The organism is Sphingobium nicotianae (genome assembly GCF_018603885.1).
In the GTDB taxonomy this organism is placed as follows: domain Bacteria; phylum Pseudomonadota; class Alphaproteobacteria; order Sphingomonadales; family Sphingomonadaceae; genus Sphingobium; species Sphingobium nicotianae.
Genome location: NZ_JAHGAW010000004.1, coordinates 161,868 through 277,210, shown reverse-complemented (window position 1 = coordinate 277,210; position 115,343 = coordinate 161,868). Strand labels below are relative to the sequence as shown.

Here is a 115,343-nt window from a genome sequence, read left to right as displayed (position 1 = left end):
GGCGCGCCGGCGAGCAGTAATCCCACGCCAGCACCCGCACCCACGCCGGCGCCGGCGCCGGTACCGACCAGCGATGCCCCGCCGCCGCCCGCCCCCGGCGTCTCGACGGCGACGGATTCCACCGCGGCGGCCGGCGTCCCGGCTGATGCCGCCGCCAAGACCTACAAGAAGGACGATCTCATCGGCGCGGCCGAGGGCGTGTTCGGCAAGGGCGCCGAAGGGCTCGCCGCGATGATCGAGAAGATCCTCAAGGATCAGGGCGAACCGGTCGCCTATATCGCCGGGCGCGAAGCCTCCGGCGCGATCGGCGTCGGCCTGCGCTATGGCTCGGGCGTCATGTTCCACAAGATCGAGGGACAGCGGGACGTCTACTGGACCGGCCCGTCGCTCGGCTTCGACCTGGGCGGCAATGCGTCCAAGACCTTCGTTCTGGTCTATAATCTCTACGACACCCAGAATCTCTACAAGCGCTTCCCCGCCGGCGAAGGCGCCGCCTATCTCGTCGGCGGCTTCAACGCGAGCTATCTGCGCTGGAAAGACGTGGTGCTCATCCCGATCCGCCTCGGCGTCGGCTATCGGCTCGGCATCAATGCCGGCTACATGAAGTTCAGCGAGAAGCGGAACTGGATTCCCTTCTGACCTGGGATTTCCCCGTTCGGTTCGAGCGACGGAAAGGCACGCTATTTCGCTCCGTAGAAACGCCATGGCGCATGCCTGCTAGCCAGCGCGTACGCAGGCGCTAGATTAGGTTGCTAAGGACAACCGAGTCTTTGCAAGGAGCAGTGCCATGGCCGATAGCGATCCCGCCAACAATCTTCCCGTCGGATACGAGCCACCCAAGGTCTGGACCTGGGACAAAGGCCATGGCGGCGCCTTCGTCGGCATCAACGCGCCCACAGCCGGCGCGCGCGAGCAGGTGGCGCTCAAGCGCGGCGAGCATCCCCTTCAGCTCTATTCGCTCGGCACGCCCAATGGCCAGAAGGTCACGATCATGCTCGAGGAGCTGCTCGCCGCCGGCCATGACGCCGAATATGACGCCTGGATGATCAACATCGGCAAGGGTGATCAGTTCGGCAGCGATTTCGTCGCGATCAATCCGAACAGCAAGATCCCGGCCATGCTGGACTATAGCCAGAACCCGCCGCTGCGCTTGTTCGAGAGCGGATCGATGCTGGTCTATCTCGGCGAGAAATTCGGCGCCTTCCTGCCGACCGACCTGCGCAAGCGCACCGAGACCTTCAACTGGCTGATGTGGCAGATGGGCTCGGCGCCCTTCGTCGGCGGCGGCTTCGGCCATTTCTATGCCTATGCGCCGATGAAGATCCAATATGCGATCGATCGCTACGCGATGGAGACCAAACGCCAGCTCGACGTGCTCGACCGGCAATTGGCGGACAAGGAATTCATCATAGGCGACGAGATCACCGTCGCCGATTTCGCCATCTTCCCATGGTACGGCAACATCATGCGCAATGCCTATAACGGCGCGGAATTCCTGCAGACGCAGGAGTATAAGAATGTCGATCGCTGGGTCGATCAGATGAACGCCCGTCCGGCCGTGAAGCGCGGCAGGATCGTCAACAGCGGCGGCCCCGGCGGCATCGCCGAGCGCCACAGCGCGGCGGACATCGACGCGGCGCTGAAAGCGGCAGAAGAAGCAGCCAAGGCGCCGGCCTGACGATATCACCCCTCCTCTTTAGAGGAGGGGCAGGGGGTGGTGGCGATGCGTCAGCATCGTTCGCGAAGCGAGTTCTCCGATGCAACGTCCAGCACCACCCCAACCCCTCCTCTAAAGAGGAGGGGCTTCATTCCTCCTCCCACGACAAGGGCCGTGCGACGCTCTCCAGTGGCTGTCGCTCGCTCGCGATACCGAGCAAAGCCGCCGCCAACGCCGCGAGGCCCATCAACGCGGCCGCGAACAGATAGCCCAGCAACACCTGATCGCGCGAGCCGCTCTCGATCAGCAGGCTGAACGCGAACGGCGCCAGCACGCCGCCGATCCCCGTGCCCAGCGCATAGAAGATCGCGATGGCGAGGGCCCGCACCTCGATCGGGAAGCTCTCGGCCACGGTCAGATAGGCCGATGAGGCCGCGGCCGAAGCGAAGAAGAAGGTCACGCTCCAGCACAGGGTCTGACTTGTCGCGTCGAGCAGGCCCTGCTGGAAGAGCAAACCGCTGATCGCCAGCAGGATGCCCGAGGCCGCATAGGTCAGCACGATCATCGCCCGCCGCCCGACCGTGTCGAACAGGCGCCCGAGCAGCAGCGGCCCCAGCACATTGCCGAGCGCGAACGGCAGAACATAATAGCCGGTGCGATCCGACGGGACGCGGTAAAAGTCGGTCAGCATCATCGCATAGGTGAAGAAGATTGCATTGTAGAAGAAAGCCTGCGCGATCATCAGAATGAGGCCGAGCATCGTGCGGCGCGGATAGAGCCGGAAGAGGGCCGCGAACACCTCGCCCAGCCGCGTATGCGTGCGGCTGCGCAGGCGCGCCTCATGCTCGGGCGGCGGCAGGCTGTGCCCGGCGCGTGTGAATCGCGCCTCGATCCCCGCCACGATCGCCTCCGCCTTGTCCGGATGTCCATGGATGATCAGCCAGCGCGGGCTCTCGGGTATGTATCGGCGCAGGAAGAGGATCGCGAGGCCGATCGCGGCGCCGCCGAAAAAGGCCAGCCGCCAGCCATGCTCGGGATCGATGATGCGCGGATCGAGCAGGACGATCGACAGCCCGCCCGCCAGCGCCGCGCCGATCCAGAAGCTGCCGTTGATCACGAGATCGGTCCAGCCGCGCCGCCGCGCGGGGATCAGTTCCTGAATGGCCGAGTTGATCGCGCTATATTCGCCGCCGATCCCGGCGCCGGTGAGGAAGCGGAACAGCACGAAGCTCATCAGATCCCAGGAGAAGGCGGTGGCGGCGGTCGCCGTGAGATAGATGAGGACGGTGATGCTGAAGAGCTTCTTGCGCCCCAGCCGGTCGGTCAGCCAGCCGAAGAAGAGCGCCCCGACGACCGCGCCGCCGAGATAGGCGCTGTTGGCGAGCCCCACGTCGGAGGCGGTGAAGCGCAACATTGGGCTTTCGCGCAATGCCCCGGCAACCGACCCGGCCAGCGTCACTTCCAGCCCATCGAGAATCCAGGTGATGCCGAGCGCGATCACCACCAGCCAGTGGAACCCGCCCCACGGAAGACGATCGAGCCGCGCCGGAACGCTGGTCGTGACGATATCCGGTTTGCCCGCCATGGGGCCTAAACTTGTCAGGGCACAAAAGGGTTGCGATGAGACCGCTTTCTCCGCCCGTTATTCCCGCGAACGCGGGAATCCAGTCTCTCGGACAAGAAAGAGGCCGCCGCAAAGCCCTACGACGGCCTATCAGTTCACTTCTAACCTAACCGGCTCTCATGATAGCATGGCCGGCAGGGAGCGCAATCAGTCAGCGCGGTTTGTAAAAGACACTAACGCCATTGTCAGCGACCATTCAGCCAGTCTGCGCTACAAGCACCGCATGACCAGCATGCATATGACCGATTTCCGGACCGGTCTCCCCGGTGGCTCGGTCGCTTTTCCGGAACGGTGATGACGGAGCCGATCGTACAGGCGACAGCGCCTGCTCCTTTGCCCATGCTCGTCAAACGGCGGCGGCCCTGGCTATGGGCCGCGATCACGCTTCCCCTCGCCGGCTGGGCCGCACTCGCCTTCGGCGCGGCGACGCCGCTCAAGGGCATCGTCGAGCGCCACGCCACCGCAGCGCTCGGACGCGCAGTCACCGTCGGCGGCGCATTGCGTATCCTCGTGACGCCTTTTTCAGTGACCTTCACCGGCGAACAGGTGCGCATCGCCAATCCCAAATGGGCGCTCGCGGACAATTTCCTCGACGCCGGAACAGTCTCGGCGCGTCTCGCCACGTTCGATCTCCTGGTCGGCCAGCCCGGCCTGCGCATGCTCGCGATCGCCGACGGCACCATCGATCTGGAGCGCTCGAAACATGCCAACCGGATCAATTGGGACATCGGAAGACCCGGCACCCTGTTCGACGCCACCGCGATCCGGCGAATCGATGCCGATCATGTCGCCATCCATTTCCGCGACAATCTGCGCGGTGCCGAAGCACAGCTGACGCTGGAGCAGGGCGGTCGCGGCATCATCGACCTGCGCGGCGAGGGACGCATCGGCGAGCGGCACTTCGCGCTGACCGGCACGACCCGGTCAGCGGAGGGAGCGCCGACCAAATTCGACATTCGTGCCCACACCGACGCGTACGCGCTTGCTGTCCGGGGCGAGGCGGAGACGCCGTTCAAACTGAACGCGAACGACCTCGACGTGAGCGCGCGCGGCGCGGACTTCGCGCAGCTTGCAGCGCTGGGCGGCATCACCCTGCCCGCCATGCCCGATTATGAGATCAAGGCGGCAATGAGCGCAGCACCCGGCGCATGGCACTTCAGTCATGTTGCGGGGCGCATCGGCAGCACCGACCTGACCGGGAAGCTGACGCTCGATCAGCGCCATGAGCGCCCGCGCATTTTCGCCGAACTCGCCTCGCGCACGCTGAATCTGGACGATGCGCGGCAGCTTTTCGGCATCGAGAATGCGTCCGTCGCCACGCTGGACGACGAGGAAGGCCTGCGCTTCGTTCCGCGTCTGCTGCCCGATGCCCATCTCTCATCGGAAGCCCTGCGCCGCTTCGACGCGGTCGTCGCCTACCGCGCCGACGCCGTTCACGCTGCGCCCCATGCCCCCGCTCACCTGAGCATGACGCTCGCACTGGTCGATGGTCGCCTGCAGGTTTCCCCGGCCAGCGTCGATCTGGGCGGCGGCTTCGTATCGAGCGACATCTTCATCGATACGCGCCGCAAGCCGGCGCTTGTGCGCGGCGACATTCGCCTGTCACCGACGCCGATGGGCCGATTGCTGGCCGACTGGGGCATTGCGCCCGCCGGCACCACGGCGATGGTCAAGGGTCGCATCCAGCTCACCGGGCAAGGCGACACGCTGCGCGAAGTGATCGGCAATGCGAACGGGCGCATGGCGTTGATCATCCCGGGCGGCATGGCGCGCATGGCGCCGGCGAGCGCTTCCTCGCTCGACATGGCCAATGTCAGCGACGCCATGTTCAGCGATGGCGAGAGCGAGGAGCAGCCGACCGGCATCCGTTGCGGCCTCATCGCCTTCACGGTGCGCGAGGGACTGGCAACCGCCGATCCGATCCTCATCGACACCCAGGGCCATGTCCTCACCGGCAGCGGCGAGCTCGATCTGCGCGACGAGCGCCTCGACCTCCGGCTCAGCGCAGACGGCAAGGCGATGACCTTCTTCGCGCGACCCCATCCGGTGCGGATCGGCGGCACGTTCAGCGATCCGGTTCTGGAGCGCGCGCCGGTCTCCTGGTTCGGCGAATCCCGCCTGTTCGGGCTGCCCCTGCCTAGCCTCGGTGCGATCTTCGGCTTCGTCGATCCGGGCGCGGCCCAGGCCCCCGCCTGCGGCCCGATCCTGCGCGGCGCGCCGGAAAGCGCGCAGCGGGAGCGGGATGAGGGGCAGAGGCTGGCGTCGCGCTAGGAAGGCACGGCAGAATCAGGAACTCGAGCCGCCACTCACATCGAAATCCCGCCGCGCCGAGATGATCGTCACCGCCATGCCCGCCATGGCATCGAGCAGCACCATCATCGTCATCAGGAAGAAGGTCGCGCTGGCGAAGCTGCGCAGCATCAGGAACTCGACGAGGCAGAAGATGAAGACGCCCATCGAGAGCATGTGATTGATGATCGAGGGCGAGGCAGTCCGCGGTGCCTTCACGATCTCGACGAGCAGGAAGACGATCGCGAGCAGCAGCAACATGTCGCCCCAGCTCAGCGACAGGCTCGATCCCGAGAGCATCTGGAGCGAGAAGGCCTCGCCGCGCAGCGTGGCGAACAGGGTCGGCTCGGTCGCCCCCGCCAGCGGCGGCGCGGAGAAGAGCGCGAGCAGATTGTAGATCAGCACGGGAATCAGCAGGAACGGGAAGATCTCGACCGTCGACATGCCGCGGCTGGTGCGCACTTCCATGACATCCTCCTTGTCGTTCGCCGCCATCATGGGAGATTTCGTCGGATCCCGCTAGGATGTTGAGCCGGTTGGAGCAGGAGAGGAAGCGACATGAGAAGCATCATGACGGCAATTACGGCGGCGGTGCTCGCCGCATCGGGCGCGGGCGCGCAGGTGATCGCGACGGCGGAGGGGCAAGCCGCGCTGATCGCCAGTCCCGACCCGAAGCTCGCCGCCAACAAGAAGCTGGTCTACGATATGTACCGCGCCATCGTGCAGGGTGGGCATGCAGAGATGGTCGCACAGTTCTTCACCCCCGAATATCTCCAGCATAACCCCAACGTCGCCTCGGGCCGCGACGCGCTTGCCGCCTTCCTGCGCGGCTCGCGCCCGACCCGGCCGATCACGCCGACCATCACGCTGCCGATCCTCAACATCATCGCTGAGCGCGACTATGTCGTAGTGGTCAGCGAGCGGCCGATGAAGGATGACAAGGGCGCGGCCTATCTGACGACCTGGTTCGATTTCTACCGCATCGAGGACGGCCTGATCGCCGAGCATTGGGATCCGGCGCTCAAGAGTACGGAGATGCTGAAGTTCGATCCCAACATGATGGGGAAGAAATAGGCTCTTCCGTCAGGCGGTGCCTGCTTCGACCGTCGCGATCACCCAGCGATCGGCAATCTTCGCATACTCCACGCTGAGGAGGCGTGGCTCGCTCGTCCGCGTGACGCCGCCGCCCTGTGCCAGCGCCATTTGTGCGAACGTGTTCTCCGCTGCCATCCGGCTTTCGGTCTCGATCCGGCAGGGATAATACCCGGAAGCCCGCTCGCCGTTCGCCGTGATCTCGACGACCCCATCCTCATCCTGGATGATGCCGCAGATCTCATCGCCGAGGCAGGCCGCGGCACGCGCACTCACGCACAGATCCGCCGTCACGCTACGCCCGTTCACCCGCACCAGCCAGTCGCGATGCAGCGCGCGGATCGCCGCCTCGTCTTCCAGCCTTGCAAGCCGCATTGCACGGTCATCCGCTGCCAGCGCAGCGCCCGGCACAGCCAAGCCCAGCGGGGCGGCAAGGATCGCTCCGCTTTTAAGGAAGGACCGCCGCGTCGCGATGCCGTCATTCTCCATCCCGCTCACCCTTCCCTCCCGGCGAAAAAGCGCGTCACGTCATACTTCCCGGCATGGCGTCCGTGCGCGCCGATCTGGCTCATGCTGAGCCCTTCCATGCCGCAATGATAGCCGATGCCGGCATCGTGCATGGTGCGCATGTTGATGAGGATCGTCCCGAGCGTGCCGTTGCAGGCATCCTCCAGCCAGTAACAGAAATACAGCCCGTCGCGGATCTTCACGAAGTCGCCGGGACCGCTCCACGCCATGCCGCCCGCGCCGCTGTCCGTGAAGATGATCCACGAGACAGTCTGCGGAGTCGAGTAGAGGTGCATCGAGGTAAGCCCCGGCGCATAGTTCCAGGTCAGCGCGCGACCGAGCATCTCGCGCGTGCGCTGGTGGCGCAGCGTGCCGGGCGCAGGCACGCCCTGCCCCACGACCACGCCGAACAGGGTCCGCGCGCAAGCCTCGTTGGCGAAATAGGGGCCTTTCAGCGTCCCATTGAAACAGGTGGCGAGACCCGCATCGAAATCCGCGACGATCATATGCCCGTCATGGTTCGGCATGCCGTCGAGCAAATGGCCGAACAGGATGACGCCCGGCATGGATTCCCATGCCTGATAGCGCGCCTCGGTCCAGGCGCCGCCCGCCATCCGCCAGCTCAAAGTCTCGGCATCCTTGACCCTGTAATCGATGGCCGGGCCATCGTCGTAGCGCAGCGTGAATTCGCGGCAGGCGAGCGCCTCGACCGGCGGCACGCCGTTGGTCGCCATGCCGGAGGCGCCGCTGCCCGCGCCGGTGCGCGACGCGAACACGCGGCGATGCTCGGCGACGGCCTTGTCTACCTCGGCCCTGCTCATCCTGGGCATGGTCTGAAGCGGGCGATAGACGCGGCGCTCACCCTTCTTGGCATTGTCGGGCGGCGGGATGACGTTGCCCGCTGTGTCGCCGAACTTCTCGAACTGCGCGATCTGCCCCAGCCACTCGCCCTTGCCGCGGAACAGATAATAATCGAGCGCATCGAGCCGGTCGAAGCCGAGGCGCAGGCCGATCTGCTGTTGCCGGTTGAGGTCCATCACATAGAGGGTGAGCGTGCCCGAAAATTCGCACTCGACCCGGGTGTAGATATAATAGTCGTCGTCGATCCGGAGATAGTCGCTCGGCGCGCAATAGCCCATCTCGTTGCCGCTATGGGTCAGCTCCACGAAATGCGAGTAAGCGGCGCTTGGATAATATTCGAGACTTTCGAAGCCCGTGTCCTGCTTCCAGTAGAAGCCCTTGCCCTCGGCGCGGTTGCTGGCCTTGTGGCGGCGCTGCGGCTCGGGCTTGCCGGCGACGGCAACATAGCCGCCATAGATTTCACGCGAGACCTCGCGCTTGTCGGCATAGCCGCCGAACCAGAGCTCGAAGAGCGTCGCGATCCCCGAGCGATTGTCGATCACGCTCGCATAGCCGCGCATCGTGCCGGGGATCAGATGCGCGATCAGGCTGATATGGTCCTGCAACAGCAATCCATATCCCGCGCTCACTGCATTGCCGCCATCCTCGGAGACGCCGAGCTGCCTGTCGCTGGCGAATTTATAGTCGAGCGTCGGCCCCTTATCGGTCACGATCCGGATCGATTTGCCAGCGAGATCGCCCGACAGCGGCGAGGCACAGGCGGGGCCCGCCTTCGCCACCTTGGCGAGCGCCGCGCCGATCTGCACATCGCTGAGCCTGGTATAGGCGACGCGATACATCGGCGTCTGCGGATCTGGCTTTGCCGGCACGCCGTCCTCCCCGTTATGCGGGCGATGCGAGTCGCCCTTTGGCGCGACAATGCGGGGCGAAGCGGGTGTCGACAAGGTCGACCGTGGGGGATGGCAATATTTAGTGCCGATAGGAATCGCAGTTTTTGCCCCCTCCTTTGAAAGGGCGGGGTGAAAGATCAGCCCAGCATCGCCGCGAGCGCCGGGCTGATCCACTCGCGCGTCATCACGCCGTCGCGCGAGAGCATGCGCACCGCGAGACCCTCGCGCACCGCCAGAGCGGCACCCTCCTCGCGCCCGAGCACGGTGAGCGCGCTCGCCCAGGCATCGGCCTCCATCGCGCGCGCATGGATCACGCTGACCGAGGCCACGCCGTTCGCCACGCGGCGGCCCGTGCGCGGATCGAGCGTGTGCGCGCCGCGCACGTAATCGCCCGAAGTTGCGACCGCGAGCTGATGCAGCGCCACGCGCATCGGGAGGGCGCGCAGGTCCGGCGGCGTCTCCAGATCCACCCACCAGGGATCGCCGTCCGGCCGCATGCCCCGCCCCACGCACTCGCCGCCAATCTCGACGAGGCAGTGACCGATGCCGCAGCCCGCGAGCAGATCGGCCACGACATCGACCGCATAGCCCTTGGCGATGCCCGACAGGTCCAGCCAGAGCCCGCCGGGCTGCTGGATGCTCCGTTCGCACCTGTCATAACGAAGGAGGCGCCAACCCGAACAGCTGAGCGCGCACTCTGTCTCCTGCGGTGTCGGTTCGCGATCGCTTGGGTTTGGGCCGAGGCCATAGAGATCGGTCAGCCGCCCTATCGTCGGATCGAAGGCACCGCCAGTGCACTCCGCAATCGCCAGTCCCATCCCGATCACCGTAGCGAAATCGGGGGTCAGTGGCGTCCAGTCGCCCGCTCCGGATCGATCGAAGGCACGAAGCAGCGACGACGGGTCCCAGTGGCTCATCTCCGACGTCAGCCCGTCGAGCCGCGACTGGATCGTCATGCCGATCCCGCTGAGGTCAGCGCCCGTCGACGCCGCGAGCCGCACCCGCCAAAAGGTGCCCATCGTCTCGCCATCGAGATCATGGACGCGCGCCGCCGCATCGAGCCCGGCCAACGCCAGGCCATCAATCACGGGCGGCACCGCGAGGCGGATGCGCGCCGGAAACGACGTCGGCATCGCGCTCAGGGGGCCATCACCTCAAGCGTGGCGGTGTAGCTCATACGGCGCCCGGTCGCCTTGGGCATCGTCGCCTTGTTGTCGGCGAAGCTGGTGTTAAGCCAGAACATGCCGGCCTCGGGCCAGTCGATCGTCGCGACACCGTCGGCGCCAGTCATGATCTCGATGGCGCCATCGCTGTCGCGATAGCGCTTGCCCCCTGGCAGCACACTGACCTTGAGGCCCGCCGCCGGCTTGCCGTCGACGAGGAATTTGAGCCTGGCAGGCTCGCCCTTCACCAGCTCGGTCAGGTGCGTCACCGGCACCATTTCGAGGCCCTTGCCGGTCGGCGTGAACACGGTGTCGGTCGGCTCGCCGGCCGTCACATAGATGTTGTTGCTGCCCGAGGTCTCGGTGATCCGGATGTCGGTCGCGTTGGCCGGAATCTCGTCGATGCTGCTGACGAAGCGCGGAGGCTCGCCACCAGCGCCGCTCGGGCCACCGGGAGCGCCGGGGCCGCGGCCGGCACCCGCTCCAGGCCCGCCAGCTCCACCAGGACGGCGCCCGCTGAACAGCCGCCACTCGACGCCATCGACCTTGAAGGTGCCGCCGATGCCGTTCTGCACCATGCCGATCCGCCATGTGCCCGGCTTATCGAGCTGCACCTCGAAGGTCGAGCGGACGCGGCCGTTGGAGCCGTTCTGGATCTTGCCTTCGCTGCCGTCGGGCGCCCAAACCTTGATCCGCTCGACACCGAGCGCGCGATGATCGGGGAAGAAGAGATCGGTCGATTCAGCGGCATCGACGGCCACCGTCTCCGGAGTACTGGAGAAGATGGTCGCGGAGGGCAGCAGCCAGTTGCGGTGCGCGAGGCCCGGCGTGGCGACCGCGATCAGGGCCGCGGCGGCGATCAGACATGTCTTGAGACGCATGAGGGGGCCTTTCAGCGAGAGAGAGTGACGACGCCGAGCTCGGTCTTGCCGGAGACGGACCCGTTCGGGGCGGCAACGTTGAGTGGGAGCGAGATGATCTCGCGGCCGCCCTGCTCGCGGGCCGCCTCGACATAGAGTGTGTATTGCCCGGGCTTGAGATTTGTGGGCAGCGCTATCTTGTGCGTGCCGGGTGCGCGCGTCGCGCCGGTGATCCCGTCGGCCGGCTGCTTGAGGCTGCGACCGCCCTTGCGCCACCAGGTCCGCAGATCGTGCAGCCATTTGGTGCCCGGCTCGGCGCCCGTCTTCTTGACGTCGTACCAGGAGAGCAGGGTGCGCGCCTCGCCGCCGCCGACCGGCTCGATCCAGGCCGCGACATAGGGCCGATGATATTCGGCGACCTTGAGCTGCGGGATGGTGATGGTCAGCGTCCCGGCCGAAGCCGGGGCGGCCGCGAGGCCGGCGAGGAGGAGGGAAGTCTTCTTCATGGCAGCGATATGGCCTCTCAATGGATGAACAGGACGGCGAGAAGGGCGGGCACGAGCAACCCGAGTCCGACCAGTGGCCAGGTCGAGGGACGGTGCCGCGCGTGAAGCTGGAGCAGGAAGAAGCCGGTGATCGTGAACAGGATGCAGGCGACAGCGAACACATCGATGAACCAGAACCAGGCGCTGCCGGTATTGCGGCCCTTGTGCAGGTCGTTGAGGTAGGAGATCCAGCCGCGATCGGTCAGCTCGGAGGTGACCGCGCCGCTTGCGCGATCGACGCTGACCCACGCATCGCGGCCCGGCCCCGGCAGGGCGACATAGACTTCATCCTCGGACCATTCGGCCGACTTGCCATGGGTATCCAGCTTGACGAGGTGTTGCACCTCGTCGGCGACGGCATTGGGGATTGGCGCTCCGCTCGCCGGCGTCTTCTTCAACTCGGCAATCAACGGCGCGGCCAATTGTCCCGCACCCTGCGTCACCTTCGGCTCGGCGCCGATCGAGGCGGCGTGATTGAGCGTGATGCCGGTGATCGCGAACAGCATCATCCCGATCAGCGAGATGGCCGCGCTCACCCAGTGCCAGGTGTGAAGCTGCTTGAGCCAGAAGACGCGGGCTGAAGGCCTGCGCTTCGCCTTCACGGCAGTCCGGCCTGGCGCGGCTACGGCCTCCAGGGCCTGTGCCGCGCCTTCGCTTCCATCCTGCAGTGCACCGCTCAAGGTTCGGGCGTCCATTCGATCCTCGGATTGGCCGAGCCTGCGCCAATCGCAGCCCGCTCGAATCGTCCTTCTGTCAACCCAATGCCTATATTGAGAAGCATTCGCAAGAGTGTAGCAACGATTTCACCAGGAGGGGTGGACGGTTGGCGCGCTTTCAATTATGCGAATGACTCGCAACTGCATGTGGTTTCGCTTGAGTGGGACGATGAACGCGCATTTTGGTCTGGCCTTCAACACCGACGAGGGAACGCCGGATGCCCCCCTTACCTATGAGCGCTCGACCTATCGCCGATCGCGCGGGGCCGATTCCGTCGCGACGATCGCCGCGCTCGGCATGGGCGTCGCGGCCGTCGCCGCCTTCGCGTTCATAAGCCCCGTCTTCGTCAAGAAAGACAGGCGCGACACGACCGTCGTGACGATGATGGAACTGCCCGACGATCCGCCGCCTGCCGAGGAGACGCCGCCGCCCCCCGCGCAGGATATGCCCCCACCGCAACCGGCCATCGTCGCCCCCGCGCCGGTCGTCGCATTGAACACGGCGCCGGTGATCGCCGCGCCACCGCCGGTCCCGCAGCCGGCGCCACTCACGCCCAAAGCACCGCCCCCCGCCCCTGCCGTGATCGCCAAGGGACCGGAGAATATGGGCGACATGTCCGCGCAGGTCGTCTTCAAGCGCCCGATCCGCGTCCCCCTCGAATCCCGGCGCGCGCATGAGGAAGGCATCGTCATCCTCTCGATTCTTCTCGGTACGGATGGTCGGGTCAGCGATATTTCGATCACCACCAGCAGCGGCTTCTCCCGCCTCGACCGCGCCGCGCTGGACGCGGTGCGCGACTGGCGCTGGTCGCCGCTCGTGCGCAACGGCAATCCGGTGATGGTGCGCGGCCTTGTGCGCATTCCCTTCATCCGCGAGGGCGGACCGCATGGGCGGGGCGGACGCTTCGGTCCCGATGGACGCGACGGTCCGGACGGCCATCACGGCCGCGGCCCGCGCGGCGATCGTGATGATGGGCCACGCGGCGATCGCCATGGCGACGATGATGACGGACCGGCGCCGGACGATCGCACCTGACCGACGAACGCTGCAAGACGCTCGCAGAAAACCCCATGTTCCAGAATGTTGCACGCGAAAAACGACTCCCTCGACGTTTGTCGGGCCCAGCACATGCATCTTCGCTCAACGACGCGCGACAATTTGCGAATGGTTCGCAATAATCATTGACGACGATAATGACTCGCAATATCGGCCTTCATCAAGATCAACCTGAATGGGGAAAACCATGTCGAAACTTCGCACGCGCCAATCCCAGGCGTTTCTCGCTCTCTCCTGCGTCGGCGCTCTGATGAGCACCGCTGCCCATGCGCAGCAGCAGGGCAATGATGAGCAGACCACGCTCGGCGGCGAGGAAGTGCGCTACAGCGACGACGACGTCCCGCCCCCGCAGAAGCAGGAAAGCCCCAAGGCGGTCCGGCCGGTGCGCGACACGCCCCAAACCGTGACCATTCTTTCCAGCGAGGTGCTCGAGCAGCAGAATCTTCTCACCCTGCGCGACATGCTCTCGACCGTCCCCGGCATCACCTTCGGCGCGGCGGAAGGCGGCACCCCGCCGAGCGACCAGATCAATTTCCGCGGCTATGCGGCGGGCAGCGACATCACTCAGGACGGCGTGCGCGACAGTGCCGCATACAGCCGCTCGGACTCCTTCAACCTCGAGCAGCTCGAGGTCACCAACGGCGCCAACTCGGTGACGACCGGCGCGGGTTCGGTCGGCGGCTCGATCAACCTCATCACCAAGCGCCCCAAGGCCGACACGAGCGTCGCCATTGCCGGCGGCGTCGGCACGAAGGACTATTTCCGCGGCACGATCGATGCCAATCTGCGCGTCTCGGACCTGATCGCCTGGCGCGTGAACCTGATGGGCCACAAGAACGGCATTCCCGGCCGCGACGTAGAGGAGAACAAGCGGTGGGGCATCGCCTCCGCCGTCACGATCGGCATCGACGAGCCGACCAAGCTGACCATCCAGTATTTCCACCAGGCGGACAACAATATCCCGCAATATGGCGTGCCCTACTTCAAGACGGCGACCAACGATGGCGAGGTGCCCGGTGTCGATCGCAGCGACTATTTCGGCTATCGCAATGTCGACAAGCAGCGGATCCGGGTCAACCAGGTCACCGGCATCTTCGAGCATGAGTTCAGCGATACCGTCTCGATCCGCAATCTCGCCCGCTGGCAGCAGGTCAACCAGCTCACCATCGTTGGCCCGCCGCAGGGCACCTTCTGCCTGCTGAACGGCCTCACCCCTGCCGGCGCCGCCTGCCCCGCGACCGTGCCCAAGGGCTATTATCTGATCTCGGGACCGCGCGGCAATTTTCGCGATTCCCAGAATGAGCTGATGTTCAACCAGCTCGATCTGCGCGCCACCTTCGACACCGGACCGATCGAGCATACGGCGGTTTTCGGCGGATCAGTGTCGTGGGAGAAGTTCTCGCTGGCGACCGGCAATGCACTGCGCAACGCCGACCGCACGTTGGTCTATTCCCCCTATCCACTGGTCAACATCGCCAATCCGAACGATGTCGTGCCCGGCCCTGCCGGCTTCACCTATGGCAGCAACGTCTATACCGGCCCTATCAACCTGATTCAGGGTGCCGGACAGCAGGGCGAGGTCAGCGATTATGCGCTCTACCTGTTCGACGCGATGAAGCTCGGCAAGATCGAGCTGAACGGCGGCGTGCGCTGGGAAAAGAATGACAGCTGGGGCCGCAGCGATCCGGCCGGCGCCGCCGCGACGCTGACCACGCCGCAGGGCCCGGTCGGCAGAGGCGTCCCCACCAACAGCAATGTCGACTTCGTCACCTATCGCGTCGGCCTCGTCTACAAGCCGATCGAAGCCGTGTCGCTCTATGTCGCCTATGGCAATTCGAAGACGCCCTCGCAGTCCAACGTCAACGGCTCCTGCTCGATCGGCGCGGCCGGCACCTGCAACGTCAAGCCCGAGGGCGCCAAGAATTACGAGATCGGCGCCAAGGCCGAACTGTTCAACGGCGGCCTGCTGCTGACCGCCTCAGCCTTCCGCAACGAGCGCGACAGCTACCGCGTCGACTCCGGCGATCCGCTCGTTCCCGCCCCGCAGCTCGACGGTCATTCGCGCGTCGACGGCATCGCGCTGGGCGCGGTCGGCAAGATCTCCCCGGTGTGGTCGGTCACTGCCAACTATACTTATCTGGACGGCAAGCTGCTTCAGTCGGTGTCAAACTACTGCCTGAACCATCCGGGTCAGGGCAGCTGCACCAATACCGTCGCCAACCCCGACCCGCTGGCCGGCGCCTTTCTCGCGAACACGCCCAAGCATGCCGGCAGCCTCTTCACGACCTATGCCCTGCCCTTCGGCCTCACAATCGGCTACGGCGCGACCTATCAGGGCAAGTTCGCCTTCTCGACGGCGGCGACGGGCGCCGTCTATTCGAACGCCTACTGGGTCCATAACGCCTATCTGTCCTACGACATCACCCGTGCCCTCTCGGTGCAGGCCAATGTGAAGAACATCTTCGACAAGACTTATTATACCCGCATCCGCAACAATGGCTGGGCGACGCCCGGCGACGCGCGCTCGGGCGTGCTGACTGTCAACTATCGCTTCTGAGCGAAAAGCTGGCTAATCGAAAAGGCAGCGGGGATCGTCCGCTGCCTTTTCCTGTGAGGCGCTGAATGCTCGTCGAGATTCCAGGACTATTCTCCGCAGATGAAGTGCGGGAGGCACGCGACCTGCTCGATGACGCCGAATGGCAGGACGGCCGCGCAACGGCTGGCCATATCGCCGCGCGGGTCAAGGCGAACGAGCAGTTGCCGCTCGATCATCCTGTGGCGAAGAGGCTCGGCGACCTCATTCTCGACAAGCTCTCGCGCACGCCTCTGTTCATCGCCGCCGCGCTGCCGTTGCGGATCCTGCCGCCCCGCTTCAATCGCTACCAGGGCGGCGGTACCTATGGCGACCATGTCGACAACGCGATCTTCCCGATCCCCGGTACGCCGCTGCGGGTGCGCACTGATATTTCCAGTACCCTGTTCCTGAGCGATCCGGACAGCTATGACGGCGGCGAGCTGATCATCGAGGATCTGTTCGGCACCCACAGCGTCAAGCTCAAGGCGGGCGACATGGTCGTCTATCCCGGCAGCAGCCTGCACCGAGTGACGCCGGTGACGCGCGGCATGCGGCTCGCCGCCTTTTTCTGGACGCAGAGCCTGGTCCGCTCCGACAGGCAGCGGCGCACCCTGTTCGATCTCGACTGCGCGATCCAGGCGCTGACCGCCGACCATCCCGAGCATGGCTCGATCGATACGTTCACCAACGTCTATCACAATCTGCTGCGGCAATGGTGCGAGACGTGAGCGAGCTGTCTCCCGCGCGCGCGGCTCCACCCCGCGAGCAGATCCCGCCCGGCATCCGAGCGCTCGCCGATTACGAGCGGCTCGCCGCCGACCTCATGCCGCCCGCAAGTTGGACCTATCTGCAGGACGGCACCGGCGATGGGCTGACCGTCGCGCAGAACCGCATCGCCTTCGACAGGATCGGCCTGCTCCCACGAATCCTCCCGGACCTGCGCAACGCCACGACGCAGCTCGACCTGTTCGGCCAGCGTCATGCCGCGCCGATCCTGCTCGCGCCAGTCGCCTATCAGCGCATCGCCCATCCCGACGGTGAGCTTGCCACCATCCGCGCCGCCACGGCGATGGGATGCGGCATGATCCTCAGCACGCTTGCCAGCGTGACCCTGGAGGAGACCGCCGCCGCGCGCGCCGCCGCCGCGCCGGGTCTGGGCGCGCCGCCCGCGGCTCTCTGGTTCCAGCTCTACATGCAGGAAGGCCGCGCCGACACGCTCACGCTCGTTCGCCGGGCCGAGGCAGCGGGCTATGAGGCAGTCGTGCTGACCGTGGATGCTTCGATCAAGCGGACCGCCTTCGCCCTGCCGCCCGGCGTCGAGGCCGTGAACCTGCGCGGCATCGCGCGCCCGGCTCATACCAGCCAGGTGCTCGGCCCGATCCTGTTCGGTACGCCATTGGCACAGACCACTCCGCGCTGGGAGGATCTCTCCTGGTTGCGCGGCGAGACCCGCCTGCCGCTGCTCGTCAAAGGCGTGATGGCGCCCGATGACGCCCGCCTCGCCATCGAGCATGGCGCCGACGGCCTCATCGTCTCGAACCATGGCGGCCGCGTGCTGGACGGCATGCCGGCCGCGATCGACTGCCTCGCGGCGATCGCGGCGATCGTCGGCGAGCGCATGCCCATTCTCGTTGACGGCGGCATCCGGCGCGGCACCGATGTCGTGAAAGCGCTGGCGCTCGGCGCGACCGCCGTGCTGCTCGGCCGCCCCCAAGTCCATGCCCTCGCCGTCGCGGGCGTGGCCGGCGTCGCTCACGCGCTCCTGATGCTGCGCAGCGAACTGGAGCTCGCCATGGCACAACTCGGCTGTACGACACTGGCCGACATCACGCCCGACCGGCTGACACCGCTGCGTTAGGGCCGCCATTTCCCAAATAGCCGGCCGGAGAGAGCGTCTGTTCAAAGCGGATCGAACGCCCTATCGATATGGGGGGATTTGGGGGAGCGCGCCTGTCCGCGCCTGACGGGAAGGACGATGTGACGGAGAGTCTCGATCAGGAGCGGCTGGCGGAGGCGGCCAGGCATATCCGCGCGTCGTCCGGCCTGGGCCGCTCGGATCGACTCGGCAAGCTGTTCGACTATATCCTGGAGCGGACGCTCCGGGGCGAGGCGCCCAAGGAGATCGAGATCGCCGCCGACATATTCGGCCGGACGGGCAGCGATGTGGTCATCGACGCATCGGTGCGGGTCTATGCGCATCGCCTGCGCAAGAAGCTGGAGGATTTCTATGCCGGCCCTGGCCGCGACGAGCCCGACCGGCTGGCGCTCCCCAAGGGAGAATATCGTTTCCGGCTGGTCACGCAGGCCGACGCGGCACCGTCGCCCCCGGGCTCGGCATTCGATCGGCCGCAGACCTTGCGCCCGACCGGCAGCCGGTTGCGCGAGCGCTGGGCCTTCCTGCTCGCCGGCTTGCTCGCGGGATGCCTGCTGGCCTTTGCCGTCATGCATTTCGCCCGCCCGGTGGACGCTCTGCAGGCCGTCCGCGAGACCAGGACATGGGCGCCACTGCTCGCCAGCAGCAAGCCGCTGACCATCGTCACCGGCGATTATTACATCATGGGAGAGCGCGACTCCCCCGGCGCGGAGCCCAAGCGGCTGGTGCGCGATTTCGCCGTCAACTCGCGCGAAGACCTCTACCAGATGCTGATGTACCGCCCCGAGCTGCGCGATCGCTATGTCGACCTCAATCTCTATTATCTGCCCGTCAGCACCGCCTATGCGCTCAAGTCCATCGTCCCCGTGCTCACGCCGAGCCTCGCCGCGCGGCGCTTTACCCCGCTGGTGCCCTCCTCGGCGCTGACGACGCCGATGCTCAAGAACAGCGACATCGTCTATATCGGCCTGCTGAGCGGCCTCGGCACGCTCGAGCAACCGGTGTTCGCCGGCTCGCGCTTCAGCTTCGCGGGCAGCTATGATGAGATCATCGACGGGAAGACCGGCAAGGTCTATGTCTCCGACCCGCCACAGGACGGTCAGGCGACGCGGCGCAACTATGCCTATATCGCGATGCTGCCCGGGCCGAACGGCTCGCGCATCCTGATCCTGGCCGGCACGCGCGACCCCGCCGTTCTCCAGGCGGCCGACATATTGACCACGCCGGACCTGCTCGACAAGCTCTCCGCCGCGGGCAAGGACGGCTATTTCGAGGCGCTGTACGCCGTCGAGGGAGTCGGCAGCGAGAATCTGCGCGGCACGCTGATCGCCGCCAGCGCCCGATCGATCGACGGCATGTGGGACGCGGTCCCGGCCCCCTGAGCCAGCATCTGCAACGTTACAGGGAACCGTTCGTAACTTGGCACGTCCGCCCGTTTCGCGGAGCGCCTCTCCAAACCATAAAATGGATTGGAGAGGAGTGCGGCATGATTTCAGGGAGGGGGGCATTGCGCCTTGCGGGCGCATCGGCACTGGCCATGGCGTTGGCCCAGCCGGCTATGGCTCAGGCGCAGGACGCGCAGGGCACGGATGCCAGCAATGCCATCATCGTCATCGGCAAATATGAGACCTCACTGACCACAGGCGCGACGACCGGCAGCCGCCTCGGCCTCACGCCGCTGGAGACACCGGCCACCGTCAACGTGATGGATGGCGACGCGCTGCGGGCGCGGGGCGATTTTTCGATCATGGACGCCGTCACGCGCGCACCGGGCGTCACCAATGCCGGCAATCCCGGCAACGGCGGATCGGCGCTCGCCATGCGTGGTTTCTCCGGGCAGGGATCTGTGCTCCAGCTCTATGATGGACTGCGGCTGTTCCCGGTCGCCGATACCATCACCTTCCCATCCGACCCATGGAATGTCGAGCGGATCGAAGTGCTGAGCGGCCCAGCTTCCGTGCTCTACGGCCAGGGCGCGCTCGGCGGCGCGGTCAACATCATCCCCAGGCAGCCCAACACGCAGCGGCTCGAGGCGCAGGGCGAGGCAGGCTATGGATCACAGAACAGCTGGCATGTCGCGGCTGGCGCCGCCGGCCCGCTCGGCGAGATGCTCTCCTTCCGCGCCGACGCCAGCTATCGCCGCTCGGACGGCTATGTCGATCGCGGCGACTCCGAGACTCTGGCGCTGTCCGGCGCGCTACGCTTCCAGCCTCATGATGACGTCAGCCTCACCCTGCGCGACGACTATGGCGATCTGCACCCGACCAAATATTTCGGCACCCCGCTGATCCACTCGACGCTCGACACCTCGATCCGCGAGCGCAATTACAACGTCGCCGATGCGGTCATGCACTGGCGCGACAATCGCCTCGCGCTGACGCTCAACTGGGCGGTTTCGGACGCGATCACCATCGCCAATTCCGCTTATTATCTGACCAGCAAGCGCAAGTGGCGCAACCTGGAAACCTATTGCTGGATCGGGGCGGACGGCGATTGCCCCAACGGGATCGGCTATGGCACGCCCGGCAACATCTATCGCGCCGACAATTTCGGCATCGTCCACGACCAGAAGCAATATGGCGACCAGGGCAGCATCAAGATCAGCGCGCCGATCGGCGGCCACGGCAAGAACGATCTGCTGCTCGGCTTCGACGTCAGCCGCGTCAACCTCGTCTATTCGCACGACTTCGGATCGGACTATCAGGAGGACGAGGTCAATCCGAAGAGCTTCAATCCCGGCCTGTTCCTCGATACGCAGGGCATCGCGCCGCGCTATCACACCACGACCGACACTTACGCGCTCTATGTCGAGGACCGGCTCGCCGTCACAGAGCAGTTCTCGCTCGTCGGTGGCCTGCGCTACGAGCATAACAAGGTCGGCCGCTGGAATTATGTCTATAACGGAGCCGGCACCCAGATCACCGGCGAGGCGCCGGCGCTGAATGGCGGCCAAGACGCCTACAAGTCGCTCGACCACGCCACCTGGCGGGTGGGCGCGGTCTATCAGCCGACCCCCTCTATCTCGCTCTACGGCCAATATGCGACCGCCGTCGATCCGCTCGGCACGCTCACCACTTATTCGGCCAGCGCGACGCAGTTCCAGCTCACCAATGCCACCGGCAACCAGATCGAAATGGGCGCCAAGGCCGTGTTCCTCGACGGGCATGGATCGGCCGCGATCGCCGCCTATCGCATCGCCAAGCACAACCTCTTCACCCAGACGCGCACCAACGGTGCGATCGAGCAGGTCGGCGAGCGCTCCTCCCGCGGGATCGAGGCGAGCCTGTCGCTGGCGCTGCCCGGCGGCTTCGGCCTGGAGGCAAACGGGACGTTGCTCGATGCCCGGTTCGATTCCTTCAGCGGCAATGACGGCAACACGCCTCCGGGGGTGCCGGAAGAGGCGGCCAATGTCGAATTGCGCTGGAGCGCCGCCGATCGCTTTCAGGCGCGGGCGGACCTGCGCTATGTCGGGCGGCGCTTCTCGGACAATGCCAACCGGTTCCGGGTGCCGGCCTATACGGTGGTCGACCTGAGCGTGACCTATGCGGTCACGCCCAATATCGGCCTCGATGTGCGGATCTATAATCTGTTCGACAAGGATTATGCGCTCGGTACCTATAGCGACGAGCAATGGATCCTGGGCCGCCCGCGCTCGGTCGATATTTCGATCCGCGCGCGGTATTGATCAGGTCGTCCAGCCGCCACCCAGTGCACGGAACACGTCGATCTGCGCCTGTGCCACGAGCGCGTCCTGCAGCGCCAGCGCAGCCTCGGCCTCGGCGAAGGTGCGCTCCGTGTCGAGCTGCTGCAGCGAGTCGATCGCGCCCTCGCGCTGCTGCGCGCGGGTGATCTTCGCGGCGGCCTCGGCGGAATCCCGCGCGGACTTGAGTATCGTGCGGCTCTCAAGCGCATGGGCGTAGCGGGTGAGCGCCGTCTCGGTCTCTTCCAGTGCGTTGAGCACCGTACCATCGAAGGCGGCGAGCGACGCCTGGCTGTCGGCCTTCGCCCCGGCGATCCGGGCGCGGGCGGCTTCCTGATTGGGGAAGTTCCACGAGATCAGCCCGCCGAGCAGCCAGCGCAGCGGGCCTGCACCGAAGATGTTGCCGATGTCGTTGCCGGTCGAGCCGACCGATCCACCGAGCGAGATCTTCGGATAGAGATCGGCAGTGGCGACGCCGATCCGCGCCGTATCCGCCGCCAGCCGCCGTTCGGCAGCGCGCACGTCCGGCCGGCGCGCAAGCAGGCCGGCGCCGTCGCCGATCGGGATGGGCTGGCCGATCTCCAGATTGACACTGCGCTTGCCGGCGATCTCCGGCAGGTCGGCTGGCGCGCGGCCGGTGAGCGTGGCGAGGCGGAACAGGGCCGCCTGACGGTCGGCCTCGATCCGGGGAATGTCGGCGGCACGCTGATCGCGCAGCGTCGCGATGCGGGCAACGTCGAGCAAGGTCACCAGCCCGGCCAACTGGCGGCGCTTGGTCAGGTCGAGCAGCCGATCAAGCAGGCCGACAATGTCCTTCGCGACATTGAGCCGCGCCGCACCCGAGGCCGCATCGGCATAAGCGCGCGTCGTGTCCGCGACGACGGCGACGCGCACGGCGTCGGCGTCTGCCGCCGCCGCATCGGCATCGCCGCGCGCCGCCTCGACATTGCGGCTCACCCGGCCGAACAGGTCGACCTCATAGGAGACGCTGAGCCCGCCATCGATCGCCCAGTCCTCGCGCGGGGCGCCGGGCTGGCGCTGGCTCGCGGGCAGACGGCCGTAGTCGCCGCTGGCGTTGAGGCCGGTCTGCGGCAGCCGGTCCGAGCGGGCACCGCGCAGGTTGGCGCGGGCCTTCTCCAGATGGGCGACGGCGACACGGATGTCGGTGTTGGCGGCCAGCGCATCGGTGATGAGCTGATCGAGGACCGGATCCTGATAGAGCCGCCACCATCCGTCGGCGACGGGAGCCTGCGCGAAGACAGGCGCATCGCCGGACTTGAGCGGGCCGGAGATGAAGGGGCCGGAGGACGCCGAGGGAGGCGTTGGGGCGACGTAATCCGGCCCCACCGCGCACGCTGAAAGCGCCAGCGCGGAAACCATGGGCAGTGCGAAGCGGGCAAGCTTGGTCGAGAGTGTCATGACATGACCTCCTTATTCAGCGGGCGACAGCGCGGGCTGGGCGGGACCGAAGCGTCCGCGCAGGCGGGCGATCCGGTCGCCGAGCGCACGGCTGACGACATAGAAGGTGGGCGTGAAGATGAGACCGAAGGCGGTGACGCCGAGCATGCCGAAGAAAACGGCGGTGCCGAGCGCCTGGCGGAGCTCCGCGCCCGCACCCGAGGCCAGCACCAGCGGCACCGATCCCAGGATGAAGGCGAAGCTGGTCATCAGGATCGGCCGCAGCCGCTGCTCCGCCGCGTGGACGGCCGCCTCGATCGGCGTGTAGCCATGCTGGTCCTCGCCCTGCCGCGCGAACTCGACGATCAGGATCGCGTTCTTGGCGGCGAGCGCGACGAGCACGATAATGCCGATCTGCGTCAGGACATTGTTGTCCATTCCGCGCAGATTGACACCGATCATCGCCGCCAGCACCGACATCGGCACGATCAGGATGATCGCCAGCGGCATGACCAGGCTCTCATACTGGGCAGCGAGCACCAGGAAGACAAGCAGCACGGCGAGACCAAAGACCAGTCCCGCGGTATTGCCGGCAGTCGTTTGCTGATAGGCGATGCCGGTCCATTCATGGGTGAAGCCATGGGGCAGGTTGGCATTGGCCAGCGCTTCCATCTTGGCGAGCGACTGGCCCGAGCTGAAGCCGGGCGCCGTGTCGCCGTCGATCGCCACGGCCGGTGCCAGATTGTAGCGTTGGACGCGATAGGGTCCGGTCGTGTCGCGGAAGGTCGCGACCGAGCCGATCGGCACCATCTGACCGTAATCCGAGCGCGTCTGCAGGTTGGCGATGTCGGCAGGCGTGCGGCGATATTGCTCGTCCGCCTGTGCGGTGACGCGATAGGTGCGGCCGAGCAGGTTGAAGTCGTTGACGAACGAGGAGCCCAGATAGACCTGCAGCGTCTCGAACACGCGCTCCGGCGGTACACCCAGCATCTCGGCCTTGGCACGATCGATGTCGGCGAAGATGCGCGGCGTGTTGGTGTCGAAGAAGGTATAGACGAAGGACAGGCCAGGGGTCTGGTTGGCCGGGCCGATGATGCTGTAGGCCGCTTGCTCCAGGGCCTTGTAGCCCCGACCGTCACGATCCTGCACCATCATGCGATAGCCGCCCGCCGAGCCGATGCCGCGGATGAGCGGCGGCTTGACGATCAGCAGGCGCGCCTCGCTGATGTCGGCGGTCGCCTCACGGGCTTTTTCCATCAGCGCATCGATGCTCTGGCCCTTGGCGGCGCGCTTGTCGAAGTCGTCAAGCACCCAGTAGGCGGCCGAGGAGCTGGCGTTGCGCGTCTCCGAGGCACCGTCGAAGCCCGAGAGCATGACGGTATTGCTGATGCCGGGGATCGGCAGCATGCGCGCCGCCACCTTCTTCATCACCGCGTCCGTGCGCGCCGTGGAGGAACCCGCGGGGAGCTGGATGATGGTGAAGAAATAGCCCTGATCCTGCGCCGGGATGAAGCCGGTCGGGGTATAGAGCAGCGAGGCGACGGCAAGGGCGATGAAGCCGGCATAGGCGGCCATCATCTTCTTCGGCTGACGGATCAGCCGCGCGGTCAGATTGGCATAGCTGGAGCTGAACCGGGCGAAGCCGCGATTGAAGGCGTCGCCGGCCCGCTCCAGCAGGATGCGCCAGCGCGGCGCGCCTTCCGGCGGGGCATGGTGATGGCGCAGCAGCAGTGCCGACATAGCCGGCGAGAGCGTCAGCGACAGCACGAGCGAGATGATCGTGGCGGCCGAGATGGTGATCGCGAACTGCTGGTAGAAGGCGCCCGACATGCCGCCAATGAACAGCGTCGGCACGAACACGGCGCAGAGCACCAGCACGATGGCGATGAGCGCCGCGCCGACCTCGTCCATGGACGTGCGGGCGGCCTCGAGCGGGCTCATGCCATGCTCGAGATTGCGCTCGACATTCTCGACGACGACGATCGCGTCGTCGACCACGATGCCGATCGCCAGCACCAGGCCGAACAGCGACAGGTTGTTGATCGAGTAGCCGAGCCCCGCCAGCACCGCGAAGGTGCCGATCAGCGACACGGGAATCGCCAGCACGGGGATGATTGCCGCCCGCCATTTCTGCAGGAAGACGATGATCACCAGCACGACGAGGAACACCGCCTCGACCAGCGTCTTGACGACCTCGTCGATCGACTTCTGGATGAACTCGGTGGGGTTATAGACGATGCGATATTCGAGGCCCTTGGGGAAATCCTTCGACAGGCTCTCCATCTCGGCCTTGATGCCCTCGGCGGCAGCGAGCGCGTTCGATCCCGGCATCTGGAAGATCGGGATGATCACACTGTCCTTGTTGCCGAGATAGGCGGACGTGCCATAATCCTCGGCACCGATCTCGACGCGAGCGACGTCGCCCACACGGACCTGGCGGCCATCCGTGTCCGTGCGGATGACGACATTGGCGAACTGCTGAGGATCGGTGAAGCGGCCCTGCGTCTCGACATTGAGCTGGAAGGCCGAATTGCCGGACGGCGGCTGACCGAGCGTACCGGCCGCGACCTGGACGTTCTGCGAGCGCAGCGCGCCCACGATGTCCCCCGCCGTGAGGCCAAGGGATGCCGCACGGCGGGGATCGATCCACACCCGCATGGAGAGATCACGCGAACCGAAGAGCTGGACGTCACCCACGCCTTCGAGGCGCGAGAGACGGTCCTTGATGCGGGTCTGGGCGTAGTTGGACATATAGGCCCGGTCGAGGCTGTTGTCCGGCGAGATCAGGTTCACCACGAGCAGGAAGTCGGGCGAGGTCTTCTTGGTGACGACGCCCAGGCGCTGCACTTCCTGCGGCAGACGCGGCTCGGCGATGGCGACGCGGTTCTGGACCAGCACCTGCGCCTTGTCGAGATCCGTGCCCTGCTTGAAGGTGACGGTGATGGTGACGTTGCCGTCGCCCGTCGATTGCGACGAGAGATAGAGCATGTTCTCGACGCCGTTGATCTCCTGTTCGATCGGCGTCGCGACCGTCTCGGCCACCGTCTCGGCGGAGGCGCCGGGATAGTTGGCCGTGACGGTCACGGTCGGGGGCACGACCTCGGGATATTGCGAGACGGGCAGGAAGAAATAGGCGATCGCGCCGATGATCGTGATGATAATCGCGATGACGGCGGCGAAGATCGGCCGGTCGATGAAGAAGCGGGAGAGGCGCATGATGTTCCTCCGGAAACCTGGGTGAATTTCTCTAAGCCCCTCCTCTTCAGAGGAGGGGTTGGGGTGGTGTTAGGCGCTGGGGGCTTGTCGCTTCGCGAGCGCTGCTGCGCATCGCCACCACCCCCGTCCCTCCTCTGAAGAGGAGGGGCTTGGTGTTTGCTATCTGGCGAAGGTCGCCTGGCCGGCCAGCGGCTGACCGGTCGGGGCGGATGGCCCCGCCGCGGCTTGAGCCTCGGGCGCGATCTTGCCGACCTTGGCCTGGACCTTGCCGCCGGGCATCGCCATCTGCGTGCCGACGATGATCACCTGGTCACTGGCGGCGAGGCCGGAGCGCACGACGCGCAGGCCATCGATCACCGGACCGAGGATCACCGGCTTGGCCGCGACCGTCCCGTCCTTGCCGACGACCAGCAGCGTCTTGCGCGCCTGATCGGTCTGCACGGCGGTATCGGGCACCAGCAGCGCCTTCACCGTGCCGCCGCTCGACAGGCGCATGTTGCCGAACATGCCGGGCGTCAGGAACAAGTCCGGATTGCGCAGCACCGCGCGGGCGCGGATGGTGCCGGACTTGGGATCGAGGCCGTTGTCGGTGAAGTCGAGCTGGCCCTTCCACTTATAGTCCGTCTCGTCCTGCAAGCGGATCTCGACGGGCGAACCCTTGGCCTCGCCGTCGCGCTTGCCCTTGAGGAACAGACCCTCCGAGCCGTCGAAGGTGAAGTAGATCGGATCGAGCGCGTTGATCGTAGTCAACAGCGTGCCGGCCGCGCCTTCGCCCGAGCCGACGAGGTTGCCCGGATCGACGCGGCGATCCGAGACGCGGCCGCCGATCGGCGCGCGCACCACGGTGAACTCGACATCGAGCGCACGGGCACGGACGCGGGCCTGAGCACCGGCCAGTGCGGCCGACGCCGCCTGAACCTGCGCCCGCAGGCGATCGACCTCGCTCTTGGAGACCGCATCCACCTCGACCAGCCGGTTGGCGCGGTCGAGATTGGCGCGGGCCAGCGCCAGATCGCTCTGCGCCGACGCAACGCCGGCGCGCGCCTCGGCAAGGGCGGCCTGGAACGGGCGGGGATCGATCGTGAAGAGCGGCTGCCCGGCCTTAACGACCTGCCCGTCAGTGAAGTGCACCGCGGTGATCGCACCCGAGATGCGCGGACGCACCTCGACCGAGCGGCTCGCCTCGAAGCGGCCGATATAGTCGTCCCACTCGGTGACCTGACGCTCCAGCGGCGTCGAGACAGTCACGGTCGGCAGGCCCAGCGCCGCCACCGCAGGCGCGCTGCGCTGGGTGAAGGCATAGACGCCGGCAATGGCGACGAGCGGCAGGGCGACCCAGGCGGCGCGACGCAGGCGGCCGCCTCGCGCAGCCGGCTGCGCGACCGTCTCGTCGGCGGCGCCCTCAAGATTGGTATGCATGTTCATGATTATGCCATCCTTCCACGAAGGAGCTGGCTCTCCGCGCGGATGCGGGTGAGCAGCGTTTCATATTGACGTTCCGACCAGCCGGCCGAGAGGAAATGGACGATCTCCGAGGGCGCGACATTGTAGCCATAACGCCAGCTCAGTACGGCGATGCGGCGCAGCGCCTCCAGCCGGCTGTCCGACAGCGGGTTCTTCCGCTCGACGCCGAAGAGCTGGCGGACGAAGCGGCGTACCGGCCCTTCCTCGCGGATCGAATTGAGGCCGTCCTCACGGGCCAGCCAGGCGACGGTCCACTCGCGCTGGGTCAGCTCGGTGGGTTGACCGGCGATGGCGCGCGCGGGCGGGAAAGGATTGACGAACAGGCCATCCGCTTGCTCGGAAACGTTGAGATACGCCATCATCTTTGTCCTCCGTCGTTCATCTGTGTTACGCAGGTAAGACGGCTCTATCCCGGAAAAGCCTTGGCTCTCCGGCGAACGTCACGCGACACACAGAGGATTTCCCCGGAAGGAGGGTGCGCGAATGCAGCTCCACCGGGCGGTCATTGCCTCAAAGTTTTACAGATGGGGAACGGGAGACAGCCGCTTACCGATCCGGACCGCGTCGCCTCCCGACCCGTTCTATACTGACTGGTATATTAATCGAGCAGCTTATCGTCAAGGATTATTTCATACCGATCGATATTTTTTCCTGCGACGCAGCAAAAATGCGATCTAACGCCCCGGCCATACGGCGAGTGTCGTCTCGACAACCCGCTGCAGCTCCTCGCGCGTGGCGCCCGCGCCAGCCTGCACGGCCATGCCCTGCAGCACCGCCAGCAGATAGCTGGTGATCGCCTCCGGATCGACCGGCGTGAAGAAGTCGCCGTCCGCCACAGCCTGCGCCATACGGGTCACGACGAGCTCGCGCACCTTGCGACCGCGTTCGAGCACTTCCTGACGGATGCACTCGGCCTCGGTGCCGCAGGCGGTCGATGTGATCACGCCCAGACAGCCGCGCGGGCCGCAATCGTCGGCATAATTGTCGATTGCACCCTTCATCATGCGCTCGGCGACCGTCTTGCCGGTCGGCTGCTCCAGCGCGGGGCGGAAAAAATTCTGCTTCTCGCGCTCGTAAAGGTCCAGCGCCTGGCGGAACAGGGCTTCCTTGTTGCCGAACGCGGCATAGAGACTCGGGCGGGTGATACCCATTGCCTCGGTCAGGTCACTGAGGGACGCGCCCTCATAACCACGGCTCCAGAAAACACGCAAAGCCGCCGCCAACGCGTCGTCGACGTCGAACTCACGGGGTCTACCTCTGATTGCGACTGCTTCCATATCGACCGGTATATAATGTGTCTTGCGGCCGACGTCGAGTCCCCTGTTGCGAATATTGCAATCAGCCTGTCGCCGTCTCGATGGCGTCGACGCGGTCGGGGTAGAAAGCGAGATGATCGCGGATCGAAGCGACCGCCTCATAGGGCGCTTCGTAGGACCAGGCCGCGTTCGCCGAGCGATCGCCGCCGGCCGGGATGCTGTAATAGCTGGCCTCGCCCTTGTAGGGACAATAGGTCGCGTGGTCGGTCCGGCTGAGCAGGCTCATGTCGGCATCCTCGCGCGGCACGTAGAAGACCGGCGGATAGCTCGCTTCCCGCAGCGCGAGCGCGCGATCGGTATCGACGACCGTCCGTCCACCGACGATGACGCGGACCCGCGCGCCGGCCGGCTCAATCGTGATCGGATGATCCGGGCCGGGGATGAGCTTGGGGCGGTCGGTCATGACATGTCTCCGAAACGCGTTTGCTGGCGCGATGTGGCGTCGCGCACCCGGAAAACAAGATGAGGGCAGCCCCCGTCAAAAGCTTTTGCCGTCGGCGCGCTGTCCTCCTCGCGCGCGCTGCGCTAGTGGCGTCCAGCATCACAACGGGCAGAGGGAGTCGGCCGGCATGAAGGCATTCGCATATGACGCGGCGCATGGCGTTGCGGATTTCGCGCTCACCCTGCGCGACCTGCCCGATCCGGTGCCCGGCCCCAACGACCTGCTGGTCGCGGTCAAGGCATTCGCCCTCAATCCGGTCGACACCAAGATCCGCAAGACCCGCAGCAGCAGCGCGGACGCGCCCGTCATCCTGGGCTGGGATGCGGCCGGCGTGGTCGAGGCGGTCGGCGCGGATGTAAGCGGCTTCAAGCCGGGCGACGCCGTCTATTATGCCGGCGATGTCGGCCGGGCCGGCAGCTATGCGACGCTGCAGGCGGTCAACCACCGCATCGTCGCGCACAAGCCGGCCAGTCTCGACTTCGCCGATGCCGCCGCACTACCCCTCACCGCTCTCACCGCGCATGAGGCGATGCTCGAGCGGGGGATCACTTATACGGCCGACAGCCGGGTGCTGATCATCGGCGGGGCGGGCGGCGTCGGTTCGCTCGCCATCCAGCTCCTCAAGGCGCTGACGCCCGCCACCGTCATCGCCACCGCCTCGCGCCCCGAGACGATCGCCTGGAGCAAGGACATGGGCGCCGATCATGTCATCGGCCGCAATGTCGCGGCGGAGCTGGAGACGCTCGGCGTCGGCGGCCTCCACGCCATCTTCATCACGACCAATACCGGCGACTATTGGGATGCCGTCCCCGGCCTGCTGCGCCCCTTCGGCCATCTCATGGTGATCGACGAGCCGGCGACGATGGACATGAAGCCCTTCAAGCAGAAGGCGCTGACCGTGCATTGGGAATATATGTTCGCCAAGGCGATGTTCGGCTTCCACCCGGAAGAGCAGGGCGCGATGCTGGCGAAGCTCGGGGGGCTGGTCGATGCCGGCAAGATCCGCACCACGCGGACGCGGACGCACCCGGCCACGGTGGACGCTCTGCGCGCCGGCCACGAAGCACTGGAAGCGGGGACGGCAATCGGCAAGATCGTGATGAGCTGGGATTGATCAGGCCACTCCTCTGGTCAACCACCGCTCTCCCACCATCTCCGTCGTCATTCCTGCGAACGCGGGAATCCAGGCCCCAGCCGAATGCCTCATGCACTCTTGGATTCCCGCGTTCGCAGGAATGACGAGAATGTGTTGACCACACCGCCAAGCCCCCCCCCCCTCAGCGTCGCATGAAGCCCATCCAGCGCAGCAGCCAGTAAGTCGCGCCCGCCGCCGTCGCAGCGATCCCCGTGGCGACGAGGGTGCCGTGGGGCGTGTCGATGAACGGCAGCCCGCCCGTGTTCATCCCGAAGATGCCGGTGACGAGCGTCGCCGGCAGCATCAGCGCGGTGACGATCGAGAGCATGTAGAGATTCTGGTTGGTGCGCTGCGCCGCCTGATCGTCGAGATCCTCGCGCAGCAGTCGCAGCTGACCCTGCACGCTCAAGATGTCCGCATCGATCGACTGCAGGCTCTGCGCCAGCTTCTCGACGGTCGGCAGCAGCGGCTCGGGCAGATCCTCGTCCTGCTCCAGCCGGTGGAAGACGACGCGCATGCCCGAGAGCAGCCGATGGATCTGCGCCAGCCGCCGCCGGATCGCGATCAGGTCGCGCGGCGCGGGCGGATGATGCCCGTCGAGAAACGCATCCTCGGCCTCCTGCACGTCGGCGCTTAGCTTCCGGCTGATGTCGGCGATATTCTCCGTGATCGCGCTGACCAGCAGGTCGAGCGCCTGCGCCGGGCCGGTGGCGGCAACGCCGCGCGACAGCCGGTTGCGCGCGATGTCGGCCGAGCGCAGCGGATGGAGCCGCGTCGTCAGCATCAGCGAGGGCGTCAGCGCCAGCCGCATCGTGCCGACGCGGGCGGTATCGGTGACATCGAAGTCGCGCTCGAAATCATGCAGCACGCAGCCGACCGTGTCGCCATCCACCAGCGCGCGCTGATGGGATTCTGCGGACAACAAAAGCTCGCGCACTGTCGGGGGCAGCATCGCCGCTTCCTCTATCCAGCGCCGCGTGCCCTGATCGGCGAGATTGAGATGCAGCCAGCGGAACGGCCCCGCCTGGGGGCTGTCGCATTGCTGGACCGGAACCGCGCCCTGCGCGCCGAAGTCGAGGCCCCAGATCAGCCCGGGGCCCAGATCGTGCACCGGCGTGGGGGGCCGGTAGGGAGATCCGTCCTGCGCGCTCGTATGCCGGCCCCGGCTCAGATGAACAGCGAGAAGAGCATGTAGAGCAGCCCCGCCAGCAGGATGGAGACTGGCAGCGTCAGCACCCAGGCCATGATCATGTTGCGGATCGTGCTCATCTGCAGGCCCGATCCGTTGGCCGCCATCGTACCGGCGACGCCCGACGAGAGCACATGCGTGGTCGAGACCGGCAGGCCCAAATGATCGGCGCCGAAGATCGTCGCCATCGCCACCAGCTCGGCCGAGGCGCCCTGCGCGTAAGTCAGGTGCGTCTTGCCGATCTTCTCGCCGACCGTGACCACGATCCGCTTCCAGCCGACCATCGTGCCGAGGCCGAGCGCGAAGGCCACCGCCACCTTCACCCAGGTCGGGATGAAGCGCGTGCCGGCATCGAGCGAGCCCTTGTAGGTGTTGAGCGCTTTCAGATTATCCTCGGAGAGGTTCGCCGCCTTCTCCTTGCCGAGCCGCTTGATCGCCTCGGAGGCGAGATACATATCGTTGCGGATGTTGCCGACCGCCGCCGCCGGCACCTGCGCCAGCGAGCCATAATCGGCGACCTGCCTGTCGACATCCTTGATCAGCACCGAAAGCGCCGGCAGCGTCTCGCGCGAGAAGCGCTTGTCGGCGATATAGCTGGTGATCTGCTTGCGCGCGGCATCCGGCGTGCGGGCCGTGTCCGGGAGGCTGCCGACAACAGCGGCGGCCGCCGTCGAATTGGCATGGAACTCAGCTGTATATTTCGCCGGAACCGCGCGGTTGAGCGCGTAGGCGGTGGGCACCGTGCCGATCAGGATCAGCATGATGAGGCCCATCCCCTTCTGCCCATCGTTCGATCCATGCGCGAAGCTGACGCCGGTGCAGGTGAAGATCAGCAGGCCGCGGATCCACCACGGCGGCGGCAGGCCATCCTTGGGCTCCTGATACAGCGCGTGGTTCCTGATCAGCACCTTCATCGCAACGAAGAGCAGCGCCGCGAGGCCGAAGCCGATCAGCGGCGAGAAGAGCAGCGCCTGGCCGATCTCGGTCGCCTTGCTCCAGTCGACGCCCGCCGTGCCGCTCTTGCCGTGCAGCAGCGCATTGGCGACGCCCACGCCGATGATCGAGCCGATCAGCGTGTGCGAGCTGGACGAGGGAATGCCGAAGAACCAGGTCGCAAGGTTCCAGAAGATCGCCGCGATCAGCAGCGCGAAGACCATCGCGAAGCCGGCGCTGGACCCGACCTGCAGGATCAGCTCGACCGGCAGCAGCGAGACGATGCCGAACGCGACGGCCCCCGTCGACAGGAGCACGCCCAGAAAGTTGAAGAAGCCGGACCAGACCACCGCGACATTAGCCGGCATCGCATTGGTGTAAATGACCGTCGCGACGGCATTGGCGGTGTCGTGGAAGCCGTTCACGAACTCGAAGCCGAGCGCGATAAGCAAGGCGATGAACAACAGGATAAACGGCAGATACGTGGTCGCCTGAACGCCGGCGGCGGACGCATCGGCATAGATGCTGTAGGCCACATAGAGCAAGGCGGCGGCGATCGCCGCGCCAAAGCCGATCATGCCGGCCGCGCCGAGGCCCTTCTCGAGGTCCGGACGCGCGCCCGGCCTGCTGGTTGCCGCCGTCGCGTTCATCGAGTCGTCCCTTCGAAGTCTGTCCAACTCTACCGCTAGGCCCGCCGTGTGACAGTTCCGTGGCGGTCGCGCGCCTAGCCGGCCATCTCGGACAAGGCGCGGCGGCCGAGCGCCGGATCGTCCGTGAAGAAGGCGTCCAGCCCCGTCGCGAGATAGCGCTTGATCTCCGCGACGCTGCCCTCGGGATTGCGCGCCGCGTCCCCCGCATCGTTGCGGAAATCGGCGGCGAGGAAATGATTTTCCGGCCGGAAGGTCCACACGCTGACGAGCAGCCCGGCCTTGTGCGCCGCCTCGACCAGACCGGTCGGCTTGCCGAGCTTGCCATCCGGCCCGAGCGGGATGACCATCCGCGTCGCGGGCGCGAGATAGTCTGCATAGGTCGCGATCTCGGCGAGGCCGGTGGGCGTCAGCAGATCGGCATAGCGCTTGGGCGATCCCGCCGCCGCGAGATCGGCCGGCGCTTCCCCGGGGTCACCGATGAGCTGCATCAGCTGGACGTTGCCGAACGGCGCGACGATCGGCCGCAACGCCTTGAGATTACTTGTCTCGAACGACTGGATCACGACCGGCGCCTTGCGCAGATAAGCGCTCGCGCGCAGCCGCTCGATCAGGCGCGGCTCCAGAGGCATGCCGATGCCCGCGAAATAGGTGCCATGCTTGATCTCCGGAATCAGGCCGACGACGCGCCCGCGCGCCGCCGCCTCGGCCGCCACGAAATCGGCGATCTCCTCCAGCGAGACCAGTTGATACTCGCCGTCATGGCTCTGGCTCTCCGGCCGCAGCTTGCCGAGCCGCTCCTTCGCGCGCAGCGTCTTCAGCTCGGCGAAAGTGAAGTCCTCGGTGAACCAGCCTTCCTGCTTCTCGCCGTCGATCGTCTTGACCGTCTTGCGCGAGGCAAATTCCGGATGCGCGGCGACGTCCGTCGTCTCGACGATGTTGTTTTCGTGCCGCGCGATCAGCACGCCGTCCTTCGTCGCGACCAGATCGGGCTCGATGAAGTCGGCGCCATCCTCGATCGCCTTGGCATAGGAAGCCAGCGTATGCTCGGGCCGCAGCGCCGAGCAGCCGCGATGCGCCATCAGCAGCGGCCTGACGGGCCGCGCCCGCGCTGCCGTCGCGGCGGGCGCTGCCGTCGCGGCGGGCGCTGCCGCCACGCCATAGTCCGACAGCGCGCCGACGATCGCCACGCCCGCGCTCGCCGCGAACAGCTCCCTGCGGGAGACCGGTCCGCCGCGCATCAGTAGGTCACCGAAAGCGTTGCGAACCACTGGCGCGGCGGCAGCGGATAGACGTTGTAGGTGTTGGTGTTGGACCCGGCCGAGACCGTCGACACGCCCTTCTCATCGAAGATGTTGGTCACGTTGAGGCTGATCTCCGCCCTGTTGAAGCCGAACTGCGACACAGGCAGCTTATAGGCGATGCGGCCGCTGGCCTGGAAGGTGGATTTGACCGAGGCGTCGTTGGTGTAGGTGGCGAAACGGCGGCCGACGAAATCGCCGATCACCTGCGCCTCGAAATCGCCGATATTCAGCGTGGCCACCGTCTTGTTCATCCACTTCGGGCTGACCGGCACCTGCTTGCCGCCCGTCGGGACGACCCCGCCCACCGTGGCGATGCCGCCGATCCGGGTGCCGGTCGCCTTGCCAGTGATCGTGCTGTAATCACTGTCGTAGATCGAGCTGTTGTACGAGATCGCATTGTAGATCGAGAAGATCTGACCGAAGCGCACGGTCAGCGCCGCGTCGACGCCGTTGGTCTTGACGTCGCCGACGTTGAACACGGCCGGCGTGCCGCCCGAGATCGAGCCGCCGGCAATGCCGCCGACCGCTGCGGTGATGCCGAGCAGGCGATCGTGGAAATCGACATGATAATAATTCACCTGGCCTTCGATGCCGGTGATGAAAGAGCCCTCGAAGCTATGCCGCGTGCGCAGGCCGATCTCATAGGTCCAGGCGGTTTCCGGCCGGCCGTTGTTCTTGAGGTCGTCGAACGCCGCCTGGCTGCCGGTGCTCCACGGCGTCACGCCGCCCGCGCCATAGGCCTGGAAGTGGCGCAGGTTCTTCTGCACGTTGACGTAGATCTGCTCGTTGTCGGTCACGTCCCCCTTGGCACCGATGGCGGGCAGGAACCAGCGCTTGGTGTTGATCTGGCCGTTGGGCAGCGCGCTCGCCGATCCGGGCAGCGATCCGATGATCGGCTGCACCGTGAACAGGCCGCTGGCATATTGCAGGCTGGACTTGAAGCCGGCCTGCACCAGCAGCCGCTGCGTCACCTGCCAGTCGTCCTGCAGGTGGAACTGGAACACATTGACCCGCATCTCGCTGCCATATTGCGTGAACAGGGGGTTCGAAGGGCGGATATAGGGGCTGTAGTCCTGCGGCCGGGTGACATCGAGCGCATACCAGCGGCGATAGGCGGCCGAGCTGTTATGCTCGTACCAGCCGCCCATCTCGATGCGATGATCGCCAAGCGTCACATTGAGGGTCGAGAGGATGCCACCGCGATCGATGCGATATTCGGTGGTGCGCACCGCATAGCCGGAATTGCCGGTCGCGACCTTGAGGTTCTTGCCCGGGAAGTAGAGCGCGAAGAGGGTCGGCAGCGAGGCGACCGTGATCGGCCCGGCAACCACGCCGACGCCGTCATTATGATGGAAATAGGCCTGGGTCGTCCATTCGACCGCGTCCGAGATGTGCGCGTCATAAGTGAGATAGCCCAGATAATCGGTGCGCTGCGCGTCGCTGTAGTAGTTGCGGTAGTTCTGCGATTCCACCGAGGGGACGTTGCCGTTCGCATCGAGATAGGCGACCGCCAGGGCGAAATCCGGATAGGTGAACGGGCGCACATAGGGCTGATAGGCCTGCGCGGCATTGGCCGGCGTCTTGAACACCGTCGTCGAATCCTCGTTCGGCTCGGTCTTGTCCGAGTAAGCGAAGAAGGCGGTCAGCTTACCGTTGCTGTCGTCATGCACGGCCTTGGCATTGACCTGCCAGCCGCCCTGGATGCCGGCGAAGTCCCAGGCGCGGGCACGCTGGCGCAGCGCCGAGACATAGGCGCTGGTGCCGCTGCCGGCGATGTCGCCGCTGTCGAGGCGCACGAAGGTGCGCGAGGTGCCGTAGCTGCCGACCGTCTGGTTGACCTGCGCGCCCAGCGTCTCGCGCGGGTCGCTGGAGAAGGTCTCGATGCCGCCGCCCAGATTGCTGGTCGAGGCGAGGCCGAGTTCCGCGGCGCCGGTGGCGACGACGACGCGGCCGACATTTTCCGAGATGATCGCGCGCTGCGGCGAGAGGCCGTTGAAGTTGCCGTAATTCTGGTCGCCCAGCGGCACGCCGTCCATCGTGTGGCCAAGCTGGCCGGCCGAGAAGCCGTGGATGAACAGCGAGGCGTTCTGCTCGTTATTGCCCCATGGATCGGCGGTCACATACATGACGCCGGGCAGCGTCTGGATGGCCTTGAAGGGCGCCACGCCGGGCAGGATCTTCTGGATCTCGGTGCCGGGAATCGCGGTCGCGGAGCGCGTCGCCTTGGCGCCGGTGACGATGATCTCGCCACTGCCGCTGTCCGCGCTCTCCGCCGCATCGTCGCTCGCGTCAGGCGACTGGGCAAAAACAGGCGCAGTTGCAACAAGAGACAGGAAACCCGTTCCGGCAAGCAGCAGGGTACGGAAAAGCGTGCGATCGGTCATGACGGAAGTCCCCTTTATCGTCGTGCGTTTTCGCACGTGCAGCGCGCAGCTAGGGGGATCGGGTGACCCTTTCGTGGCGCTTCCCTTGCAGTCTTGTGAAATGCGCCGTCCCGCCGGACGGCGCGGACAGATGACTGCACCGGAACTTTCTCATGCCGATCAGCGACCCATTCTGGTCACGCGAGGCTTTCGCGCGGATAAGGCGGCCCACAAGCCAAAGGAGAGCGCCATGACGGCGAACCGCCGCTACACCGTCGCCGTCATCCCCGGCGACGGCATCGGCAAGGAAGTGGTGCCCGAGGGCATCCGCGTGCTGGAGCGTGCAGGTCAGCTCCACGGCTTCACGCTCGACCAGCAGTGGCACGACTTCGCCTCGTGCGACTATTATCTGCAGCATGGCGTGATGATGCCACCGGACTGGAAGGCGCGGATCGGCGCGCCCGACGCCATCTTTTTCGGCGCGGTCGGCTGGCCCGAAACGGTGCCGGACCATGTCTCGCTCTGGGGATCGCTGATCCAGTGGCGCCGCGAATATGACCAGTACGTCAATCTGCGCCCCGCCCGCCTGATGCCCGGCGTCCCCTCGCCGCTCGCCGGGCGCGGCCCCGGCAGCATCGACATGTGGATCGTGCGCGAGAATACCGAAGGGGAATATAGCTCGATCGGCGGGCGCATGTTCGCCGGCACCGAGCGCGAGATCGTCATCCAGGAGACGGTGATGACCCGCCACGGCGTCGACCGCGTGCTGCGCTATGCTTTCGATCTGGCGCGCAGCCGGGAGGCGAAGCATCTCACCTCCGCCACCAAGTCCAACGGCATCTCGATCACCATGCCCTTCTGGGACGAGCGGGTAGAAACGATGGCGGGGGATTATCCGGACGTGCGCGTCGACAAATATCATATCGACATATTGACCGCCCAGTTCGTGATGAACCCGGACCGGTTCGACGTCGTCGTCGCCTCCAACCTGTTCGGCGACATCCTCTCCGATCTCGGCCCGGCCTGCACCGGCACGATCGGCGTCGCACCTTCGGCCAACATCAATCCGGAGCGCACCAGCCCGTCCCTGTTCGAGCCCGTCCACGGCTCGGCGCCGGACATTGCCGGCCGGGGCATCGCCAATCCGGTCGGCCAGATCTGGTCCGGCGCGATGATGCTCGATCATGTCGGCGAGCATGAGGCGGCGGCATCCATCCTGCGCGCGATCGAGACGGTGCTGGCCGAGCCGAGGCTGCGCACGCCCGATCTCAAGGGCACGGCGAGCACGGTCGACTGCGGCAAGGCCATCGCGCAGGCGCTCGGCTGAGCAAGGACGCACCCGGATCGCTGTCCTACAGGGCAACGATCATGGCATGATCATCGCGACGTCATTGCGACGCGGCGCCATGCCCGCTCCTTCTCATCGTCCAAAAATCGCCAATCCCGAATGCCGATTTTCGGCCACGAGCGGACTTTTTGCCAAATCACCATGCGCGATATGCGCGAGGTTCGTGAAGTTCCGAGCTAACCCTCTGAATCTGCGTGACCCGGCCGCTGGACAACCTCACGAAACGTCACACGAACGACCTCACAAATGCGGATTTCATGACCGAAGCGGAAATAAAACCGGGCTTTGCGCCATGCCGTTTGCGGTTTGCGCGGGGCCGGTAGTAAGCGACGCATCGCCGGCACGGCGCTGAGGGCTTTGGGGGAACCGACCGCACATGATGACGCTCAGCCGGCGCGATTTCAGCCTGCTCTATCTGCTCCAGATGCTGGGCCATATCAGCGTCACCATGGTGTTCAGCCTGCTGCCATCGGTCGGGCGGACGGCGGGCATTCCCGACGTGCTGATCGTCATGACCCAGTCGCTCTCGGCCATCGCCTGGATCGTGTTCGGCGCCTTCTGGGCCCGGCTCGCGACGCGGCGCGGACGCCGGCACGTGATCCTGATCGGGGCGGTCGGCCTGTTCTTCGCCTGCCTGCTCACCGGCGGTGCCATCTGGATCGCGGTCGAGCATCTCGTCGCGCCCATCACCGGCCTCATCATCATGATGGTCGGCCGCAGCCTCAACGGCGGCGTAGGCCTCGCCAGCAATCCGGCAAGCCAGGCCTATATCATCGAGCGCATCCCGCACGCGCGGCGCACGGTGATGCTCTCCTCGCTGGCCTCGGCACAGGCGTTCGGCACGGTGATCGGCCCCGCCCTCGCCCCGTTCCTCATCCACCTCCCCGGCGTCGGCCTCGCCGGTCCCATGCTGATCGTCGCGGCGATCGTGCTCATCCTCTACCCCTTCCTGTTCCTGCTGCCGAACGACGGGCGGGCCGCCGCCACCCGGCCCGAGCCGGCCGCAGCCGCTCCGGTCAGGGCGCAGAGCATCTACCGCATGCCCGCCATGCGCGCTTTCCTCCTCTATTCGACAATCATCGCCACCACCGTGCTCGGCACGGTCCAGTCGATCGGCTTCCTGATCATCGACGTCACGCGTCTCTCGCCCGACGCCGCCCAGCCCTGGATCGGCCGCGCCATCGCCGGCGGGGCGATCGCGACCCTGCTCGTCCAACTCGTCTTCATCCGGCTGGTGAAGCCCACGCCCCGCGTCATGATGATCGCCGGGCCCCTGCTCGCGATGGCGGGCCTCGCCCTGCTCGCGGCGCATCCCAGCTACGGCATGATCGCGCTCGGCATTATCATCGCCAATGCCGGCTTCGCGATCGGCCGGCCCGGCGTCGCGGCCGCCGCCTCCTTCGTCGTGCCGATGGCCCGCCAGGCCGAGGTCGCCGCGGCCCTCATGAGCACCGCCTCGATCGCGACCGTCTTCGGCCCCGTCCTCGCCGTCTCGCTCTACACCGTCTGGCGCCCGCTGCCCTTCCTCCTGATGATCGCGATGCTCGCGGTTGCGTTCCTGATCGCGCTGATCCGCCGCCACGACGAATCGACGCTGCCGCTGGCCGACGGTCTGGTCGCCGACGAGGCCGCACCGCTCGGATGAGCGCGCTGGCGGCCGGCACGGCGTTCCCGCCTCATTTCGAGCCACCCGGCAACGCGATTCGCGTCCCGGGGGCCCTGACCCGGTTGACAAGCCGCAACCGCCTAACCTAAGGCGCCCATCCTACCCCGTGCCCAGATGGCGGAATTGGTAGACGCACCAGCTTCAGGTGCTGGCGATCGCAAGGTCGTGGAGGTTCGAGTCCTCTTCTGGGCACCATTTTCCTAAATCACGATGTGTCCCACCATAGCTTGGTGGGTCGACAAAATGGTGGAAATCTGCCATTTTCAGACACGTTCCACGTCTGGATGTGTCTCGATGAACCTCATTGATCCACGACTCGCTTGTATATGGATTTGTATATCCGGCCGGGTCGGCCCAACCCGATAGACAAAGTTGGCCCACGCTCTCTCGACCGCGCAACGCTGTGACGTGTGCGCCGCCGGAGGTGCGTCGTGGCATTGAGCGACGCCTCGATCCGCGCCCTTAAACCAAGGGCAGATACCTTTTCCGTCACGGACGAAAAAGGACTTTCGCTCTTGGTCAAACCAACCGGCTCAAAGCTGTGGCGATTCCGTTATCAATTCCAAGGCAAGCCGCGCGTCATGGCATTGGGCAGCTATCCCGAGGTGCCCTTGTCTGAGGCGCGCCGCAAACGCGACACTGCGCGCACTGACGTGCAAGCTGGGGTTGATCCTGGGGCTGAAAAGAAGAAGGCTAAGCTCCTGTCGGTGCTAGCGACAGCCAACACGTTCAGCGCCATCGCCGAGGAATATATCGTCACAAAGTTGATCGGCGAAAATCGGGCTGCGATAACGGTCGATAAGGCCCGCTGGCTGTTGAGCCACCTCTCGCCGGTCGCCAGCCTGCCGGTAGCCGAGATCAAGCCCCAGGAGCTATATGCTGCGCTCAAGCGGCTCGAAGGCTCGGGCAAGCACGAGACCGCCCGCCGCTGCCGTTCCTTCTCCAGCAGGGTGTTCCGTTATGCCGTGGTCACTGGCCGGGCCGAAACAGACCCGGCAGCAATGCTTAGCGGCGCGCTCATCACACCCAAGGTAAAGCACCACGCGGCCCCCATTGACCCGGCCAAAGTTGGCGACGTTTTGCGCGCCATAGATGCCTACTCCACAGGCGCTCCGATAACCCGCCTCGCCCTGCAAATCGCCCCGCATGTGATGACGCGCCCGGGCGAGTTGCGGCAGGCGCTTTGGGAGGAATTCGATCTAGACGCCGCCATCTGGCGAATCCCAGCCGGGCGCATGAAAGCGCGCCGCTCCCATGCCATCCCGCTGTCACGCCAAGTCGTCGACTATCTGCGCGAAGTGCGCGAATTCAGTGGCCCGACTGGTTATGTTTTCCCGGCATTCCACACCAGCCGTAAACCGATGAGCGAAAACACGATGAACCAAGCGTTCCGCCGCATGGGCTTCACGGGGGATGAAGTGACTTCCCACGGCCTGCGCACCACAGCTTCGACCTTGCTCAACGAATCCGGCAAATGGCATCCCGATGCGATCGAGCGTTCACTTGCTCATGGCGACAGCGACGCGGTGCGCGGCATCTACAATCGCGGGCACTACTGGCAGGAGAGGGTCGAAATGATGCAGTGGTGGAGCGATTACCTCGACCAATTGCGGGCAGGCGGTGAAATAGTCCGATGGCGCGCCGCCAACGACCGACATCTGGCGAACTGATGACCGCCCACGCGGCTCCCACACCCGGCGATGAGCTCGCCGAGCTGTTCATTGCGACCGTTCAGGGTGATTTCTCACCTGATAGTTGCGCCGTGGTGAATGGCGCGCTTGTTCGGGCTGACAAGCCCATCCCCCGCGCCGCCCAGCCTGACCTTGCGCTTTTATCAAAGCTTTTGCGCTCGCCGAGCCCTTTGCCGGAACGGATTGAAACCTGGGTGATCGAACTGTTCAACCAGCAGGGGGATTCAGCATGCCGCGTCAAAGAAATCCGTCGGCGCACGGTGGGTCGACCTTGGGCACCGCGCTTTGTGAGTTGGTTCGACAGTTTGCCCGCCGATATATTGGATGCTGCAAGACAGGTTCGTAGCCCGTTGGCAGACGCCGGATGCATCAGCGATTTCGACGCGCTTTATTTCGTATTGGCGGACAGGCGACCGTTGTCTGCACGCGCGCGAACTTGGCTTGCGGACATCTTTTCGTCTAAATCGCGTTTCGATTTCCAAGTGCGCACCATCGTCCGACGTACCCGAGGGGCTAAGCCGATCGGCCTCAACGCGACTTGGTTCGGCTGGGAAGCGGCGCGCAAAGTCGAAGCGCTTTTGAAGGAAACCTATTGGGAGGCCGCCATCGCTCAGGTTGCAGGCGAATACGGCAAGCGACCCAGCTACATTGAGCATGCAGTGCAATTCCGCCGAATTGCCAAAAAGGTCGGTGCGCCGGTGCCGTAGTGCCTAATCGTACCTCACCGTGGCTCGCCGGACCAAAAATTTAATTCGTCGAATTTGTCCATGTATCAAGGCCTTGGACTGAAGGGAAAAATGGAGGCTAATAGCTCGGCTGTCTAACGCCATCCCGGCGTTAAGGAGACAGCGCAATGGCCCATACTACTGGCGGCGATTCAAGCCAGCCCACGCTCCTCACCCTCTCCGAAGTCTGCTCTCGCTACAAGCTATCGAGGTCAATTCTTTACCGTTTGCACCGTTCCGGCGCGTTGAAGATTATCAAGTGCGGTCGTGCCAGCCGCATTGCGGCCGCCGATATCGAAGCCTGGGCTGCGTCCCTCCCGACGATGGGGAGGTGAGCATGGTCAAAATTGATCCAACCCATCTGGGTGAAGGCAGCAGTCTGCGCGAGACTATTGAAGAAATCCGCGCGAGCTATCCTCTCAGCGCGATGGTTGAGCGTTACGCGCCAGTACGCCCCAATGCCCCCGCTTTCGGGGCATGGTTGGGGGCATAGTGGCTAAATGACCGCCTTTTGGCCAAAGCTCATGCCCCCAAATGGCTTTCAAAGACTTGAAATCCGATCATTTCTGCCGGCGGGCACATCCTATCGAAAGGCCAACGGCGGCCGCCTCCATCTTGAAATATTCCCGAATGGCTCAAAGCGATAGCGTTGGAAGTTCCGGGTGAACGGCAAAGAGAAGCGGCTCGCGCTTGGTGCATACCATTCCGTTACCGGGCGCGACGGCTCGAAGATGGATACCCCGAGTGGAAGGCAGCGGAAACGGTCGGGCGAGGAAAGCGGACGGGCAAACTTCACATCGGTGACAGGCATGGATGTCATGCAGCGATACGCAAATTGGGGCTTCCTCACACTGCCATAAGAGTGACCAAGATCGGCGATCCCGCCGCACCTCGGGCCATCAAGGCTGATTAGCCTGATAAACGATCCTTCCACCGACGATGGTCATATCCACCTTCATGGTCAGTAGTTCCTCGGGCGCGATCGACAGCGGATCCTTGTCGAGCACGATCATGTCGGCGAACTTGCCGACCTCCAGCGTGCCCTTCTTCTTCTCGTCGAAGCCCAGATAGGCTGCCTTCTCGGTGTAGAGACGGATCGCCTCCTGGCGGCTCACCGCTTCCTCGATGCCGAAGACCGTGCCGTCCGGCCCCTTGCGGGTGATCGCTGCATAGAGGCCTACCATCGGGCCAATCGGGAGGTTGTCGCTGCCGAACGCCAGCTTCACACCATATTTGAACGGAACGGCGACCGGATTATTGTGCTGCAGGCGATAGCCGTCCAGCGTTTGCTCGTAGCGGCCTTCCAGATTGTAGAGGAAGTTGGGCTGCGCGGCGCCCCAGGTGCCGTTCGCCGCCATCATCTTCATCGTCTCGACCGACGGGATCATCGTGTAATGCGAGAGGAACCAGCGATGGTCTTTCTTGGGACGCGCTTTGAGTTCCTCGTCGTAGATCCTGGCCATGTCCTCGATCGCCTGGTCGCCGATCGCGTGGATGCCCACCTGCCAGCCCAGCGCGGCCGAGGTCGCGACGATCTCACGGGCGACCCGCTGCGAATAGAAGGTCTTGCCGCGGAAGCCGGGCAGGCCCTTGTAATCCTGCTTGGTGTATGCGGTCGGGCCGGTGAAGCCACCATCATAGGGGCTCTCGCCGATCGGGCCGAGCTTAAGGCGGTCGTCGCCATAACCGGTGTGAAAGGGGAAGGCCTTGAGCCGCTCGGCGCCGGGCCAGGCTATATAGCTGATCATGCGAGGAAGATCGGCACCCATCTCGCCATAGATGGAGCGAAATTCGGCCCAGCTGTGGAGGCCGGAGAAGGTGCCGCCCGGAGCGCTCTTGTCGAGGCCGCCCTTGCCGACAGGCTCGTCATCGATCGAGGTGAAGGCTTCCATCACGGTGGTGATGCCGAGGCTCAGCAGCCATTTGAGCCGCGCGATGTAGCTTGGGCGCATCTGCTCCTTGCTGTCGGGCGGAACCAGGTGGGTGACGAGGTCGCTGCGCTCGCGGATGATGCCGTTGGGCTCCTTGTCCGCCCCACGCTCGATGAGGCCGCCGTCCGGGTCCGGGGTCGAGGTGTCGATCTTGGCGAGCTTGAGCGCTGCCGAGTTGGAAACCGAGGAGTGGCCACCGGCCCGGGTCAGCACCACGGGATTATCGGGGGCCGCCGCATCGAGATCGGCGCGGGTCGGCACGCGCTTCTCGGCAAGCAGCGCTTCATCCCATCCATAGCCGTTGATCCATTCGCCCGGGCCTAGTTCCTTCGCCTTGGCCGCGATCATCTGCTGGATTTCGGCGATCGACCTGGCCTTGTCCGGCTCGATCGAGCGGTGCGCAAGGCCATAGACGTGCTGGTGGGTATCGATGAAGCCGGGCATCAGCGTGCGGCCCTTGAGGTCGATCCGCTGCGCGCCGGTGTAACGCTTCACCAGCTCAGGGCCACCGACCGCGATGATCTTGCCGTCCTTGACCGCGACTGCGGAGCGCACGCTGAACGCCTTGTCGACCGTCAGCACCTTACCATTGAACAGCACCATGTCCGCCGCCGTCTGCGCCAGTGTCGACGCGCTGCTCATCAGCGTCGCAATCGCCGCGCATGCATAGATTGATTTCTTCATTTGGTCCTCTTCAAGCGGAAGGCTGTTGCCGGGACTCCCGGCAGATCAGAGTAACTTGCGATATTGGACGAAACCGGAACGCTCGGCGATCCGGTCATAGAGCAGCATCGCGTCGGAATTTGTCTCGTGCGTCAGCCAGTGGACGCGTGAGCATCCTTTTTCGGCTGCGGCAGCATAGACCGCCTCGATCAGACGTCGGCCGATCCCGCCACTGCGCGCGGCATCGTCGACGAACAGATCCTGCAGGTAGCAATAATCGCCGCCCGTCCAGGTGGACCGGTGCCAGATGAAGTGAACAAGCCCAACGGCTCGCCCGCCGCTCCAGGCAATCAGCCCGTTCACGGGCTCTGCCGGATCGATCAGTCGGGTCCATGTCAGGTTGGAGATCTCCGGCGCGATGGCCGTCTTGTAGAAGGCCTGATAGCCGGCCCACAGCGGCGCCCAGGCTTCGCGATCCTGCATGCGGAGGGGAATCAGATCCGGCATTATCGTCATCTCAGTCATTGGCCGGATGCTTTGCGTTGCTTTCAAGCATCGACAGTCGCACAATCAGCCGGCTCGCCACGGACGCGCGCACGGGTTGTCCGGCCGCAAGCTTGCGCCACGTATTATAGCTTATGCCGAAACAGGAGTTCAGCGCCTCGTCGGTGCGGCCACCGATATGCCTGTGCATGCGGGCGATCGTCTCGGGGGCAACGAGGACGAGGTTCATGGCCTTGCCGATCCGCCCCGTGTCGGCCTTGCAGGGCACCAGCGTCACCGCTTGTAAACGAGCTTGCCGCCGACGAACGTCATGTCGACCTGGCCTTTCAGGATGGCCTCGGGATCGGCGGTCATCGGATCGAACGGCAGCACGACCATGTCCGCCAGTTTGCCTGGCTCGATCGTGCCCTTCTCCTTCTCCTCGAACGAGAGATAAGGGCCATTGGCAGTGTACATGCGGATTGCTTCCTCGCGCGACACGCCCTCTTCCTCGAGACCGTGGGTGCGGCCGCTCGGCCCCTTGCGCGTGACGGCGGCATAGAGGCCGACGAGCGGATTGACCGGCAGATTGTCACTGCCGAAAGCAACGAACAGGCCATATTTGTGCGTGGGCGTCGCCACCGGATTGTTATGCAACAGGCGCCAGTCATCAAGCGTCTGCTCGTAGCGATCCTCCAGATTGTAGAGGAAATTGGGCTGCTGGGCGATCATGATCTTGTCCTGCTTCATGGTCGCCATGGTCGCCTCGGGCGGCATGATCGTGAAGTGATCCGTGAACCAGCGATGATCCTTGGAGAGCAGGCCGTTGCTCGCCAGCGAGTTGGCATAGGCTGTGATCGTCTGGGCGATAGCAGCGTCGCCGATCGCATGAAGGCCCATCTGCCAACCGAGCTTCGCAGCCGAATCGACCGCCTCCTGCAGTTCCGCATCGGTAAAGCGGCCTTTGCCCCGGAAGCCGGGCTGGCCCTTGTAGTCGGCGAGCAGCCAGGCCGTTGGTCCCGTGAACCCGCCGTCGACCGCCATTTCGCCGATCGCGCCCAGTCGTACGCGATTGTCGCCATAGCCGGTGTGCAGGCCGAACGCCCCCAGCCGCTCAGCGCCCGGATGGTTAATGTACATCGTCATGCGCGGCAGGTTCGCGCCCTGCTCCGCATAGAGCTCGCGCGCGCGCTTGAAAGTGAGATTTGGCGGCGGATTCTCGATGCCGCCCTTGCCGACCGGCTCGTCGTCGATCGTGCCGCTGGCGTTGAAGAAGCTGGTGATGCCGAGCGAGAGGATGTGCTTGAGCCACACCACATAGGCCGGGCGCATCTCGGCGAAGGTCGCCGGCGGCACGAACTTGCGGACAAGATCGTTCCGCTCACGGATGATCCCGTTCAATTCCCCGCTGGCATCATGCTCGATGAGGCCGCTCTTGGGATCGGGCGTATTCCGGTCCAGGCCGGCAATTTTGAGCGCCATCGAGTTGCTGACCGAGGAATGCCCGCCGTTGCGGATCAGGATAACCGGATTGTTCGGGGTTGCCGCATCAAGGTCTGCCCGGCTCAAGTTGCGGTTCTCGGCGAGGTTGGACTCCTGCCAGCAGCAGCCGGTGATCCACTTGCCCGGCCCCAGCTCGGCCGCCTTCCTGCGCAGCATATCCTGCACTTCGCCGACCGAGCGCGCCGCGCCGGAGTCGATGTCGCTCGGTGCGACCGGCTGAGGATGGAGATGCGTGTCGGTGAAACCGGGCATCAACGTGCGGCCGCCCAGGTCGATTTCCTTCGCGGCGGCGTAGCGCTTGCGCAGTTCCTCGCCGCCCACCGCGACAATCCTGTCGCCGCGCACCACCACGACCGACTTCACGGAGAATTTGGGATCGACCGTCAGCACCTTGCCATGATGCAGGATGAGGTCGGCCTGTTCCCTGGCAGCTGCGGGCAGCGCGCTGACGCCCATGAGCAATCCCAGCGCGAGAATGCGCATCCCCTTGTTACCGCCCGTCATGTTCTTTCTCCCTGTTCGTTGACGCGCCGACGTCGTGCGCACGTTCGTTCATTTCGCGGCCAGCGCCGCGCGATCGTAAACGACCTTGCCGCCGATCATGGTGAGGTCGACCTGCATGGTCAGAAGTTGCTCGGCAGGGACTGCGGTCGGATCGCGATCCAGCACGATGAGGTCCGCGAGCTTGCCCGGCTCCAGCGTGCCCTTCTCCTTCTCCTCGAAAGTCAGATAGGGCCCGGCGGCGGTATAGTCGCGGATCGCCTGCTGGATCGATACGGCTTCCTCCTGTCCGAACACGCGGCCGGAGATCCCCTTGCGCGTCACCGCCGCATAGAGGCCGACGCGCGGATCGATCGGCAGATTGTCCGAGCCGAACGCGAGGAACACGCCCTTCGCTTCCGGCACCGCGACCGGATTATTATGCTCGAGCCGCTTTCCGTCGAGCGTTTCGACATAGCGGTTCTCGAGCGTGTAGAGAAAATTGGGCTGGGCGGCAGCGAGGATGCCGTGCCTGACCATCGTCGCCATCGTCGCGTCGCTGGGCAGCATCGTGAAATGCGCGAGATACCAGCGGGCGCCGGTACGCTTATATTTGCCCAGCGTCTCGCCATAGATCTTCGCCGCCATGTCGATCGCGGCGTCGCCGATCGTATGCAGCCCGAGCTGCCAGCCATTGGCGGCGACATCCTCGGTCACGCTGCGCAGGTCTGCCTCGTCGTTGAAGAAGGGCTGCCCCTTGAAGCCGGGCTGGCCGACATAATCCTGGCTCGTCCAGGCGGTCGGCCCGGTGAAGCCGCCATCCACCGCCGGTGCCTCGCCGATTGCGCCCAACTTCAGGCGCAGATCGCCATAGCCGGTCTTGTAAGGATAGGCCTTGAGCGCGGCGGCGCCGGGATAGCTGATCTCGACCGAAGCGCGCGGCAGCATCGGCCCGTGTTCGGCGTACATGCTGCGCAACTGCTTGTAGGTGAGTTCCGTCTTGGGCATTTCGGGCCGCAGCTTCTCCGCGACCTCGTCGCCGATCGACGCCGAGGCGATGATCAGGCTAGTGATGCCGAGATGCGTCAGACCCTGGAGATTGTCGATATAGCCCTGCCGCAGTTCGGCGGGCGTATCCTTGGGAAAGAGCGATACCAGCAGGTTAGTGCGCTCGCGGATGATGCCGTTGGGCTCGCCTTGCGCATCATGCTCGATGACGCCGCGCTCCGGATTGGGCGTGTAGCGATCGATACCCGCCGCCTTGAGCGCCAGACTGTTGCCCACGATGCTGTGACCGCCGGCGCGCGAGAGGGCAACCGGATTGTTCGGCGCGACAGTGTCGAGGTCGGCGCGCAGGACGTTGCGCTTCTCGGCCAGATTGGCCTCGGCCCAGCCATGGCCAGTGATCCATTCGCCCGGCCCCAGTTCCTTGGCCTTAGCCGCGACCATCGCCTGCAGTTCGCCGATGGATTTGGCCCCGGCGGCGTCGACGCTGCGACGCGAGGCCGAGGAGGGATGAAGATGCGTGTCCATGAAGCCCGGCATGGCGACGCGGCCCTTGAGATCAATCACCAGCGGCGCGGAGTAGGTTGACAGCAGGCTTTCCGGCCCGACCGCAACGACGCGGTCGCCTTTGATCGCAATCGCCTGTCCGGCCGTGAAATTCTTGTCGACCGTCAGTATCTTGCCGTTGTGCAGGATCACATCGACCGTCGTCTTTGCCCATGCGGCCGGCGCCCAGACACCTGCCGCAAGAGCCAGACCGCCGGCCAATATGTGCCGACACCGCGAAATCACCATTCCTGCCCTCCGCGTCCCGGGATACCGGCCGAAGCATGATGAGAAAGACTCCTCTCGGGGAGGTGTCTTTCGAGCCGGCAATAGTGCGCAAAAGGCACCGGCGGTGACTGAAGCGCAAAACAGGGGCCGCCGTCTTTCGGCGACGGTCCCTCCCACAAGAGATCTCGTTGAAACCAGCGTTTGAAGACGGCCTTGCCACCGATCAGGGTCATGTCGACCTTGGCTTGTAGAATGTCCGCCTCCGGCACGGCCGCAGATTGCGATCGAGGACGATCATGCCCGCAAGCTTGCCCGGCGTGAGGCCGCCCTTCATGACTGCGACTGCGCGACACCGAGCGACGCGGCGCTCATCCCGCCGCCCCGGGGCTTAAGGAAGGACAGGCCGAAGACGATCGCCAGGAGAACGAGGCTGCTCAGCAGCTCGATGCGCAACGCCGGCTTGATCGCCATGGCGAGTAGCACGATGCCGATGCCGGCCGCAGTCGCATAGCTGCCATAAGGGTGGAACCACATGCGGATGATCAGCCGCTCAGGCGCCGCGCGTTCCATGTGGCGGCGCATGCGCAGCTGAGCGAAGCAGACCAGCAGATAGATGAACAGCATGATCGCGCCCGAGGCGTTGACGAGGAAGCTGAACACCAGCTCGGGCGAAAGCACAGAGGCCGCCAGCGCCAGATAGGCGAACAAGCTGCCGATCAGGGTCGAGCGCACCGGCACATGCCGCTTGTTGAGCGCGACCAGCGCCTTGGGCGCGTCGCCCTTCTCGGAGAGCACGAAGAGCACGCGTGAGGTCACGTACATGCCGGAATTGAGGCAGGAAAGCACGGCGATGAGCACGACCGTATTCATGATGTCGCCGGCATGCGGGATCTGCATGAAGGCGAGCACCGCGGCGAAGGGCGACTTGCCTGGCTCGATGCTCGTCCAGGGCAAGATCGAGACGATGAGGCCGATCGAGAGCAGGTAGAAGAGCAGGATGCGCAGCGCGACGCTGCCGGTGATGCGTGCAATCGTCTTGGCCGGCTCCTTGGACTCCGCTGCAGCGATCGTCGCGATCTCCGCGCCGCACAGCGCGAAGATGACGCTGGTCACGCCCGCCAGCACCGCGCCCCAGCCATTGGGTACGAACCCCCCATGATCGACCAGCGTCGCGAAGGTGGGCCCGCTCGGCGAGGTCACGCCGAACGCCCACAGGCCGGCAACCGCGATGAAGCCGACGATCGCCATGACCTTCATCAGCGAGAACCAGAATTCGAACTCGCCATAGGAGCGCGTCGAGAGGAGGTTCACGCCGGTGAGGATGGCGAGCAGCACCACGCCGATCAGCCAGACCGGGGCGGCGATCCAGCTGGCAAGGATGACGGCGCCGGCAATCGCCTCGATCGCCACCACGACCACCCAGAAATACCAGTAGAGCCAGCCGCACACGAAACCGGCGCGATCACCCAGCCCCGCCCGGACCAGCTCCGTGAAAGACCCGGCACCGGGCAGCAGGCTCGCCATCTCGCTCAGCATTCGCATGACCATGAGGATCACCAGGCCCGCAATGCCATAACTCACCACGACGGCGGGGCCGACTTGCGAGATGGAGGTACTGGAACCAACGAACAGCCCCGCGCCAATGATGCCGCCGATGGCGATCATCGACACATGGCGCGATCGCAGCGAGTGGCTGAGATTGTGCGGCGTTCCCTGGGTCATCGTCTTATTGTCCTTTTATCGGCGCGTCCCGAAGGGTTCAGCCAAGCGAAACCGCCGTGCAGACCAGCTTCATGTTGAGATATTCATCCATGCCGTACCGCGACCCCTCCCGACCGAAGCCGGACTCCTTGACGCCGCCGAACGGCGCGACCTCGGTGGAAATGAGACCGGTGTTGAGACCGATCATGCCATATTCCAGCGCCTCGCTGACGCGGTAGCTGCGCGACAGGTCGCGGGTGAAGAGATAGGCGGCGAGGCCCGAGCGCGTTTCGTTGGCCATGGCGACAGCCTCCGCCTCGGTCTCGAACCGCACGATACCCGCGAGGGGCCCGAACGTCTCTTCGCGGCAGAACAGCGCCGAGGCCGGTACGTCGGCGATGAGCGTGGGCGCGTAGAACTGCCCGGCGCCCTCGACGACATTTCCTCCGGCGAGCAACCGGCCCCCTCGCGCGAGCGCATCGACGACATGCCGCGTCACCTTCTCGAGCGCGGCGGCATTGATGAGCGGCCCGACCTCGACGCTCTGTGCGAAACCATTGCCGACCCGCAATGCCTTCACCCGCTCGGCCAGTTTTGACACGAACGCGTCGTAGATGCCGGCCTGTACGAGAAAGCGATTGGCGCACACGCAGGTCTGGCCCGCATTGCGGAACTTCGACGCGATGGCGCCGTCGACCGCCGCATCCACATCGGCATCGTCGAAGACGAGGAACGGGGCATTGCCACCCAGTTCCAGCGATACGCGCTTCACGGTATCCATGGCGCGCCCGGCGAGCATCTTGCCCACGGCCGTCGAGCCGGTGAAGCTCAGCTTGGCGATGGCGGGGTGCGAGACCAGCACGTCGCCAATACCGCGTGCCGGTCCGGTCACGATATTGAGCACACCCGCCGGCACGCCGGCCTCCTCGGCCAGCAGCGCGAGCGCCAGCGCTGAAAAGGGCGTCAACTCCGAGGGTTTCACGATCATCGTGCAGCCCGCCGCGAGCGCCGGCCCGGCCTTGCGGGTGATCATTGCGAGCGGGAAGTTCCAGGGCGTGATCGCCGCGACGACGCCGATCGGCTCGCGCGTCACCATCAGGCGCTTGTCCGCGCCATGGCCGGGGATCACGTCGCCATAGCTGCGACGCGCTTCTTCGGCGAACCAAGTGAGGAAACTCGCGGCATAGGCCACTTCGCCGCGCGCCTCGGCGAGCGGCTTGCCTTGCTCACGGGTCATGATTCGCGCGAGATCTTCCTGATGCGTTCGCATGAGGTCGCTCCAGCGATGCAGGATCGCCCCTCGCTCGCCAGCCGTGCGCGCGCGCCAGGCCGCAAGGGCGGCCTGCGCGGCGGCCACCGCCTGCTCGGCATGGGTGCCATCAAGCGCGGGCACGCTCCCGATCATCTCGCCGGTGGCCGGATCCTCGACCGGCATCACAGCCTCGGCACCCAGCCAGGCTCCGTCGATATAGGCCTGCTGCCGGAGCAGGTCGGGGCGATCGAGCGTCAGGCTCATGCGACCGCCGACAGCGCCGTTTCGAGGCAATCCAACCCCTCGTCGACGATCGCGTCCGATGCCGTCAGCGGTACGAGCACACGGATCGTCTCGCCGCGGCTGCCGCAGTTGAGGAGCACCAGCCCGGCCTTGAGTGCCTTGTTCGCGACCAGCTTGCCGCCATTGACGAGCGGCGTCATGCCGTCCTGCGGATCGAGCACGTCGAACCCGATCATGGCGCCCAGGCCGCGCGGCGGGGAGATGCTGAGCAGATCGTTACGGGTGCGCCAGCCCTCGATGCGGGTACGGATGCGGGCGCCGATCGCTTGCGAGCGATCGAGCAGCTTCTCGTCCTCGATAATATCGAGCACGGCGAGTGCGGCGACGCAGCCGATCGGCGAACCGCCATAAGTGCCGCCGAGGCCGCCCGGCTCCACCACGTCCATGATCTCCGCCCGGCCGATGACGCCGGACAGCGGGAAGCCGCCCGCCAGCGACTTGGCGACGCAGACCAGATCGGGCTCGATGCCGCTATGCTCGACGGCGAACATCTTGCCGGTGCGCGCGAAGCCGCTCTGCACTTCGTCTGTGATCAGCTTGATGCCATAGATGTCGCAGACCTCGCGCAGCGCCTTCATCAGCTCCGGCGGCGCCACGTTGAAGCCACCTTCGCCCTGCACGGGCTCGATAATGATCGCCGCGACGCTGCGCGGATGCAGATCGGCCGCGAACAGGAAGTCGAGCGCCTTGAGGCTGTCCGCCACCGTGGTGTCATAGGCCGGGTTGGGGAACGGCAGATGATACACATCCGGCAGCGAAGGACCGAACTGCCACTTGTAGGGATTGACCTTGCCGGTCATCGCGCTGGCAAGCGCGCTGCGCCCATGGAAGCCGCCGGTGAAGGAGATGACGCCCGTGCGCCCGGTCGCCGCTCGCGCGATCTTCACGGCATTCTCGGTTGCTTCAGCGCCGGTGGTGAACAGGATCGTCTTGGCCTCGCCCGAGAAGGGCGCGAGCGCGTTCAGCCGCTCGGCCAGCGCGACATAGCTCTCATAGCCGGTAACCTGAAACGAAGTGTGCGAGAAACGGGTAAGCTGGGTCGAGACCGCCTCGATGACGCGCGGATGAAGATGGCCGACGTTGAGGACGGCGATGCCGCCTGCAAAGTCGACATAGCGATTGCCATCGACATCCCAGAGTTCCGCATTGAGCGCACGATCCGCGAAGATCGGCGTGGCCGTGGAGACGCCCCTGGGGACAGCCTTTTCGCGCCGTGCGAGAAATTCATCATTCGACATAAACGAGGTGGTCTTTCCTTGATGGTCGTGCGCCGTCACGGAAGATGGCCGGGCCCCGGAGAAGGTGGCCCCGGCCATGCCAGACAGTGGGAGGAAGTCAGAAGTTGAGGGCTGCCGTCAAGCCCACGGTGCGGGGCCGTACGACGAACGTCGTATACACCGGCTGGTTGCGGGTATGGCCGAGGCCGAGCTGCGGCGCGGCGTTGAAGGCGTTGTTCACGTAGAGCGACAGATCGATCTTGCCGAACTCCACGCCGCCGCGCAGATTCACGATCTCGTAGGAAGCCGTGACGGGCGCATTGGGATCATAGGAGAAAGAGCCTGGATCGGTCGCGCCGGTGCGGCGTTCGCGGCTTTTGAGCGTATAGTCGCCGCGGATATAATAGGTCTTCTCGTCGACCGGGTAGCGGAAGTCGCCAGAAAGAGTGACCGTCCAGGGCGACCCCGAGTTGGGCAGCGCCGAACCGCCCGTGTAGAGCCGGCGACCGTTGATGACCGTGTCATTATCGAACCGGGCATTGGTGTAACCGACCTGCGCGGCGAGGCTGAGGCCCTGTACCGGCTTGATGACGGCCGAAAGGTCGAAGCCCTCGCTGGTCGCGGAGCCGAGATTGTCAGTCAGCGACTGGAGGCAGCTGTTCACCGCCACGGTCGACTGGATGTTCGACCATTTGATGTGGAACACGCTGCCGTTGAGCGAGACGACGCCGTTGAACAGGCGCGTCTTGGCACCTGCCTCATAGGACCAGACCGAGTCCGCGCCATAGGTCTGCGGCGACTGCGCCTGCCCATTCGAATTGGCATAGCCAAGCTGCACCAGTTCGGCGTTGCAGTTGCCCGGCAGGGCGATCTGCGCGCCGCTCGGGCGGAAGCCCTTGCTGGCCGTCGCATAGATCATGCTATCCGGCGTCGCCTGGTAGCTGATGCCGAACTTGGGCGTGACGGCAGTGTCGGAGCCCGATGCTGCGCTGTTGAGATAACGCGGCGCGAACGGCCCCTCACCGGGCTTGTACTGGCCGATGATGACGGCTTGGCATGGGATGGTGCCAGTGCCGGTGCCAGGCACACAGGCAAGGCCGCGCGGCGCATTCAGATTGTTCGCCGGGCCATCATAGGAGGCGACATATTCAATCTTGTTGCGGGCGACGCGAATGCCCGCCGTCACCTTCAGCTTGCTGGTGATTTCATAGGTCGCGTCGGCAAAGCCGGCGAGCTGCGTGTCGATCGCCTTGAAGTTCGAATAATAGCTCGCCGTGCCGTTGAGCTGCGGCACGCCGTAGAAATTGAGGAACGCGCTGTAACCCGGCCCAAAGGGGGCGCCGCCGTTCGAGACACCAAACAGCGGGTTGAGGAACGGCAGGAAATTGGTTTCGGAGAGCTGGATTGCCTGCTGCGTATTGTGTGAATAGAAGCCGCCGGCCACCCAACTGAGCGGACCGCCGCTCGACGACTGCAAACGCACCTCCTGCGTCCAGTTGCGCTGGCTGTTGCTGACCGTCGAGACTGCGACGTCACCGGCCGACGGCACCTGACGGCCGGCATAGGAAACCGCGTAGATCTGCGTGTAGTCGAGCGTCTGGCTGGTATCGCGCTTGAAATAGGAGGTCGTCGAGATGAGGTCGGCGAAGCCGAGTTCCGCCTCGATTTTCAGCGAGGGCATCAGGAACTTGTCCTTCTGCGGCTCGCCAGAATTGACGTTGAGCGCCAGATGGGTGGCATCGACCGTCGGGTTCCAGCGCGGCGCAACATAGTCCGCCGTGTCGAAGTTGGAGAGCGACGCCCATGCGCTGGGCGTTGCATCCGGCGTATAGAAGCTCTGATAGTTGATGGACGGTGTGATGGTGACCGTGTCCGACGGCTTGAACGTCATCGCCAGGCGGGCCGCGAAGGTGTCGGACGAGTTGACGTCCGCCTTGTAGAGGCTCTGGTTGGTGAAGGTGAGCGAGCGCACACCCAGTGCGCCGGTCGTGCTCTGCACCACCGGCGTACCGGTCACCTTGTCGATGAAGCCGCCATCGTGCCGGAAGTAGGCGCTGGCACGAATGCCGATCTTGTCGGCCACGAGCGGGCCGCCAACCGCCAACGCCGCCTCATAGCTTTCCGCACCGTTGGTCGTGGTCGCGAGGTCGCCGCGCGCCCGGCCGGTCCATTCCGTGACACTCGCCGCCGGCTGGATGAAGCGGATCGTGCCGCCTTCCGAACCGGCGCCGAACAGCGTGCCCTGCGGGCCGCGCAACACCTCGACGCGCTCCAGGTCGAACAGCGCCGGATACATGATCGAGGAGGCGACACCGAGCGCGCGCACCTGGATCGGCGTATCGTCAATATAGACGCCGATGGTGGACGCGCCGGCAGCGGAGGAGATTCCGCGGATCGAGACGTTGCTGACGGCAGTGCCGCTCTTGCGGATCGAGACACCGGGCGTCAGGCGCGCGATGTCGTCGACGTTGCGCAGACCCTGCTTGACCATCTCGGTCTGCGTCAGGGCCGTGACACTGATCGGAACCTTGGAGAGCGCTTCGCTTTTGCGTGTGGCCGTCACGACGATCTCGCCGCCATCCTCCGCCCCCTCGGGGGCAGCCGTCTGCGCCTGGGCGGGCATGGCCATGGTCGCGACGGTCAGTGACAGCGCGATCCTCGCGACGCTACTCTTCAACAGATCCAAATGCCGCATGCTAAACCCCTTGTTTCGATTGGTTGTGGCGCGGCCCTTTGTCATTTGGTCTGCCGGGTCCGGCCGTCTCGGTGTTGCAATCCTATGACGACGGGGCATCTGCAGAAGGTGCTTTCATGTTGCGGAATGGTGCGCATTTAACACCACTTTGAATAGACCCGCATGCGACTTGATCTTGCAATCGCCCGACAATGCGGCATTTTCTGCGCAGGCATGCCGTGATCCATTTCACGCTGTGCGATTCAGTCACCAGAAGATGACGAGATTAGCCGATGACCCCATCCCGAACAGTGCCTTCGCTCGCCATGCTCCGCGCTTTTGACGCGTTCGGGCGGGTCGGCGGCATTCGCAAAGCGGCACAGATGCTGGAGGTGGATCATGCCGTCGTGAGCCGTCATCTCTCGGCGCTCGAGGCGTTCGTGGGCACTGCTCTGATCGATCGCCGCGCCGGTATGCGTGCGCTCACCAGCGACGGCGCGGAATATCACCGGCGTATCTCGGCCGCCTTTCAGGAGATATCCAACGCGACTCTGATGCTGCGCAAGCGACATGACCAGCAACTGCTCATCTGGTGCAGTCCCGGCTTCGCCTATCACTGGCTGAGCCCGCGCCTCTCTGCCTTCGCCGACCAGGACGACGATATCGCCTTCGAACTGCGATCGATGGACTATGGCCCGGACTTCGCGATCAACGAGGCGGACGGCGATATCCGTTACGTGCGTCATACCGCCTCGACGACCGTGCCGGCCGGATGCCGGTGGATCGAGCTCGCCACCCCGACCGTCTACCCCGTCGCCAGCCCGACCTTTGCCGAGTCGATCGCGGGCCGCCTGCGCGAGGCGCGCGACTTGCTTGGCATGCGGCTGCTCCATGAGGAAAGCGACGCGGAATGGCGGCTCTGGTTCGAGAGTCAGGGCATAGCGCTGCCGCCATCGACCATCGCGGGGCCGCGCTTCTGGCACGCCCACGTCATGCTCGACGCGGCAAAGAGCGGCCAGGGCATCGCGCTCGCCAACGACTTCTTGGCTCGCAACGACCTGCTCAGCGGCCAGCTCGTCGCCTTGAAGCCCACCGACCTTCCTCTCAGACCTGCCTCGATCGGCAGCTACCACTTCACGGCGCGATCGGATCGCTGGCACAACGGTACGCTCGCTCGCTTCCGCAACTGGTTGATCCGGGAAGCTGGTCGATCATGAGGGTGGTTGATTTGCCAGGGGCGCTGCTGCCTTCCGCTCACCGATGAACCAACAGCGGCTTTCAGGCACGGTCATCCAGCCACCGAATAACCGAGATGACGGTGGAGGCAGAGGTGATCCTACCCACTAAGCCTCCTGGGCATTCTGGTTACGTCGCTGGAATTCTATACAAAAACATGCCCCCCCGTTTATCGCTTCATAGGTCACATCACCACCGTGCGCCTTGGCGATGACCCGAACCACCGACAAGCCGAGACCACTGCCCTTCGCGCTGCTGCCCTGCTCCATATAGCGCCGGAAAGGTTCGAAGGCGTGCTTAGCGAAGTCCGCACCCAGCCCAGGGCCTTGGTCGGCGACGCTGAGACGTACACGCGTTTTCTCAGTTTGAAGCACGACGTCAATCTGCGCAGGATTCGCATGACGCCTGGCATTATCCAAAAGAGCGAGGAGGGCTTGGCGGATGCGGGCGGGGTCAATATCGCAGTAACCTTTGGCGAGAACCGCGGAGATGGTGAAGCCGGCGGATTCGAGGACGGGCTGCATGAGGCGGATGACCGCCTCGATCTCCCCGGAGAGCTCCACGGACTGAAACTGCATCTCCATCCGCCCGCCCTCGAGCAGGCTGACGGTGCGCAGATCCTCGATGAGGCGCGCCAGCGCATCGACCTGCGCCACGAGCGAGCGGAACAAGGTCTCGTCCGGCTTGAACACGCCGTCGGCCAGCCCCTGCAGCCGGCCGCTGAGGATCGTCACCGGCGTGCGCAGCTCGTGCGCGATGGTCGCGTTCCAGCGCGGCAGCGCCTCCGACGCACGCTCCAGCTCCTCGGCGAGATGATTGAAGTCCTCGACCAGCATGGTCGCCTCGAGCGTGGCGCCCTCGCCGGCGTCGGCCCGCGCGGTCAGGTCCCGAGCGACGATACTCCGCGCACTCTGCGCCACGGAAACGAGCGGTTTGACGACCCGGCGGGCAAGACGGGTCGCCATCGCTGCGGAAATGCCGGCCGCGACGATGCACATCGCCAGAATCACCAGCCACTCGACCCCGCGCGGCAGCCACTGGTCGTTGAGCGGGAACAGGAGGTCGGGCGCGACGCGGATGACGATGCCGTAAAAGATATACAGGCCGGCGATTGCGACCATGACGGATGTCAGCGTGGCAATCACCATGGACAGGATGATCTCCCGCCCGAGGCCGGAGGATGGCCGCTTCACGACACGTCCGCCAGCCTGAACCCGACGCCGCGGACATTGTTGACGAGCCCCGGCGCGCCCGCTTCCTCAAGCTTGCGGCGCAGCTTGCTCAGATGCGTGTCGACGGTCCGGTCGAGCGCCTCGCCGCCGGGCAGGCAGGCATCGACCAGTTCGCTGCGCGAGAAGGCGCGGCGGGGCGCCCGCGCCATATGGGCGAGGATCCGGAACTCGGTGAGCGTGAGGGGCAGCGACACGCGATCGGCGTCCCCGCCGGCGACCACGCTGGCGAGATGGCTGTCGAGATCCACCTCGACCGGCCCGACCCGCAGCATCTTGCCATTGCCCCCGCCCGACCGGCGCAGCACGGCGCGGGCGCGCACAGCCACCTCCACGGCGTTGAACGGCTTCACCACATAATCGTCGGCGCCGATCCGCAGGGCCTGCAGCTTGTCGATATCCTGATCGAGCGCCGTCAGCATGATGACCGGCGTATCGCCGCGCCGGCGCAGTTCGGCGAGAACCGCCCAGCCGTCGAGGCGCGGCATCTGCACGTCGAGCATGACGAGATCGGGCTTGAGCGCGAGATGGAGTTCCAGCGCCGAGCGGCCGTCCGCGGCGCGCACCGTGCGGAAGCCTTCGCGCTCCAGATAGGCGGCGATGACCTCGGCGATCTCGGGCTCGTCCTCGGCGACCAGGATCAGGGCATTGTCGGCATTCATGCTCGGCAGGCACTCCGTTCCCCTCATCATGCGCCAGATCCAGCGCGCCCGCCACGCATCTCCACACTCCCTCCACATTTTGCCGACAGTTACTCGACAAGGCGAGTGCAAAGGCCGGGCCGACAGGAAAGCCAGAGCATAGTGATGATGATACCCTCCCGCCCCGGGCGTCCCCACGCCCTGATCGTCATGGCCTCTGCACTGGCGCTGTCCGCCTGCTCCGGAGACGCGCCTCCCCCCGCGCCTCCGCCGCCAGACGTGTCCGTCGTGCGGGTTGCCCCCTCGCAGATGGCCGTGGCGGACGAACTGCCGGGCCGGGTCGTGGCGTTCCGTGTGGCCGAAATCCGGCCGCAGGTGAACGGCGTGATCCAGCGCCGGCTGTTCGAGCAGGGGACCGAAGTGCGCGCCGGCCAGCCGCTCTTCCAGATCAACCCCGCCCCGTTCCGCGCCGATACCAACAGCGCGGCCGCCGCCGTGCAGCGCGCCCAGGCGGCGCTCGCGCGGGCGAATCTGCAGGAAAAGCGCCTCGCCCCGCTGGTGAAGGCCGACGCGGTGAGCGGACAGGATTATGACGATGTCGTGGCCACCCGCGACCAGGCCGCCGCCGACCTCGCGGCGAGCCGGGCGGATCTGGCGCGCAGGCAGGTCGATCTCGGCTTCGCGACGGTGCGTTCGCCGATCAGCGGGCGCATCGACCAGGCGGTGTTCACCGAGGGCGCGCTTGCCAGCATGACCAGCGAGCAGCCGCTCGCCACCGTCCAGCAGATTGACCGCGTCTATGTGGACGTGCGTCAGCCGGCCGCCCGCCTCGAAATGCTGCGCGAGGCGGCGCGTGCCGGCACTGCCGCCCAGGGCGCTCCGGTGGAGATCGTCTCCAGCGACGGGCGTGCGCTTGCCGTCAAGGGCCGGCTCCTCTTCTCCGGCATCAGCGTGGACCCGAGCACCGGCGAGGTGGTCGCCCGCGTCGAAGTGCCCAATGCGGACCGGGCGCTGCTGCCCGGCATGTTCGTCCGCGCCCGCCTTCCGCGCCTCGCCATTCCCGATGCGCTGACCGTGCCGGAGCAGGCCGTGCAGCGCGACCCGAGCGGCAAGGCGAGCGTCAGCGTCGTCGGCAAGGACGGCAAGGTCGCGCCCCGGTCGGTCGAAACGGGAGACACGCGCGACGGCAAGGTCATCGTGACCAGCGGCCTCAAGGCCGGCGAGACGGTGATTGTCGAGGGGCAGGATCGCGTCCGGCCCGGCGCGGTCGTGAAGGCGCAACCCTGGCGCGGCGCCGCGCCGGCCCAGCGCTGAGGCCGGCTCATGCCCCGTTTCTTCATCGACCGGCCCGTCTTCGCCTGGGTCATCGCGATCATCATCGTGCTGATCGGCGCGATCTCGATCCCGCAGCTGCCGATCGAGCGCTATCCGAGCATCGCGCCGCCGAGCATCCAGATCACCGCGACCTATCCGGGCGCGACGCCGCAGACGATGAACGACAGCGTCGTCAGCCTGATCGAGCGCGAGCTGTCGAGCGTCAAGAAGCTGCTCTATTTCGAGAGCTCGGTCGACACCTCGGGACAGGCGACGATCACCGCGACCTTCCAGCCGGGCACCGACCCCGAACTGGCGCAGGTGGACGTGCAGAACCGCCTGAAGACGGCCGAACCGCGCCTGCCACAGGTGGTGCGCCAGCTCGGCATCGTGGTCGAGGCGGCGAACCCCAACTTCCTCCAGCTCGTCAACATCGAATCGAAGAATGGCAGCCTCGATGCGACGGCGCTGACCGACTATGCGGCGCGCTATGTGGTCGAGGACCTGAAGCGCGTGAACGGCGTGGGCCGCGTGCAACTGTTCGGATCGGAGCGCGCCATGCGCATCTGGGTGGACCCGGCCAGGCTCGCCGCCGTCAACCTCGCCATGAACGATGTGACGCAGGCGATCGGATCGCAGAATGCTCTCATCGCGCCCGGCGCGCTCGGCAGCGAGCCGACCGCGAACGGCCAGCGTGTCACCGTGCCCTTGCTCATCGATGGGCAGTTGCAGACGCCCGCGCAGTTCCAGCAGATCGTGCTGCGCGCCAATCCCGACGGATCGAGCGTCAAGCTCGGCGACGTCGCGCGCGTCGAGCTCGGCTCGCAGGCTTTCTGGTTCAAGACCCGCTCCAACGGCAAGCCGGTGGCGCTCGTCGCCGTGCAACTCGCGCCCGGGGCCAACGCCGTCGCTACCTCCGCGGCCGTGAAGGACCGGATGGCCGAGCTGGCCAAGGCAATGCCGCAGAATATCACCTACCGCGTCCCGTTCGACACGGCGCCCTACGTCCAGATCTCGATTGAGAAGGTGCTGACCACCCTGGTCGAGGCGATGGTGCTCGTCTTCCTGGTGATGTTCCTCTTCCTCCAGAAGTTCCGCTACACCTTGATCCCCGCCATCGTCGCACCGATCGCGCTGCTCGGCACCTTCTCGGTCATGCTGATCGCGGGCTTCTCGATCAACGTGCTCACCATGTTCGGCATGGTGCTGGCGATCGGCATCATCGTCGACGACGCGATCGTGGTGGTGGAGAATGTCGAGCGCATCATGGCGGAGGAAGGGCTCTCGCCGCTGGAGGCGACGCGCAAGGCGATGCGCGAGATCACCGGCGCGATCATCGGCATCACCCTGGTGTTGACCGCCGTGTTCATCCCGATGGCCTTCTCGTCGGGTTCGGTGGGCGCGATCTATCGCCAGTTCACCGTCTCCATGGCGGTCTCCATCCTGTTTTCCGCCTTCCTGGCGCTGACGCTGACGCCCGCGCTCTGCGCGACGTTGCTGAAGCCCGTGCACGGCCACGAGCAGAAGCGCGGCTTCTTCGCCTGGTTCGACCGCAAGTTCGACGCCATGGCCAACGGCTACCAGACCTGGGTGACCAGGCTGCTCAAGCGGACCGGCCGGATGATGGCGGCGTTCGCGGTGGTGCTCGTGCTGCTCGGCGTCGGCTTCATGAACATACCCTCCGCCTTCCTGCCGGAAGAAGACCAGGGCTATTATCTGACCCTGTTCCAGCTGCCACCCGACGCCACCGCGGAGCGGACGATGGAAGCCATCAACGTGCTCGAGAAGCACAGCGTCGGCCGCAAGGGGGTCGCGGACATCGAAGCGGTACAGGGCTGGGGCTTCACCGGCGCAGGCTCCAATGTCGGCATCGCCTTCACCATCCTCAGCCCCTGGGGCGAGCGCAAGGGCGCGACCGCTGCAGGCGAAGTGGCCGGGGCCAACCAGGCGACGTCCGTGGTGCGCGAGGGCATGATCATGAGCGTGATGCCGCCCTCCATCGACGGGCTGGGCACGACCAGCGGCTTTTCGCTGCGGCTGGAGGATCGCGCCGGACACGGCAACGCGGCGCTGATGGCGGCGCAGTTCCAGCTGCTCGGCATGGCGGCCAAGAGCCCGGCGCTGGTCGGCGTCTATCCGGAAAACCTGCCGCCCGGCAGCAGCATCAAGCTGGAGATCGACCGGCAGAAGGCGCAGGCGCTCGGCGTGCCCTTCGAATCCATCGCCGCCACGCTCGGCACCGCCATGGGCTCAACCTATGTGAACGACTTCCCCAATCAAGGCCGCATGCAGCAGGTCATCGTGCAGGCGGAAGCCTCCGCGCGCATGCACCTGGAGGACGTGCTCAAGCTCTATGTGCGCAATAGCGCCGGCCAGCCGGTGCCGCTCGCCGAGGTGGTGACGCCCAGATGGGAGCAGAGCCCGCTGCAGCTCGTGCGCTATAACGGCTATCCGGCCATGCGCATCTCCGGCGCGGCGGCGCCCGGCCATTCGAGCGGCGAGGCGATGGCCGAGATGGAGCGGCTCGCGGCACAGCTGCCGCCCGGCTTCGCGGTCGAGTGGAGCGGGCAGTCGCTGCAGGAGATCCTGGCGGGCGACGAGGCGCTGGTGCTGATGGCGCTCTCCATGCTGGTCGTGTTCCTGGTGCTCGCCGCGCTCTACGAGAGCTGGGCGATCCCGCTCTCGGTGATGCTGGTGGTGCCGCTTGGCCTCATCGGCGCGGTGGCGGCGGTGCTGCTGCGCGGCTTCCCCAACGACGTGTTCTTCAAGGTCGGCCTCATCACGCTGATCGGCCTCTCCGCCAAGAACGCGATCCTCATCGTGGAGTTCGCCAAGACGGCGAAGGAACAGGGCATGTCGACGATCGACGCGACGATCCATGCCGCGCGGCTGCGCCTGCGCCCGATCCTGATGACCAGCCTCGCCTTCACGCTCGGCGTGGTGCCGCTGATGATTGCGAGCGGCGCGAGCAAGGAGACGCAGCGGGCGATCGGCACCGGCGTGTTCGGCGGCATGATCAGCGCGACGGCGCTCGCCATTTTCTTCGTGCCGGTGTTCTTCGTGGTGGTGCTGGGGCTCGTCGAGCGCGTGCGGCGTCGGCGCGGCAAGGCCGGCCCGGCGGCCGAGCAGGCGGTGGAGGGATGATCATGCGCAAGCCCCCGATGATAGCGCTGCTGCTGATGACCGGCGCCTGCTCGATGAACCCGAAGCTGGCGGTGCCGCCCGCCCCCGTCGCGCCGACTTATCCCGATGCGGAGGCTGCCGAGGCGGCCAGCGCGGCGACGATCGACTGGCGCGAGATGTTCGACGATCCGCGCCTGCAGCGGATCATCGCACTGGCGCTGGAGAATAACCGCGACCTGCGCATCGCGGCGCTCAACGTCGAGGCGGCGCGGGCCCAGTTCCGCGTCGCGCGCGGCGCGCAATGGCCGCAGGTCGACGCGACCGGAAGCTATACCCGCCAGCGCGTTCCGACCGCGGCGGCGACGGCGGGTATTGGCGGCTTGCCGGGCGGCGGCGGCGGGCCGAGCGGCTACGAGTTCGAGCAATATACCGCGAGCGCCGCGCTCACGAGCTTCGAGATCGACCTGTTCGGCCGGCTGCGCTCGCAGAGCCAGGCGGCGTTCGAGCGCTATCTCGCGTCCGACGAGGGGCGGCGGGCGGCGCGGATCGCGCTGATCGGATCGGTGGTCGACGCCTATCTCGAGGAGCGGCTCGCGCAGGAGCAGCTGGCGCTCACCGAACGGACGCTGGCGGACTGGACCGCCTCGCTCGACATCACGCAGAGACGCCACGCGGCGCGGCAGGCGAGCGGGCTGGATCTGGCGCAGGCCGAGGGGCAGGTGCGCCAGGCGGAGGCCGACCATGCGATGCGGACGCGGGCGCTCGCGCAGGCCCGCAATGCGCTGCAACTGCTCGCCGGCGCGCCGCTGCCGGGCGATCTGCCGGCGCCGATGAGCCTCATGGAACAGCCGATCCGTACGCAGCTGCCCGCCGGGCTGCCGTCCGATCTGCTGCGCAACCGCCCGGACATCCGCCAGGCCGAGCATGCGCTGGTCGCCGCCAATGCCGACGTCGGCGCGGCGCGGGCGGCCTTCTTCCCGCGCCTTTCGCTGACCGCGATGTTCGGCTTCACCAGCCTGGCGCTCGACGGACTGTTCGACGGGGACAACCGCAGCTGGTCCTTCTCGCCGCAGGTGACGCAGCCGATCTTCCGGGGTGGCAGCCTGCGCGGCGAGCTGCGGCTGGCGGAAGTGCGCAAGTCGATCGCGGTCGCCGACTATGAGCGCGCCATCCAGGCCGCCTTCCGCGAGGTCGCCGATGGTCTCGCCGGCCGCGCGACCTTCGTCCGCCAGTCCGACGCGCAGCGCAAGGCGACGCAGGCATCGGCACGGCGGGTCGCGCTCTCGACGCTGCGTTATCGCGCGGGCCTCGACAGCCGCCTGGAGCTGCTCGACGCGCAGCGCAACGACTATGCCGCGCGGCAAGCCCTGCTCGACCTGCGGCGGCAGGAACTCTCCAGCGCTGCGGGTCTGTATCGCGCGCTCGGAGGCGGCGACGGCGCGTAGCGGAGGCGGCCGGCGGCCGCGCTCCTGCCACCGGAACACCCACAAGTGGCAACTCGTTCACATCCGTGGCGGCATCGCGCCTGCCGGGCGCTGCGCCTCACGTCGCCTGCTCGCGACTAGCCGGCGGCTATCCCCTCTCTCAGGATGGAATTGGCCAGCTCCGCGACCTCGTCGACAGATTCGCCCTCGGACCAAATGCTGTACCGCAGGCCCAGGAACACGTTCATGCCCATGATCGCCCACGCATGTTCCTCGCGCAGACCTTCACGGAAGGCGCCCTGTTTCGCGCCCCGGTGGAGACGTTCCAGGATGCGGCGGGCCGTGGATTCATAGTGGCTTCGATAGCTGGCGGGATCAACGAACTCGGATTCGTCGATGATCCGGTAGATTTCCTTATGCTCGCGCGCGAAACTCAAAAACGCCGACAGGGCGCGACGCTCGGTTTCGAGGGGAGACATTTCGCCAACCAGCGCTTGCCCCGCCGTCACCCGAACCCTGTTGCTCAGATCCTGCACGAGCGCCCGGAAGATCTCATCCTTCGAGTCGAAATAGGTATAGAAGGTGCCAAGCGCTGTGCCGGCCCTGCTGGTGATGCCGGTGATCGACGCCTCGTGGAAACCTTTCTCGCCAAATTCGATCGCGGCGGCGTCCAGCAGCCTCCGCAGTGTCCGCCGGCCGCGCTCGGTGCGAGGTTCCTTGCTCGTGGACGAAGGGCTCTGGGCCTCGGCTCTGGTCATTTTGTCACAGCTAACCGCTTAGCGGAGGCATGGCAAACAACAATAGTTGAAAGATGGTTCAACTCTCAATATAACTCGCCCCAGACAAGCATAATCCAGGGAGAGTGATCAGATGGGCCAGGCTCATTTCCTCAAGACCAGCGCGAATTTCGTCCTGACGAGCATGCTCGCCGCCTCGGGCCTGACCCTGAGCGCGCCCCTGCAAGCCCAGGAAGCGCCCCAGACGGCAGACGCGGAGGAGGATGCCGCCGCCATCATCGTGACGGCCCGCCGGCGCGAGGAGCGGCTGGTCGATGTGCCCATCGCGGTTTCGACCTTCAGTGGCGCCGAGCTCGACAAGCGCGGCGCGCTGGACATCACCGACATCGCTTCTTCGACGCCCAATGTCACGATGGAGACATCGCGCGGCACCAACTCGACGCTCTCGGCCTTCATTCGCGGCATCGGCCAGCAGGATCCGGTCTCGGGCTTCGAGCAGGGCGTCGGCATCTATCTCGACGATGTCTATCTCAACCGTCCGCAGGCGGCGGTGCTGGACATTTATGACGTCGAGCGCATCGAGGTTCTGCGCGGCCCGCAAGGCACGCTCTATGGCCGCAATACGATCGGCGGTGCCGTCAAATATGTGACGAAGCAGCTGCCCCAGGAATTCTCGCTGAAGGTCAAGGCGACATACGGCACCGATGACCAGGCTGATGGGATCGTCACCGTCTCCGCGCCGGTCGGCGACATCGTCCGCGTCGGCGGATCGCTCGCGCGCCTCTCGCGCGGCGGCTTCGGGCGAAATCTCACCACCGGGCAAGCCAACTACAACAAGGACATCTGGGCCGCGCGCGGCACGCTGGAGCTGGGCGGCTATGGCGAACCGGTGCTTCTGCGCATCTCGGGCGACTATACCAAGGACAACAGCAATCCCCGCGGCGGTCATCGCCTGATCACCGGTCTCGCCTCCGGCGCGCCGGTGCTCGGCGACGTATTCGACACGCGTGGCGGTCTCAATGATCCCAAGCAATATGTCGAGGCCTACGGGCTTGCCGCCAATGCCACGGCGGACATTGGCGGCGGCTTCACGCTGCGCTCGATCACCGGCTGGCGCAAGGACAGCAGCGCCTCGCCGATCGACTTCGACGCCCTGCCGGCGGTCGATGTCGACGTGCCGGCTTATTATCGAAACGAGCAGTTCAGCCAGGAGGTGCAGCTGCTCTACGACAATGACGGCCCGTTCACCGGCCTTCTGGGCGGCTATTATCTGAGCGCCAAGGCGGACACGCAGTTCGACGTGCGCATCTTCACCACGATCGCGGGCCTCACGGCCTTCACGGAAGCGGACGTCACGACCGACACTTATGCGATCTTCGGCGACTTCACCTACAAGCTCACCGATCAGCTCAGCCTGAACATCGGTGGCCGCTACACCTGGGACAAGCGCGGCGCACGCATCCTGCGCCAGAATTATTCCGGTGGCGGCTCCCCGGTCTTCGGCGGCGCCGGCACGCCATTCGGCGCGGCGAGCACCAATTTCCGCGGCGAGCGCGAGTTCAACAAGTTCACGCCGCGCGTGTCGCTGAGTTTCCAGCCCACCCGGGATCACAATTTCTTCGCCAGCTTTTCGCAGGGCTTCAAGGGTGGCGGGTTCGATCCGCGCGGCGTGGGCGTGAACGCGCCGACGAGCAACGCGAGCAAGATCCCCAGCGATGCCGAGGTCGCGGCCTATCTCTCGTTCCGGCCGGAGTCGGTCGACAATTACGAGATCGGCTACAAGGGCAACCTGCTCGACGGGGCGCTCTACGTCGCGCTCGCCGCTTTCCGCATGGACTATAAGGATGTGCAGATTCCAGGCTCGGCCGGCTGCACCGTGGGCGGCATCCCGACCTTTTGCGGCATCATCACCAACGCCGGCAAGGCGCGCCTCCAGGGCTTCGAGGCGGAGGGCAACATCCGCCTCGCCCGCAATCTGCTGGCGGCCGGTGACCGGCTGACCTACTCGGGTTCGTTCGGCTATATCGATGCCAAATATAAGGAATATATCACGCAGATCGCCGGTACCGGCCCGGTCGATGTGGCCGCGTTCCGCAAGGTGCAGAACACGCCCAAATGGACGGCCAGCGGCACCCTCGCTTATACGACGCCGATCGGTGCCGGCGATCTCGATCTCAGCAGCACCGTCTCCTGGCGCGGCAAGACCTTCCAGTTCGAGGTGCCCAATCCCTATATCGATCAGGGCGATTATGCGCTGTGGGATGCGAGCATCACCTACACCGCTCCCGAAAAGCGCTGGACGCTCGGCGTCTATGGCAAGAATCTGACGAACGAGCGCTACAAAACCTCGGGCTATACGTTCGTCGGCGCCAATGCGATCACCGGCGCGCTGCTGACCAATGCCAGCGGCCAGCTGATCCCGACACTCGGCAAGGAAGGCACGCTGACCGCTTTCTATGGCAATCCCCGCCAGGTCTTCGTGACGGCCACCCTCAGCTTCTGAGCCCGCACGCAGGATCGCCGTGATGAGGCCAGCCCCCGCTTATGAGCCATATCGCTTCGCCAGCGCGAGCGATGGGCTCAGCCTCTTCGCCCGGATCTATCCGGGCGACGGGCATCCCTTGCTGCTGATGCACGGCCTCACGCGCAACAGCGCCGATTTCGAGCCGCTCGCGCGCCACCTGGCGGGGCGTTACCGGCTGATCGTGCCGGACCAAAGGGGACGGGGCCTGTCCGACCCCGATCCGGACCCCAGCCATTATCGGCCCGATATCTACAGCGCGGACATGATCTCTCTGCTCGACGGCCTCGGTATCGATCGCGTGGGCCTGATCGGCACGTCGATGGGCGGCCTCATGGCGATGATCATGGCCAATATGCAGCCTGAGCGCATAGCGGCGATCATCCTCAACGATATCGGCGCGGCACTCGATCCGGCGGGCCTTGCCCGCATCCAGGGCTATGTCGGGCCGAGCGCGGCATTCGGGAGCTGGGAGGCCGCCGCCGCGCGCTGTGCCCGGATCAATGCCGGGGCCTTTCCGGATTTCGGTCTCGAGGATTGGCTCGCCTTCGCGCACCGCACCTGCCGGGAGGATGGCGCCGGTCGCATCCGCTTCGCCTATGATCCCGCTATCGCGCAGAGCATCGGCGGCGAGGAACCGGCCACTGTCCCGCCCGATCTGTGGCCCCTCTGGGATGGCCTCGCTGTCAAACCGGTGCTGGTCTTGCGCGGCGCATTGTCCGATCTGCTTGCCGCGCAGACCGTGATAGGCATGGATGAGCGGCACAGCGGGCCGTTCGCGGCCGTTGAGGTCCCCGGGCGCGGGCATGCGCCCCTGCTCGACGAACCGGAAGCGCGGGAGGCGATCGATGCATTTCTGCAAGCTCATCTGGGCTGAATGACCAGGCACGCATCCGAGCGGCGGGCAGGACCGCACCCCAATGCTGTGCTCGGCATGCTGCTAATCGTCTATATTTTCAATTTCGTCGACCGGCAGATCCTCTCCATCCTCGCCGCGCCGATCCAGGCGGACCTCGGCCTCAGCGACGGCCAGTTGGGGATGCTCGGCGGCCTGGCGTTCGCCTTGCTCTATTCGACTCTCGGCGTGTCCCTCGCCTGGCTGGCGGATCGGACGAGCCGGAGCTGGGTCATCACCATATCGCTCGTCCTGTGGAGCGGCTTCACGGCCTTGTGCGGATCAGCGCAAAGCTTCTGGCATATCTTTCTTGCGCGCCTTGGCGTCGGCATCGGCGAGGCTGGCGGCGTCGCACCGTCCTACGCGCTGATCGGCGACTATTTTCCGAGCCATCGTCGCGCCTTCGCCTTGTCGGTCTATTCGCTGGGAATTCCTCTCGGCTCGGCCGCCGGCGTGCTGGCGGGCGGCTATATCGCCGCACAGGTCAATTGGCGCACGGCCTTCCTCGTCGTCGGCCTTGCCGGCCTTCTGATCGCGCCATTCTTCAAGCTGATCGCAAAAGACAGACGCCCGTCCATGGAGACGACCGATGCAACCGATGCCGTACGCTTCCGGAGCATCGTCGTCACGCTCGCTGCCAAGCCGTCTTTCTGGCTGCTCTCCTTCGGCGCGGCGACCAGCTCCATGCTCGGCTATGGCCTCGCCTTTTGGTTGCCGAGCTTGCTGCGCCGCAGCTTCGGCCTCGGCCTCGTGGAAACATCCCATTTCATCGGAGCGGTGCTGCTGTCGGGCGGTGTTGCAGGCATATCATTGGGCGGCTGGCTCGGCGACCGCTTGGGGTCTCGCGACCGGGCCTGGTTCGCCTATGTGCCGGCCTGCGCTTTCGTCGTCGGCGTGCCTTTTTTCGCAGCGGGCATCTACAGCGGCAGTGCGCGCTGGGCCTTCGTCCTGTTCCTGATTCCGCAGGCCATGGCCTATGTATGGCTGGGGCCGATCCTCTCGGCCGTCCAGCATCTCGTCCAACCGTTCGCGCGCTCGACCGCATCGGCCCTGTTCCTGCTGATCAACAATCTTATCGGCCTGGGTGGCGGCATATACGCGCTGGGGGCACTCTCCGACGCCCTTACGCCTCACTATGGCACGGAGGCGCTGCGTTATTCGATGCTCTATTCTCTGGCGCTATACGCTGTGGCCGCGCTTTTTATGGCCCTGGCAGGCCCGCGGTTGAGACGTGACTGGCACGTTTGACCGCTGCCGCCCCAAGAGCCGCCGTTCCGGTCGCTGAGCCTGCTACATAGAAGCAGTCGTTCGTTCAGCCGCGATGCCGCGAAGGCAATGGGCCCATCCGGAATGACGAGCATGGACTGGAGTGCGCACCGTCCCACGGTCCGACATGTGCGAACAGGCTGACGGGGTCGGATCTTAACAAGCATCAGTATCTCAGCGCCTTATTTCCCGGAACGAAGTCGCCGGCCGGCGGTTGGAAAAGGACCTCAGATACAGGACGGAATGAATGCTGGTTTCGCCAAGTGAAAGCGAGCGCCTCAGGAGCGCGTTTGAAGAGTTTATCCGAGCCAAGGAATTTCCCTGCGTGGGCGCCAAGTCCGCCCTGTCGCGCGGCACCCTCAAGACGCTCGTGGGATGGTCGATCGAAAGCGCCTGGGATGATCTGCGCCTTCACGACGAGTTGATGATCTGGTCAAACGCCTATCGCTCCGAGCCGGGTCTGTTCCGCAGCCTGGCGGTCATCTTCGCGCAGTCCGGTCCGCTCGACGAGGCGGCTTTCGAGCAGGCGCTGTGGGATCGGCTGCAATCGCTCGCCGACAAGGATGCCTGGCTGGGCCTCCCTTATGACGAGCGGGTGAGCGCCGACCCGATCAATCCGCATTTCTCGCTGAGCTTCGGCGGCGAGGCTTTCTTCGCGGTCGGCCTGCATCCCGCCGCAAGCCGCCCCGCGCGCCGGTTCGAGCGGCCCGTGATCGTGTTCAATCTCCACGATCAGTTCGAGTTGCTGCGTCAGGAAGGGCGATACGAGACCATCCGCGAGACCATCCTGGAACGGGACGAGCGCCTCGCAGGGTCCGTCAACCCGATGCTGGCGCGCCACGGCGAAGCGAGCGAGGCCGCGCAATATAGCGGCCGGGAAGTGAGCGCGGATTGGAAATGCCCATTCCATGATCCACGGGCCGCGGCATGACGCCGACGGTCCGGATCGAGCCGCGATCAGGCGTGGCCTTCAGACTGGCCGAAGGGCAACGCCTGACGGTGATCGACCCCCAGGGAAGCCAGGTCGCCGACCTGCTGGCGTTCGCCCAGGGCGACGTCCGCGAGGCGATCAGCAATGGCCGCACGCTCGATTATGAAGAAAGCATCAGGCTGACCACAGGCAACCGGCTCTGGTCGAACCGGTCGCGAGCCATGCTGGAAATCGAGGCGGACACGGTCGGCTGCCATGATTTTCTCCTGACACCCTGCAGCATCGATACCTTCCTCCATTTCTATCCGGACAAGCCTTTGCACCGGGGCTGTTTCGGCAATCTGGCCGAGGCGCTCGCCCCCTATGGCGTTGCGGAGGATGCCATCCCGGTGGCGTTCAATGTGTTCATGAATGTCCCGATCGGCCCGGACGGCAGGATATCCGTGTTGCCGCCGACGAGCCGCCCGGGCGACAGCATCACGTTTCTCGCACTCATGGATCTCGTTATCGGTCTCACCGCCTGCTCCGCTTATGCGAGCAACGGCGGCAGCTTCAAGCCGATCGACTACCGCATCGAATGAGCCGGGCGCAATGGCCGCACCTTTGGCTGGATCAACGGGCCAGCGCGTCGAGCGGAAAGGACATCCTGATCTCCAGACCGTCCGGCCTCCACGATCTCTCCAAACTGGCTTCCAGGCTGCGCAGGGCGGCGCGCTGCAAGGCTGTACCAAATCCCTCGGTGTCATCCCCGGGTTGAACGACGCCATGTTCGAACCAGACCAGATCGATGCCCTGCCCGGATTCAACGGATGTAACGGTCATGCTCGTCTCGCGCGATGACAATGCGCCGTATTTCACGGCATTGGTCGCCAGTTCATGCAGGATGAGCGCGAGGGACATGAGGGCGTGCGGGCCGACAGGGCTCTCACCAACTTCTATACGCAGGCCCGCCGCCGCATAGGGAGCCAGGACGGCCTCGACCACGTGGCGAAGCGTTGTCGAGCGCTTCTGTTCGAACGTGCCAGCATCCTGCAGGATAAGCCCATGCGCGGCATCGAGCGCTAACAGGCGATCTCTGAGATCCGCCGCGAAATCATCCGCATTCCGAGCCGCCCTCCGGCTGACGCCGATCAGCCCTTGCACGATCGAGAAGAGATTCTTGATGCGGTGGTTCATCTCCTGGAGAATGAGCCGCTGCCGCGCAGCCAACTCACGGCGTTCGGTAACGTCACGGGCGATCTTCGACGCGCCGACCACCTTCCCCTCGGGATCGAGCACCGGAGAGATAGCCAGCTCGACGAAGAGCTCCCGTCCATTCCTGCCTCGGCGGATCGTCTCGAAATGGGAAACGCGTTCCCCCGCCCTCAGCTTTGCGAGGATCTCTTCCTCCTCATGCAACCGGTCCTCGGGAATGAGCATGGTGATCGGGCGGCCGATGGCTTCCTCGGCCGTATATCCGAAGAGACGCGTCGCGCCGGCATTCCAGCTCGTGATGATACCGTCCAGCGTCTTGCTCAGAATCGCGTCAAAGGAATTTTCCACGACAGCGGCCAACCATGCCCCGGCATCGGCAGGCCCCGAGCTGACCATGCTCAGGATCGGCGCTGGCGTGGGTGAGCCTTGACTATGACCTCGCTGGTCCATGTTCGATCACTATCCTCCTTCTCTCAACTATGTCTGCGAGCAGCCACAGGGTCTGTTGCCTTGCGCCCATCGACGCCACCACAAATCGGATTGATCCAGATTAGTTTTGCGGTTCCCGATAAACCGATTTGCGGACGACAAGTAGCCGATAGTGGAATGACCGATGCGCCTGCGCGCGGAGGCCGGGTGGGCATCGGCACCGAAACTCATTCTGCCGACCGTGAACGCAGCTTACCCGGATGCGGATCGCCAGGACAGTCCAAACCCCGAGCAATCATCGTAACGAAGATTAATATCGCCGCCGGAACAGGAGCGATGCGCCCGACGTTACGTTTGTCCGAGAGCCTTGGACATTTGGAAGCGATGCCATGACCAGTTCTTCTCCTCCCCCCGCGGACAGCCCGGTGAGCGATCTGTCGGAGGGCGTCAGTCCACTGGTCCTGGCACTCCGGGCCGAGCTGTCGGCCGGGTCTCTGCTCACCGAGGGCACCTTCGCGCTTGGCGACTTCACCGGCGAGGTGAGCAAGGGTCGGGACTCGCTGTGGGCCATTGTCCGCCGGCCGGGGCGCGGCGGGCTCGCCATTCGACTTGTGTTCGCGCCGGGCGGCATCGACAGGGTCAAGCGGCTGCGTCCCAAACCGGGAGAAGCATTGCGCCTGTCGATAAACAGCGCCGTCGGGCGGCATGTCGCAGTCCTCAAGATGGACAGTCTCGATCTGCACCGGTTACGGGTGACGATCACGCTCAGACCGACAGCGCCGCTCCTCGTGCCCTTTCTGCCCCGCGATCTTTATCCCCTCGATGCGGACGATGATCCCACGGGTGCGGTCGGCAGGGTCGAGGCCGGGCAGCGCGGCCTGAACAGTGGTTTGGTTTATTTCCACCTCGATAAGCCGGCTTTTGGCAGCGTACTTTATTTCCAGAATCTGACGGCTCTGAACGATTATTATCGCGCGACGAACACCAAGCCGGATGGCGCGATCGGTGGCGAGTGGCCGGAACTGGGCTACCTTCCTCCGACGCCGCCGCAAAGCGGAACGCCGCCGACCGACCCGCTCCCCCCCGGGAAGCCCGTCACGCTTTCGGATGCGATCCTCATCCTGCGCGACGCTTGCCCCCAGGACGAGCGGGAGTCCGCGCGTCGTTTTGTGCAGATGCTCGGCGCCGCTTATACCGCGCTGGACCTTCCGCCCACTGAATATCGCGACTGGGTCGGCCGCTCCGATCGGACCATTCGCGATCTCAAGTCATCGCCCAAGGCGACGATCAGCCATTATGGCCATCCTTACGCGCATCCCTATACCGATGCCGAATATCCCGACAGCATGGTGCAGATGGCGCTGATCGCCCCCATGCACGATTTCGCGCGCTGGCGCGGCGAACCTATCCCGTTGCAGGCCGAGTTCGAGAAGGGCCTGGAGCGTTTCTACGACGAGAAGCTCGGGACGATACGGCGCTACCTTCCCAATGTCGGCGAAGACAAGGACGCCGATGCGGTGGACAGCTGGTATCTCTATCATCCGCTGATGAATCTGGGCCGGCTGGCGATCGCCGGCAACGCCAGGGCCCGCGACCTCTTCGAGCGGTCGGTCGATTTCGGCATCAAGGCCGCGCGCCATTTCAACTATGAATGGCCCATCCAGTACAAGGTGACCGATTTCTCGGTGATCACCGAGGTCGCGGGCGCGGACCAGCGCGGCCAGACCGATGTCGGCGGCATGTACGCGTGGGTGATGCTGCAGGCGTATGAACTGACCAGCGAGCAGCGGTTCCTCCTCGAGGCCCGGGCAGCGATCGACGCCGCCGAGGGCGTGCGCTTCAATCTCAACTATCAGGCTAACCTGACGGCATGGGGGGCGGCCGCATGCCTGCGCCTGTGGCGGATCACCAATGTCGAGCGCTATCGACTGCAAAGCTATGTCTATCTGGCAAGCTTCTTCCACAACAGCGCGATCTGGGAATCCGAGATCGGGCACGCCGCGCACTACACCAACTTCCTCGGCGTCACCTGCCTGCAGGATGCGCCCTACATGGCGATCTACGAATGCTTCGACAGTTTCGCCGCCTTCGAATGCTATTTGCGCGACAGCGGTCCCGAACTGGAACCGGCCGCACGGATGCTGATCAGCGAATATTGCAAATATGCGCTCGACAGGGCCTGGTTCTATTATCCCGACGCCCTGCCGGCCGAGGCTCTCGCGGAGAAGAATCGCAACGGCCACATCGACCGTGCGCTCTCCTTCCCGCTCGAGGATCTGTACGTGGACGGTCAGCCTGCCGGTCAGGTCGGCCAGGAAATCTACGGTGCCGGGGCGGCGATGATCTACGCGTCCCGCACCTCCCATTTGGTGGAGGACGCTCCTTTTCGATTGTTCTGCGACCACTTCATCATGACGAGCGAGCGGACCACCGACCGCACGATCAGCATCCGCCTTGCAGGCGGCGAAAACTGCTCTGCGAGGTTGTCGGTCATCAGGCTGGGGCGCGCCAAACTGCCGGACGTGACCGTGAAGACGATCGGTGGCGACATCGTGCGAGCGCACAGACACGCCAATGATCGACTGGACTTCTTTGTCCCGGCCAGCGGACGAATAGTCCTGAGCTGGCGGTGACGAAGCGCCGATGAGGCGACGCTCTCAGGCGGGCGCGTCCGCTCCGACATAGCGCTCATATTCCTCGGCGTACCGCTTTGTGAGCACCGCTTGTTCTTCTGCCGACGCGCTGTCCTTGAGGTCCAGGAACCAGTTGCCTTCCTCGGCGTAAACATGGTGCGCCACGGCGCCTTCGATATGCTCCAGCTTGTCGATGAAGTCCTGGCTCATGGGCTCGAGCCGTTCGAGCAAGGCCATCTGCACTTTGACCATCGCCTGCTCGTCATAGCCAAGACCGGCATGAGCCTTTTCGCCGTCCTTCGCCAGGGCCGGATAAATGACCGACTCTTCCGCGATCGCATGCCCGGTGAGAAGGATGCCGAGGGTCTTGAGCGCGCTCGTGCGGGCGGCAGCATTGGACGCGGCTTTGACCTGCGCGAAGGCATCTTCGATGTCCATGTGGTGCTGGAGAATCTGATCGAGCCAGTCTCCCGGCATGGCAGCCTGGGTTGCCTTGGTCCGCGCTTCGAGGCGCGCCTCTTCTGTCTCGGGTGGCGTCACTGCGGCGATGAAGCGATCGAGGATGGACATGGCTGGTCTCCTGAATGGGCACCGGATTTCCGGTCTTTCGGGAAACCGCGCTCCACTGCGGGAGGTTCCTTGCCCCCCGCGGAAATCAACACGGATCAATATGATTTGGCGTCAGGTCCGCTTGCGCTTCCCTCTGAGGCGTCTGGCGTTTGATGTGGCCTTCGTGTGGATAGGCGCGAGGGTGTCAGAGGCGAGCTGAACCGTCGCTTCGACCGCCTCCAGCAGGGCTGTTGTGTTTCGCTCGCCGAGCCGACCCAGGTCTGCCGGAGTCGGCACGCCCCCTCGCAAGGCTGCAGCGTGAAAATGTTGCAAATGGTCCATCCATGCCGACTGCGCCGTCCACCAGGCGGAGACCGCTGCCGATCCTGCCCGCGAGAAGGCCTCGACTTTTTCCGGCACCATACGAGCCAGCTCGCGATGATCGCCGGTCAGTGGGGATCGCATCGCCGTTTCGATAATCGGAGTGCGCGCCGCAATCACTTCGCCGGCGGCCCTCGCCGTCTCGAACGCGCGCAGGCCAGTTTCGGCTATGGACGTCCCTGCCGCCATCAGACGGGTCCAGCTTGTGAAGACATCAAGCATCCTGATCGCCGCGCCTGTCGGCAAGCTGCTTTTCGGCGGACTCGGCAGCGGAAATGAGGCTTTGCCCGGTCCGGGCGGCGGCGCCCGGCGTCATGGTGACCGCGATGCCGGCGGGACCGTCGAGGATGACCACGCCATCCTCGGCGCTGGCGATCCCCGGCTCATTTGCCGGACGCGGTGAATTGGCGGGGTCACTCATGACTACAACCTTCAAACAGAGGGTGGGCGTTCGGCAAGCGCATCATCGATGTAAAGATAAGCCGGGTCGAACTGGCCTCGTGCAGCAAGCTTTTCAGGCGCCAGTATTTCCACGAGCGACGATCGGAAAACACAGAGCCGCTCCTCGCGCAGGGCTCGCATCACCCGGTTCACATGCACATTGGTAAGGCCGCAAATCTCCGCGAGGTCGGTCTGGTTGAGGCCCAACGCAAAGCGTCTGCCATCGCTCAGGCCCGCCAGCACGAGGCGCGCGTTCGTCTCGCACAGAAAATGCGCGACCCGGCCGATCGCATCGAGACGGCCGAGGCGAAACAGCCAGGCGCGATGGATCGCCGCATCGATGAGCGTTGCAAACCAGAGCTTGCGTGTCAGTTCGGGCATTTCATGCATGATCGCGTCGAGTTGCGCATGCGGCACGATCGCGACCGTCGCGGCCGTCATCGTCGCGACATCATGATCGAGCACCTTGAGAGGAAAGGCGTGAAGATCGACGAAGTCTCCCGGCACATGCACCGCGACCAGCTGGCGCAGACCCCGTCGGTCATCGATGAAGCGTGACATGATGCCTTCAATCAGCAGCGTGCTCTGACTGAGGACGTCGCCGGCTTTCACGATGGTCGTTCGCGGCGCCAGCGTGCGCACCTCGCTGATGCCGGCTTCGAGCCGCCGACGCTCCTCCGGTTCAAGTTTGACGCCGCGCCGGAATCTGAGGAATCTGTCAGTGAACATGACGGCATCGCCTCAGGCCGGTTCGGGGATAGTCGCTGCGCACCCGTCTCCAACGAACAATGGGGCCGCCCGTTGCGGGGGCCGCGCGCTCAATCGTGATGACGCAGGTTAATTTCGAGACGGGCGAGGAACTTTCGCTGCGAGGACCGGGTTTCGAAGTTGCGCTGTTCCTCCGCCCGCAGCCTTCCGTCTGACGCGATCCGGACCAGCGCGCGTTCCGACGTCCCACCCCAACCCGCGAGGATCATTTCATGGCCAAGAAGCCTGCATTGCCCAAAGCATCCGCGAAAAACTCCGGCAAAATGACGCCTCCCGACCTTGTCGGCGCCGATGTGGGAGGCGAGTCTCCTCGGAAGGCTTCGCCCGTGCCCGGGGACGCCGCGATCAGCTTTTCCTATGGCGAGAGCCAGGGCGGCGGCGGCGAGACTCACCAGGTCGCGGAGGGGGATGTCGCTGTCCTGACGACGCAGCAGGGCATCCCGGTCTCGGACGACCAGAACAGCCTGAAGCAGGGCGCGCGTGGTCCGACCCTGCTCGAGGACTTTCACTTCCGCGAGAAGATCTTCCACTTCGACCATGAGCGCATTCCCGAGCGGGTCGTTCATGCGCGCGGGTATGGCGCGCATGGTTATTTCGAGCTGACGGACAGTCTGTCCGATGTGACGCGGGCAGACATTTTCCAGCGCGTGGGCGAGCGCACGCCGGCGTTCGTGCGCTTCTCGACAGTCGCCGGCTCCAAGGGCTCGTTCGATCTTGCCCGCGACGTGCGCGGTTTCGCAGTCAAGGTCTACACGCAGGAAGGCAATTGGGATCTGGTCGGCAACAACATCCCGGTCTTCTTCATCCAGGACGCGATCAAATTCCCCGACCTCGTCCATTCGGCCAAGCCCGAGCCGGACCGCAATTTTCCGCAGGCGCAGACGGCGCATGACAATTTCTGGGATTTCATCAGCCTGACCCCCGAAAGCTTCCACATGATCATGTGGACGATGTCCGATCGGGCCATTCCGCGCTCCTATCGGACGATGGAAGGGTTCGGTGTCCACACCTTCCGTCTGCTCGATGCCGACGGCAAATCGACCTTCGTCAAATTCCACTGGAAGCCAAAGCAGGGCCTGCAGTCGGTGGTCTGGAACGAGGCCGTCAAGATCAACGGCGCCGATCCGGACTTCCATCGGCGCGACCTGTGGGACGCGATCAATGGGGGCGACTTCCCCGAGTGGGAGCTGGGCGTGCAGCTCTTCGACGACGCGTTCGCCGACAGCTTCGATTTCGACATTCTCGACGCGACCAAGATCATCCCCGAGGAGCTCGTTCCGATCCGGGTGGTCGGGCGGCTTGTGCTGGACCGGGTGGTCGACAATTTCTTCGCCGAGACCGAGCAGGTCGCCTTCTGCACGCAGAACGTCCCGCCCGGCATCGACTTCTCGAACGATCCGCTGCTGCAGGGCCGGAATTTCTCCTATCTCGACACGCAAATCAAACGCCTGGGCGGCCCCAACTTCACGCACATCCCCATCAATGCGCCCAAATGCCCGATGGCCCATTTTCAGCAGGACGGCCACATGGCGATGCGCAACCCGATCGGGCGCGTGAACTATGAGCCGAACAGCTGGGGCGCCACTCAAGGCGGACCGCGCGAGGATCCGGTGCGCGGAGCGATCGCTTTCGCCGAAACCGCCGAAGGGCCGAAGCAGCGCGTTCGCTCGGATAGTTTCGCCGATCATTACAGCCAGGCGCGCCAGTTCTTCATCAGCCAGACGCCCATCGAGCAGAAGCATATCGGCGACGCGCTGGTGTTCGAGCTGTCGAAGGTCGAAAGGCCCGACATCCGCTCCCGCACCGTCTCGCACTTGCTCAACATCGATGCCAGGCTCGCCGCGACCGTTGCGGATGGCCTTGGTCTCGCCCTCCCCGATCCGGCAGTCGCCGCTCGTCCCACGATCACCGATCTCCCGGCGTCAGACAAGCTGAGCATTGTCAAGAATGGCCCGGCCAGCTTCAGAGGACGCAAGCTCGGCATGCTGTTGAGCGACGGCGCCGACGCCGCGATTTTCGCCGCGCTGATCAAGGCGGTCGATGCCGAGGGCGCGGTCTATGAGGTCATCGCTCCCAAGATCGCCGGGGTGACGCTGTCGGATGGCACGACCGTCGCGGCCAAGCACAAGATCGATGGCGGTCCCTCGGTCCTGTTCGATGCCGTCGCGGTCCTGGTCTCGAGCGAGGGCGCGGCCCTCCTGGCGCTCGACGCTGCCGCAAAGGACTTCGTCACCGATGCCTTCGCCCACTGCAAATATATCGGCGTCGGCGCTGAAGCCGAACCGATCTTCGCCGCAGCCGGGATTGCGGACAAGCTCGATGAAGCCTGTTTGCCCCTCGGCAAAGCCGCCGACGCGAAAAACTTCATCGAGGCTTGCCGTGCCCTGCGCTTCTGGCCGCGCGAACTGACCGTCGACCTCGACGCACAGCCCTCCGCTTGACGGTGAAGCGGCGTCGCCTCGGCCAGATCGTTGCGGATCGTGGTCGCGGCGACGCCCCTTCGCCCACGACGTGGCTGCTCTGATGTCGATCCGAGCTTATGCGGTCCACGCAAATGCGGCCTAGTTTGGTGCAATCCAGGCGTCGGCGCGTTTTTCCGGACGAATATAGATGGACGTCAGTTCGGGAAATGCAGCCTTCAATTCGGCCTCGATCGCTTCGATCAAATTCTCTCCTTCTCCCATGGTGAGCGCATCCTCGAAGTCGGCGCTGATCGCGACGAAGACGGCGTCGGGCGCCGTGTGGATCGTGCGGATGTGGTTGACGGCGGTGATCTGGGGCCGGCCGTCAATCGCTTTCCACAACTGCTCTATAAGCAGCGGGTCGGCGCTCTCCCCGATCAGCAACCCCTTGGCCTCACGCGCAAGCAAGACCGCAACGAGCGCGAGGACGAGTCCGATCACCACGGATGCGATACCGTCGATCCGTGGATCGCCATAATGGTGGCTGGCCCATATGCCGAACCCCGCGACAACGAGGCCGAGGAGAGCCGCGCTATCCTCGAACAGGACGATGAACCCCGCCGGATCCTTCGAGCGGCGCACGGACTGCCACCAGCCAAGACCCCCGCGCCTGGCGCCAAATTCCTTTATCGCGATCGCCCAGGATGTGCCTTCCAGCGCGAACGCGACCCCCAGCACAATATAGTTGATCAGCGGATCGCGCAGCGCCTCCGGCTTTTCGATATGAGCCCAGCCCTCATAGATGGAAGCGCCGGCGCCCACCGCGAAGATCAGGATAGCGACGACGAACGCCCAGAAATAGAGTTCACGGCCATAGCCGAAGGGATGCGACCGATCGGGTGGTCGCTTGGCGCTATGTTGCCCGTAGAGCAGCAGGAGCTGGTTGCCGCTGTCGACGACCGAATGCACACCCTCTGTGAGCATCGAGGACGAGCCCGTGATCGCCGCCGCCGCGAACTTGGCGATCGCGATGCCGAGATTGGCGGCCAGCGCGCCGTACAGCACGACATTCGCCCGGACATGATCCCATCGCGCCATGACCGCGCAACGCTCGATATGGCAAAGGGATGCCTCATGGATCGTTGGCCGGGCCGGTTCGTTGCGTCGAAAGGCGGGAGGCGGGAGGCGCGCATGTCCTGATTCCGCGCGCGAATTGCTGCCCCTCATTCCTGGCCTCATCGACCAGGCTTGCCGCGAGTCATGAGCCGGGACGGTGTGCGGCGGAACATTCCCAGACACGTCTCGTTCCCTCCCCATGGCGAAGCTCAAGGTCTTCCGAACGCCGATCGGCTTTCATGACGCCTATGTCGCCGCGCCGAGCCAGAAGGCGGCTCTGCAAGCCTGGGGGGCCGAGGCCGATCTGTTCGCACGCGGGCTGGCCGAAAAGGTCGATGATGCCGATCTGACGCGCGAGCCGCTCAGCAAGCCTGGTCAGGTCATTCGCGTGAGGCGGGGCACTGATGCCCAGCATTTTAAGGCGCTCCCCGAGCGGCGCGCCAATCCAGCACGTTCCGGCAAGAAAACGGAACAGCCGCAAGCGGGCGCGCCGACCAATCGTCGCCAGAGCGCCAGAGCGGAGAAGGCAAGGCGCTCACGGCCCAGCCGGGCGGCGGTCGATCGCGCCGAAAGGGCGATCGCGAAAATCGAGACCAGCTATCGTCAAGCACTGCAGGCGTTCGCAGAAAAGGAACGTGCGCTGAAAGACGAACGCAAGCGTCTGGCCTCCGACCATGATCGGGCCCTGCAAAAGCTGACGACGGCGCGGGACGCCGCGTTGGCGCATTATCATCGACGCGTCGAAGAATGGGCGGTGGGAGACTAGGAGGCCATTTCGGCCCTCTCAATTTATCACATTGCTCCAGATTAAAACTGCGGAGGCGAGGGGAACGTCTTTGCCACGCTGCCGTTGCATCGATGCGGCCAAATGACTGCGCCGGAGCTTTCGATCAGCGGATGATATGAGCGATCTAGACGCCTTACTCGCCAATATTACGGCCGAAAATCTCGCGCTGCGGTCCCTCCTGACCGGCCTTTTGATCGAGATGATCCGGCGCGGACATGTCGGCGTGGTCAGCAATGCCTTTAGCTATGCCAGCGCGCCTCTCGAAGGACTGACGCACTATGCACGCCCATCCCGAGATGCGCGTGAAAAAGCCAGGCAGGTCATTCAGGAACTGCGGGACGAACTGCTCGGCGTCAGCGGGACCGATCGCCCAACGGCCGCGAACGGTGGGCCGCCAGGCGCGAGTTGACCCTTTGAGCGCCGACCGCTCGCCGCTGAAGATTGGAGAATGACATGCCCCATCACAATCTCCCCGACGCGCATACGCGGCAGCCGAGCCTTGTCGGGCGCAAGGCGATCATCACGGGTGGCACGACCGGCATTGGGCGCGCCATCGCGGTACTGCTGGCCAGCGAGGGCGCCAAGGTCTTCGTCTGCGGCCGCACGCAAGCCCATCTCGAGGATGCATTGGCGCGGATCCGGGAGGTCGGCGCCGGAGACGGCATCAATGTTGATCTGGCCAGGCGCGCCGATGTCGAGCGCTTCTTCACGGCCGCGGACGATTATCTGGGCGGCCTCGACATCGCCGTGATCAACGCAGCGATTCCAGCCGACGCGCTGACCGAGTCCAGCGAGGACGATCTCGACTATCAGATCGAGGTCGACTTCAGCTCCTATCTGCGCACGACCCGCGCTGCGCTGGACCGCATGAGGAGCGGCAGCGACATCGTCCTCATCGGCTCAATGTCGGCCGTCTCGCAATCGGGCGGATCTTCCATCTACGTGGCGGCCAAGGCGGGCATCCAGGGCTTTGCGCATTCGTTGCGCCAGGAGGTCGCGGAGAAGGACATCAAGGTCGGGCTGATCGAGCCCGGCTTCACCGGCGCTGATTTCCAATATCCCGACTATCCGCCAGACAAGCAGCGCGCTGCGATCCACGACGAGACGATGCTGCGCGCCGAGGACATCGCGGTGGCGACTCACTTCATGCTGACTCAGCCTCGACGCACGGCGGTGTCGCTGATGCGTGTCGAAACGCGGCGCGAGCATCCATGACGCGCTACAATGTCGACAGGCTGGTCCTGGTCCCGGACGACATCGATCTGTCGCGCTCGCCGCTGGCCGGTCATTTGGACGCCGAGACCTATGTGCTCGGCGCCTTCAATCCGGGTCTCACGCGTCTGCCGAACGGCAATCTTCTGATCATGGTGCGGGTTGCCGAGGCGTTGCGCCATCCGATCCGCGACGGGCATGTCCACGCCATTCGCTGGGAAGCCGATGAGGGGCCCGGCCGCTACGTGCTCGACGCCTGGCCGCTCGAACATGCCGACACGGCCGACCCGCGCAAGTTCATGCTGCGCGGTGGAGGCTGGAAGATCATGGCCCTGACGTCGCTGTCCTGGCTTCTCCCGGTGGAATTGACGCCGGATGGGTTGGAACGTGTCGCGATCCATTACGAGAAGGCGATCGCGCCGCAAAACAGCCTGCAATGCTACGGCGTCGAGGATGCCCGGATCAGCAAGGTCGCGGAGCGCTGGCTGATGACGACCTGCTCGGTCAGCCCGGAGCGCCACTCGACCACGCTCTACAGCTCGGCCAACGGCTTCGACTGGACGTTCGAGGACATCGTCCTCGATCACCAGAACAAGGACATGCTGATCTTCGAGGGGCTGATCGACGGCCATTACTGGGCGCAGACGCGGCCCTTGGGGGATCTCTACTTCGCTTACCCGCCCGGCAGCGAGTGGCGTGCCGGTCCCTCGATCAACCTTGCCCACTCGCCGGACGCACTGTTCTGGAAACCGTCCGCCAGGCCCGGCATCCGTCCGCATGCCGCGACCGTCTCGACGGCGCGAATGGGCGGCGGGGCGCCGCCGGTCCTGACCGATCACGGCTGGCTGACGCTCTGGCATGGCGTCGAGCCGCACGAGATTGTCGGTATTTATCGCACCTATTGGTCCATCCTGGATCGCGATGACCCCAGCATCGTCCTGCACACCGACCATAGCCCGCTGCTCGAGGCCAACGCGAAACTCACCAAGCCGATCGAGGACCAGATGTATCTGCGCGATGTCGTGTTCACGACCGGCGTCGCCGATGGCGGCGATCATTTCATCGTCGCCTCGGGCGAGGCCGATCTCGCTTGCAGGATCACGCACATTCCCAAGACGATTTTTGCGGTCGATTGAGGCGTCAGCCCACCTCCGCGAGTTGCGAGGGCCGCAATTCATAATCCAGTTGGTCCATCCCGCATTGCGCCGGCGCCTTGTCCGGTCGCCAGCGGATCAGCGCCGTCCCGTGCCGAAATCGGCCCGCCGTCACCTGATCATAGGCGACCTCGACGACCAGCTCGGGCCTCAGCGGATGCCATTCGCTCTCGCGGCCATTGCTCCATCGGCTCGGTCCACCCGGCGCCTTGCCGGTGAAACCCGGCGGGTCGATCAGCGCTTCGAGCGTCGCGGTCAATGCCTTCCTCTCCTGGCTGCCCAAAGCTGAGGTGAACCCGACATGGTTGAGGAGGCCCGCATCGTCATACAGACCGAGAAGGAGCGACGCGACCTGCGGCCCATCCTTCGCGCGCCGGAACCCGCCGACCACGCAGTCGGCTGTGCGGCGCTGCTTCACCTTGCGCATGGCGCGCTCGCCCGACCGATAAGGTTCGTCCAGACGCTTGGCGACCACGCCATCAAGGGCACCTCCGCTGGCGGCGAGCCAGACTGCCGCTCGCGCGAGGTCGTCGGTCGCCGGCGAGAGGAGAAACGTGCGTCTACCGCAGTGGCGCGGGTCAGTGTCGGCATGGAAGTGCTCGATCGCGCGACGGCGCACTGCGAGCGGTTCGTCGATCAGGAGCCGCTCACCCAGCGCCAGGCTGTCGAACAACATGAACTGCGCCGGCGTCTCCACCGAGAGCTTGCGGATACGACTTTCCGCGGGATGAAGCCTTGCCTGCAGGGCATCGAAGGACAGGATATCGCCGACCGGCAGGATCAACTCACCGTCGATGACAAATGACTTTTCCCGCACACCAGCCAGCGCCACAACGATTTCAGGAAAGAACCGCGCCAGGGATTTCCCCGACTTGGACATGAGTTCGATCGTATCGCCGCTGCGCGAGGCGATCGCGCGAAAGCCATCCCATTTCGGCTCGAACTGCCAGCCGCCATCCTCCGGAAGCGCATCGACCAGCTTCGCCTCCATGGGGGCCGTCATGGCCAGCGGATGCGGCGTGCCCATCGCGGTCGGCGTCAGGATATTCCGGGACTGGCGATCATGCTATTCAGGCGCCTCGCCATGATCGGCGGCTTCCTCGATCGCAGCGCAGATCATGCGATGCCAGATATCGGCATCTCCCGCCGCAGCCATTGCCTGATCGGGTTCTCGCAGTGCCTTGAGCACCGCGATGGCGTCGCCTACATCGTCCTGCCATTCGATGTCGACGTCGAGCGCCGCGGACGTCACCGGGCCGTCGGCATTGGCACTCAGGCGCTGGCCAGCGAGGACACGCGCGATGCGTTCGACGAGGGGCGTGGCTGCGACTGGCATGACCTTACCCCTTTGCCCGCTGATCCTCGGGATAATCCTCGGGTGTGACCGTGCCGACATTCGGGCGGTCCTCCACATCTTCGGGCGGCTGGCCCCCCGGCGTCGAAGCGGGATCGTCCGCGCCCGGGCGGACATCGCCCAGGGGACCACGCGGAGCGGCCCGAGAGGGTTCTGCTCGATCATCCTCAGCGGCTTTTGTCATTTCGGTTTCCTGCATGTTCGCACGAAGGGTTCGTATCTGCCCAACGCACGACGCCGGAATTCTCTCCCATCATCGCCGAGGCTGAACGGCAACCTCCGCGGCAGGAGTCAGAACGAAGTCATACTGAACTTCGTGGTGAGCGCCGATCCCGTCCGGCGAGGCCGCGACCGGCTCGAACGGCACAATCAGTTCCTGCCGAACGCCAAAGACAACATCATTGTCGAGATAGTCGGCTCCGGACGGGAAAATATGCGTGACGAGGGGGATATATCCAGGGGCGCTCACGATGAAGTGAAGGTGCGCAGGGCGATAATGGGAAATCGTGGTGCGGCAGATCAGATCGCCGACCGGTCCATCCAAGGGTATTGTGTAACCGCGCGGCATGACCGTCCAGAAGTCGAATCCGCCGCGCTCGTCGGTAGACAGGATCGCCCGCAATCTTGCCTCCTCTGAGCCGAGCTGAGCTTCGTAAAACCCCTCGTGATCGGCCTGCCAGAAATCGAGAAGGGCATTCCCGATCGGAGCGCCGTCAATCCCACGCACCGAACCACGCACATGCAGACGCGCGCCATCGATGCCGTCCGCCAGATCGGATCCGCGCTCCGCCCCTGGGGAGGCATCGATATGGAATGGCCCCAACACGGTGGATGGCGTCGCATCGGCGGTGCGCGGGTCGTTGAGCATCACGGTCAGCATGCTCAGCCCAAGCACATCCGACAGCAGGATCATTTCCTGGCGTTTGTCGTCGCAGATCCGACCCGTTGCGGTGAGGAATTCGATGCCGGCCATCCATTCCGCCATGCTCGGGCGCGCTTCGCGGGCAAACGCATGAAGATGCTTCACGAGCAGTGGCAGAAGACGCGCGAGGCGGGGATCTTGCGCGGTCGACCAGCGCCGCATGGCCTCGGCAGTGATCTCCTGCTCGGTCGTGAGGGACATCCCGATCTCCTTACGAAATTCCGGTCTTGCGGGGGGCGGTTTCCCTGAGGAACAGCGCGATGACGAACCCCAGGACCAGACTGGCGATCGTGAAGCCGAATACGTGCTGGATGCCGCTCGAAGCCGCTATCCGGCCGGCGATGACGGGCGCCACGCCGCCGCCGAATATTTCGCCGGCGCCAATGACCAGACCGGCGGCGGAAGCGACCATGCCAACGGGCGCCGCTTCCGCTGCGACCGGCCCCGCCAGGATGGCCAGCGCGGAGAAATTGAACAGCGCCGCGAAGAACAGCAGCCAGAACAGCGTGGCGAGACTGCCCGCACCGGCCTGCGTAAAGAGATAGGTGAAGATCGCCGCGAGGATATAGGATGCCAGCGTCACCAGCTTGCGGCCGAAGAAGTCGGACAGGGCGGGCATGGCGAACTGCCCGATGCAGCCGCCAAAACCGATGGCGGATGTGACGAACCCCATGTCCTGCAGCGACAGGTGCAGATAGTCCGTCAGATAGTTGGGCATCATGGCGCCCATGACGAAGACCCCGCCCATCGCGCACATCAGGGTGAACATGGCGAGGGGGAGGTTGCGATGCCGGAACAGATCGACGAAGCCGGCGCGCGCGAGGGGCGCGCCGTCCGCCACGTGATGCGCAGGTTCCCGAACCAGGAAGAACATGGCGGCCGCCATGACCAGGCCCGGAATACCAACCAGCATGAAAACCGTGCGCCAGTCGGTGACCAGCAGCAACTGGGTGGCGATGATCGGTCCGATCGCATTGCCGAACAGCGAAATCATGCACTGGAATATGCCGTTGTTCATGCCGCGCCGTTTCGGGTGCGAGGCTTCCACCGCCACTGCGACACCCGTTGAAGCGACCGGCCCTTCGGCAAGTCCCATGACAGCGCGGATCAGCAGCAGGCTCACCAGGCCGCCCGCCATGCCGGAAAAGGCGGACATGAGGGAAAAGATGATCACGGCAGGGATCAGAACCTTGCGGCGGCCGATCCGGTCGGACAGAAGGCCCATCGCAAAAGCGGATATTCCCCAGAAAATGGCCAGAATCCCGACCAGATTGCCAAGATCCTGATAGCTGAGGTCCAGCTCTTTCATGAAGGCCGGGAACAGCACCGGCAGAATGAAGCGATCCAGACCGACCAGACCGAACGTCAGGCTGAGGACCAGGATGATCTTCCACTCATAGCTGGTGTCCCAGCCCTTGCGACCAGTCTCGTGCTGCATGCCCCCTCCCGGCTATTATAGACGCCAGATCGCTGCCTGGCATTTCTCCATTGGCGGGGATTTATCGGTTCTTTGTGTCCGAACCCTCCCCTTGGCTGCCAGTACTACCAGCAGGCCCGGAGGACGTCGATCCCCCGCCGCTCAAGAAGCCGCCAGGCACTGGAGGTGCGCCCGCAATCACGCATGCCTGCCGGAAACGGATTTCGGAGCCAGCCGGCGTGTCAGCAGCGCCGTGCCGCCGCCCCTTTAGATTCCCGCATACCATTCATAACCCGCGACATCCTCCCAGAAGCCGCCCTTGCCGCCACGGATATGCGCGAGATCGGCGACGGCCTCGATACGGGAGAGATATTTGGCGTGCTTGTAGCCCAGATGCCGCTCGACCCGCAGGCGCAACGGCGCGCCGTTGCGCACTTCGAGCGGCTGCTCGTTGAGTGCGAAGGCGAGGATAGTCTGGGGATGGAAGGCGTCGACCAGGTCGATGCTCTCATAATAGCCCTGCCCCGGACCTTGGCCCATCTCGTCCAGACAATGGAAGACGAGATAGCGCGCGTTGGTGTGCAGCCCGGCCGCATCTAGCACAGTCCTGAGCGGCACGCCGCGCCAGGTGCCGATCGCGCTCCAGCCCTCGACGCAATCGTGGCGCGTGGTCTGGACGCGCTGCGGCATCGCGTGAAGTTGGGCGAGGCTCACCGACAAGGGTCGGGCAACGAGGCCATCGACGCGCAGGCGCCAGTCAGCGAACTTGCCACGCCACAGCGCCTTGTAGGCGTCCGTGCCCGGATTGAGCGTGCCATTGCCGCGGAAATGCGGTGAGCGCTGGTCGGCGCGAAACTCGTGGGCCAGCGCCTCGCGGTCCTGCAGCGAGCGCTGCAGCCATTTGTGCATATTCTCCGCTGAGAAAAGCGCCTTGCGGAAGCGCTCGTCATTGCCGAGCTTGTCGCAGGCCGCGAGCAAAGTCGCGGCGCTGGCGGTCAGCCCGGTGAGCAGGGCGCGGCGACTGACGATGGGGCTGTTGGGCGCCTTGTCGCGAGGATCGCTCATGCCTCGCGCTCCGGTTCGCGCCGCTCGGGCGGCAGGCGATACCAGCCGGTAATCATCGAGCGCAGCTCGTTGACCGGCCCGGCCAGAACGACCATCAGGATATGGACAAGGAAGAAGGCGACCAGCGCCCAGGCGGTGATGAAATGGATCGACCGCGCCGACTGCCGCCCGCCGAACAGATCGACCAGCCAGGGCCACGCCGCGTCCATGCCCGGCGACATGGTGAGGCCGGTCAGGATGATCAGCGGCAGCGCGACGAAGATGACGCCGATATAGCTCGCCTTCTGCAGCACATTGTAGCGCAGCGCCGCCTCCCCCGTCGGGAAACGCAGCCGCGCATGCGCCTTGATGTCGTGCCAGACATGCGCGGGCTTGAGCTCGCCCTTGCGAAACGCCAGATCGCGCGCGATGTGGCGGTTGACCAGGCTCCAGAGCATGTAGGCGAGCAGGGCGAAGGCGAAGAGCAAGGCGAAGGCGAGATGCCAGTGGCGCGAGAAAGCCAGGTCATAATGCCCCGGCAAGGTCCAGCGCGCGCCGAAGCGGCTCAGCTCCAGCCAGGGCTTGTCGAAATTAGCGCCATAGTGCCCCCAATAGAGCCGGGGATGCGCATTGAAGATGCCGAGGCCACTGGTGAACAGCACATAGAGGCACAGCGCATTGGTCCAGTGCCACAGCCGCGTCGAGAGCCGGTGGCGCTTGACCAGCGACGTCGGGGCATTCTTATCGCTGGCCATGGCTGTCCTTGTTTTCCATGTCTGCTATGCGCCTGTCCTGAAGCGGTGATTACCCCATAGCTACGCAAGCGGCCAGCCTTTGGATGCAGGGCTGCGCGTGAAGGAGGAACGAGTGAACGAGCGCCTGTTCCACAGTTACCGCCCGGCCGAGGGCCATGGCCTCGCCCACGATCCGCTCAACAGCCTGGTCGCACCGCGTCCGATCGGCTGGATCGGCAGTATCAGCGGCGCGGGCGTGCCGAATCTCGCGCCTTACAGCTTCTTCAACCTGTTCTGCTATCGCCCGCCGATCGTCGGCTTCTCCTCGGGCGGCGAGAAGGACAGTGTGGTGAATGCGCGTGACACCGGCGAATTCACCTGGAACCTCGTCAGCCGCGACCTCGCCGAGGCGATGAACGCCAGCTCGGCCAGCGTCGGGCCGGAGGTCGACGAATTCGATCTTGCCGGACTCGACATGCTGCCCGGCGTCGATGTGCGTGCGCCGCGCGTGGCGGCCGCGCCGGTCCAGTTCGAATGCAAGGTCACCGAGATCCGCTATCTGAAGACGCTGGCGGGGACGGACAGCAGCAACGTCATGGTGTTCGGCGAAGTCGTGCGCATCCATATCGACCCCGCGCATATCGTCGAGGGCACCTATCGGACGATCAGCGCGGCGCCAGTGGCGCGCGGCGGCGGCACGGCGGACTATTTCGAGATCGGCCCGGATACGCTGTTCCACATGACCCGGCCGCGCTGACGCGCCTCAGCCGTAGACGCGCAGGAAGAAGACCAGAGTCGTCGCGCCGGTGACGATCAACGTCCACCAGCGCACCATCGCGCTTTTGAGCCTGCGCCCCACCAGCGCGCCGAGCCAGCCCCCGGCGATAGCGCCGATCAGCATCGGCAGGCAGGCGCTCCAGGCGACCAGGCCGAACATCATGAAGATCAACGCGGCGGCGAGATTGGCGACGGCAAGCATGAGCGTGCGCATCGCGAACACTTCACGCGGGGCGATATTGGCGAGCAGGCCGTAGGTCGCGGTCGCCATCAGGCCGGCGCCGCCACCGAAATAGCCGCCATAAATGCCAAGGATCGCCTGCGCGGTGAACAGTGTGCCTCGCCCGATGGTCACCCGCGCATGCAGCCAGTCCGCCGCGCGCCGCCCGAACGCCATGACCAGGAAGGCGAAGAGCAGCAGCCAGGGGATGATGACGTCGAACGCCTTGCTGGGCGTCAGCACGAGCAGCAGGCTGCCCACCAGCCCCGCGACGAAGGTGATGACCAGCAGCACCCGCCAGTCGATGCCCGCGACCGGGCCGACCTCGTCCCGATAGGCCCAGCTGCTCGCCGCCGCGCCGGGCAGCAGCGCGACGTTGGAGGTCGCGTTGGCGATGTTGGCGGGCAGGCCGAGGGCGATCAGTGCGGGCAGGGTCGCGAAAGTGCCGCCGCCCGCCAGCGCATTCATCGTGCCGCCAAGCAGGCCGGCACCGGCGGCGAGGGCAAGAGTCGAAAAGTCCACCACCTCTCCCCCTTAGCGCGGCACTTGCACTTGTCGAGCAAAGCCGCGACGCGGAAACTGGCGGAAATGTTTCGCGGTATGTCCAGGTCGGCGATGCCATTCGCCTCGAACATGCGCTCACGCCCCAAATCTGCATCTCGGCGGAATATCAGCGCACCAAATATGAGCAGAATGTCGGCGGCCACGATGCGGGTCTGGTCGGCCTGGGCTTCCGTTCCCGAGGAGGAAACGGAAGAGGGGCGGCCACTGCCCCACCAAAGGAGGGCGGTCGGGCACGGCCGTCCTCTACCTTTGTAGAGCCCCTCCCTTTCAAGGGAGGGGAAGGGGGTGGGTGTCGCGCACCGATCTGCAACCCTCCCGCCCCACCCCAACCCCTCCGCTGAAGGGGAGGGGCTAAGAAATTAACCCAGCGCCGCCTGCTTCTCCTCCGCCAGCCGGTCCAGCTCCGCCCGGCTCTTCTTCTCGCTCGCGGATTTAAGCTGGCCGCAGGCCGCCATGATGTCGCGGCCGCGCGGCGTGCGCACCGGCGCGGAGATGCCGGCTTCGAACACGATCTCCGAGAAACGCTTGATCCGCGCCGGATCAGAGCATTCATAGATGGCACCGGGCCAGGGATTGAACGGGATCAGGTTCACTTTGGCAGGCAGCTTGTAGTGCTTGATCAGCCGGACCAGCTCGCGGGCATCCGCGTCGCTGTCATTCTTGTCCTTGAGCATCACATATTCGAAGGTGATGCGCCGGGCATTGTTCGCCTTGGGATAATCGGCGCAGGCCTGGAGCAGCTCCTCGAGCCCATATTTGCGGTTGAGCGGCACGATCTCGTCGCGAATTTCCTTGGTCACCGCGTGCAGCGAGACGGCGAGATTGACGCCGATCTCCTCGGCCGCCCGCGCCATCATCGGCACGACGCCGCTGGTCGAGAGGGTGATGCGGCGCTTGGAGAGGGCGAGGCCGTCGCCATCCATCACGACCTTGAGCGCATCGCGGACATTGTCGAAATTATAGAGCGGCTCGCCCATGCCCATCATGACGATGTTGGTGAGCAGGCGCCCGTCGCTGGTATATTGGGGCGCGTCGTCGTCCTCATCCCCAAATTCGTCGGCATCGGCGGGCGCGCCCGCAATGCCCATATTACCCTTGGGCCACTCGCCCAGGGCGTCGCGCGCGAGCATGACCTGGCCGACAATCTCGCCCGGCGTCAGGTTGCGCACGAGGCGCATCGTGCCGGTGTGGCAGAAGCGGCAATTGAGCGTGCAACCCACCTGCGAGGAGACGCAGAGCGTTCCCCGATCCGCGTCCGGGATGAAGACCATCTCATAGTCCTGCCCGTCGTCCGAACGGAGCAGCCATTTGCGCGTGCCGTCCGAGGAGACCTGCGCCTCCACGACATTGGGCCGGCCGACGATGAAGCGCTCGGCCATCCACGCCCGCATCGGCTTGGCGAGATCGGTCATCACCTCGAAATCGGTGACGCCGCGATGATAGAGCCAATGGAACAGCTGCTTGGAGCGCAGCTTGGCCTGCTTGTCGTCAAGCCCGGCGGCGGAAAGCTCGGCGCGGATCTGCACGCGCGAAAGCCCGAGCAGGTCGACGCGCCCATCTTCGCGCGGCGTGATCGCGCGCGGCACGGGCACGGGGTCGATGTGGCCGGGGATCGGCATCAGATTCGCAGCTTCAGGCATGGCGGCGCATATAGGGGAAGACGGGCCGGTTTGGAAGGTGGCCGCCTCTTTCCTCCCCATCGCAGATGGGGAGGGGGACCGCCGAAGGCGGTGGAGGGGAGTCGCCGACGGGCGATGGCGCTCCATTTCCCCTCCACCAGCTTCGCTGGTCCCCCTCCCCAAGCAAGCTTGGGGAGGAAAGAAACAGCTACTTGGTGAACCGCTTGAAATAACTGCTCTCGTTCCAGCTCGGCCGCACCGGATTGTCGGCGATGTGGCGGACCAGCGCCGTCACATAATCCGCCATCCTGACGCCCTCCGCCTTCAGCACCGGCTGGTCGAGCTGGTCCTGCGGCGAATGATAGATGTTCGCTCGCCACGCTCTCTCGGTGATTTCTTCCGGCGTGCCGCGCGTGAAGCCATATTTGGGAAAGAGCGCCGGGATGCCCTGGCGGATGAAGCTGTACTGGTCCGAGCGCGTGAAGGCGTTGCGGTCGGGCAGCGGATCGGGAAGCACACCGAGACCCATGCTCTCCGCCACAGCCTTCGCGTCCGCGCCGAGCGAGCTTTCCTCGAAACCGAGCGGCGAGACGCTGGTCAGCGCGAAGATCGGCAGCGGCATATCGAGATTGACGTCGGCGACGATCGATCCGGCCGGCACCGTCGGCCGCCGCGCGAAATAGCGCGAGCCCAGAAGGCCCTTCTCTTCCGCCGTCACGATGGCGAGGATGACCGAGCGCCTGGGATGCTTGCCCTTGACCAGCACCTTGGCCGCCTCAAGGACGCTGGCGACGCCGATCGCGTTGTCGAAGGTGCCGTTATAGATGGTGTCGCCCTTGATCGGCTCGCCGACACCGAGCCCGTCGAGATGGGCGGAGAGCACGACATACTCGCCCTTGAGCTTGCGGTCGCTGCCGGGGATCAGCCCGATGACGTTGGCGCCGTGCACCGGCTTGGTCTGCGTCGTGATCCTCGCGGCGAAACGCCCGATGAGCGGAAAGACCGGCACCGGCTGCGAGGCATCGGACAGCGCCGCCACCTCGGCGAATGTATGGCCCGATCCGGCGAACAGCGCCTCGGCTCGTGCGGGCGAGAGCGTCGCCGACAGGAAGGGCGTCGATACCTCGCGCATCGCCGGGTCGGCGAGATACATGGAGGACTGGTAGCTGTTGCTCACCTGCCGCTCCCAGACGATCTCGACCTGCTTGGGCGTCGTCAGCGAGATGATGCCGAGCGCGCCCCGCTCGGCCAGCAGCTTGGCGCGGTCGGCGCGCGCATCCGACTTGAGCGCACCGGAGATGCTGGCCGGGCCGCCCGAGAGGACGACGACGATCTTGCCCTTGACATCCAGCCCCGCGAAATCGTCGTGCCCCGCTTCGGGAATGGAGAGGCCATAGCCGGCGAACACCAACGGCGCCTCGATCGTCGGCGGCATCGCCGTGCTGCCGCGGTAGAAGAGCTCGCTCGGCACGGCGAACGGCACGTCACCGGTCGGCAGCTTGAGCGTCGCGCTGCTCGCTTTCTGGTCGAACCGCTGCTCGACGAAATCCATCGGCTGAAGATAGCCGTCCGTGCCCGCAGGCTTGACGCCGATCTTCCTGAGTTGTGCGATCACGTAGTCGGCGGCGCGGAAATAGCCGGGCGACCCGTTGAGCCGCCCTTCGTTCCCATCGTTGGAGATCGCCTCGACATGCCCCCACCAGGCATCGATCTTCGCCTGGCTCGGCTCGGGCGGACCGGCGAAGGCAGGTTGCGCAAGCGCCAGCGCGGCGAGCGCGCAGCGGCGCAAGGTCGTTCGAGTCATGCGGCACCCCCAGGCTGATTGAGCCGAGATGCTGCGGCCCGGCCGGCGCGGGAGTCAACCGCCGCTACCCATTTGTCGTATAAGGCGATCATCCTGGGCAGGCAGCGAATGTGGCCGCATTTGTCGGGCCATTCGACAGATCGCAGGGTTTCTTAGCCCCTCCCCTTCAGGGGAGGGGTTGGGGTGGGGTTGGAACATCGCGCTGATCGCTGCGCGACACCCACCCCCTTCCCCTCCCTTGAAAGGGAGGGGCTATAGGTAGCACTCATACATTGCCCGTCTCGGCTTCGCCCTGACACGAGCGATGGACACAGCACGCCGAGGCTCAGCCCTCCAGATCTCCCAGCGCCCATTCCACCGCCGCTTTCGCGTGCAGCAGCGTCGTGTCCAGCACAGGCACCAGCGCATCGCCTTCGCCAACCAGCAGACCGATCTCGGTGCAGGCCAGCACGATCGCGTCGGCGCCGTCGCCGGCCAACGTCTCCATGATCTCCTTGTAGCGCTCGCGCGAAGCTTCCTCGACGCGCCCGACGACCAGCTCCTCATAGATGATCCGGTGGACGTCACTGCGGTCCGGCTCCTCCGGCACCAGCACCTCGATGCCAGCCGCTTCCAACCGCTCCCGATAGAAGCCCTGCTCCATCGTGTAGCGCGTGCCGAGCAGGCCGATCGTCTCGATCTCCAGCTCGGCGAGCGCAATCTCCAGCGGATCGGCGATGTGCAGCAGCGGGATGTCGACCGCCGCCTCGATCGCGTCGGCGCAGCGATGCATGGTGTTGGTGCAGAGCAGGATGATCTCCGCGCCCGCCGCTTCGACGTCCTGCGCCGCCTGCGCCATCATCGCATCGAGCCCGATCCAGTCGCCGGCGCGCTGTAGCGCCTCGACCGGCCCGAAATCCACCGAGCGCAGCACCAGATCCGCCGAGGAATGGCCGCCCAGCCGCGCGCGAATGCCGGTATTGATCAGCTGATAATAGAGCGTGGTGCTTTCCCAGCTCATGCCGCCGATGAGGCCGATGCGTTTCATGGGATTGTCCTCATTTGATCCGCGCACAGCCCAGCGCCGCCGCGTCGATGGCCGTGGCTGCGCCGCGCAGGTCGTAGTGGTCGGTGAAGGTGCCGCCGGTCCTGGCCTGACCGGACACGCCCATCAGCCGGCCCGATCGCATCGCGGCGAGGATCGCGGCGTCCGCCCGGCGGTCCGCCGACCAGACGTCGGCGCCGCCGCCACGCAGGGGGAAGCGCTGATCGCCGATCGTCAGGGTCGCACCCTGGCCCGCGGCGAGTTGATGGCTGAGGCGAATATTGACCTGCCCGCGCAGCCCCCCGCGCGGCCAGTAGCCGATTGCGGCGAAGGGCCGCCAGGGCGAGGCCTCCCATCCGCCGGCGAGCGGCTGCGCGATGGCGAAGCAGCGCCCCTGATCCATGTCGCGAAACGCCCCCCAGCGCTGGAAGATGCCAAGCACGTCACGCGCATCGGCCGCCGCCGGCAGGAGCAGGGCGATGCTCGCGAGAAGGATTGTCGGGCCAGACCGGATCATGCGCGCCCGACAAAGCGCAACTCCCCGCGCAACACAAGAGCGGCGCCACGCGGGCCCGCCTTTTTGGCCACAGCACTTGCCCCCTCCGGCAATTTCGATATGGAAAGATGTTCCACGAGCGGATGCCTGATCCGACTCCAACAACCGGGTAGAGAACGGAATCCAGAGGGATGAAGGCCACAATCGAACGTGCGACGCTGCTCAAGAGCCTGGGCCATGTCCAGTCAGTCGTCGAACGGCGCAATACCATCCCGATCCTGTCCAACGTGCTGATCGACGCTTCCGCGGACGGTACGATCCGCCTGATGGCGACCGATCTCGATCTCCAGATCGTCGAGAATGTCCAGGCGCAGGTGGAGGTGGCCGGCGCCACGACCGTCTCGGCCCATACCCTGTTCGACATTGCCCGCAAGCTGCCCGAGGGAAGCCAGGTGCGCATCGAGGCCGCCGACGGCAAGATGCTGGTCCAGGCGGGCCGCGCGCGCTTCAACTTGCAGACACTGCCGCGCGATGACTTCCCGGTGATCGCCGAAGGGCCGCTGCCGACCAGCTTCGAGCTGCCCGCCACGGCGCTCGTCCAGATCATCGACAAGACGCGCTTCGCCATCTCGACCGAAGAGACGCGCTATTATCTGAACGGCATCTTCCTGCACGTTGCCGAGGATCCGGCGCCGGTGCTGAAGGCTGCCGCGACCGACGGCCACCGCCTCGCCCGCGTCACCGTCGCGCGCCCGGATGGCGCCGAGGGCATGCCGGACATCATCATTCCGCGCAAATGCATCGCGGAGTTGCGCAAGCTGCTCGACGAGGTCGACGGCAGCGTGCACATCGACCTCTCGCCGAGCAAGATCCGCTTCGACCTTGGCAATGCCGTGCTGACCAGCAAGCTGATCGACGGCACCTTCCCCGATTACAGCCGCGTCATCCCGACCGGGAACGACAAGCTGCTCAAGATCGATCCGCGCAGCTTCGAGGAAGGCGTGGACCGCGTTGCGACCATCGCGACCGAGAAGACCCGTGCCGTCAAGATGGCGGTCGAGAAGGACAAGATCACGCTCTCCGTGACCAGCCCCGAGAATGGCACGGCAGCCGAGGAAGTGCCGGGCGACTATAGCTCGGCGCCGATCGAGATCGGCTTCAACGCGCGCTATCTGCTCGACATTCTCGGCCAGATCGAGGGGGATTCGGTCGAGGTGCATCTCGCCGATGCCGCCGCGCCGACCCTGATCCGCGAGGGTGAGAAGGCGACGGCGCTCTACGTGCTGATGCCGATGCGGGTCTGAGAGGCTGGACGGATTCGAACGGTCGATCCTGGCAAGCCATCTTGCCAAACCGGCAGTCCGGATCGCCCAAAGGTCACGACAGGGTCACACGATGAGCGACGGCACATGCCGTGCGCCCGCCCGCATGCCGCTATAGGCAAGATGAGAAAGAGCCGGGGGATCGCATGCCCTCGACTCGTCATGCTTCAACGGCCTTTTCCCGCCCAATCCGGCGTTCCAACGGCCAGATCCGCCTTCATCGAAGCGGACATGGTGCGGTCTGCGAGCTCGCCCGGATCGTCAAACCGTTTGCGGGCGTGCATCGCTTAACTGACGCAATTCAGAAACAGCGATCGGACGAAAGAATCCGCATGCATGATGGGTCGCCTCTTGCCCAGTCGGGAATTTCATAAAACTCTATGTACTGCTGTGATATTCTAAATATCTCAAATATAGTTAATAGTTTTTATACCATAAATTCTAACGAATTCTTTTCTGCAAATCTAAAAACAAGATCAATTGATGGAACATATCCGATATTGGATTGTTACAATAAAAATACTTGCGGGAAGTGTCTTTAAACAGGGGAGAGATCATGGGTTATTCAAGCCCAAAATCCTTTCACGACATTCGCCGCTATATCCGCTTCCCTACCGATTTCAGGGCAGTGCTTCATTGGGACGACGAGTTCGCTGCTGTCGAGATCGCGGATATCTCGGACGGCGGTATACGGTTCATCGGCAACGAACTGCCAGCTGTCGGCAGCATTGTCCGGATCGGCGCAAGGAACCTCGACGAGCGCGGTCGGGTGATGTGGCGGACACGCCATGGCTGCGGCGTCCTGCTGACGCGTCGGATCAATGCATTGTCAGTCGTCCGCGCCAACTGCTTCCCCACCCCGCGCCGCGAAGGGCGCGAGCGGCCTGCATGGTCCGATCCGCACACGCCACTGCCTGAAATTCTCTCGGACATCTTCCTGGACGAAGAGGGTATTCGCGATTTCATCAACCGCCCGGTCTCGGCGCCCGCTTTCGCCTCCCTTCCCGATCGCGGCCGCAGCCCGTAGGTTGCGGCCGCCGGCCACGGAGAGCGGCGAGCGGACGGCAGCAAATTCCGGAAGTTCATCGACTGGCTCTTCGCCGAGCCTAACCCCTGCTCGCCGTCACCATATCCTCGACCCGCACGAATTTCTCGCGCGGCGAGCCGGCCCGTGCGCGCTCAATCTCGGCGAGGTCGATCTTCTGCCACTCGCGGAACGTGACGATGGCGAGCCCGCGCGCGGCGATCAGCGCGTCGAGTCCCGCGCGGCCCTGCTTGCCGGCCGCTTGCGGCTGGTCCCTGGCGATTTCCTCCGCGATCAGGAAGCCATCGGGCTTGTTGGTGCCGATCGTGCCGGTCGGCCCGCGTCGCGCCCAGCCGACGCAATAGAGGCCGGGCTGGATGCGGCCGTCGACATTGGCGAAGCGGCCACGCTGCTCGTCATAGGGCACGTCCGGGATCGGCGAGGTGCGATAGCCGATGCAACTGATGATCATGTCCGCCGGGATCGCCCGAATCTCGCCAGTACCGACCGCCTCGCCATTGGCACCCAGTTGCGTCCGCTCGACGATAAGTCGCTCGGCATGGCCGTTCCCCTCCACCCGCACCGACTGGACGAAGAAGGTGAAGCGGACCGGCAATGCCTTGGCCTCCTCCGTCCGCGCGAACTCGCGCAGCAGCGCGACCGACTTGCGCTGCCCCGGCTCCAGCACGGCGTCGCTTTCGGGCGGCGGTAGGTCGGCCGGATCGACATGGACCGAGGCGCGCTCGAGATGCCCGAGCTCGCCCAGCTCCTTGGGCGTCATCGCGATCTGCTGCGGCCCGCGCCGGCCAAGGATGCTGATGGAGCGCGGCTGCGCGCCGGTCAGCGCCGCATGGGCATGGCCGACAATGTCGCTGCCCTCGAACTCGGCCGCGCTCTTGGCGAGGATGCGCGCGCAATCCAGCGCGACATTGCCGTTGCCGATGATGACGACATCCGCGCCATCGATCGCCGGCGCGAGCTCCGCGAAATCGGGATGGCCATTGTACCAGCCGACGAAGGCAGCGCTGCCGATCACGCCCGGCAGGTCATCGCCGGGAACGCCGAGCGGCTTGTCCGACGGCGCGCCGGTCGCCAGCACGACCGCGTCATACAGCGCAAGCAGCTCCGGAATGCTGACATCCTGGCCGATGCCGAGCTTGCCGACGAAGCGGACATTGTCGGTCAGCGCCACGGCTTCATAACGCCGCGAGACCGCCTTGATCGACTGATGGTCCGGCGCGACGCCCGAACGGATGAGGCCGAAGGGCACCGGCAGCCGGTCGATGATGTCGATCTGGACCGCCTCGCCAAATTCCTTCTGGCAGGCTTCGGCCGTGTAGTAGCCGGCCGGTCCGGACCCGATGATGGCGATATGGCGCATGGCGGGCTCTCCTGCGGACTCGGGCGCTGTGCCATCGTTCCGGCACCGCCAGCCTAGTCCGGCATGCGCCCCGCGCAAGAGCGGAATTGGCGCACGGGCGTCGGCCGGATCTCGTCGCGCGCATGTAAAATCATCCGCTCGCGGGCGACCGGTAACGCTTCTGCAAGGGGTGCCGTGGCATCGGCGCGGCATGAGCATCGTCCGTCCCAAGACGCCATCGAAACCGGACAATCGACCGGATTGGTATGCCATGATCGGTGCCGCCGACGAGCGGGACGGCGACGCGCTCGAGGCCCTGGCACGCGCCATCCGCCTCATCTCGACGAGCTGGCCGCTGCTCATGGTCGCCCGCGCCGTTCTGCTCTGTCAGGCGATCGGCTGGTCCCAGATCAGCTCCATGATACCGGAGCGGGATTTCCTCGTCTTTCTGGGCGCCTTGACGTTCATCGACGCGGCGATCCTGACGGTACCGCGCCTGCCCGCCTTCGCACGATTGTCGCCCAATCAGCAGCTCATCATCGCCGCGCCGTTCATCGGCTTGTCGAGCGCCCTGTTCACAACCTCCGCCGCTGCCATATTGGGCAGCATCGCGTTCAAGCTCATGGTCGTGACCCTGACGCCCGCCTTGCTCGCCGTCGCCATCTTCGGGCGCCAGCGCATCCTCAGCATGGCGTACGGGCTGGGCGGCATCATCGCCTTCATCGGCAATATCCCCGTCATCGCGCTGGTCACCCCGCTCCTCATCTTCGCGGCGGGCGTCCTGATCATCATGGCGGTGGAATATCGGATCAGCCGCCGCGCGACGGCCCATGTCCGCCAGAGCGGCCTGACCGGAGATCAGGCCAAGGCGTTCCTCGTCGATCTCGAGCAATCGGGGCGCAGCTGGTTCTGGGAGACCGACCGCATGGGCCATGTGAGCTATGTGTCGGACACGCTCGCGGCGCAGATCGGCCGCAAGGCGCAGGACGTGATCGGCTTGCCCTTCTCCAGCCTCATCGCGCAGCCCAAGCCCGACGCGCCCAGCGAGGGGCAGCGCACGCTCGGCTTCCATTTCTCCGCACGCACCAGCTTCACCGAACTGCAGGTCGAGGCGGCGGACAGCCGCGAGGAGCTCTGGTGGTCGATCTCCGGCCAGCCGGTGGTGACCCCGTTTGGCCAGTTCCTCGGCTTCCGCGGCAGCGGCGCGGACCTCACGGAGATGCGCCGCTCGCAGGCCGAAATCGCGCGGCTTGCCAGCTTCGATTCCCTCACCGGCCTCGCCAATCGCGTCCAGATGCTCAACACGCTGGAGCAGGCGGTCAATGGCAAGCGCGGCATGTACAATGAGTGTGCGCTGCTCCTGCTCGATCTCGATCGCTTCAAGGAAGTGAATGACACGATGGGCCACCCGGCCGGCGACGCGCTGCTGCGCCAGGTCGCGCAACGGCTGCTGCGCCTGATCGGCACCAGCGGCAAGGTCGGCCGCCTGGGCGGCGACGAGTTCAAGATCGTGCTGCCGAGCATGTCCGACCAGATGGAGCTCACCAAGCTCGCCCAGTCGATCATCCACACCGTCTCGCAGCCTTATTCGATCGACGGCAGCCAGGTCATCATCGGCGTCTCGATCGGCATCGCCATCGCGCCGACCGACGGCACCAACACCGAGACGCTGACCCGCAACGCCGATCTCGCCCTCTATGCCGCCAAGGCGGACGGTCGCGGCGCCTTCCGCTTCTACGCATCGGCCATGCATGCCGACGCCGAGGATCGCCGCCAGCTGGAGCAGGATCTGCGCCATGCCCTGGTCGTCGGCGGACTGTATCTGGAATATCAACCGGTCGTCTGCGCGAGCACGGAGCGCATCACCGGCTTCGAGGCGCTGGTCCGCTGGCACCACCCGTCGAGGGGGCCGATCTCGCCCTCGATCTTCATCCCGATCGCCGAAGAGGCGGGTCTCATCGGCGCGCTGGGCGAGTGGGTGCTGCGCACCGCCTGCAGCGAGGCCACGCGTTGGCCGGACGGTACGCGCGTCGCGGTGAATGTCTCGCCGATCCAGTTCGCCAACCCGGCGCTGCCCTCGCTGGTCATGAGCGCACTCGCCAATGCCGGCCTGTCGGCGAGCCGGCTCGAGCTGGAGATCACCGAAGGCGTGTTCCTGGCCGACGGCTCGAACACCGATGGCATGTTCGCGGCGCTCAAGAGCATCGGCGTGCGCCTTGCGCTCGACGATTTTGGCACCGGCTATTCCGCGCTGGGCTATCTCAAGACCGCGCCGTTCGACAAGATCAAGATCGACCAGAGCTTCGTGCGCGGCGCCGCGATCAAGGGCAGCCGCAATGCCGCGATCGTGAAGTCGATCGTCAGCCTGGCCGAGGCGCTCGGCATGGAGACGACGGCCGAGGGGGCCGAGACCCTCGACGAGCTGGCGCTGATCCGCTCGCTCGGCTGCAGCCACGTCCAGGGCTATGTCTATGGCCGTCCGGCCAGCGTGGAAGAGACGATGGCCCTGCTCGACAACGGCACGGGCCGTGCCCAGGCCGCCGGCCACAAGGCGAGCCGCAAGCCGCGCATGACCATGTTGCGCTCGGTCATGCTCGGGCATGACGGCCATGCCTATCCCGGACGCATCCGCAACGTCTCGCCGAACGGCGCGATGATCGAGGGCCTGCTGGACGTTCCACCGGGGACGGTCTTCCTGATCGAACTGGGCAAGGACTATGTCGTGAGCGGCACGTGCCGCTGGTCGCAGGGCGACCGGATGGGCATCGAGTTCGAGATGGCGATCGACATCGAGCGCGTCCGTGCGCCCGTCGAGCGCGACAAGGATGTCGAGCAGAAGCGCGCCGCCGCGGTCGATGCGGTCGATTTCTACCGCGACAAATGGAAAGAAGCGAGCTGACGTCGCTGCCTGACCTGCCCATATCGACAGAGTGACGCGCGCCCGATATGGCTCGTCGGTGTGAGCAATCTGGAGATCATCGCCGTCATCCTGGGATTGGCGAACATCCTCCTGATCGTCCGGCGAAGCCTCTGGAACTATCCGCTCGGCATCGCGATGGTGTCGCTCTATTTTCTCATCTTCCTCGAGGCCAAGCTCTACAGCGACATGCTGCTGCAGCTCTTCTTCCTCGCGCTCAACGTCTATGGCTGGCTCAACTGGAACAATGCGCGCACGCAGGATGCGGGCGTACCGGTGCGCTGGCTCGGGCGGCGCGGATTTCTGATCTGGGCGAGCGGGGCCATCGCGGCGAGCCTCGGCTGGGGCCTGCTCATGCACAAGCAGACCGATGCGGCCTTCCCCTATTGGGATGCCAGTGTCGCGATGTGCAGCGTCCTTGCGCAGCTCCTGCTGGCGCGGCGTTACATCGACAACTGGATCTGGTGGATCATCGTGGATGCGCTCGCCATTCCGCTTTACTGGCAGAAGGGACTGCAGCTGACCTCTGGCCTCTACGGCGTCTTCCTGCTGATCTCGGTCGCGGGCCTCATCGAATGGATCCGCACCCGGCGCCGGATCGCGGCGGCATGAGCCTGCCCAGCGTCGTTCTCCACGGCCCGGAAAGCACGGGCAAGTCCACGCTCTGCGCGCGCCTCGCGGCGCATTATGGCACCGTCTGGCTGCCCGAATATGGCCGCACCTATTGCGAGGAGCATGGCACGGACCTCGGCCCCGCCGATCTGATCGCGATCATGGACGGCCATGTCGCAGCTCGGCGTGCGCTGGAGCCGCAGGCGCATGGCCTGCTCATCCAGGATACCGACCCGGTGATGACCGCAGCCTGGAGCATGATGCTGTTCGGCCATCGCATCGCGGCGCTGGACGCCTTTGCCGAGGTCGGCCAGCTCTACCTGCTGATGGACATCGACCTGCCCTGGATCGGCGATGACGTCCGCATGTTCCCGGACCGCGGCGATCAGGAACGCTTCTTCGCGCTATGTCGGGCCGAGCTCGACCGGCGGCATCTTCCTTACGTCCTGATCTCCGGCGGCGAGGCGGAGCGGTTCGCCGGCGCGTGCGATACGATCAAGCGCGCCGGCCTCGCGCCGAACCCCGGGATTTCCTGAGACGGCCTGCGCGAGACATGGCAAAATGGCGCCATGCCGAGTCCCCACGACGACGACGAGCTCTATCGGCGCGCCTGCGCTCTGGTTCGCGCCAGCCAGAGCGCGTCGGTCAGCCGACTGCAGCGGGAACTGCGCCTCGGTTATAACAGCGCGGCCCGGCTGGTCGCACGGATGGCGCGGGAAGGCGTGATCGGCTCCCGTTCGATCATGCCCTGGGGCCGCCACGATCTGCCGCCCGAACCGCCTGGCCTGATCATCAATCCCTGAGCGTTTCACGCGCCCCAACGAAAAAGGGCGGACCCGCAGCCCGCCCCTTTCATACCGCAATGCCTCGGCTCAGCGCGCCGGCGCGAGATTGGTGTTCAGCACCCAGCCGACATTGTCGTTCTCGTCGGCGACTTCCCACCACAGGCCGTTCTTGCTGCCGGTCGGGAAGACGATCGAGCCCGGCGGCAGCGCCCGGATGACGGCGCCTTGCGCCGACGGGGTCTTGCGCATGTTCGCTTTCACCTGCGCCTGGAAGCTCTGGCGCGGGCTTGCCTCGGCCGCGCCGAATGAGCTGGAGCTGACCCCGCCCAGCTCGGTCACCAGCTTGGAATAGGCATCGATGAACGCCAGCGTCACGACGCGGCCGATATCGGTATTGTCATAGCCGCCGCCGACCGCCCCCGCCGCGACACCGCCGAAGAAGCCGCCGCCCGCCCCGAAGCTGATGTCGTTCTTGGCCGCATAGCCCTCGGTCACCGCGACCGTCTCGGTGGTGCGGACATTGGTGACGCTCAGCACCGTATTGGCTTCCAGCTTCTTGCTGCGGATGCCGCCGAGGATGCCGCCGGCGACGCCGCCGAGCATGCCGCCGACGGCACCGGCCGCGCCGCTGCCCTGCGCATTGCTGTTGGCCGCCTGCACTTCGGCGACCAGCACATAGTCGGCCGCCTTGATCTGGTTCTGGCCGACATTCGAGCCGCGCTGCAGGCCGAGATTGCTGCCGATGCCACGCTCGGTCTGCGCTGCGTTGAGGCCGGCACCACGATCGACCAGATTGAAGCAGCCGGAGCGCTGCACGAGCACGCGCAGCAGCTTCTGCGGCGAGGCCAGATTATACTGGCGCCAGCCATAGGGATCGTCGCCATCGGTGATCGAGATGGTGCCGAGCTTGCGATCGCAATGGGGCACGTCCTGCGCCGCTTTGGTCTGCAGCTTCTGCGCATTGGACGGCTTGGCCTGCTTCGGTTCCGCAAGGACCGGCTGGCCGGCGACCGCGAATGCCGCGACGCCGAGAACGACTCTGCCAAAACCCCTCATTTTTCCACCTCACCCACAAAGACGTTGAGCCGGTCTCGGCTCACCCCAGAAACCCAAGAATCATGTTTATCACAGCGGTCTTCGCACACAAGCTCAACACTATGTGACGACGCGCCATTGTCATGCCCGTCGCGGCGCGTCTTGGATGAAATGGACGTCCCGCAAAAGGCTTACCTATGCCTGCGGCGCGGCGGGGTAACGGGCCAGCACATCGCCCAGAGCCGCCTCGAGCGGCCCCAGCCATGGCGCGAACGCGCGCCAGCTCTCCAAACCTTCGCGATACAGCGGCTGGCGCACCTGGCTCGCGCTCGGCGTGCGGACGGCGCGGGCCGTCTCGTGCGGGCGCAGACAGGCTGCGTCGAACGGCAGGCCGACATAAGCGAGCAGGCGCTCGACCTCGCCCGGCATGTCGGCGACCAGCTCCTCATAGAAGATGCGGTGGACATGGCCCGGCAGCACCGCGTCCCAATGCACCATCAGCGCGACATAGGCGCGATAATATTCGCCAAGGTCGGTGAGGTCGTTGGCGAAGTCGAAGCCGCTGGCGAAATATTGCCGGAAGCAGGAGAAGCCGCAGGCCAGCGGATGGCGGCGCACGTCGATGATCTTCGCGTGGGGCAGCGCCGCACGGATCAAGCCGACATGGCGGAAATTGGCCGGAAGTTTGTCGATGAAATGCGGCTTGCCGTCATGGCGATGGGCCGCGCTCTGCGCCAGATAATCCCGGCCGATCCCGCTGAGCGCCTCCCCGTCCAGATCGGCCAGCCCCTCGGGATAGCGCCCGATCCGCCCGGCGATGCGCGGCAGATGCGGCAGTTCCATCGTCCCCTCCACTGCCGGATGGGACGCGAGGATCTGCTCCACCAGGGTCGAGCCCGAGCGCGGCAGGCCGACGATGAAGATCGGATCGGGCGCGCGATCGCCCTGCCCCTCCCGCGCCGCGAAAAAATCCGCCCTGAACAGACGCCGCGCGCGGTCCAGCTGATCGAGCGTCACCGCATGATCATAGGGCCGCTGCTGGCGTCGCAGCGCATTGCCCTGCGCATAGTGCACGAAGGCAGCGTCCGGCTCGCCCGCATCCTCCAGCGCCTTGCCGAGCGCGAAGTCGGTCAGCATCCGCGCCTGCGGCGGCAGGTCCGGCCGGGCAAGCAGCGCGCGCATCGCCGCCACATCATCCGGGGCGAAGCGATTGGCCTTGATGTTGGCCAGCGACCACCAGGCCTCGCCATGGGCCGGCGCGATCGCCAGCGCGCGGCGATAGGCGGCGATCGCCTCCTGCGTGCGCCCGGTCATCTCCAGCACATGGCCGAGCGCCGTCCATCCGCCCGGGCTCTGCGGCGCGTCGGCGAGCAATGCCCGGTGCAGCGCGATCGCCCCGTCATAATCGCCCGCCCGCTCCAGCAGCCCGGCCTTGAAGCTGCGATAGCCCGGATGCCCGGGCTGGCGCGCCAGCTGCGCCTCGACCACGGCGAGAGCCTCGGCCGGGGCCATCGCATCCAGGAAGCGCCGCGCCAGCGCCAGCGCCGGCTCGAACGGCGGCGCCAGCTCGATGGCGCGCGCCAGCAGCGCGAAGCCCTGATCCTGCTTGCCGATCCGCCCGGCGACCTGCGCGAAGAGATGCAATGTCGGCACGTCGTCCGGCTCGGCGGTGAGGCGCGCGGCGAGGATGCGGTGCGCCGCTGCAAGGTCGCCCGCCGCCATCGCCTGTGCGGCAGGCGCCAGCGCCGGATCGCTCGCCGAGGCCTGCAGCGCCCGCATATGCGCAGCGATGCTCTCCGCACCCTTGCCGCCCCGGCGCAGCGCATGGGCGAGGCTGCTCCACGCGGCGACCGACTGCGGCGCCTGCCGCGTCGCCTCGAACAATGCCTGCACCGCCTCGCTCAGCCGCCCGGCGCGCAGATGGGCGCGGCCGGTGGCGATGAGCCGGTCGGTCTGGGCGGGGATCGACATGATTGCCGGGTCTGCGCGCCTCGCCAGCCTTGTCAAGCGGCGCGTCCAGTCGCGCTCCACTTTGCTTTGTCGCGGCCCGCTGCTATCGGGCGCGGATGACCGACCTGGCCCTCATCCGCAACTTCAGCATCATCGCGCACATCGACCATGGCAAGTCGACGCTCGCCGACCGCCTCATCCAGCGCACCGGCGGCCTCACCGACCGCGAGATGACGGCGCAAGTCCTTGATAACATGGATATCGAGAAGGAGCGCGGGATCACCATCAAGGCGCAGACCGTGCGCCTCGACTACAAGGCGAGCGACGGCCAGACCTATGAGCTCAACCTCATGGACACGCCGGGCCATGTCGACTTCGCCTATGAGGTCTCCCGCAGCCTCGCCGCCTGCGAGGGCGCGCTGCTGGTGGTGGACGCCGCGCAGGGCGTGGAAGCGCAGACGCTCGCCAACGTCTATCAGTCGATCGAGCATGATCATGAGATCGTGCCCGTCATCAACAAGATCGACCTGCCCGCCGCCGAGCCGGAGAAGGTCCGCGCCGAAATCGAGGACGTGATCGGCCTCGACGCCAGCGACGCGGTGATGACCAGCGCCAAGTCCGGCATCGGCATCGACGAAGTGCTGGAAGCCATCGTCAGGCGCATCCCGCCGCCCAAGGGCGACCGCGCCGCGCCGCTGGAGGCGATGCTGGTCGACAGCTGGTACGACCCCTATCTGGGCGTCGTCATCCTCGTGCGCGTCGTCAACGGCGTCCTGCGGAAAGGCGCGCAGATCAAGTTCATGATCGGCGGCACCGAGCATCTGGTCGACCGCGTCGGCTGCATGCGCCCCAAGATCGAACAGCTCGACGAGCTGGCCGCCGGCGAGATCGGCTTCATCACCGCGCAGATCAAGGACATCACCGAGACGCGCGTGGGCGACACGATCACCACCGTCAAGAACGGCGCCGCCCAGCCCCTCCCCGGCTTCAAGGAAGTGCAGCCGGTGGTGTTCTGCGGCCTCTTCCCGGTCGACGCGGCGGATTTCGAGAAGCTGCGCGAGAGCATCAGCAAGCTGCGCCTCAACGACGCCAGCTTCTCCTTCGAGATGGAGACCAGCGCGGCGCTCGGCTTCGGCTTCCGCTGCGGCTTCCTCGGCCTGCTCCACCTGGAGATCATCCAGGAGCGGCTGACGCGCGAATATGACCTCGACCTGATCACGACGGCGCCGAGCGTGGTCTATGAGATGCACATGCGCGACGGGACGGTGCGCCACCTGCACAACCCCGCCGACATGCCCGACCCCAACCATATCGAGACGATCGAGGAGCCGTGGATCGAGGCGGTCATCTATGTGCCCGACGAATATCTCGGCTCCATCCTCAAGCTCTGCCAGGACCGGCGCGGCATCCAGAAGAACCTCACCTATGTCGGCGGCCGCGCGCAGGCGACCTACGAGCTGCCGCTCAACGAGGTGGTGTTCGACTTCTACGATCGCCTCAAGTCCATCTCCCGCGGCTATGCCAGCTTCGACTATCACCAGATCGGCACGCGCGAGGGCGACCTCGTCAAGATGAGCATCCTCGTCAACAACGAGCCGGTCGACGCGCTCAGCATGATCGTCCACCGCAGCGCCGCCGAGGCGCGCGGCCGCCACATGTGCGAGCGCCTGAAGGACCTGATCCCCCGCCACCTGTTCAAGATCCCGATCCAGGCCGCGATCGGCGGTAAGGTGATCGCCCGCGAGACCATCGCCGCGATGCGCAAGGACGTCACCGCCAAATGCTATGGCGGCGACATCACCCGCAAGAAGAAGCTGCTGGAGAAGCAGAAAGAGGGCAAGAAGCGCATGCGCGAATATGGCAGCGTGCAGATCCCGCAGGAGGCCTTCATCGCCGCGTTGCGGATGGGGGATGAGGGGTAGGGTCGGAGCGGCGGCTGCTGGTTCGGACACGGCCCGTCATGGAAAACGATCCATAACGGTCGGTGTTATCTTCCTGGTGGACTAAGACATCTTGCGGCCAGCTCGCCTCTATAGCTAAGCTGCTATATCTCTCATGGTCCCATGAGAGATGATGGAGGGAGGGGGCTCCTTTGAGATATTCTGCGTTCTGGCTCGCCTGCGCGGCCGGCCTGGCTTTGCTCGTGACTGCTCCGGTCAGTGCGCAGGAGCGGTCGGCCGTCAAACAGGGCTTCAAGCTCGCTGCGAAGACCAACAAGACGATCCTGCTCTTCCGCCCGTCGGTGAGCGTCGGTGAGCAGTCGATGGGAGGACTGTTCGAGCCCAATGCGGCATGGACCGAGCAGGCGAAGGCGAACATTCAGGCTGCGCTCGATCGGTTCCAGGCACGGCTTGGCAATGCGGTGGTCGTCGCGCCCGAGGCCTATGGCGACGAGGCCCGCAATCTTGAGGAGCATATGGCGCTGTTTGCCGCGGTCTCCCGGTCCGTGATCGAATATCAGTTCTTCGTCGGGAACCGGCTGCCCACGAAGAAGCGGGACAACAAGGCAGACATGTTCGACTGGTCGCTCGGCGAGGGCGTCGCCGCCCTCCCCGGCGCGCGAAACGCCGACTATGGCCTCTTCATCTACAACAAGGACGCCTACGGCTCGACCGGCCGCAAGGTGCTGCAGGTCTTTGCGATGCTTGGCGGTGTCGCCGTGACCTCCGGCGAACATCTGGGATATGCGGGACTTGTCGACCTCAGGACCGGCGACCTGCTCTGGCTCAACGCCGATGCCGAGATGGGCGGGGACGTTCGCGAGAAGGACGGCTCGGAAAAGCGCGTGCGTCAGTTGCTCGAGGACTTTCCGGGGAGCGACATCGGCAAGACAGACGCCCCGTGAGCGCCCGCATGGCAAGGCTCGCAATGACGCTGGGCCTGCTTCTGGCGCAGCAGGCCGGCGCGGCGACCGCGCCGGTGCCCCCGCCCTATGCGGGCGCTTACCAGCCTCAAGGCGTCGATGAGATCGGCTGGTGGCGCGAGGATGACGAAAGCGAGCGAAAGCTCGCAGCCTCGAATCTCGTTATCCACGACGAAACGCTGACAGGCTACGTGAAGCACGTGCTCTGTGACGCGATCGGGGAAGAACGATGCCGGTCCGTTCGCGTCTACATCATGCGGGAGCCCACATTCAACGCGTCCATGTCACCCAATGGCACGATGCGTGTCCTGAGCGGCTTGCTTCTGAGGGTTCACAACGAAGCCGAGTTGGCGGCGGTGCTCGGCCATGAATTCGGCCATTTCGAGCGGCGACATTTCCTGGAAGGCTTCAAGGCGCAACGGGGCGGGACCGACGTGCTGGCCTGGGCGGCCGTGCTCGCCAGCTTCGCCCCGACCTACCATACGCGCAGGGCGTATGGGGATCTCGAACTGTCGATCTATGGCAACCTCTTCCGCTATCAGAGAAATCAGGAACGAGAAGCCGACAGGCTTGGCATCGGCTATCTGAACGAGAGCCACCTGCGGCCACAGGCTGCGGCGCTGGTCTGGCAGAACCTCATGGCCGAGATCGAGGCGTCGGCTCGGGCGAAAGGGCTGAAGAAGCCCGACTTCAACAAGATCGCCTTCACGGCGTCCCACCCGCCGGAGGGCGAGCGTGCCGCTTATCTCGCCGACCTGGCCGTACCGGAGGGTGCTGTGCGGGACGATGGGGCCGCGCGCTATCGCGCCGCCCTTGCGCCCTGGCTCCCGCTGTTCCTGGACGACCAGATCAAGCTGAATGACTTCGGCGCGAGCGAATATATCATTCAGTCGCTCGCGACGGGCGGGTGGACAGCCGACCTTTGGTTTGCCCGCGCCGAACTCTATCGCACCCGAGGCAACCAGCGCGACCTGGCTAATGCCGCCGACTTCTACGCCAAGGCGATCGAGATCGGTCCGGCGAGGCCGGAAGCCTATCGCGGATTGGGACTGGCGCTGATGAAGACGGGTCAACCCACCACAGGACAGAAGGCCCTGCGCACCTATCTCGCCCTGAAGCCGGACGCATCGGATGCCGGCATGATCCGCATGATGCTGCCCGGGAAGGGGACCGAATAATGATGCTCCGTCGCTCCGGATTCGCGCTGGCGATCGCCACGCTCTCCTTGCTGGCCCTTTCGACGATGGCCCGGGCCCACAAGCTGCGCGTTCAGGGCGCGGCGGTCACGGTCGCCGGGTCGTCCGTGACCGTCACGCCCTCGCGCGACTGGAACAGTCTTGGCAAGAAGATCGGGAAGAATACCGAGACATGGACGCTGGACGGCGAGCAACTCAACGATGTGACCTTCTTCGCCGGCATTGCGCCCGGCAATCCGCTGGTGAAGGAAAGAAGCAAGAAGCACGCACCGCTGCCTAAATTCACCCGCACGACACTGCTGGTGGAGGTGCCGGAATTGCTGGAGGGTACGCATCGCACCTACAAGAACAGCGGTGCCTTCAAGCTGCTCTCGACGCAGGCTGCGACGTTTCTCGGACGCGACGGCGTCTTCTTCACCTATGAATTCACGGACGAGGACCAGCTGACCCGCAGGGGCGAAGCGCATGCCGCCATCATCGACGGCAAGCTCTTCATGATGACGTTCGAGGCGCCGCGCCTTGGCTATTTCGCCAGGAGCGAAAACGACTTCCGTGCCTTGGTGACGTCGGCGAGACTGCGTTAGCGCCGGAAGGGCGGCGGATGGACGCCGGCCTCGACGCGCGGCCGGTGCGCAGCCTCAGGGGTCTCGCCTTCGTTCGACACGACCGGGACGATGACATGCGACGGCCTTCAGAAGACGCGTGGCTCCGAGGCCAACCCCCCCACCCTCTCCCGCGCGGGGCAGGACGGGGTGGGACCAGTCCGACGTGGCCTGCCTGCCCCTCAATTCTGCAGATAGACCATCTGCGTCTGGGTATATTCGAGCAGGCCGTGCTTGCCGTCCGCGCCGCCGATGCCGGATTTGCGCATGCCGGCGTGGTAGCCCTGCATCGCCTCCATATTCTCGCGGTTCACATAGGTCTCGCCGAAGTTGAGCTCGGCGGTGGTCTTGAGGATGTTGGAGAGCGAGCGGGTGTAGATGGAGGAGGTCAGGCCGAACTCGCTGTCATTGGCCTTGGCGATCGCCTCGTCCAGCTCGTCGACGACGTGGATCGGCATGACGGGCCCAAAAATCTCCTTCTGGATCATGTCGCTGTCCTGCGCGCAGCCGGTGAGCACGGTCGGCTCGATATAATGGCCGCCGCCCTGCTCGACATGCTTGCCGCCGGTCAGCAGCGTGGCGCCCTCGCCCACCGATGTCTCGATCATGCCGGCGATGCGCAGCGCGGCCTTCTCGTGGATCATCGGGCCCATGTCGACCGGGGCGTTGCCGAGCGGATCGCCATAGGTCACGTCGCGCATCGCCTTCACCAGCCGGTCGGTGAACTCGTCGGCGATGCCGCGCTGGACATAGACGCGCTCGGCGCAGTTGCAGACCTGGCCGTTGTTGAGGATGCGCGAGATGCGGATGGCGGGGATGGCGATGTCGAGATCGGCATCGTTCATGACGATCGCCGGCGCCTTGCCGCCCAGCTCGAGATTGACCTTGGTGACGTTGGCGGCGGCCTGCTTCATGATCTCGATGCCGGTGGGCACGCTGCCGGTGAAGCTCACCATGTCGATCCCCTTGTGGCTGGAGATCCCCTCGCCCACCGTCTTGCCGGTGCCGTGGACGATGTTAAACACGCCGGGCGGCAGGTCGCATTCGTCGAGCAGGCGGGCGAAGAAGTCGGCATTGCCGGGCGTCTCCTCGCTCGGCTTGATGACGATCGTGTTGCCCGTCAGCAGCGCCGGTCCGGCCTTGCGCGCGATCAGGAAGAAGGGGAAGTTCCACGGCAGGATGCCGCCGACCACGCCCATCGGCTTTCGCTGCATCAGGATGGTCTCGCCGCGCCGCTCGCTGGGCAGGATTTCGCCCTCGATGCGCAGCGCCCACTCGGCCATATAGTCGAGGAAGTTGGCGGTGGTCGCCACCTCGCCCCGCGCCAGATCGCGCAGCTTGCCGATCTCCTCGGTGAGCGTGTGCGACAGCGCATCTTCATTGTCGCGCAGCCTGGCGGCGATGCGGCGCAGATAGACGGCGCGCTCGCTGTTGGTGAGCTTGCCCCAGCCGGGCTGGGCGCGGCGGGCGGCGTCGATCGCCTCGTCGACCACGGCGCGGGGCGAATCCGGGATGTGCGTGATCACGGTGCCGCGCGCCGGATTGAGCACCGGGATCGGGGTGGCGCCCTGCGCCTCAACGAAACGACCGTCGATATAATTGGCGAGCATGCAAGCCTCTCCCTTAACATGTTAACGAATCGGATATGCCCCGGCGCGCGCCAACACTCAACCCGTCTTGGAGAAATCCATGGCGCGGACGCCGCCTGCGCGCGCAGGCGACGGATATGGGTGGGAGGCGGCGCCTAGCCTTCGGGCAGCTGGTTCGTCCGGTTGAGCCGGTCCATGATCTCGTCGATCGGCTCGATCACGGTCACGCTGCGCCCCTCGCCGAAGCGGATGCGGGTGCCGTCCTCGACCGGCGAGATGAAGGAAATCTGCGTGGCATTGACGGCCACGGGCAGTCTGTCGGGACTGGTGAACTTCACGAACATGGCATCGTCTCCTGCTGTTTGGCAGGAGCCTAGTCGTTTTGCGCGATTCCGCCAGCCCTGGATGCGCGCCCTACAGCGCGTCGAACGCGGCCTCCAGGCGCGCGACGCTGGCCGGTACGTCCTTGAGCTTGTCGAGACCGAACAGGCCGAGGCGGAAGCTCTTATAGTCCGGGCCTTCCTCCACCATCAGCGGCACGCCGGCGGCGATCTGAAGGCCGAGGCCGAGGAATTTCTTGCCGGTCTGGATCTCGGGATCGTCGGTGAACGAGACGACGACGCCCGGCGCGCCGAAGCCCTCGGCCGCGACGGACTTGAAGCCGCGATCGGCCAGCATCTTGCGCACGGCATTGCCCTGCTCCCATTGCGCGGCGGCGAGCTTGGCGAAGCCGATCTCCTTCGTCTCCAGCATCGCGCCGCGCAGCGTGCGCAGCGAGTCCGTCGGCATGGTCGCGTGATAGGCATGGCCGCCGTTCAGATAGGCCTCCATGATGCCGTTCCACTTGCCCAGATCGATCGCGAAGCTGGTCGACCTGGTCGCGCGCAGCCGCTTCAGCGCCCGCTCGTTGAGCATGACGAGACCGGCCGAGGGCGGCGCGGACCAGCCCTTCTGCGGCGCGGAGATCAGCACGTCGACGCCGGTCGCCTTCATGTCGACCCAGACGCAGCCCGACGCGATGCAATCCAGCACGAACAGGCCGCCCACCTCGTGGATGGCGTCCGCGACGGCGCGCAGATAATCGTCCGGCAGGATCATGCCCGAGGCGGTCTCGACATGCGGCGCGAAGACCAGATCGGGCTTGTCGGCCTTGATGCGCGCGACGACCTCGTCGATCGGCGCGGGCGCAAAGGGCGCGTCGGCCGCGCCGTTGCCGGTGCGGCGCGCCATCATCACCGTCTCGGACGCGGGGATCGAGCCGGCCTCGAAGATCTGCGTCCAGCGATAGGAGAAGAAGCCGTTGCGGATGACCATGACATTCGCGTCGGTGGCGAACTGGCGGGCGACGGCTTCCATCGCATAGGTGCCGCCGCCGGGCACGACGACCGCGCGATCCGCTGCGTACACCTCGCACAGGATGGCGTGGATGTCGCGCATCACGCCCTGGAAGGACTGGCTCATATGATTGAGCGAGCGGTCGGTGAAGACGACCGAATAT

General features: G+C 65.4%; 96 protein-coding genes and 1 tRNA gene (2 of these 97 cut by a window edge). 44 read left to right on the top strand and 53 right to left on the bottom strand.

Features of this window, described 5'->3' with window-relative positions; translation table 11 throughout:
• Positions 1-639 carry the 3' portion of a DUF1134 domain-containing protein gene (locus tag KK488_RS07750; RefSeq protein WP_250890167.1) on the top strand. The gene continues 144 nt to the left of window position 1, outside the view, so only the last 639 of its 783 coding nucleotides appear in the window; the start codon falls outside the window, past its left edge; its stop codon occupies positions 637-639.
• A gap of 148 nt (positions 640-787) precedes the next feature.
• Positions 788-1,678, top strand: a complete 891-nt coding sequence (yghU, locus tag KK488_RS07745) for a glutathione-dependent disulfide-bond oxidoreductase (protein WP_214622575.1) — start codon at positions 788-790, stop codon at positions 1,676-1,678.
• A 127-nt stretch (positions 1,679-1,805) separates the two neighbouring features.
• Here the strand turns inward: yghU and KK488_RS07740 are convergent, their stop codons facing one another.
• Positions 1,806-3,242: an MFS transporter gene (locus KK488_RS07740; protein ID WP_214622574.1), complete on the bottom strand. Its 1,437-nt coding sequence runs from the start codon at positions 3,240-3,242 to the stop codon at positions 1,806-1,808.
• A 333-nt stretch (positions 3,243-3,575) separates the two neighbouring features.
• Between KK488_RS07740 and KK488_RS07735 the strand changes: the two genes are divergently transcribed.
• Positions 3,576-5,552 carry an AsmA family protein gene (locus KK488_RS07735; protein WP_214622573.1) on the top strand — a complete coding sequence of 659 codons (1,977 nt, stop codon included), beginning with the start codon at positions 3,576-3,578 and terminating at the stop codon, positions 5,550-5,552.
• A 15-nt stretch (positions 5,553-5,567) separates the two neighbouring features.
• Here the strand turns inward: KK488_RS07735 and KK488_RS07730 are convergent, their stop codons facing one another.
• Positions 5,568-6,068: a hypothetical protein gene (locus KK488_RS07730; protein WP_214622572.1), complete on the bottom strand. Its 501-nt coding sequence runs from the start codon at positions 6,066-6,068 to the stop codon at positions 5,568-5,570.
• Between the two features lie 72 nt (positions 6,069-6,140).
• On the opposite strand from KK488_RS07730, the gene KK488_RS07725 reads away from it, so the two are divergent.
• A complete protein-coding gene (locus tag KK488_RS07725) occupies positions 6,141-6,644 on the top strand; it encodes a nuclear transport factor 2 family protein (protein WP_214622571.1) in 504 nt (167 codons plus the stop codon).
• A 9-nt stretch (positions 6,645-6,653) separates the two neighbouring features.
• On the opposite strand, the gene KK488_RS07720 is transcribed toward KK488_RS07725, so the two are convergent.
• From KK488_RS07720 to KK488_RS07695, 6 genes are all read right to left on the bottom strand, one after another.
• Complete coding sequence (locus KK488_RS07720; RefSeq protein ID WP_214622570.1) at positions 6,654-7,151, bottom strand: hypothetical protein; 498 nt, start codon at positions 7,149-7,151, stop codon at positions 6,654-6,656.
• Positions 7,152-7,156: 5 nt separating this feature from the next.
• A complete protein-coding gene (locus KK488_RS21660) occupies positions 7,157-8,899 on the bottom strand; it encodes a MoaF N-terminal domain-containing protein (protein WP_214622569.1) in 1,743 nt (580 codons plus the stop codon).
• A gap of 158 nt (positions 8,900-9,057) precedes the next feature.
• Positions 9,058-10,053 carry an FAD:protein FMN transferase gene (locus tag KK488_RS07710; RefSeq protein WP_250890166.1) on the bottom strand — a complete coding sequence of 332 codons (996 nt, stop codon included), beginning with the start codon at positions 10,051-10,053 and terminating at the stop codon, positions 9,058-9,060.
• A gap of 5 nt (positions 10,054-10,058) precedes the next feature.
• The gene (locus KK488_RS07705; RefSeq protein WP_214622568.1) at positions 10,059-10,964 is read right to left on the bottom strand and encodes a DUF4198 domain-containing protein; all 906 of its coding nucleotides are present in this window, start codon (positions 10,962-10,964) and stop codon (positions 10,059-10,061) included.
• A gap of 11 nt (positions 10,965-10,975) precedes the next feature.
• Positions 10,976-11,449: a DUF2271 domain-containing protein gene (locus KK488_RS07700; protein ID WP_214622567.1), complete on the bottom strand. Its 474-nt coding sequence runs from the start codon at positions 11,447-11,449 to the stop codon at positions 10,976-10,978.
• 17 nt (positions 11,450-11,466) lie between these two features.
• Positions 11,467-12,090 carry a PepSY-associated TM helix domain-containing protein gene (locus KK488_RS07695; protein WP_349356863.1) on the bottom strand — a complete coding sequence of 208 codons (624 nt, stop codon included), beginning with the start codon at positions 12,088-12,090 and terminating at the stop codon, positions 11,467-11,469.
• Positions 12,091-12,373: 283 nt separating this feature from the next.
• Between KK488_RS07695 and KK488_RS07690 the strand changes: the two genes are divergently transcribed.
• From KK488_RS07690 to KK488_RS07665, 6 genes are all read left to right on the top strand, one after another.
• Positions 12,374-13,240, top strand: a complete 867-nt coding sequence (locus KK488_RS07690) for an energy transducer TonB (RefSeq protein WP_214622565.1) — start codon at positions 12,374-12,376, stop codon at positions 13,238-13,240.
• Positions 13,241-13,511: 271 nt separating this feature from the next.
• Positions 13,512-15,818, top strand: coding sequence for a TonB-dependent receptor (locus tag KK488_RS07685; RefSeq protein ID WP_432653840.1), 2,307 nt, complete (start codon positions 13,512-13,514; stop codon positions 15,816-15,818).
• Between the two features lie 65 nt (positions 15,819-15,883).
• A complete protein-coding gene (locus tag KK488_RS07680) occupies positions 15,884-16,564 on the top strand; it encodes a Fe2+-dependent dioxygenase (protein WP_214622563.1) in 681 nt (226 codons plus the stop codon).
• Positions 16,561-17,694: an alpha-hydroxy acid oxidase gene (locus KK488_RS07675; protein WP_349356861.1), complete on the top strand. Its 1,134-nt coding sequence runs from the start codon at positions 16,561-16,563 to the stop codon at positions 17,692-17,694. The genes KK488_RS07680 and KK488_RS07675 overlap by 4 nt, the downstream gene beginning before the upstream one ends.
• Before the next feature lie 119 nt (positions 17,695-17,813).
• Positions 17,814-19,091 (top strand): hypothetical protein, encoded by a 1,278-nt coding sequence (locus tag KK488_RS07670; protein ID WP_214622561.1) that lies wholly within the window; start codon positions 17,814-17,816, stop codon positions 19,089-19,091.
• 104 nt (positions 19,092-19,195) lie between these two features.
• Positions 19,196-21,394: a TonB-dependent receptor gene (locus KK488_RS07665; protein ID WP_250890165.1), complete on the top strand. Its 2,199-nt coding sequence runs from the start codon at positions 19,196-19,198 to the stop codon at positions 21,392-21,394.
• Here KK488_RS07665 and KK488_RS07660 read toward each other — a convergent pair whose 3' ends face one another.
• From KK488_RS07660 to KK488_RS07635, 6 genes are all read right to left on the bottom strand, one after another.
• The gene (locus tag KK488_RS07660; RefSeq protein WP_214622560.1) at positions 21,395-22,828 is read right to left on the bottom strand and encodes an efflux transporter outer membrane subunit; all 1,434 of its coding nucleotides are present in this window, start codon (positions 22,826-22,828) and stop codon (positions 21,395-21,397) included.
• A gap of 12 nt (positions 22,829-22,840) precedes the next feature.
• Positions 22,841-26,023, bottom strand: a complete 3,183-nt coding sequence (locus tag KK488_RS07655; RefSeq protein WP_214622559.1) for an efflux RND transporter permease subunit — start codon at positions 26,021-26,023, stop codon at positions 22,841-22,843.
• Positions 26,024-26,182: 159 nt separating this feature from the next.
• On the bottom strand, positions 26,183-27,448 hold the full coding sequence (locus tag KK488_RS07650) for an efflux RND transporter periplasmic adaptor subunit (RefSeq protein ID WP_214622558.1): 1,266 nt from the start codon (positions 27,446-27,448) through the stop codon (positions 26,183-26,185).
• Between the two features lie 2 nt (positions 27,449-27,450).
• Complete coding sequence (locus KK488_RS07645; RefSeq protein WP_214622557.1) at positions 27,451-27,849, bottom strand: hypothetical protein; 399 nt, start codon at positions 27,847-27,849, stop codon at positions 27,451-27,453.
• A 312-nt stretch (positions 27,850-28,161) separates the two neighbouring features.
• Positions 28,162-28,764 (bottom strand): TetR/AcrR family transcriptional regulator, encoded by a 603-nt coding sequence (locus tag KK488_RS07640; protein ID WP_214622556.1) that lies wholly within the window; start codon positions 28,762-28,764, stop codon positions 28,162-28,164.
• Positions 28,765-28,825: 61 nt separating this feature from the next.
• Positions 28,826-29,206 (bottom strand): DUF427 domain-containing protein, encoded by a 381-nt coding sequence (locus KK488_RS07635; protein WP_214622555.1) that lies wholly within the window; start codon positions 29,204-29,206, stop codon positions 28,826-28,828.
• Between the two features lie 166 nt (positions 29,207-29,372).
• Between KK488_RS07635 and KK488_RS07630 the strand changes: the two genes are divergently transcribed.
• Positions 29,373-30,359, top strand: coding sequence for a zinc-binding alcohol dehydrogenase family protein (locus KK488_RS07630; RefSeq protein WP_214622554.1), 987 nt, complete (start codon positions 29,373-29,375; stop codon positions 30,357-30,359).
• 163 nt (positions 30,360-30,522) lie between these two features.
• Here the strand turns inward: KK488_RS07630 and KK488_RS07625 are convergent, their stop codons facing one another.
• The 4 genes from KK488_RS07625 to KK488_RS07610 form a co-directional block, all read right to left on the bottom strand.
• On the bottom strand, positions 30,523-31,491 hold the full coding sequence (locus tag KK488_RS07625; protein WP_349356860.1) for a transporter: 969 nt from the start codon (positions 31,489-31,491) through the stop codon (positions 30,523-30,525).
• A 56-nt stretch (positions 31,492-31,547) separates the two neighbouring features.
• Positions 31,548-33,152: an inorganic phosphate transporter gene (locus KK488_RS07620; protein ID WP_214622553.1), complete on the bottom strand. Its 1,605-nt coding sequence runs from the start codon at positions 33,150-33,152 to the stop codon at positions 31,548-31,550.
• Positions 33,153-33,226: 74 nt separating this feature from the next.
• On the bottom strand, positions 33,227-34,390 hold the full coding sequence (locus KK488_RS07615; protein ID WP_214622552.1) for a glycerophosphodiester phosphodiesterase family protein: 1,164 nt from the start codon (positions 34,388-34,390) through the stop codon (positions 33,227-33,229).
• Positions 34,390-36,837, bottom strand: a complete 2,448-nt coding sequence (locus KK488_RS07610; RefSeq protein WP_214622551.1) for a TonB-dependent receptor — start codon at positions 36,835-36,837, stop codon at positions 34,390-34,392. The genes KK488_RS07615 and KK488_RS07610 overlap by 1 nt, the downstream gene beginning before the upstream one ends.
• 229 nt (positions 36,838-37,066) lie before the next feature.
• Between KK488_RS07610 and KK488_RS07605 the strand changes: the two genes are divergently transcribed.
• The 7 genes from KK488_RS07605 (at position 37,067) to KK488_RS07575 (ending at position 42,739) form a co-directional block, all read left to right on the top strand.
• A complete protein-coding gene (locus tag KK488_RS07605) occupies positions 37,067-38,143 on the top strand; it encodes a tartrate dehydrogenase (RefSeq protein WP_214622550.1) in 1,077 nt (358 codons plus the stop codon).
• A gap of 397 nt (positions 38,144-38,540) precedes the next feature.
• Complete coding sequence (locus KK488_RS07600; RefSeq protein ID WP_214622549.1) at positions 38,541-39,809, top strand: MFS transporter; 1,269 nt, start codon at positions 38,541-38,543, stop codon at positions 39,807-39,809.
• A gap of 129 nt (positions 39,810-39,938) precedes the next feature.
• Positions 39,939-40,025: transfer RNA gene (locus tag KK488_RS07595), tRNA-Leu, on the top strand.
• 236 nt (positions 40,026-40,261) lie between these two features.
• Complete coding sequence (locus KK488_RS07590) at positions 40,262-41,500, top strand: tyrosine-type recombinase/integrase (RefSeq protein ID WP_214622548.1); 1,239 nt, start codon at positions 40,262-40,264, stop codon at positions 41,498-41,500.
• Positions 41,500-42,228 carry a hypothetical protein gene (locus KK488_RS07585; RefSeq protein ID WP_214622547.1) on the top strand — a complete coding sequence of 243 codons (729 nt, stop codon included), beginning with the start codon at positions 41,500-41,502 and terminating at the stop codon, positions 42,226-42,228. The genes KK488_RS07590 and KK488_RS07585 overlap by 1 nt, the downstream gene beginning before the upstream one ends.
• A 146-nt stretch (positions 42,229-42,374) precedes the next feature.
• The gene (locus KK488_RS21785) at positions 42,375-42,581 is read left to right on the top strand and encodes a helix-turn-helix domain-containing protein (protein ID WP_214622546.1); all 207 of its coding nucleotides are present in this window, start codon (positions 42,375-42,377) and stop codon (positions 42,579-42,581) included.
• Between the two features lie 2 nt (positions 42,582-42,583).
• A complete protein-coding gene (locus KK488_RS07575; RefSeq protein ID WP_214622545.1) occupies positions 42,584-42,739 on the top strand; it encodes a hypothetical protein in 156 nt (51 codons plus the stop codon).
• 406 nt (positions 42,740-43,145) lie between these two features.
• Here the strand turns inward: KK488_RS07575 and KK488_RS07570 are convergent, their stop codons facing one another.
• The 9 genes from KK488_RS07570 to KK488_RS07530 all read right to left on the bottom strand — a co-directional run bounded on the left by KK488_RS07570 (position 43,146) and on the right by KK488_RS07530 (position 56,187).
• Positions 43,146-44,861, bottom strand: coding sequence for an amidohydrolase (locus KK488_RS07570; protein ID WP_214622544.1), 1,716 nt, complete (start codon positions 44,859-44,861; stop codon positions 43,146-43,148).
• Between the two features lie 45 nt (positions 44,862-44,906).
• Positions 44,907-45,347 (bottom strand): GNAT family N-acetyltransferase, encoded by a 441-nt coding sequence (locus KK488_RS07565; protein WP_250890164.1) that lies wholly within the window; start codon positions 45,345-45,347, stop codon positions 44,907-44,909.
• Positions 45,348-45,357: 10 nt separating this feature from the next.
• Positions 45,358-45,621: a hypothetical protein gene (locus KK488_RS07560; protein WP_250890192.1), complete on the bottom strand. Its 264-nt coding sequence runs from the start codon at positions 45,619-45,621 to the stop codon at positions 45,358-45,360.
• Entirely contained in the window at positions 45,618-47,330 is a 1,713-nt protein-coding gene (locus tag KK488_RS07555) for an amidohydrolase (protein WP_214622543.1), read from the bottom strand. The genes KK488_RS07560 and KK488_RS07555 overlap by 4 nt, the downstream gene beginning before the upstream one ends.
• A gap of 48 nt (positions 47,331-47,378) precedes the next feature.
• Positions 47,379-49,106 carry an amidohydrolase gene (locus tag KK488_RS07550; protein ID WP_214622542.1) on the bottom strand — a complete coding sequence of 576 codons (1,728 nt, stop codon included), beginning with the start codon at positions 49,104-49,106 and terminating at the stop codon, positions 47,379-47,381.
• A 309-nt stretch (positions 49,107-49,415) separates the two neighbouring features.
• Entirely contained in the window at positions 49,416-50,807 is a 1,392-nt protein-coding gene (locus KK488_RS07545) for an amino acid permease (RefSeq protein ID WP_214622541.1), read from the bottom strand.
• A 37-nt stretch (positions 50,808-50,844) separates the two neighbouring features.
• The gene (locus tag KK488_RS07540) at positions 50,845-52,302 is read right to left on the bottom strand and encodes an NAD-dependent succinate-semialdehyde dehydrogenase (protein ID WP_214622540.1); all 1,458 of its coding nucleotides are present in this window, start codon (positions 52,300-52,302) and stop codon (positions 50,845-50,847) included.
• Positions 52,299-53,579: a 4-aminobutyrate--2-oxoglutarate transaminase gene (gabT, locus tag KK488_RS07535; protein WP_214622539.1), complete on the bottom strand. Its 1,281-nt coding sequence runs from the start codon at positions 53,577-53,579 to the stop codon at positions 52,299-52,301. Before gabT ends, KK488_RS07540 begins: the two co-directional genes overlap by 4 nt.
• A gap of 97 nt (positions 53,580-53,676) precedes the next feature.
• A complete protein-coding gene (locus tag KK488_RS07530; protein ID WP_214622538.1) occupies positions 53,677-56,187 on the bottom strand; it encodes a TonB-dependent receptor in 2,511 nt (836 codons plus the stop codon).
• Positions 56,188-56,558: 371 nt separating this feature from the next.
• Between KK488_RS07530 and KK488_RS07525 the strand changes: the two genes are divergently transcribed.
• Positions 56,559-57,449: a LysR substrate-binding domain-containing protein gene (locus KK488_RS07525; protein ID WP_214622537.1), complete on the top strand. Its 891-nt coding sequence runs from the start codon at positions 56,559-56,561 to the stop codon at positions 57,447-57,449.
• Positions 57,450-57,575: 126 nt separating this feature from the next.
• Here the strand turns inward: KK488_RS07525 and KK488_RS07520 are convergent, their stop codons facing one another.
• Together KK488_RS07520 and KK488_RS07515 are read right to left on the bottom strand one after the other, a co-directional pair.
• Complete coding sequence (locus tag KK488_RS07520; protein ID WP_214622536.1) at positions 57,576-58,616, bottom strand: ATP-binding protein; 1,041 nt, start codon at positions 58,614-58,616, stop codon at positions 57,576-57,578.
• A 41-nt stretch (positions 58,617-58,657) separates the two neighbouring features.
• A complete protein-coding gene (locus KK488_RS07515) occupies positions 58,658-59,389 on the bottom strand; it encodes a response regulator transcription factor (protein WP_214622535.1) in 732 nt (243 codons plus the stop codon).
• A gap of 159 nt (positions 59,390-59,548) precedes the next feature.
• Between KK488_RS07515 and KK488_RS07510 the strand changes: the two genes are divergently transcribed.
• From KK488_RS07510 to KK488_RS07500, 3 genes are read left to right on the top strand one after another with little or no spacing between them, the layout of a single operon-like run.
• Positions 59,549-60,652: an efflux RND transporter periplasmic adaptor subunit gene (locus KK488_RS07510; RefSeq protein WP_250890163.1), complete on the top strand. Its 1,104-nt coding sequence runs from the start codon at positions 59,549-59,551 to the stop codon at positions 60,650-60,652.
• Between the two features lie 9 nt (positions 60,653-60,661).
• Complete coding sequence (locus KK488_RS07505) at positions 60,662-63,796, top strand: efflux RND transporter permease subunit (RefSeq protein ID WP_214622533.1); 3,135 nt, start codon at positions 60,662-60,664, stop codon at positions 63,794-63,796.
• A gap of 2 nt (positions 63,797-63,798) precedes the next feature.
• Positions 63,799-65,220 carry an efflux transporter outer membrane subunit gene (locus tag KK488_RS07500; RefSeq protein WP_214622532.1) on the top strand — a complete coding sequence of 474 codons (1,422 nt, stop codon included), beginning with the start codon at positions 63,799-63,801 and terminating at the stop codon, positions 65,218-65,220.
• A gap of 116 nt (positions 65,221-65,336) precedes the next feature.
• On the opposite strand, the gene KK488_RS07495 is transcribed toward KK488_RS07500, so the two are convergent.
• Positions 65,337-65,957 (bottom strand): TetR/AcrR family transcriptional regulator, encoded by a 621-nt coding sequence (locus KK488_RS07495; RefSeq protein WP_214622531.1) that lies wholly within the window; start codon positions 65,955-65,957, stop codon positions 65,337-65,339.
• Positions 65,958-66,069: 112 nt separating this feature from the next.
• Between KK488_RS07495 and KK488_RS07490 the strand changes: the two genes are divergently transcribed.
• The 5 genes from KK488_RS07490 (at position 66,070) to KK488_RS07470 (ending at position 72,130) form a co-directional block, all read left to right on the top strand.
• Positions 66,070-68,439 (top strand): TonB-dependent receptor, encoded by a 2,370-nt coding sequence (locus KK488_RS07490; RefSeq protein WP_214622530.1) that lies wholly within the window; start codon positions 66,070-66,072, stop codon positions 68,437-68,439.
• A gap of 22 nt (positions 68,440-68,461) precedes the next feature.
• Positions 68,462-69,334, top strand: coding sequence for an alpha/beta fold hydrolase (locus KK488_RS07485; protein ID WP_214622529.1), 873 nt, complete (start codon positions 68,462-68,464; stop codon positions 69,332-69,334).
• The gene (locus tag KK488_RS07480) at positions 69,335-70,600 is read left to right on the top strand and encodes a spinster family MFS transporter (RefSeq protein ID WP_214622528.1); all 1,266 of its coding nucleotides are present in this window, start codon (positions 69,335-69,337) and stop codon (positions 70,598-70,600) included.
• Positions 70,601-70,865: 265 nt separating this feature from the next.
• Complete coding sequence (gene gntA / locus KK488_RS07475; protein WP_214622527.1) at positions 70,866-71,549, top strand: guanitoxin biosynthesis heme-dependent pre-guanitoxin N-hydroxylase GntA; 684 nt, start codon at positions 70,866-70,868, stop codon at positions 71,547-71,549.
• The gene (locus KK488_RS07470; protein ID WP_214622526.1) at positions 71,546-72,130 is read left to right on the top strand and encodes a DUF1989 domain-containing protein; all 585 of its coding nucleotides are present in this window, start codon (positions 71,546-71,548) and stop codon (positions 72,128-72,130) included. Before gntA ends, KK488_RS07470 begins: the two co-directional genes overlap by 4 nt.
• A gap of 31 nt (positions 72,131-72,161) precedes the next feature.
• On the opposite strand, the gene KK488_RS07465 is transcribed toward KK488_RS07470, so the two are convergent.
• Positions 72,162-73,139, bottom strand: a complete 978-nt coding sequence (locus KK488_RS07465; protein ID WP_214622525.1) for a PAS domain S-box protein — start codon at positions 73,137-73,139, stop codon at positions 72,162-72,164.
• 458 nt (positions 73,140-73,597) lie between these two features.
• On the opposite strand from KK488_RS07465, the gene KK488_RS07460 reads away from it, so the two are divergent.
• A complete protein-coding gene (locus KK488_RS07460) occupies positions 73,598-75,805 on the top strand; it encodes a hypothetical protein (RefSeq protein WP_349356859.1) in 2,208 nt (735 codons plus the stop codon).
• Positions 75,806-75,829: 24 nt separating this feature from the next.
• Here the strand turns inward: KK488_RS07460 and KK488_RS07455 are convergent, their stop codons facing one another.
• The 4 genes from KK488_RS07455 to KK488_RS07440 all read right to left on the bottom strand — a co-directional run bounded on the left by KK488_RS07455 (position 75,830) and on the right by KK488_RS07440 (position 77,905).
• On the bottom strand, positions 75,830-76,375 hold the full coding sequence (locus KK488_RS07455) for a hemerythrin domain-containing protein (RefSeq protein ID WP_214622523.1): 546 nt from the start codon (positions 76,373-76,375) through the stop codon (positions 75,830-75,832).
• A 111-nt stretch (positions 76,376-76,486) separates the two neighbouring features.
• Positions 76,487-76,957 carry a hypothetical protein gene (locus KK488_RS07450; protein ID WP_214622522.1) on the bottom strand — a complete coding sequence of 157 codons (471 nt, stop codon included), beginning with the start codon at positions 76,955-76,957 and terminating at the stop codon, positions 76,487-76,489.
• The gene (locus tag KK488_RS07445) at positions 76,950-77,156 is read right to left on the bottom strand and encodes a hypothetical protein (protein WP_214622521.1); all 207 of its coding nucleotides are present in this window, start codon (positions 77,154-77,156) and stop codon (positions 76,950-76,952) included. The genes KK488_RS07450 and KK488_RS07445 overlap by 8 nt, the downstream gene beginning before the upstream one ends.
• A gap of 11 nt (positions 77,157-77,167) precedes the next feature.
• Complete coding sequence (locus KK488_RS07440) at positions 77,168-77,905, bottom strand: Crp/Fnr family transcriptional regulator (RefSeq protein ID WP_214622520.1); 738 nt, start codon at positions 77,903-77,905, stop codon at positions 77,168-77,170.
• 302 nt (positions 77,906-78,207) lie between these two features.
• Between KK488_RS07440 and katE the strand changes: the two genes are divergently transcribed.
• Positions 78,208-80,385 carry a catalase gene (gene katE, locus KK488_RS07435; protein ID WP_250890162.1) on the top strand — a complete coding sequence of 726 codons (2,178 nt, stop codon included), beginning with the start codon at positions 78,208-78,210 and terminating at the stop codon, positions 80,383-80,385.
• 120 nt (positions 80,386-80,505) lie between these two features.
• Here the strand turns inward: katE and KK488_RS07430 are convergent, their stop codons facing one another.
• Complete coding sequence (locus KK488_RS07430) at positions 80,506-81,444, bottom strand: cation diffusion facilitator family transporter (protein WP_214622518.1); 939 nt, start codon at positions 81,442-81,444, stop codon at positions 80,506-80,508.
• A 217-nt stretch (positions 81,445-81,661) separates the two neighbouring features.
• Between KK488_RS07430 and KK488_RS07425 the strand changes: the two genes are divergently transcribed.
• The 4 genes from KK488_RS07425 to KK488_RS07410 all read left to right on the top strand — a co-directional run bounded on the left by KK488_RS07425 (position 81,662) and on the right by KK488_RS07410 (position 84,597).
• Complete coding sequence (locus KK488_RS07425) at positions 81,662-82,228, top strand: hypothetical protein (protein WP_214622517.1); 567 nt, start codon at positions 81,662-81,664, stop codon at positions 82,226-82,228.
• Positions 82,229-82,364: 136 nt separating this feature from the next.
• A complete protein-coding gene (locus KK488_RS07420) occupies positions 82,365-82,658 on the top strand; it encodes a hypothetical protein (protein WP_214622516.1) in 294 nt (97 codons plus the stop codon).
• Positions 82,659-82,702: 44 nt separating this feature from the next.
• The gene (locus KK488_RS07415) at positions 82,703-83,464 is read left to right on the top strand and encodes an SDR family oxidoreductase (RefSeq protein WP_214622515.1); all 762 of its coding nucleotides are present in this window, start codon (positions 82,703-82,705) and stop codon (positions 83,462-83,464) included.
• Positions 83,461-84,597 carry a glycoside hydrolase family 130 protein gene (locus KK488_RS07410; protein WP_214622514.1) on the top strand — a complete coding sequence of 379 codons (1,137 nt, stop codon included), beginning with the start codon at positions 83,461-83,463 and terminating at the stop codon, positions 84,595-84,597. Before KK488_RS07415 ends, KK488_RS07410 begins: the two co-directional genes overlap by 4 nt.
• Positions 84,598-84,601: 4 nt before the next feature.
• Here KK488_RS07410 and KK488_RS07405 read toward each other — a convergent pair whose 3' ends face one another.
• The 6 genes from KK488_RS07405 to KK488_RS07380 all read right to left on the bottom strand — a co-directional run bounded on the left by KK488_RS07405 (position 84,602) and on the right by KK488_RS07380 (position 90,107).
• Positions 84,602-85,618 carry an ATP-dependent DNA ligase gene (locus KK488_RS07405; RefSeq protein ID WP_250890161.1) on the bottom strand — a complete coding sequence of 339 codons (1,017 nt, stop codon included), beginning with the start codon at positions 85,616-85,618 and terminating at the stop codon, positions 84,602-84,604.
• Between the two features lie 63 nt (positions 85,619-85,681).
• The gene (locus tag KK488_RS07400) at positions 85,682-85,951 is read right to left on the bottom strand and encodes a hypothetical protein (protein WP_214622512.1); all 270 of its coding nucleotides are present in this window, start codon (positions 85,949-85,951) and stop codon (positions 85,682-85,684) included.
• Positions 85,952-86,222: 271 nt separating this feature from the next.
• Positions 86,223-87,092: a dioxygenase family protein gene (locus KK488_RS07395; RefSeq protein ID WP_214622511.1), complete on the bottom strand. Its 870-nt coding sequence runs from the start codon at positions 87,090-87,092 to the stop codon at positions 86,223-86,225.
• A 10-nt stretch (positions 87,093-87,102) separates the two neighbouring features.
• Positions 87,103-88,329, bottom strand: a complete 1,227-nt coding sequence (locus KK488_RS07390) for an MFS transporter (protein ID WP_214622510.1) — start codon at positions 88,327-88,329, stop codon at positions 87,103-87,105.
• A gap of 246 nt (positions 88,330-88,575) precedes the next feature.
• Positions 88,576-89,373 (bottom strand): molybdopterin-dependent oxidoreductase, encoded by a 798-nt coding sequence (locus KK488_RS07385; RefSeq protein ID WP_214622509.1) that lies wholly within the window; start codon positions 89,371-89,373, stop codon positions 88,576-88,578.
• Complete coding sequence (locus KK488_RS07380) at positions 89,370-90,107, bottom strand: cytochrome b/b6 domain-containing protein (RefSeq protein ID WP_214622508.1); 738 nt, start codon at positions 90,105-90,107, stop codon at positions 89,370-89,372. Before KK488_RS07380 ends, KK488_RS07385 begins: the two co-directional genes overlap by 4 nt.
• A gap of 112 nt (positions 90,108-90,219) precedes the next feature.
• On the opposite strand from KK488_RS07380, the gene KK488_RS07375 reads away from it, so the two are divergent.
• On the top strand, positions 90,220-90,843 hold the full coding sequence (locus KK488_RS07375; RefSeq protein ID WP_214622507.1) for a flavin reductase family protein: 624 nt from the start codon (positions 90,220-90,222) through the stop codon (positions 90,841-90,843).
• Between the two features lie 6 nt (positions 90,844-90,849).
• Here the strand turns inward: KK488_RS07375 and KK488_RS07370 are convergent, their stop codons facing one another.
• The 5 genes from KK488_RS07370 to KK488_RS07350 all read right to left on the bottom strand — a co-directional run bounded on the left by KK488_RS07370 (position 90,850) and on the right by KK488_RS07350 (position 96,611).
• Positions 90,850-91,605, bottom strand: coding sequence for a sulfite exporter TauE/SafE family protein (locus KK488_RS07370; protein WP_214622506.1), 756 nt, complete (start codon positions 91,603-91,605; stop codon positions 90,850-90,852).
• A 401-nt stretch (positions 91,606-92,006) separates the two neighbouring features.
• Positions 92,007-93,287, bottom strand: coding sequence for a 23S rRNA (adenine(2503)-C(2))-methyltransferase RlmN (rlmN, locus tag KK488_RS07365; protein ID WP_214622505.1), 1,281 nt, complete (start codon positions 93,285-93,287; stop codon positions 92,007-92,009).
• A 187-nt stretch (positions 93,288-93,474) separates the two neighbouring features.
• Entirely contained in the window at positions 93,475-95,070 is a 1,596-nt protein-coding gene (locus tag KK488_RS07360; RefSeq protein WP_214622504.1) for a M28 family metallopeptidase, read from the bottom strand.
• Between the two features lie 325 nt (positions 95,071-95,395).
• A complete protein-coding gene (locus tag KK488_RS07355; protein WP_214622503.1) occupies positions 95,396-96,097 on the bottom strand; it encodes an aspartate/glutamate racemase family protein in 702 nt (233 codons plus the stop codon).
• A 10-nt stretch (positions 96,098-96,107) separates the two neighbouring features.
• Positions 96,108-96,611: a hypothetical protein gene (locus KK488_RS07350; protein ID WP_214622502.1), complete on the bottom strand. Its 504-nt coding sequence runs from the start codon at positions 96,609-96,611 to the stop codon at positions 96,108-96,110.
• Positions 96,612-96,781: 170 nt separating this feature from the next.
• On the opposite strand from KK488_RS07350, the gene dnaN reads away from it, so the two are divergent.
• Together dnaN and KK488_RS07340 are read left to right on the top strand one after the other, a co-directional pair.
• Positions 96,782-97,894, top strand: coding sequence for a DNA polymerase III subunit beta (gene dnaN / locus KK488_RS07345; RefSeq protein ID WP_214622501.1), 1,113 nt, complete (start codon positions 96,782-96,784; stop codon positions 97,892-97,894).
• Positions 97,895-98,444: 550 nt separating this feature from the next.
• Positions 98,445-98,939, top strand: a complete 495-nt coding sequence (locus tag KK488_RS07340) for a PilZ domain-containing protein (RefSeq protein ID WP_349356862.1) — start codon at positions 98,445-98,447, stop codon at positions 98,937-98,939.
• Positions 98,940-99,018: 79 nt separating this feature from the next.
• Here KK488_RS07340 and KK488_RS07335 read toward each other — a convergent pair whose 3' ends face one another.
• On the bottom strand, positions 99,019-100,317 hold the full coding sequence (locus KK488_RS07335) for an FAD-dependent oxidoreductase (RefSeq protein ID WP_214622499.1): 1,299 nt from the start codon (positions 100,315-100,317) through the stop codon (positions 99,019-99,021).
• A 190-nt stretch (positions 100,318-100,507) separates the two neighbouring features.
• Between KK488_RS07335 and KK488_RS07330 the strand changes: the two genes are divergently transcribed.
• Genes KK488_RS07330 through KK488_RS07315 form a run of 4 tightly spaced genes read left to right on the top strand, consistent with a single transcriptional unit; the run spans position 100,508 to position 104,628 of the window.
• Positions 100,508-103,195, top strand: coding sequence for an EAL domain-containing protein (locus tag KK488_RS07330; protein ID WP_214622498.1), 2,688 nt, complete (start codon positions 100,508-100,510; stop codon positions 103,193-103,195).
• A gap of 60 nt (positions 103,196-103,255) precedes the next feature.
• Complete coding sequence (pnuC, locus tag KK488_RS07325) at positions 103,256-103,825, top strand: nicotinamide riboside transporter PnuC (protein ID WP_214622497.1); 570 nt, start codon at positions 103,256-103,258, stop codon at positions 103,823-103,825.
• The gene (locus tag KK488_RS07320) at positions 103,822-104,361 is read left to right on the top strand and encodes an AAA family ATPase (protein ID WP_250890160.1); all 540 of its coding nucleotides are present in this window, start codon (positions 103,822-103,824) and stop codon (positions 104,359-104,361) included. The genes pnuC and KK488_RS07320 overlap by 4 nt, the downstream gene beginning before the upstream one ends.
• Before the next feature lie 33 nt (positions 104,362-104,394).
• Positions 104,395-104,628 (top strand): DNA translocase FtsK, encoded by a 234-nt coding sequence (locus tag KK488_RS07315; protein WP_214622496.1) that lies wholly within the window; start codon positions 104,395-104,397, stop codon positions 104,626-104,628.
• 69 nt (positions 104,629-104,697) lie between these two features.
• On the opposite strand, the gene KK488_RS07310 is transcribed toward KK488_RS07315, so the two are convergent.
• Together KK488_RS07310 and KK488_RS07305 are read right to left on the bottom strand one after the other, a co-directional pair.
• The gene (locus KK488_RS07310; RefSeq protein WP_214622495.1) at positions 104,698-105,666 is read right to left on the bottom strand and encodes an SH3 domain-containing protein; all 969 of its coding nucleotides are present in this window, start codon (positions 105,664-105,666) and stop codon (positions 104,698-104,700) included.
• 174 nt (positions 105,667-105,840) lie between these two features.
• Positions 105,841-107,616, bottom strand: coding sequence for a tetratricopeptide repeat-containing sulfotransferase family protein (locus tag KK488_RS07305; protein ID WP_250890159.1), 1,776 nt, complete (start codon positions 107,614-107,616; stop codon positions 105,841-105,843).
• A 95-nt stretch (positions 107,617-107,711) separates the two neighbouring features.
• On the opposite strand from KK488_RS07305, the gene lepA reads away from it, so the two are divergent.
• The 4 genes from lepA (at position 107,712) to KK488_RS07285 (ending at position 112,238) form a co-directional block, all read left to right on the top strand.
• Positions 107,712-109,517 (top strand): translation elongation factor 4, encoded by a 1,806-nt coding sequence (gene lepA, locus KK488_RS07300; RefSeq protein ID WP_214622494.1) that lies wholly within the window; start codon positions 107,712-107,714, stop codon positions 109,515-109,517.
• Between the two features lie 170 nt (positions 109,518-109,687).
• Positions 109,688-110,440, top strand: coding sequence for a hypothetical protein (locus KK488_RS07295; RefSeq protein WP_250890158.1), 753 nt, complete (start codon positions 109,688-109,690; stop codon positions 110,438-110,440).
• A 23-nt stretch (positions 110,441-110,463) separates the two neighbouring features.
• Positions 110,464-111,636: a M48 family metallopeptidase gene (locus KK488_RS07290; protein WP_214622493.1), complete on the top strand. Its 1,173-nt coding sequence runs from the start codon at positions 110,464-110,466 to the stop codon at positions 111,634-111,636.
• Positions 111,636-112,238, top strand: a complete 603-nt coding sequence (locus KK488_RS07285; protein WP_250890157.1) for a hypothetical protein — start codon at positions 111,636-111,638, stop codon at positions 112,236-112,238. The genes KK488_RS07290 and KK488_RS07285 overlap by 1 nt, the downstream gene beginning before the upstream one ends.
• Before the next feature lie 200 nt (positions 112,239-112,438).
• On the opposite strand, the gene aldA is transcribed toward KK488_RS07285, so the two are convergent.
• From aldA to KK488_RS07270, 3 genes are all read right to left on the bottom strand, one after another.
• The gene (gene aldA / locus KK488_RS07280; RefSeq protein ID WP_214622492.1) at positions 112,439-113,866 is read right to left on the bottom strand and encodes an aldehyde dehydrogenase; all 1,428 of its coding nucleotides are present in this window, start codon (positions 113,864-113,866) and stop codon (positions 112,439-112,441) included.
• A 134-nt stretch (positions 113,867-114,000) separates the two neighbouring features.
• Entirely contained in the window at positions 114,001-114,189 is a 189-nt protein-coding gene (locus tag KK488_RS07275; RefSeq protein ID WP_214622491.1) for a hypothetical protein, read from the bottom strand.
• 70 nt (positions 114,190-114,259) lie between these two features.
• Positions 114,260-115,343, bottom strand: partial view of an aminotransferase class V-fold PLP-dependent enzyme gene (locus KK488_RS07270; protein ID WP_214622490.1) — the 3' portion only. It continues 44 nt past the right edge of the window; the window shows 1,084 of its 1,128 coding nt (coding positions 45-1,128); the start codon falls outside the window, past its right edge — the gene reads right to left on this strand; its stop codon occupies positions 114,260-114,262.

What these genes read in the sequence shown, in the direction of transcription:
- gabT (WP_214622539.1), bottom strand. Translation starts at nt 53,579, where the DNA reads ATGTCGAATGATGAATTTCTCGCACGGCGCGAAAAGGCTGTCCCCAGG.
- KK488_RS07690 (WP_214622565.1), top strand. Translation starts at nt 12,374, where the DNA reads ATGAACGCGCATTTTGGTCTGGCCTTCAACACCGACGAGGGAACGCCG.
- KK488_RS07655 (WP_214622559.1), bottom strand. Translation starts at nt 26,023, where the DNA reads ATGCGCCTCTCCCGCTTCTTCATCGACCGGCCGATCTTCGCCGCCGTC.
- KK488_RS07585 (WP_214622547.1), top strand. Translation starts at nt 41,500, where the DNA reads ATGACCGCCCACGCGGCTCCCACACCCGGCGATGAGCTCGCCGAGCTG.
- KK488_RS07620 (WP_214622553.1), bottom strand. Translation starts at nt 33,152, where the DNA reads ATGAACGCGACGGCGGCAACCAGCAGGCCGGGCGCGCGTCCGGACCTC.
- KK488_RS07725 (WP_214622571.1), top strand. Translation starts at nt 6,141, where the DNA reads ATGACGGCAATTACGGCGGCGGTGCTCGCCGCATCGGGCGCGGGCGCG.
- KK488_RS07505 (WP_214622533.1), top strand. Translation starts at nt 60,662, where the DNA reads ATGCCCCGTTTCTTCATCGACCGGCCCGTCTTCGCCTGGGTCATCGCG.
- KK488_RS07330 (WP_214622498.1), top strand. Translation starts at nt 100,508, where the DNA reads ATGAGCATCGTCCGTCCCAAGACGCCATCGAAACCGGACAATCGACCG.
- yghU (WP_214622575.1), top strand. Translation starts at nt 788, where the DNA reads ATGGCCGATAGCGATCCCGCCAACAATCTTCCCGTCGGATACGAGCCA.
- KK488_RS07315 (WP_214622496.1), top strand. Translation starts at nt 104,395, where the DNA reads ATGCCGAGTCCCCACGACGACGACGAGCTCTATCGGCGCGCCTGCGCT.
- KK488_RS07710 (WP_250890166.1), bottom strand. Translation starts at nt 10,053, where the DNA reads ATGCCGACGTCGTTTCCGGCGCGCATCCGCCTCGCGGTGCCGCCCGTG.
- KK488_RS07640 (WP_214622556.1), bottom strand. Translation starts at nt 28,764, where the DNA reads ATGGAAGCAGTCGCAATCAGAGGTAGACCCCGTGAGTTCGACGTCGAC.
- KK488_RS07615 (WP_214622552.1), bottom strand. Translation starts at nt 34,390, where the DNA reads ATGCGCGGCGGACCGGTCTCCCGCAGGGAGCTGTTCGCGGCGAGCGCG.
- KK488_RS07480 (WP_214622528.1), top strand. Translation starts at nt 69,335, where the DNA reads ATGACCAGGCACGCATCCGAGCGGCGGGCAGGACCGCACCCCAATGCT.
- KK488_RS07550 (WP_214622542.1), bottom strand. Translation starts at nt 49,106, where the DNA reads ATGGTGATTTCGCGGTGTCGGCACATATTGGCCGGCGGTCTGGCTCTT.
- KK488_RS07380 (WP_214622508.1), bottom strand. Translation starts at nt 90,107, where the DNA reads ATGGCCAGCGATAAGAATGCCCCGACGTCGCTGGTCAAGCGCCACCGG.
- KK488_RS07285 (WP_250890157.1), top strand. Translation starts at nt 111,636, where the DNA reads ATGATGCTCCGTCGCTCCGGATTCGCGCTGGCGATCGCCACGCTCTCC.
- aldA (WP_214622492.1), bottom strand. Translation starts at nt 113,866, where the DNA reads ATGCTCGCCAATTATATCGACGGTCGTTTCGTTGAGGCGCAGGGCGCC.
- KK488_RS07360 (WP_214622504.1), bottom strand. Translation starts at nt 95,070, where the DNA reads ATGACTCGAACGACCTTGCGCCGCTGCGCGCTCGCCGCGCTGGCGCTT.
- gntA (WP_214622527.1), top strand. Translation starts at nt 70,866, where the DNA reads ATGCTGGTTTCGCCAAGTGAAAGCGAGCGCCTCAGGAGCGCGTTTGAA.
- KK488_RS07680 (WP_214622563.1), top strand. Translation starts at nt 15,884, where the DNA reads ATGCTCGTCGAGATTCCAGGACTATTCTCCGCAGATGAAGTGCGGGAG.
- dnaN (WP_214622501.1), top strand. Translation starts at nt 96,782, where the DNA reads ATGAAGGCCACAATCGAACGTGCGACGCTGCTCAAGAGCCTGGGCCAT.
- KK488_RS07390 (WP_214622510.1), bottom strand. Translation starts at nt 88,329, where the DNA reads ATGCAGCACGAGACTGGTCGCAAGGGCTGGGACACCAGCTATGAGTGG.
- KK488_RS07685 (WP_432653840.1), top strand. Translation starts at nt 13,512, where the DNA reads ATGAGCACCGCTGCCCATGCGCAGCAGCAGGGCAATGATGAGCAGACC.
- KK488_RS07410 (WP_214622514.1), top strand. Translation starts at nt 83,461, where the DNA reads ATGACGCGCTACAATGTCGACAGGCTGGTCCTGGTCCCGGACGACATC.
- KK488_RS07305 (WP_250890159.1), bottom strand. Translation starts at nt 107,616, where the DNA reads ATGTCGATCCCCGCCCAGACCGACCGGCTCATCGCCACCGGCCGCGCC.
- KK488_RS07485 (WP_214622529.1), top strand. Translation starts at nt 68,462, where the DNA reads ATGAGGCCAGCCCCCGCTTATGAGCCATATCGCTTCGCCAGCGCGAGC.
- KK488_RS07275 (WP_214622491.1), bottom strand. Translation starts at nt 114,189, where the DNA reads ATGTTCGTGAAGTTCACCAGTCCCGACAGACTGCCCGTGGCCGTCAAT.
- KK488_RS07405 (WP_250890161.1), bottom strand. Translation starts at nt 85,618, where the DNA reads ATGACGGCCCCCATGGAGGCGAAGCTGGTCGATGCGCTTCCGGAGGAT.
- KK488_RS07705 (WP_214622568.1), bottom strand. Translation starts at nt 10,964, where the DNA reads ATGCGTCTCAAGACATGTCTGATCGCCGCCGCGGCCCTGATCGCGGTC.
- KK488_RS07495 (WP_214622531.1), bottom strand. Translation starts at nt 65,957, where the DNA reads ATGACCAGAGCCGAGGCCCAGAGCCCTTCGTCCACGAGCAAGGAACCT.
- KK488_RS07645 (WP_214622557.1), bottom strand. Translation starts at nt 27,849, where the DNA reads ATGATGGCGTATCTCAACGTTTCCGAGCAAGCGGATGGCCTGTTCGTC.
- KK488_RS07310 (WP_214622495.1), bottom strand. Translation starts at nt 105,666, where the DNA reads ATGAGGGGTTTTGGCAGAGTCGTTCTCGGCGTCGCGGCATTCGCGGTC.
- KK488_RS07700 (WP_214622567.1), bottom strand. Translation starts at nt 11,449, where the DNA reads ATGAAGAAGACTTCCCTCCTCCTCGCCGGCCTCGCGGCCGCCCCGGCT.
- KK488_RS07665 (WP_250890165.1), top strand. Translation starts at nt 19,196, where the DNA reads ATGATTTCAGGGAGGGGGGCATTGCGCCTTGCGGGCGCATCGGCACTG.
- KK488_RS07430 (WP_214622518.1), bottom strand. Translation starts at nt 81,444, where the DNA reads ATGGCGCGATGGGATCATGTCCGGGCGAATGTCGTGCTGTACGGCGCG.
- KK488_RS07570 (WP_214622544.1), bottom strand. Translation starts at nt 44,861, where the DNA reads ATGAAGAAATCAATCTATGCATGCGCGGCGATTGCGACGCTGATGAGC.
- KK488_RS07740 (WP_214622574.1), bottom strand. Translation starts at nt 3,242, where the DNA reads ATGGCGGGCAAACCGGATATCGTCACGACCAGCGTTCCGGCGCGGCTC.
- KK488_RS07420 (WP_214622516.1), top strand. Translation starts at nt 82,365, where the DNA reads ATGAGCGATCTAGACGCCTTACTCGCCAATATTACGGCCGAAAATCTC.
- KK488_RS07450 (WP_214622522.1), bottom strand. Translation starts at nt 76,957, where the DNA reads ATGCTTGATGTCTTCACAAGCTGGACCCGTCTGATGGCGGCAGGGACG.
- KK488_RS07440 (WP_214622520.1), bottom strand. Translation starts at nt 77,905, where the DNA reads ATGTTCACTGACAGATTCCTCAGATTCCGGCGCGGCGTCAAACTTGAA.
- KK488_RS07320 (WP_250890160.1), top strand. Translation starts at nt 103,822, where the DNA reads ATGAGCCTGCCCAGCGTCGTTCTCCACGGCCCGGAAAGCACGGGCAAG.
- KK488_RS07555 (WP_214622543.1), bottom strand. Translation starts at nt 47,330, where the DNA reads ATGACGGGCGGTAACAAGGGGATGCGCATTCTCGCGCTGGGATTGCTC.
- KK488_RS07515 (WP_214622535.1), bottom strand. Translation starts at nt 59,389, where the DNA reads ATGATGAGGGGAACGGAGTGCCTGCCGAGCATGAATGCCGACAATGCC.
- KK488_RS07400 (WP_214622512.1), bottom strand. Translation starts at nt 85,951, where the DNA reads ATGCCAGTCGCAGCCACGCCCCTCGTCGAACGCATCGCGCGTGTCCTC.
- KK488_RS07335 (WP_214622499.1), bottom strand. Translation starts at nt 100,317, where the DNA reads ATGCGCCATATCGCCATCATCGGGTCCGGACCGGCCGGCTACTACACG.
- KK488_RS07355 (WP_214622503.1), bottom strand. Translation starts at nt 96,097, where the DNA reads ATGAAACGCATCGGCCTCATCGGCGGCATGAGCTGGGAAAGCACCACG.
- KK488_RS07455 (WP_214622523.1), bottom strand. Translation starts at nt 76,375, where the DNA reads ATGTCCATCCTCGATCGCTTCATCGCCGCAGTGACGCCACCCGAGACA.
- KK488_RS07425 (WP_214622517.1), top strand. Translation starts at nt 81,662, where the DNA reads ATGGCGAAGCTCAAGGTCTTCCGAACGCCGATCGGCTTTCATGACGCC.
- KK488_RS07525 (WP_214622537.1), top strand. Translation starts at nt 56,559, where the DNA reads ATGCTCCGCGCTTTTGACGCGTTCGGGCGGGTCGGCGGCATTCGCAAA.
- KK488_RS07415 (WP_214622515.1), top strand. Translation starts at nt 82,703, where the DNA reads ATGCCCCATCACAATCTCCCCGACGCGCATACGCGGCAGCCGAGCCTT.
- KK488_RS07605 (WP_214622550.1), top strand. Translation starts at nt 37,067, where the DNA reads ATGACGGCGAACCGCCGCTACACCGTCGCCGTCATCCCCGGCGACGGC.
- KK488_RS07565 (WP_250890164.1), bottom strand. Translation starts at nt 45,347, where the DNA reads ATGCCGGATCTGATTCCCCTCCGCATGCAGGATCGCGAAGCCTGGGCG.
- KK488_RS07490 (WP_214622530.1), top strand. Translation starts at nt 66,070, where the DNA reads ATGGGCCAGGCTCATTTCCTCAAGACCAGCGCGAATTTCGTCCTGACG.
- KK488_RS07445 (WP_214622521.1), bottom strand. Translation starts at nt 77,156, where the DNA reads ATGAGTGACCCCGCCAATTCACCGCGTCCGGCAAATGAGCCGGGGATC.
- KK488_RS07630 (WP_214622554.1), top strand. Translation starts at nt 29,373, where the DNA reads ATGAAGGCATTCGCATATGACGCGGCGCATGGCGTTGCGGATTTCGCG.
- KK488_RS07350 (WP_214622502.1), bottom strand. Translation starts at nt 96,611, where the DNA reads ATGATCCGGTCTGGCCCGACAATCCTTCTCGCGAGCATCGCCCTGCTC.
- KK488_RS07735 (WP_214622573.1), top strand. Translation starts at nt 3,576, where the DNA reads ATGACGGAGCCGATCGTACAGGCGACAGCGCCTGCTCCTTTGCCCATG.
- KK488_RS07545 (WP_214622541.1), bottom strand. Translation starts at nt 50,807, where the DNA reads ATGACCCAGGGAACGCCGCACAATCTCAGCCACTCGCTGCGATCGCGC.
- KK488_RS07720 (WP_214622570.1), bottom strand. Translation starts at nt 7,151, where the DNA reads ATGGAGAATGACGGCATCGCGACGCGGCGGTCCTTCCTTAAAAGCGGA.
- lepA (WP_214622494.1), top strand. Translation starts at nt 107,712, where the DNA reads ATGACCGACCTGGCCCTCATCCGCAACTTCAGCATCATCGCGCACATC.
- katE (WP_250890162.1), top strand. Translation starts at nt 78,208, where the DNA reads ATGACGCCTCCCGACCTTGTCGGCGCCGATGTGGGAGGCGAGTCTCCT.
- KK488_RS07650 (WP_214622558.1), bottom strand. Translation starts at nt 27,448, where the DNA reads ATGAACATGCATACCAATCTTGAGGGCGCCGCCGACGAGACGGTCGCG.
- KK488_RS07540 (WP_214622540.1), bottom strand. Translation starts at nt 52,302, where the DNA reads ATGAGCCTGACGCTCGATCGCCCCGACCTGCTCCGGCAGCAGGCCTAT.
- KK488_RS07530 (WP_214622538.1), bottom strand. Translation starts at nt 56,187, where the DNA reads ATGGCCATGCCCGCCCAGGCGCAGACGGCTGCCCCCGAGGGGGCGGAG.
- KK488_RS07500 (WP_214622532.1), top strand. Translation starts at nt 63,799, where the DNA reads ATGCGCAAGCCCCCGATGATAGCGCTGCTGCTGATGACCGGCGCCTGC.
- KK488_RS07520 (WP_214622536.1), bottom strand. Translation starts at nt 58,616, where the DNA reads ATGGTGATTGCCACGCTGACATCCGTCATGGTCGCAATCGCCGGCCTG.
- KK488_RS07575 (WP_214622545.1), top strand. Translation starts at nt 42,584, where the DNA reads ATGGTCAAAATTGATCCAACCCATCTGGGTGAAGGCAGCAGTCTGCGC.
- KK488_RS07510 (WP_250890163.1), top strand. Translation starts at nt 59,549, where the DNA reads ATGGCCTCTGCACTGGCGCTGTCCGCCTGCTCCGGAGACGCGCCTCCC.
- KK488_RS07600 (WP_214622549.1), top strand. Translation starts at nt 38,541, where the DNA reads ATGATGACGCTCAGCCGGCGCGATTTCAGCCTGCTCTATCTGCTCCAG.
- KK488_RS07610 (WP_214622551.1), bottom strand. Translation starts at nt 36,837, where the DNA reads ATGACCGATCGCACGCTTTTCCGTACCCTGCTGCTTGCCGGAACGGGT.
- KK488_RS07470 (WP_214622526.1), top strand. Translation starts at nt 71,546, where the DNA reads ATGACGCCGACGGTCCGGATCGAGCCGCGATCAGGCGTGGCCTTCAGA.
- KK488_RS07635 (WP_214622555.1), bottom strand. Translation starts at nt 29,206, where the DNA reads ATGACCGACCGCCCCAAGCTCATCCCCGGCCCGGATCATCCGATCACG.
- KK488_RS07465 (WP_214622525.1), bottom strand. Translation starts at nt 73,139, where the DNA reads ATGGTCAGCTCGGGGCCTGCCGATGCCGGGGCATGGTTGGCCGCTGTC.
- KK488_RS07660 (WP_214622560.1), bottom strand. Translation starts at nt 22,828, where the DNA reads ATGACACTCTCGACCAAGCTTGCCCGCTTCGCACTGCCCATGGTTTCC.
- KK488_RS07290 (WP_214622493.1), top strand. Translation starts at nt 110,464, where the DNA reads ATGACGCTGGGCCTGCTTCTGGCGCAGCAGGCCGGCGCGGCGACCGCG.
- rlmN (WP_214622505.1), bottom strand. Translation starts at nt 93,287, where the DNA reads ATGCCTGAAGCTGCGAATCTGATGCCGATCCCCGGCCACATCGACCCC.
- KK488_RS07395 (WP_214622511.1), bottom strand. Translation starts at nt 87,092, where the DNA reads ATGTCCCTCACGACCGAGCAGGAGATCACTGCCGAGGCCATGCGGCGC.
- KK488_RS07730 (WP_214622572.1), bottom strand. Translation starts at nt 6,068, where the DNA reads ATGATGGCGGCGAACGACAAGGAGGATGTCATGGAAGTGCGCACCAGC.
- KK488_RS21785 (WP_214622546.1), top strand. Translation starts at nt 42,375, where the DNA reads ATGGCCCATACTACTGGCGGCGATTCAAGCCAGCCCACGCTCCTCACC.
- KK488_RS07385 (WP_214622509.1), bottom strand. Translation starts at nt 89,373, where the DNA reads ATGAGCGATCCTCGCGACAAGGCGCCCAACAGCCCCATCGTCAGTCGC.